Below are 112,613 nucleotides of genomic sequence, written 5' to 3' on the forward strand. Positions count from 1 at the left end.
GCATCCGAAAATCCAGCCGCAGCACCAGCACCCTTCTCAATTAGACATTCATAGCCCAACTTCTGAAGCTGCAACGCTGACTCTGGCGTCATCGCAACACGGTTTTCACCGTCATAAGTCTCTCTCGGTGTGCCTATCTTCACTGGCAGTCCCCCTAATTTTCACTCTGACCGAGCGGGTGGTCGGTATTGTTTGTTAAGCAAAGGTGTATCCTGCGCAACATTATTTCGCAAGCGCAGCATTATTACGTTGTGTCATTACCACATCACCTCATATCCATCGGCGGGTTTGGCGTTCATATCGGGCAAAGTCGGCGCGAAAAGTTCTGCGCATTCTGTCCTCTTCTGGCACGATGAAACGACGCTCCAGAAGCCATACAAATATTGGAATCAGAACCAATGACGCTATGGCATCAAACCGCAGGATCAGGCCGGCTAAGATCAGCACATCGCCAACGTATATGGGGTTTCGGCTACGCTTGAAGATCCCGGATTGCACCAGCGATGTAGGCGTTTCATGCGGAATGATCGTGGTGCGATGACGGCGAAACTCGGCCGCGGCCAGGACGATCAGGATGATGCCGCCGCCGATCAGAACACCGCTGAGCAAATCGACAAACCCATTGTCGAGCGACAGCCCCATCGGCATATGCCGCGCCTGCAGCCATGCCAGCACCGCAAAGCCCAGCAACCACACCGGAGGGACGTCGATTTTTCGCATGTCAGGCAATCTTTCATATCCGGGCGGGACAAAGTGTCGCTTTTGCCCGATGACCTACCGCTTTTCGCTGGAAATAGCAAAATCACAGTTAGTCGCAGCCGTGCGATCGGCGCGCGTCCGGACATGGTTGCAGAGAGGGTCTTCGATGATGGACAGCCGCTTTTGGATCAGATAGCCGTTTTGCATCAACAATTGCCCACACAATGATGAGAAAACGATGACCGACTTTGCCGCGACAAAAGCCCTGTTCAACCTTCCCCAAGGCGTCGTTTATCTGGACGGAAATTCGCTTGGACCGCTGCCGCGCGCTGCCGGAGATCGGGTCAGTGACATGATGGTTCAGGAATGGGGGCAGATGCTGATCACCGGCTGGAACAAGGCAGGCTGGATGGCGATGCCGACCGGTTTAGGTGATCGCATCGGACGGCTGATTGGCGCAGAACCCGGTAGTATCGTCACCGGTGACACCCTGTCGATCAAGGTTTACCAGGCCGTTGCTTCAGCGCTGGAATTGCGCCCGGACCGCAAGGTCGTGCTTTCGGACAACGGTAACTTTCCTTCCGACCTCTACATGGTGGATGGCCTGCTTCGCTCACTCGGGCCGGAATATGAACTGCGCGTCGTCGCACCGGAAGACGTAGCTGACAATGTGACCGAGGATGTAGCCGTTTTGATGCTGACCGAGGTGGATTACCGCTCGGGCCGGATCCACGACATGAAAGCTCTGACAGAACTTGCCCATGCAAACGGTACAGTGACAGTCTGGGACCTAGCCCATTCAGCTGGCGCGATTCCCGTCAATTTGGCGGCATGCAATGCAGATTTCGCGGTTGGTTGCACCTATAAATACCTGAACGGCGGGCCGGGTGCGCCCGCATTCATCTATGTCGCCCCGCGCCTGACGGAACAGGTGCGCCCCGCTTTGTCCGGGTGGTTGGGCCACGAGTCGCCTTTTGCCTTTGATCTGGACTATCGCGCCGGCAACGGGATCGAAAGAATGCGTGTCGGTACGCCTCCGATCCTTCAGATGGTCGCCCTATCCGCGGCGATGGACATATGGGATATGGCTGACATGCAGGACGTACGGACCAAATCCATTGAATTGACCGAGTTGTTCATCAAACGTGTCGAGGCCGCCTGCCCCGATTTGCAACTGGCAAGCCCGCGTGATCCTGCCCAGCGCGGTAGTCAGGTGTCTTTCCGATTTGCCGACGGCTATGCCGCCATGCAGGCCCTGATTGCCCACGGTGTGATCGGAGACTTCCGCGCGCCTGACATCATGCGGTTTGGCTTCACGCCGCTGTACATTGATGAGCAGGATGTTGAAAATGCAGTCGAAATCTTGGCGGACATCATGCAGAACCGCCTGTGGGACGCACCAGAATTCAAGGTGCGCCAGCGCGTTACCTGACTTCTAGCCCCGCCCCGATCAATGCGGCAAACTGGGCAACACGGGTTTCGTACTCCTCCGCACCGATAGCACTCGCCTTCAGCCCCTTAAGGGTGGCGGTTATCGTCTTGGCCGTCTCATCTGCATCCGCCAGCAGCGCGACGCGTCCGGCTTTGGCTTCACACGACAGCCACCCGGAATACAGTCGGGCCAGTTCGGCCTCACCCTGCGAGATGATGTCTGACGACATGGACTTGGTCGTATCCAACATTTCAAGCCCGTGGGGGGATGCGAGGATGATCGTCATCCCCTCGGTCTGTGCTTGCACTGCGCGCTTCAATACATCTGAAACCGGCCCCGACGCGGTCAGCGCCGCAGCGACTGCGGTGATTTTCTCTGCATAGTAGCGTTCGGTCAGCTTCGTGACGATCGCCTCTTTGTTCTTGAAATGCAGATAAACGGCGGGCCGGGACATCCCCGCGCCCCGCGCTATATCATCCATTGAGGTTTTTCGGAGTCCATAGGTGGCAAAGGCCTGAAAGGCCGAATTCAGGATCGCCTGCTGTCGTGAATCTTCTGCTGAATCTGCCATCTTTAAATCTCTGACATTCTCTGTTCATTTTGTCAATTGACACAATGACACATTTAAACAATTATGTCAGAAACCAGTTACACGAGGTGTGCCATGGCGACCGACTTGAAGATTAACGGAACGCAACATCAGGTTGACCTGCCCGATGACGTCCCCCTGCTTTGGGTTCTACGGGATGAGGTCGGCTTGACTGGCACCAAATTCGGCTGCGGCGTGGCCGCCTGTGGGGCATGCACCGTTCATATTGACGGCGAGGCGGTACGCTCATGCCAAGTGGCGCTGTCGGATGTATGGGGCGAAGTGACCACGATCGAAGGCATTGGCACCCCGGGCGCGATGGCCGCGATCCAGCAGGCCTGGGTCGATCATCAAGTGGCGCAATGTGGTTACTGCCAATCGGGCCAGATCATGCAGGCCGCAGCGCTGCTGGCCGAGAACCCTGCGCCTTCGGATACCGATATCGACGATGCGATGCAGGGTAACCTGTGCCGTTGTGGCACTTACCCTCGTATCCGGGCGGCAATCCACGACGCTGCATCCAAGCTGAAAGAGGCATAAACGATGGCATCTGTTGGAAAAATCCTCCGTCGTACGTTCCTGATCGGCTCGGCCGCGATTGTCGGCGGCGTGGCATTCGGGGCGTATTACGTCAGCCGCCCGGCCGCCAATCCGCTGAAGCCGGCTAAGGGCGAAACCGCGCTCAGCCCTTTTGTTCTGATTGATCAGCAAGGCGTCACGCTGTTCGCCCCTCGCGCCGAGATGGGGCAAGGCGTCAGGACCACTTGGGCAGCCTTGATCGCCGAAGAACTGGATGTGGAACTGGACCAGATCCGCGTTCTGCACGGCCCCGCAGCAGCGGCCTATTACAACTCGGCCCTAGTTGGTGAGGGATTGCCGAACAAGGGTTATGACATCTCGGACTTCCAGCACAATCTGGGTGAGGCTCTGGGCGTTCTTGGCAGGACGCTGAGCTTGCAGGTGACCGGTGGTTCGACCTCGATGAAAGATGGCTTCGAGCGTATGCGCGAAGCGGGTGCGACCGCGCGCGAAACGCTGAAACAGGCCGCTGCCAACCGTCTGGGCGTGGATCGTGCGCAACTGAAGACCGAAAACGGTGCTGTAATCGCGCCGGATGGGACGCGCATTCCGTATACTGAGCTTGCCGAGGCTGCCGGTCAGATTGAACCGCCGGAAGTCGAATTGCGCGATCCGTCCAACTGGCGCTTGCTGGGGCGGAACTTGCCGCGTGTGGATGTGGTCGGCAAATCCACCGGAACGGCTGAGTTTGGGATCGATGTGCGCCCCGAGGGTCTGAAATTCGCCTCGGTCCGCATCAATCCCAAGCTGGGCGGCGAGGTGAAAGGCTTTGACGCCAGCGCGGCTGAGCAAATGCCCGGCGTGGAAAAGGTGGTTGATCTGGGCAACGGCGTGGCTGTGATTGCCACCAACACATGGCTGGCCATTCAGGCAGTCGAGGCGATTAACGTAGATTGGGGCGACGCCCCCTACCCGCCGGAAACCGACGCCATTTTCACCGAAATTGCCAATGCATTCGACGCGCCCCCCAATTCGACCATGCGCGATGACGGGGATGTTGACACTCTGCCCGACGGCGCCACCGAAATCACGGCCGAATATACGGTGCCCTATCTGGCCCATTCTACAATGGAGCCGATGAACGCCACCGCGCTGTTCACAGGCTCGGCGCTGGAACTGTGGTGTGGCAATCAGGCCCCGACGCTTGTCCAAATACGGGCGGCCAACACGGCCAACCTGGACAAAGAGGCCGTTCAAATCCACACCACCTATCTGGGTGGGGGATTTGGCCGCCGGGGTGAGCTGGACTTTGGCGAGATCGCCACAAAGGTCGCGATGGCCATGCCCGGCGTTCCTGTCCAGACCACCTGGAGCCGAGAAGAAGACATGCGCCACGACTACTATCGCCCCGGTGCGATGGCCCGTATGCGCGGTGCTGTCAAAGACGGTCAAGCCGTTCTGATTGACGGCAAGGTCGCAGCGCAATCCTGCACGCAACAAGCGGTTCAGCGCTATACCGGCTTGCCGGCTGGTGGCCCTGACAAAGTGCTGGTCGAAGGATTCTTTAACCAACCCTACGCGGTGCCCAACTATCGCATGAGCGGGCACATCGCCGATCTGGATATTCCCGTCGGCTTCTGGCGTTCAGTCGGGAACAGCCAAAATGGATTCTTCCATGAGACATTCATGGACGAGATGGCCCATGCCGCAGGTCGTGACCCGCTGGAGTTCCGATTGGAATTGGCCAAAGCCGAGCACGCGCCATCGGCAGGCTGCCTACAAGCCGTGAAAGAGATGTCCGGCTGGACCGGAAAAACCCCTGACGGTGTCGGGCGCGGTGTGGCGATGACCTATAGCTTTGGCACGCCGGTCGCTCAGGTGATCGAGGTCGTCGATGAGGACGGCACTATCCGTATCGCCAAGGCATGGATCGCCTGTGACGTCGGTCTGGCCCTGGACCCCGGCACAGTCGAGGCGCAGATGTTCGGCGGCATGATCTATGGCCTGTCGGCGGCCGTGATGGGTGAGATCACATTCGCGGACGGTGAGGTCGAACAGTACAACTTCCCCGACTACGACGCTTTGCGGATGCACAATGCTCCGGTGACCGAAGTGAAAATTCTGGAAACCAACCACCACATGGGTGGCGTTGGCGAACCGGGGACACCCCCGTCCATGCCGGCCCTTGGCAATGCCCTTTTTGACCTGACGGGTGAACGTGCGCGCACCCTGCCTTTGATCAATCAGTTCAATCTGCTGGTTTGATCGCGCTGCGCCGGTCCGGACCCTCTCTCTCGGATCGGCGCAGGACTTACGCGGATTGTTGTACCAACGCCCTATCCGACCCGGTTGCCCATGCATGTACAGCAGCACCGAATGCCTTGAACAAAGGGCGTGACACGGGATCATTTTCAGCATCCCATTCCGGGTGCCATTGCACTGACAACGTGAATCCGGGCGCGTCCTGAATGAATATCGCCTCGGGCGTTCCATCGGGGGCTTGACCATCAATCACTACCCGACGCCCAACCGATTTGATCCCCTGCCCGTGCAAGGTGTTCGTCATCACTTCGGTCGCGCCCATCAGGCGGTGGAATACTCCGCCCTCGTTCAGCGCAACGACATGACGCAGGGCAAACTTCTCTTCCAGGGTCCCATCAGGCGGCATGCGGTGGTTCATCCGACCCGGCAGCTCGCGGATTTCCGGGTATAGTGTCCCGCCCATCGCCACGTTGACTTCTTGGAACCCTCGGCAGATGCCAAAGAAGGGCTGCCCGCGTTCCACACAGGCCCGCACCAGCGGCAATGTGATCGCATCGCGCGCCCGGTCAAATTCGCCATGGGCCTCAGTCGCGGACTCGCCGTATTCCTCGGGGTGGACATTCGGGCGCCCGCCGGTCAGCAGAAACCCGTCGCAGACCTCAAGCAGCTCATCGACCGAGACATAGCGCGGATCGGCTGGGATCAGCAGTGGCAGACAGTCCGACACATTGGCAACCGCATCCGAGTTCATCGTCCCACCGGCATGGGTCGGATATTGATCATTCATCAAATACGAGTTGCCGATGATACCGACGACGGGTCGAGACATGCTGCGTTCCTGCGTTTTCTGTTTGCTTTCCAAAAACTATCGACAGCAAGAACAGCGCGCAATAGCACAGGCCCTGCGTGTCAGCGCAAGCTCTTGTTCAACTGTGCACATGTTGGAAAATGATCGCGCTTTGGCTGGTACTTTGGCCATTGCCCGTTTTTGTGGCTTTGCACAAACATCGCATTGGGTCGGAGAGCCCAAAAGGCTCTCCGACAGTCATCAGGTTCAGATCTCGCCAATCAGGCCGGCAGTTTCGATCCCGGCCAATGCCGCTGCGGCATCATTGTCGGACGTATCGCCGGTCACGCCGACCGCACCGATAACTGCGCCCTTTTTGTCGCGCAGCAACACACCACCCGGAACTGGCACGACCTGCCCGCCATAGACGCCATTCACAGCGGCCATGAAATAGGCCTGCGCTTCGGCCCGCTGCATCTGCGCGGTGCCAGCCATGCCAAGCATCACCGAGCCATAGGCCTTGCCATGCGCAATTGCGAACCGACCGGGGGCCGCGTCGTCTTCGCGTTCAAATGCGATCACGTGACCGCCTGCATCAAGAACGACGACGGAAAGGGGTTTCAGCTCCATTTCGTGCCCCTTCTCAAGGGTCTTTCGGATGATGGTGCGGGCTTTGCGGAGGGAAACTCCCATATCGTGTCCTATCGTTCCTGTTGGTTTAAAGGCTGGCTTTCAGTTCCAACCGGCGGGCATGCAGGACCGGCTCGGTATACCCCGAGGGTTGCACGCGCCCCTTGAAGACCAGATCACAGGCCGCTTGGAAAGCAATTCCGTCGAAACCGGGTGCCAACGGGCGATAGTCTGCGTCATTTTCGTTCTGGCGATCCACCACAGCGGCCATTTTTTGCATCGCAGCCATGACCTGCCCTTCCGAGACAACATCATGGTGCAACCAGTTGGCCAGCGCCTGAGATGAAATCCGACAAGTCGCGCGATCCTCCATCAGACCGACATCGTTGATATCCGGCACTTTCGAACAGCCAACACCCTGATCAACCCAGCGCACCACGTATCCAAGAATGCCCTGCGCGTTGTTCTCGATCTCGCGGGCGATCTCGTCCTCGCTAAGGTTTCGGCCGCCCAGGAGCGGAATGGTCAGCAAATCCCCCAACGTCCCCCGCGCGCCACCGGCAGCCAGTTCATCCTGGCGGGCCAGCACGTCGACCTTGTGATAATGCGTCACGTGCAATGTCGCGGCTGTCGGCGACGGCACCCAGGCGCATGTCGCGCCGGATTTCGGGTGGCCGATCTTCTGCTCCAGCATATCACCCATCCGGTCAGGCATAGCCCACATGCCTTTGCCGATCTGCGCCTTGCCCTTCAGACCGCAGGCCAGACCGATATCTACGTTGCGATCTTCATAAGACGCAATCCAAGGCGTGTTCTTGATGTCGCCCTTGGGCAGCATTGGCCCAGCTTCGATCGAGGTGTGAATCTCATCCCCGGTCCGATCAAGAAAACCTGTGTTAATAAAGGCCACCCGCGATTTCGCAGCGCGGATGCATTCCTTGAGGTTGACCGACGTGCGGCGTTCTTCATCCATGATGCCCAGCTTCACGGTATTGCGCGGCAGGCCAAGGATGTCTTCGACCATATCAAAAATCTCAACCGAGAACGCGACTTCTTTCGGGCCGTGCATTTTGGGCTTGACCACATAGACCGAGCCTTGGACAGAATTTCCGCCGTCACGCTTAAGATCGTGCATGGAGATCAGCGTCGTGCAGAGCGCATCCATCAACCCTTCGCCGATCTCATTGCCCTGTTCATCCAACACAGCAGGGTTTGTCATCAAATGCCCGACGTTGCGGATCAGCATCAGCGAACGACCCTTCAAGCTGCCTGTCTCACCGGATGCCGTTGTAAAGCTCAGGTCCTTGGCAAGTTTGCGGGTGAAAGTCGTGTTGCCCTTGTTCACCTCTTCGGTCAGGTCACCCTTCATCAACCCAAGCCAGTTGCCATATGCCACCACCTTGTCAGTGGCATCGACGCAAGCGACCGAATCCTCGCAATCCATGATGGTCGACAAGGCCGATTCCAGACGCATATCGGCAATATGCGCCGGATCAGTGGCCCCGATAGCGCTGTGTCCGTCGACCCTGATCTGAATGTGCAGCCCGTTGTTGCAGAGCAGTACCGTATCCGGTTTGCCCGGGTCTCCGTCGTAACCTACAAATTGTTTAGGATTGGCCAGAGTTGGCATCAGCGCGCCGTCCTGTACGCTCAGATCTGAGACATCAGCCCATGACCCGAAAGCCAGCGGCACAGCGTCATCCAAGAACCCTTTGGCCCATGCAATCACCCGCGCGCCCCGCGCTGCGTCGTAGCCGCCAGCCACGGGCAGATCACCCATCGCGTCCGTTCCGTAAAGCGCATCGTAAAGGCTGCCCCAACGTGCATTGGCTGCGTTCAGTGCAAATCGCGCATTGGTGATCGGTACGACCAACTGCGGTCCGGGGATCGAGGCGATCTCGGGGTCGACATTAGCGGTTTCAATCTGGAAATCTGCACCTTCCTCGACCAGATAACCGATCTCGCGCAGGAATGCCTGATAGGCCTCGGCGTCGTGGTCTTGGCCTTGGCGATCAAGATGCCATGCATCGACCTTGCCCTGGATGTCCTGCCGCTTGGCCAGAAAGGCGCGGTTCTTGGGGCCAAGCTCGGCAACTATGCGCGCCAGACCATCCCAGAAGGCATCTGCTGTGACACCGGTTCCCGGCAGGGCTTGGCCTTCGATGAACTCGGCCAGAACCGTATCCACCTGCAATCCGCTGCGCGCCTGTCTGCTGCTCATTTTTGTTTCTCCCGGGAATGTGCACGACTGTATGCCGTCAGCATTTAGGACGAAAGTTTCCGATAGGCAACGTGCGCCGCAGCGTCGCGGTCAAAAAGACTTACCAAAATCAATTATCGGGACATTCCGGCGCGCGGATCGCACCGCTTGCAGCCAACCGCCACAGCCCATACGTTCGCGCAAACACAAAATCACGCGAGGCCCCTGATGCGCGACGCTGCCCCCACGACGATCTATCTGAAAGACTACACGCCGTTTGGCTATCTGGTGGACAGCGTGCACCTGACGTTCGATCTTGCCGCCCACGCAACCCGCGTCACATCACGCATCGCATTTCGTCCCAACCCTGAGGCCAGCGACAAGACGTTCTTCTTGCATGGCGAAGACCTCAAGCTGATCCGCGCATCCATCGACGGTGCGGAAATCACTCCCGAAATTGCCGACAAGGGCCTGACCGTTGCTGCCCCCGACGCGCCGTTTATCTGGGAGGCCGAGGTTGAGATCGATCCTGGCAATAATACGGCCCTCGAAGGGCTATATATGTCGAACGGCATGTACTGCACCCAGTGCGAGGCAGAAGGGTTCCGCAAGATCACTTACTACCCCGACCGCCCCGATGTAATGTCCACCTTTACCGTGCACATCAACGGCGACCTTCCTGTACTGCTGTCCAACGGCAACCCCTCGGGCAAAGGCGAAGGCTGGGCAGAATGGACCGATCCGTGGCCCAAACCCGCTTACCTGTTCGCGCTGGTCGCGGGCGATCTGATTACCCATCCCGGCCAGTTCACCACTATGTCGGGCCGCGAAGTTGAACTAAACCTCTGGGTCCGTCCCGGCGACGAAGGCAAATGTGCCTTTGGTATGGAAGCCCTTAAGAAATCCATGAAATGGGACGAGGACGTCTATGGTCGGGAATACGATCTGGACGTATTCAACATCGTGGCCGTGGACGATTTCAACATGGGCGCGATGGAGAACAAGGGGCTGAACATCTTCAACTCATCCGCTGTTCTGGCCAGCCCCGAAACCTCGACCGACGCCAATTTTGAACGGATCGAAGCGATCATCGCGCATGAGTATTTCCACAACTGGACCGGCAACCGGATCACCTGCCGCGACTGGTTCCAGCTGTGCCTGAAAGAAGGGCTGACCGTTTTCCGCGACGCACAGTTCACCTCGGACATGCGCTCGGCCCCGGTGAAGCGGATTGAGGACGCCATCGACCTGCGCGCGCGGCAATTCCCCGAAGATAACGGGCCCTTGTCGCATCCCGTCCGGCCTGAGAGCTTTCAGGAAATCAACAATTTCTACACCGCGACCGTATACGAAAAAGGTGCCGAGATCATCGGTATGCTGAAACGTCTGGTTGGTGATGAGGCCTACACCAAGGCCTTGGATCTGTATTTCCTCCGCCATGACGGACAGGCCTGCACCATTGAAGACTGGATCAAGGTGTTTGAGGACACCACCGACCGCGATCTGAGCCAGTTCAAGCGCTGGTACAGCCAATCTGGCACGCCGCGCGTGACAGTGAGCGAAGATTGGAATGACGGCACATATACGCTGACATTGGCGCAGCACACCGAAGAAACACCTGGGCAATCCGAAAAGCTGCCGCAAGTGATCCCCGTCGCTGTAGGTCTGCTTGGCCAAAACGGGGACGAGGTGCGCGCGACCGAGATTCTGGAACTGACCGAAGCGGAACAAAGCTTCCAATTTGCCGGGCTGGCGGCAAAACCTGTTGCATCGATCCTGCGAGATTTCTCGGCCCCTGTGATCCTTGAGCACGATCACACTGACGCCGAACGCGCCTTCCTTCTGGCCCACGACACCGATCCTTTCAATCGGTGGCAGGCGGGACGGTCTTTGGCGCAGGACACGCTGTTGCGCATGATCCTGAAAGACGCAACGCCGGGTGCGGATTACCTGGACGGGGTGTTGGCCGTTCTCCGCGACGGCGATCTGGACCCGGCGTATCGCGCCCTTATGCTGGGTCTGCCTTCGCAATCCGAGCTTGCGGCCGCGTTGTCCGACCGGGGTGAAACACCTGACCCTATGGCGATCTGGACAGCGGTCGAGACGCTGCGGCAGGCAACCGCGCAGCACGTTCAGGACTTGCTGCCGCGCTTGCACAGCGAAACCTTGATCGAGGCACCATACAGTCCCGATGCAGACCAAGCCGGCAAACGTTCGCTTGGCAATGCCGCACTGGCCCTGACGTCACGGCTTGATGGTGCGGCAATGGCAGCCGAGCAATACGCGGCGGCTGGCAACATGACACAGCAACTGAGCGCCCTGTCCTGCCTGCTGCGCGCAGGCAAAGGCGAGGCCGAGCTTTCTGCGTTCTACGTACAATGGCAGCACGACCGTCTGGTTATGGACAAATGGTTTGCCCTTCAGGTCGGAATGGCCTCGCCAGCGACCACGGCAGACGTCGCCCGCACCCTGACCGAGCACGCCGACTTCAACTGGAAAAACCCCAATCGTTTCCGGGCGGTGATGGGTGCGCTGGCGATGAACCATGCCGGTTTCCACCGCGCAGATGGTGCGGGTTATGCGTTGCTGGCCGACTGGTTGATCAAACTGGACCCGGTCAACCCGCAGACCACGGCGCGGATGTGTTCGGCCTTCCAGACCTGGAAACGCTATGACGCGGACCGTCAGGACCTGATCCGCGCACAGCTTACCCGCATCGCAGAAACGCCCGACCTGTCGCGCGACACGACCGAAATGGTTTCGCGCATTCTCAACGCATGACGGAATTCAAGTTTACACGTCAGAACCGGGCACCGCGCACTGTCGGTGTCCTGATCTGCGTTTATGCGGCCTTGCTGGCACTTGTGATCCTGTTCGACGCGGCATGGTGGCTGATGGCGCTGTTGGCGTTGCCTACGTTACCGGCCATTTGGGATATTGCTCAGAACACCAGCGCAGGGCTGGTTCTTGATCAAAACAAACTGCGCTGGTTTACCGGCACCCGTGAGGCCGAAATTGATCGTTCGGACATTGATTATGTTCGCTTTGACACGCGTTGGGATTTCTCGGTGCGCGTTTCTCTGATTTTGAGATCCGGCAAGCGGATTCGGCTGCCTGATGAGTCGTCTCCGCACCACAGGGACTTCGAACAGGTCCTGCAACAGGCTGGTTTTCGAATTGAACGTCATCACTTCGTCACATTTTGAAACAATAGGTTCATTTTTGAAAGATTAGAGGCAAATGCCAACCAGTCCCCTTCAAAGACCTTGAATTTGACACCGATTGCAGCAAAGCTCTTACCCTCAAGTTTCTGGTTTGTTTGTTTCGAGTGCCGCCATGTTCTGGTTTTTTAGGGACCGTTCGTCCCGTTCCCGATCTTCTATTGCTCATCCCGCTGCATCCGGCGCGTATTTCGCTGACCCGGCTGTTTCGCCCGTGTTGCCAGACCAAGGGCAACTGAACATCCCATTGGCTGATGTTCAGGCCCAGGATGAGATTGGGCGCAGCTCGATAGAAAAAGGCCGTTTCCTCGCCAGGCAGGATCGCTGGGCAGAATTGTCCGACCTGATGCACAAAGCAGACGACGCACGGGAAACTGCACCCGACGGCATGCCTGTCGCGGAATTGCTGGCGTTTGGGGCGCGGGCCGATGTGGTTCTGGCGGCAGAACATGCGCTGTCCGATGCCAAAGCGCTATCAGAGTTTGACGTCCTGAGCGGCATTTCCGAATTGGAAGACGAGATGCGCGCGCATTCGGGTGACCCGATGATCGCCTTGGTTGTCGCTTTGGCCCACATTGATATGGCATGGGCATGGCGCTGTACGACGAACGAAGCAACCCTGCCCTCGCTGCACCAATCCCGCTGCGCCGCCCATTTCGATCGGGCAGCTGCAATCCTTCCCAATTGTCGCGAGGCCGCAGCGGACAGCCCCATTGTCGCCTCGGCTGGCTGCGCAATTTTGGCGGGTCAGCGTAGAGCCAACACACGGGTGGCGGATGAATACGAGCGGTTGATCAAGCTCGACCCGTTGAATCATCGGCACATGCGCGCGATGGGGACCCACCTGCTGCCGCGCTGGTTCGGAAGCTATGGCGAGCTTGAGGTCCAGGCACTGCGTATGGCGGCCCAAACCCAGGATATCTGGGGCGCCGGTGGATATACTTGGGTTCAGTTTGACGCGATCGCCCTGGACGAAGAGGCCTGCGCGCGTCTGGATGTCGATTTCTTCCTGGAAGGCATGCACGATATTCTGCGTCGGCGTCCTGACCAGCAAACCGTCAACATGCTGTCGGCTTACTGTGCCATCACGATCCAGAACGGCGTTGGCCAGTGCGACAAGGCTGATCTGGTGCGCAGCCAAATACACCAGGCTGCAAACTGGCTGATCCGCGACCACCTGACAGAACTGCACCCGTTGATTTGGGCCCATGCAGCAAATGGCTTCAACAACAGTGTTCGGATCAATTCACCCGAACGGTTCGCGGCCCGTGGGCAGCGCGATGCCCTGCGTGCAATTGGCGATCTGTTCCGTGATGAGCTGCGCAGCGGATTGGATGTGACGTTTACTCCGACGGGTTTGCGCCTGTCCGGGCACTGATTCCCCCTTGCCCCTAGGCCGAGCCGGGCCTAATACGCAGGCTTAGACTTCTGCGGAAATGAGGCGCGCCATGCTCGACCTGACATACGAAATGCCCAAACCCAAAACCATTGCCGGGGCCAAGCACGATTGGGAACTGGTCATCGGGATGGAGGTGCATGCGCAGGTCTCGTCCAATGCCAAGCTGTTCTCGGGAGCATCGACTCAATTCGGGGCCGAGCCAAATTCGAACGTGGCATTCGTGGACGCGGCGATGCCGGGAATGCTGCCGGTGATCAACGAATACTGCGTTGAACAGGCGGTACGAACCGGTCTGGGCCTGAAGGCGGATATCAACCTGGTATCGGCCTTTGACCGCAAGAATTATTTTTATCCGGACCTGCCGCAGGGTTACCAGATTTCTCAGCTGTACCAGCCCATTGTGGGCGAAGGTGAAGTGCTGGTGGAAATGGGCGACGGCACTGCGCGCATGGTGCGAATTGAACGCATCCATATGGAACAGGACGCAGGCAAATCGATCCATGACATGGACCCGAATATGTCCTTTGTCGACCTGAACCGGACCGGTGTTTGCCTGATGGAGATCGTCAGCCGCCCAGATATTCGCGGCCCCGAAGAAGCAGCAGCCTACATCGCCAAGATGCGCCAGATTCTTCGTTATCTGGGTACCTGCGATGGCAACATGCAAAACGGCAACTTGCGGGCGGACGTCAATGTTTCGATCTGCTTGCCCGGTGCCTATGAAAAGTATCAGGAAACGCAGGACTTCTCGCATCTGGGTACGCGTTGCGAGATCAAGAACATGAACTCAATGCGCTTTATCCAGCAAGCGATCGAGGTCGAGGCCCGGCGTCAGATTGCCATCGTCGAAGGTGGCGGTACTGTCGATCAGGAAACCCGCCTGTATGATCCGGACAAGAGTGAGACACGCTCGATGCGGTCAAAGGAAGAAGCGCATGATTACCGCTATTTCCCCGACCCTGACCTGCTGCCCCTGGAAATTGAACAGGCGTGGGTTGATGACATCGCAGCCAGGCTTCCGGAACTGCCGGATGCTAAGAAAGCGCGCTTTATCAAAGAGTTCGGACTGACGGATTACAATGCTTCCGTTTTGACCGCAGAAGTAAAGTCAGCGGACTACTTCGAAGGTACAGTTGCCTACGTCGATGGCACCGGTGTTAGCACCAAAGAAATTCAATCTTCGAAAAACACGGTGGCGCACGGTGTTTCGAACATGGTCGTAAATGATCTATTTGGTGCGTTGAAAAATGCCAACTTGGACATTTCTGACAGCCCTATTTCACCGGAGCAGCTCGGGCAGATTATCGTACTGATGCGTGAAGGCGTCATTTCTAGTAAGATTGCCAAAGAAGTATTCGAAATTTCGTTTACGTCTGGCCGCGATCCCAATGAAATCGTCGAAACTGAAGGCATGAAGCAGGTCACCGACACCGGTGCCATCGAAACTGCGCTGGACGAAATCATCGCGGCCAATCCAGCACAGGTCGAAAAGGCCAAGGTGAACCCGAAACTGGCAGGCTGGTTTGTTGGTCAGGTCATGAAAGCAACCGGCGGCAAGGCGAACCCCAAAGCCGTCAATGAGATGGTCAGCAAAAAGCTGAGCTCGTAAGCCTTTCGGTTCAAGAAACTGCTACGGCAGGGTCCGTGCGTCTGGCCCGGACCTTTCCGGTCCCGCGCGCGGGGCGCAACAGACAAAACAGAATTTGCCCAACGGGCGATGATGACTGTTCGAAACCCGACAACATGTTAGATTGCTGGGGATCGGCAACCAGGAAAATCTGATGCAGCGCTACGAATACAAAGTTGTCCCCGCCCCGCAAAAAGGCACCAAGGCCAAGGGCGTCAAAACTGCCGAAGGGCGGTTTGCAGTGTCGATCGAACAGATCCTGAATCAGATGGGGCAGGATGGCTGGGATTACCAGCGTGCGGAGCTTTTGCCCAGCGAGGAACGCGCGGGCCTGACCAGTTCCACCGTGAACTGGCGCAATGTTCTAGTGTTTCGGCGTGAGGTTGCAGCTGAGTTTTCTTCAGAGCGCGAGCCGGTTGAGGACTGCGATGATGCGCCCATGGCTCACCCGGTGCCCGGACCAGAAGAAGTGCAGGCCCCTGCACCGATTTCAGAAGAGGTCAAAGATCCGCCATTGACCCTGAAGCCCACGGATCTGTCCGAAAAGGACAAAGAGCAGACCTAAGCGGTCTGCTCCACGTTTTCATAGCCTGCAACTGGATTACTCGGCAGCGTTTGCCGCTTGGCTCAGATCCTGCGCCAGCATCAGTGCATTGCCGTCCGGGTCGTAGAACGTTGCGGTGCTGACCATGCCCTCGATCGTTTCAGTCGCCCCATCGAATCTGACGCCCGAGGATTCGAGCGCCTGACGCGCCGTCGCAATATCTGACACCCCGAACACCGGCACCGTATTGCCCGGCGCAGGCTCGGCCTGCTCACCCAGGCCCAAGGTCACTCCGTCGGTTTTGGTCTTCATCTCGCTCCAACCGGCTTCGTCAATATGGTGGATCAGCTCAAACCCCAGCTTGGCCTGATACCATTCGGCACTGACATGCCTGTCTCGCACGGACATGGCGAGCGTGATCGTGTTTTCCAGTGAAACGAGTGGCATTGAACTATCCTTTTGGCGAAAATTAAAGTAACTATACTTTATGGACATAACGATTCTTGTCAAGCTTACATCCCGCGCCTGGTCCCTGAACATTCTGGCGTTAATGCATGAAGGCATGCCGGGACGACAGGCACCGCTACTCGCTGCGACAAGCGCCGGCAGAACGGCATTTGCCCAGAGCCTTGACCACCTGATTCAATTGGGTTTTTTGGATCGGAATCCCGGCCACGGTCATCCACTGCGCCCCGAATTTCGATTGACCCGAGCGGGTGTATCTGCGGCCGAAATCGCCAGCAGGATCGTGAATGCCGTGCCAGATGACGCTGATTTCGCGTTGCTCAGGCGCAGTTGGACGGCACCTATTCTGGCGCTGACCGACAGGCCCCAACGATTCTCGACTCTCAAATCCGGGCTGATCACCATTTCCGATCGCGCACTGTCGACGTCGCTTCACCGCCTGGAAGAGCAAGCGTGGATACGGCGAGACATTGATGCGACGCACCGGCTCCCTTTTCCTACCTATCGCGCGGTGAATCAGGGAATCGCGGTTAACACGGCCATTTCTCTGGTCGCCTAGGCACCTGTTCAGGTATCAATATCCAACGCCAACGCATGAATGCGGGGCACGATGTCGCCCAATGCCTTATGTACGGCACGGTGGCGGGCGACGCGGGATTGACCCTGAAAAGCGTTGGCACGAATACGGACGTTGAAATGGCTTTCGCCGCCCTCTTGAAACCCGGCGTGTCCTCGGTGGCTTTCGCTGTCATCTACGACTTCCAGCTCACGCGGTTCAAAGGCTGCCGTCAGGCGGGTTCGGATCTCGTCGGTAACAGTCATTTTTTTGCTCACGGGCGAAAATTTTACCGCCCCCCCTCTTCTACTTTCGGCTGCTTAGACTAAACTGCTGCCTCCGAGTCGAAAAGATGCGTTCTTAAGGATGAGCACATGGTGAAGTCAGACCCCTTCGGATTTGATATGTCCGTATCCACTTCCAAGAAGAAGAACCCGCGCGGGCGTCGCGGAATGTCGGGCGCGTCTGAAACCTCGACGCGTATCTGCGATCACGAAGGTTGCGAAGAACCGGGCAAGTTCCGTGCACCCAAGGCCCCGGACGTGCTGGACGATTTTTTCTGGTTCTGCCAGCAGCACGTTCGCGAATACAACAACAAGTGGAACTTCTTCGACGGCACCACCGAGGCCGAGTTGAACGCCCAGCGGTCCAAGGACAAAGTGTGGGAGCGCGAGACCAAGCCGATGGGCGATCCCGAAGCGCGCGCATGGGCGCGTCTGGGCATCGAAGACCCGCATCAGGTGCTGGGTGCAAACAGCACGCAAAACAAAGGGCGCACCACAGGTGGCGGCGGCCGTCGCCTGCCCCCCACAGAACGCCGCGCGATCGAAATTCTGGAAGCCAATGACAGCTGGACCAAGGCCGAGGTGCGCAAGGCATACAAAAAGCTGATCAAGGTACTACACCCCGACATGAACGGCGGCGACCGATCCCAGGAAGAGCAGCTGCAAGAGGTTGTCTGGGCGTGGGATCAGATCAAGGACAGCCGGAACTTCCGATAGTCGATCTATTGCTCGATCATTCTAATGCTCGAGCATTTCCCGTAAAAGCTTGGCCTCGGGGCGCTTCAAGCAACGCACACGCGTTTGTTTCCAGGCGGATCCACGGCTGAAGCGTTCTGGAAAGAGCACACGAAGTTCTTCGACATCTCCGCGCCCGAAAGACAAAAGCGCCATATCACCCAGAAACAAGCTTTCCGTTGGCAACCCGTGCGACATCAAAATCGCGTGCCGGTTGCAGGCAATATGGAAGTACGTCACCGCCTCATTGGACGACACCTGTCGAATTGTGTTGTCGTTCACAAGATGTATTGCCGCTGCAAAAACCCTCGGCTCACCGAACAACAATTCGGCGCGCCACCCTTCCAGAACAATTCTGTGTTGCGGTGACACGTACAAATCGCGGTCAGGCAAAGCATCCCCGATCGCTCCTTTTTTGATGCAAACGGGGCGCAATCGCGGGTTTTGCTGCAACGCCTCCGCGCCAAGGGTCTTCTTGCCAATCCACTGAATGGGTAGCAGTTCACCGCTGGAAACACGAACCCTGTCCCCAACCGACAGTTCTTCGACGGGACGAGGACCTTTTTCGGTTTCTATCAAAGTGCCCTTTACAAAACACGGCACTGTTCCCGCAGGAAGGTCGACTGTCACACTGAGGAAGGCGTTGTTACCGTTTCCTGGATTGCCCGTCGTCGCGCCTATTAAGACCGAGAGTTGCGTATTCGGAGGGATGTCCGCTCCCTCAGTAAGCTCAACGGTCAAAACTCCGCTGGGTGAAATCGAAACAGTGTAGTCGGAAGGATCCAATCCACCCGAACCAGTTACGGTCACACTCCAAGTCACAGCTTTTGTCGTGGTATACTGCTGCATAACAGAGGTCGACCCACCGGGGATCGAGATAGAAGTCGGGCCTGAAATTACTAGCGACATTTAAACATACACCGTTTAACACAAATCCGGGAACTGCTTTTGTATAAGCATATTGTAGTTTTAACTTATCACATTTTTCTATTGCAATGTTAATATTCCAAAGGGCCTTATGCCCGGGCGTTTTAATTTCAAAGCTCGCGCTGCCCGAGGTTTGAAAAACCAGGACGGACATTGTGTGCAAAATCAATAAGGCCAGTTTCAAAGAAACATCCGCCTAAGTTCCTACCAGCACGGCTTTCCCTTGCCCTTGCCCGCAATATGTTGCACCACACACGAGTTCAAACCCGGCAACGCGGGGCAAAGGATAAGGACAAGGCGAATGGCTGACGGATCGATCGACGTAAACGCAAAACCCACCGAAGAAATTTCGGTCCGTGACGTGTTCGGTATTGAAACCGACATGGCGATCAAAGGCTTTGCTGACCGCAGTGACCGCGTGCCCGCGATCGACCCGACCTACAAGTTTGACCCGGAAACCACATTGGCCATTCTGGCGGGCTTTTCCCACAACCGCCGCGTGATGATCCAAGGCTATCACGGTACGGGCAAATCGACCCATATCGAACAGGTCGCGGCCCGCCTGAACTGGCCCGCCGTCCGTGTGAACCTCGACAGCCACATCAGCCGGATCGACTTGATCGGTAAGGACGCGATCAAACTGCGTGATGGCAAACAGGTGACCGAGTTCCACGAAGGCATCCTGCCCTGGGCTCTGCGGAACCCCGTTGCCATCGTTTTCGACGAATACGACGCGGGCCGTGCCGACGTGATGTTCGTGATCCAGCGTGTTCTCGAACATGACGGTAAGCTGACCTTGCTGGACCAGAACGAGATTATCACGCCGAACCCGAACTTCCGCCTGTTTGCCACCGCGAACACCGTCGGTTTGGGCGACACTACCGGCCTGTATCACGGAACGCAGCAGATCAACCAGGCGCAGATGGACCGCTGGTCGCTGGTCTCGACGCTGAACTACCTCAGCCACGATGCCGAAACGATGATCGTTCTGTCCAAGGCGCCGCATTACAACACCGAAAAGGGCCGCAAGACCGTCAGCCAGATGGTCACCGTCGCCGACCTGACCCGGACCGCCTTCATGAACGGTGACCTGTCGACTGTCATGTCGCCCCGGACTGTAATCAACTGGGCGCAAAATGCCGAGATCTTCCGCGACGTCGGCTACGCCTTCCGCCTGTCCTTCTTGAACAAGTGTGATGAGCTGGAGCGTCAGACGGTTGCCGAGTTCTATCAGCGTTGCTTCGACGAGGAACTGCCGGAAAGCGCGGCGAGTGTGAGCTTGGGGTGATAATCTTCTTTGTCATAGCATCTATCTGGGTTGTTCTTGATTCAGCTTGGCTTTTTGACAAAGTAGATTGGAAAAAGACGGCGCCTTCAGAAATGACGGCGCCGCAGCATGTCCACCTGACACGGCTGCGCTGGGAATGCTTAGTGCTTTTCTCGGCAGCAATGATCTGGAGTACGTTCATTGTCTAAACCAAACGACAACCCCGCCGATCCGTTCAAGAAGGCCTTGGCCGAAGCCACCAAGGTGATGGCCGATGATCCCGAATTATCGGTGAGCTATACTGTCGACCCCTCGGGTCTGTCGGGCGAGTCGATGCGTTTGCCGCAGGTTTCTCGGCGCATGACTCGCGAAGAGGTTTTGCTGGCGCGCGGTACGGCGGATGCTTTGGCGTTGCAGCGCCGATATCATGACGATGCGACGCATATTCGCTATGCGCCTCCGGGTGATATGGCGCGGGATCTTTATGAGGCCATGGAAGTAGCCCGGTGTGAGGCGATGGGCGCGCGGGATATGCCCGGCACGGCCTCTAACATCGATGTTAAAATTGGGCACGAGGCGCTGCGCCGTGGGTACGACCAGTGCAAGCAGCCTGCTGATGCCCCCTTGTCGGTGGCCGCGGGTTATCTGATCCGTCACTTGGCAACCGGACGGGACCTGCCGCCTGCGGCCGAGAACATCATGAACCTGTGGCGCGGCTTCATCGAAGAGCAAGCCGGCGGGACGCTGGAAAACCTGCAGGAAATCCTGTCGGATCAGGCCGAGTTTGCCAAATTTGCCCGTCAGATGATCAAGGATCTGGGGTATGGTGACCAGCTGGGCGAAGATCCGGACGAGCTGGACGAAGATCAGGAAGATCAGGCCGAGGACGACGCCGAAGAACAGCCCGACCCCGATAGCACTGGTCAGGATGATCAGGACGAGCAGGACGCCGACGCGACCCCCGAGCAAACGCAGGAAGAGCAGCAGGACCAATCTCAGGCCCAGGTCTCGATGGACGAGATGGCCGAGGATGAGATGGGCGATGAGGCCGAGATGCCTGACGGTGAGGCCCCGATGGAGCCGCCGTCCCCGCCCCCTGCATCCGAGGCCGACCCGGACTACAAGGTTTACCTTGGCACCTTCGACGAAGAGATCGCAGCCGAGGATTTGGCCGAGCCTGCTGAATTAGAACGGCTGCGCGCCTATCTGGATCAGCAGCTTGAGCCGCTTAAGGGTGCCGTCAGCCGTCTGGCGAACAAACTGCAGCGCCGATTGCAGGCGCAACAGAACCGTTCTTGGGAGTTTGACCGCGAGGAAGGCATTCTGGATGCCGGTCGTCTGGCGCGTGTTGTGGCCAACCCGACCACGCCGCTGAGCTTCAAGGTCGAGAAAGACACCGAGTTCCGCGATACAGTGGTGACGCTGCTGCTGGATAACTCGGGCTCAATGCGCGGTCGCCCGATCTCGATCGCGGCGATCTGTGCCGATGTTCTGGCCCGGACGCTGGAACGTTGCAACGTGAAAGTCGAAATCCTTGGCTTTACTACGCGCGCTTGGAAAGGCGGCCAGGCACGTGAGGCATGGCTGAATGACGGCCGCCCGCAACAGCCGGGGCGTCTGAACGATCTGCGTCACATCATCTACAAAGGTGCGGATGCCCCGTGGCGTCGAGCGCGACCCAACTTGGGTTTGATGATGAAAGAAGGCCTGCTGAAAGAGAACATCGATGGCGAAGCACTGGAATGGGCGCATCGCCGGATGCTTGCGCGACGCGAGCAGCGCAAAATCCTGATGGTGATCTCGGACGGTGCGCCGGTTGATGATTCAACACTCAGCGTTAACCCCGCGAATTACCTGGAAAAACACCTGCGCGACGTGATTGGGATGGTCGAAAAACGCAAGATGGTCGAGCTTTTGGCCATTGGTATCGGCCACGATGTAACCCGATACTACGATCGCGCGGTAACAATCACGGATGTCGAACAGCTGGCAGGTGCGATGACTGAACAGTTGGCGGCATTGTTCGACAGCGATCCTCGGGCACGTGCACGCGTGATGGGGATGAAAAGGGCCAGCTGACGCTGGCCCTGCCTCCGGCATGAGTATTTTTCAAAAGATGAAGGGGCAGCCCCCCGTTTGCGAGAGGTGTCACATGTTTCAGTCCTTTGCAGTCACTGCGCGTCCAGAACAGGGACCGCCCAGACTGGCCGCTTTGCGATCCCAGATGGCGCAGGATGGGTTGGACGGTTTTCTGATCCCACGCGCAGATGCGCATCAGGGCGAGTATGTGGCCCCACGCGATGAACGTCTGGCATGGCTGACGGGTTTCACCGGGTCGGCCGGTTTCTGTGCAGTGCTGACCGATATTGCGGGCGTTTTCATCGATGGCCGATATCGCACGCAGGTCAAGGCACAGGTGGCGGCGGATTTCACGCCCGTGCCGTGGCCCGAAACCAGCCTGAGCGCGTGGCTCAAGGAACAACTGCCGAGCGGCGGAAAGGTTGGTTTTGATCCCTGGCTGCATGCGGCCGGGCAGATTTCCGGCCTGCAGAAAGAGTTGAAAGCAAGCGGTATCGATCTTGTGCGATGTGACAATCTGGTGGATCGGGTGTGGCCAGATCAGCCGGACGCCCCGATGAACCCGGTTAAGGCGCATCCGATTGAGTTTGCAGGGGAAACAGCCACAAGCAAAATTGCGCGGGTGGCAGAGGATCTTAAACAGAACGGATGTGATGCGGCCATCATTACATTGCCGGATTCGATCATGTGGCTGCTTAACATTCGCGGATCGGATATCGGTTATAACCCGGTAGCACATGGGCTTGCCATTCTGCATTCCGATGGTCGGGTTGATCTTTTCATTGCGGCGCAAAAGCTGGCCGGAGTGTTAGATCACCTGGGCGACCAAGTTCAGGTTCACGACCCTCGGTCATTTCTGGATGCGGCCGCGGATTTGGGCGGCACGGTTCAAGTCGATTTTGGAACCGTGCCACAGGCAGTTGCGGATGTGCTGGGTGACAGAATGATGGATGCAGGTGATCCCTGTGCCCTGCCCAAAGCTCGCAAGAATCCGGCCGAAATCGCAGGCAGTGCCGAAGCGCATCTTCGCGACGCGGTGGCTGTTATTGAGACGTTATGCTGGCTGGACGCACAGAGCCCGGGCACTGTGGCGGAAACGCAGGTGGTGACGCAGCTTGAGGAAATCCGCCGCCGGGATAACGCGCTACAGGATATCTCGTTCGACACAATTGCGGGCACCGGGCCCAACGGCGCGATCATGCATTACCGGGTGACCGAAGAAACCGACAGCCGACTAGAAAATGGGCACCTGTTGGTTTTGGATAGCGGTGGCCAGTATCTGGATGGCACAACCGACATCACCCGCACCATTGCGATAGGGGAAGTAGGCGATCAGGAAAAAGCCTGCTTTACCCGCGTGCTGAAAGGGATGATCGATATGTCCATGCTGCGCTGGCCCGCCGGGCTGGCCGGACGAGATATCGAATGCATCGCACGCGCGCCCTTGTGGGCAGCGGGCCAGGATTTCAATCACGGGGTCGGCCACGGGGTCGGCGCATACCTGAGCGTCCACGAAGGGCCGCAGCGCTTGTCGAAGGTCAGCCATGTTCCGCTGGAGCCGGGGATGATCCTGTCAAACGAGCCGGGATATTATCGCGAAGGTGCGTTTGGCATTCGCATCGAAAACCTTGTGGTCGTGCAAGATGCTCCTTCCCTACCCACCGCAGACGCCGAGCGCGCGATGCTGAATTGGCGGACGCTCACATACGTTCCAATTGACCGGCGGCTGATTGTAGTCGATATGCTATCGGCACAAGAACGCGCGTGGCTAAACGCATATCACCGCGACGTTGCGGAAAAAGTCCGCCCAAGGCTGGGCGATGACGCTCAATTGTGGTTGGATGCCGCAACTGCGCCGATCTGACACTGAGCTGTCACATAATCAGGGCAGAGGAGTGATCCGTACTGAAGACGAGGGAAGAAGCAGAGATGACAGACATAACGATCCGCAATGCAGCTGGTAAATGGAGCGTTCGTTCCGGCGGCGCCGTTCTCGGAGAGAGCATGAATGCGCTGGAGCTGCTGGAAGGTGATCTGGAGCCGGTGATCTATTTCCCCCGCGCCGATATCGGAATGGCCTTTCTGGACCGTACAGAAAAGGTCACACATTGCCCGCACAAAGGCGAAGCAACGCATTTCTCAATCGTCAACAAATCATCGGTTACCGAAAACGCAGCGTGGAGCTATGAGGATCCGGTCGCCGCAATGGCCGAGATCAAGGGTTATGTCGCGTTTTACCGCGTCGATTCCGTTAAGGTCGAGCAGATCTGAACCCCTTAGATGGCCTCTCTGACCCGTTCGGTCGAGGCCATGTCGCGACGCACACGCCCATAAGCCTGCGCCATGGAGGTTAGGGTATGCGGCGCGCAGCCAATTTCTGCGAGGCAAGAGGCGTCAATAACACGCACGCGCCGCTGAAAGGCCTGCTCAACCACCTGATCTACAGGTTCATCGCCCGGCCCAAAGGTCAGGTTGTGATAGTGGAACCCCTGCCCTGGCGCAGTAGTGCCCAGATTGTGACGGACGCGATGCGAGCCCAGCCAGTCAAGTAGAAACTGTAGCCCCTCGTCCTGCCCCGGGTCCGGTACATGCGTCGCCTCGATCTGACCAAGCTCAGGTTGCAGATGAAACTGTACATATGTCTTGGGCGTCCAGATCCGAACGGGTTGCACAAAATCAATGAAACGCCCCATGCGCCAACCGCGTAGGCGCGGACCCAGGCCCAGGGTTGTCGTAACAAGGCTTACCGGGGCTTGCGACACCGCATAGACAGACGCAAAAAGACTGCATCGACCATCCTGTTTCCGCTTGAGTGTCAGCGCATTGAAATTTCCACGATTCGTGTAATTCCGCGGCGATCCCAACGCGCGTGCCAGCCTCAGACAGTTGATCGTATAAGGCGCGTGGTCCAAAAAGCCGATCTGAGTAATTTGTGGCAGGCTTCGCGCAAGCAACGTGGCTGTGCCCAGGACGCCTGCAGCCAGGAACACCTGGCGGGCCTGAATGCGTGTCCCATCCGCCAGTTCCAAGCTTACACAATTCTGGTCATTTTCGATCCGTTGCACGCGGCCTGCGCGGACTTCGACATTTGGCATTTCGCTTAGACGATTTCCTACGGCCCGCGCCATAGCTCCCAAGCCGATATCCGGGGCGTCCTTTGTTCCCGTCAAAAGGCGTGGCGCGCTTTTTTCCAACCCATCGCCCAGATGCTCGCGTCGGATGCCGCCTATGACCTGCAGGTCACTTTGCACGGTCTCGCAGGCGGCGGTGTATTCTGCCCAGGTTTCAAGATAACGCCCCTGACCCCAGGGATCTTCGCTATCGTAGACCTGCAGTTGTTTGCCCCAATAATTGGCAAGCCCACCCACTTCGGCGGCAACGAACAGCGGGGGGGCATCCCCGGATACATCGGTACGTTCGGTCATAAAAGCTGGCTGCTGACGTTCATACGCGACAGACACAATCTTGGCCGGGCCGCCCTCGCATGGTTCGGATCCAGCACCTGTAATCACCACCACCGAGCCTGAAACCGCTCGCATGGCGGTCAAAGCGGCGTAGCCAGCAGGGCCCGCGCCTATCAACGCAACATCAAAAACTCGCATAATATGGACCTTTGCCCGGCTCCCACCCTTGTATTGACTTGATGGTCGCAAAAAAGTGGCTGAAACAGCCCCGTGGGAGCATTGGAGAATTACTGATAAAAAAATGGATTTCCTGGGATACGATTTTGCCTGATCCGCCACGATCAGCAAAGCGCCTGCGTCCCAATGTGGCGAGACATGAACCGCCTTGTTCGGACAACATCGACCTGTCCATCCGGTTTTTTCCTTGGGCGAGCCTCACACCAGATCTCCGGACCGGACACCTGATGAATGGGTTTTGCAATATAGCCGTTGCGGCAAATGATGCGCGCAGGCCGCCTGAATCCGGGAGTGCAAATCAAGATGCAGAAATAGCATTTTCAAAGTACTCCCGTTCGCGCGAGTTTCAGTTCAAAAATAAGTCAATGCAGTTATGTCGTTCAAGATTTTGAAATTTCTTGGCTCCCGACACGCGCTTTGGGAGTAAATTTCCTTTGGTCACGTAGGGATATCGCTGCAATCGTCACCAATATTAACGATTTTTTGGCCTTTTGATCAAGAAATCCGAAAAAACAGCGAAATATTTAGCTGTATTTGGGATGCAGCTTACCAGCAAAAACCCGCCAAGACATGCAGCCAGAAGGGTTTCGTCAGCAGTTCAACCTTGGCCACACCCCCAAAAACATCGGGTTCACGATCCAATCACGGGGCTGTTGCATGCATGTGAGGCATCAAGAGTGCACAATGCCACCAAACACCGTCCAGAGGATGCCATGTCACTTACCCGCCGCAGTTTCGCAGGATCATTGGGGACCGTGTTCTTGTTGCCTGGCACGTTGTCCGCGCAACAAGACCCCGTGCTGGATGCTGTGCGTTCCACCTTGTACGGAAGCAACGCGGAGTTTGAGCAAGGCATGGCCTTTCTCGTACAACGCGGCAACCCGGATGTGGTGCCTGCTTTGCTGACCGGTATGCGATACGCCAGACGTCGCAGCGGCGACATCGTGAAGGTCATGCAGACCCTGACTGGTGAGAGTATCGGCAAAGGCTGGTTTGAGTGGATGCTCTGGCAGGAAAAGAACCCGCAAATCGTACCGCACCCCTCGCTCATCCCGTTCAAGCGCGAGGTTCTCCTGGGGATTGATACGAATTTCGACGTCTTCCTGAAACCAAAGTATTTGCAGCGCGACAAGATGAAGATCCGGCTTGAAGAGATCGCGTGGGGTGGTGTGAACAAGGACGGCATCCCATCGCTGGACAATCCGGCGCTGATCCCTGCCGCACGTTCAGATTACCTTAAGGACGATGACCTGGTCTTTGGCGTTTCGATCAACGGGGACGAACGGGCCTACCCGCTGCGGATCATGGGCTGGCATGAAATGTTCAACGAGGTGATTGGCGGAGTTCCGGTGGCCTTGGCCTACTGCACACTGTGTGGTTCAGGCATTCTGTTTGAAACACAAGTGCCGGGTCGCAGCAAACCGCTGATCTTCGGCTCATCCGGGTTTCTGTACAGATCCAACAAACTGATGTTTGATCGTCAGACGCATTCCCTGTGGAACCAATATACCGGTAAGCCAGTTGTCGGCGCGCTTGTCGGCAGCGGTATCGAGTTGAAACAACGCCCGGTGGTCATCACCACATGGCAAAGCTGGAAAACATCGCATCCCAAGACGAAAGTCCTTTCAATGAATACGGGTCACCGGCGGAATTATGGGTCGGGTGTCGTGTATCAGGAGTATTTCGCTTCGTCCGAATTGATGTTCCCGGCGCTGGTCGATCAGTCCAGCCACAGACAGAAAGACTATGTTTTCACCATCCGGCAATTTGGTGCGGCGCGAGCATGGCCCCTGGATGCGTTCGGCAGGAGCCGGGTAATCAACGACGTCATCGCCAACCGACCGCTGGTGCTTATCGGAAACGACGAAAAGCGCGCGGTGCGGGCTTATGAACGCGCATCCCACAAGTTCGCTGCGTCTGGCAGCGATTTGGTGGATGAAACGGGTCAGAAGTGGACCATGACCGAAGAGGCGCTGGTTGGACCAGGAGGCGTGGAATTGCCCCGGGTCGCAGGCCATATTTCGTACTGGTTTGCTTGGGACAACTACCTGGGCGATATCGCAACAGTGTATAAACGCTAAGAGTGCTCTTCAGCCGCAGTGGCAGCCAAGGCGCGGTTATACGCCTTCAGTGCATCGACGTGGTAAAGCGCTCCGACCGGGTTTTCACTACCATCCTCTTCGACAATCACCACCGGAATACAGGGGATGTCATCCCTGTCGAAATAGGGCATCGCGGCCTCTAGCGTGGCGCTGGCCTGAACACAAAGCCCTTGTTCGATCAATTCGACCGCCTGTTCTTTCGTGATCGAGCGCGAGTCGCCCAAGGGGCGCATGACCGCCCCGGTTCGCAGCATCGCCAGCAGATAGGCTTGCGGCCCGGCGGCCAGATGCACATTACGACGTTCCAGTTGGGTCAAGAAGAAGGACCGATCCACAAGACGCGAGGCCAGCGCTGTCGACATCGACACCGAAACCATCACGGCCAGGCCGATCTGCCAATCTCCGGTCAGTTCAAAGACGATCATCGTGGTCGAAATCGGTGCGCCCAGAACCGCGGCAGCAACGGCCCCCATTCCGGCAAAGGCATAAAGCGTATGGGTGCCAGACACATCCGGCAGCAGCCCGGTTGCGATCAAACCGAAGGCCAGCCCGGTCAACGCCCCAATCATCAGCGATGGGGAAAACACCCCGCCGCCCATACGTCCGCCCATGGTGATCGCCACGGCAACCGTCTTGATTACCGCAAACAGGATGGCAAAACTCAGGGTCAGGTCACCTGCCAAAGCGCGGATCGTCGTTTCATACCCGACGCCGATGATGTGCGGGAACCAGATCGCCAGCAGTCCCAACATCGCGCCTGAAACAGCTGGGCGCAGCCAGCCAGGCAAGGCAAGCCGGTTCTGGATATGGTTGCCGATATCTTCGGCAAAAAAGATCGACCGCATGAGCAGAAGCGAAACCAGCCCGCAGATTAGGCCAAGTAGCAGAAAGGCGGGCAATTCCACGTAGAATTGCAGGGAACCAGGTGTATCCAGAACAAACTCGGTCACGTCGCCATATTCCAGCCGGTTGATCACCGTCCCCGCAACCGATGCGATTACGATGGGTGCGAAGGCATGCACTGCAAAGTGGCGCAGCACGACCTCAAGCGCGAACAGCGCACCAGCGATTGGTGAGTTGAAGCTGGCCGAGACGGCGGCGGCGACAGCGCATCCCAACAGGTCGCGCCCGGTGATGCCATCCGCATGGATGCGGTTGCTGACCCAGGTTGAGATCACGCCAGCCATATGCACGACCGGTCCCTCTCGGCCAGTGGACCCGCCTGTGCTGAGCGTGACGAGCGAGGCAAAGAACGACGCGATACCCGCTTTGCCTTCTACACGGCCATCGGTCACCGCGGCCCCTTCGATGACGTCAGCGACGGATCGCACGCGCCCGTCATCAGTGAATTTGTTTAGGATCACGCCCACAATTAGCCCGCCGATGATGGGTATGATCAGGATCAGAAACCAAGGCAGCTTTTCCGCGTGGCTGTGCAACAGCAAAATGTCATCCGTATCATAGACATAAGCCTGCAGCGACCGGATCGCCTTGCGGAACCCCAATGCCATGAAACCTGCCGCAATCCCGATCGCCAGCGCAATGAACCAGAACTGAATCTGGCTAGGCCCACGCCGCCGCATCACCCGCCAAGCGTCCTTGATCGCGGCCAAAGCCTGATTGAGCTGGTTGCGCAGAACAGTGCGGGTTGATTGGGTCATTGGCCCTCGGGGATCACGTCTTTCCCCTTAGTAAGCCACGGAGCGCCCTTATAAAAGTGGGATCGCGACGGATTGAACACGCGAAAGCGGCAGAATTGCCTCAGGCCTGCAAAAGGGCTCGGGCGGCAGCGCGCGCCTCGTCCGTGATCGTGTCACCTGCGACCATACGGGCGATTTCATCCACGCGGTCGGGTTCGGCCAGCGGAACAACGGTAGAAAGGGTCTGCCCGTCGGTGACGTGTTTTTGCACCCGCCAGTGATGCGCCGCGCGGGCCGCCACCTGCGGTGAGTGCGTCACAACCAGCACCTGCCCGCCCTGCGCCAGCGCCGCCAGACGCCGCCCGACCGCATCGGCAGTTGCACCACCAACGCCCCGATCGATCTCATCAAAAATCATCGTGCGCGCGCTGTCATCCCCGGTCAGGCAGACCTTGAGCGCCAGAAGAAACCGACTGAGTTCGCCGCCCGAGGCGATTTTGTTCAACGGACCAGAAGGTGCGCCTGGGTTGGTGGCAACTGTGAAAGCTACTGCGTCAATTCCATCGGGACCGGGATCCGCGGCTGTAATTTCGGTTTGGAACACAGCGCGCTCCATCTTCAACGGGGCGAGTTCGGTCATCACGGCGGCATCCAGCCGCCCGGCTGCCTTCTGTCGCGCAGCACTAAGCTTGGCCGCTGCGTCGTCATATGCGGTTTGAGCGGCGTCTACCGCTGCCCGCTGATCGGCCAGATCCGCGTCGCCAGCGTCAAGCCGGTTCAAACGGTCACGCAAAGTTTCGGCAAAGGTGCCCAGTTCATCAGGTACAACATCATGTTTACGAGCCAGTGCGCGGATGGCGAACAGGCGTTCTTCGGCCTGCTCCAATTCCGCCGGATTGAAATCCAATTTCTGCAGACAAGCCTCGACACCGTCCTGCGCCTCACCCAATTCGATCAGGGCGCGCCCCAGGGCCGCGATTGGTGCCTCCAATTGGCTGCCGGCATTGTCCGAGACGCCTTCGAGCCAACGCACAGCGTCCGCCATTGCGCTTTCAGCCCCGTCCCCGCCAAGCAGAGAGAAAGCCCGAGCGACATCATCCCGGATACGCTCAGCCCCTTGCATCATGCGACGGCGGGCATCGAGCTCGGCGTCCTCGCCGGGTTGCGGGTCCAGCTGATCAAGCTCGGATACCGAATGCCTCAGGAATTCCTCTTCCGCGCGCATCGCTGCAAGGGTCGATTCCGTTTGAGCAAGAGCTTTGCGCGCACGTGACATCTCGGACCAGGCCGACCGCACCTTTGCCAGTTGGGGTTCTGCGCCGGCGTAATCATCCAGCATTGCCCGGTGACCGCGCGGGTTCAACAAGCCGCGATCATCGTGTTGACCATGCAGTTCGATCAGGGTCTCGGACAATGCGCGCAGCACCTCGCCCGAACAACGGCGATCATTGACCCACGCGGTCTTGCGCCCCTCGGCCGTATTCACCCGCCGCAGGATAAGTTCCTCTCCGCCGGGCAGGCCCGCTTCGGCCAGAATTGCATGTGCAGGATGGTCTTCGTTTAATTCGAACTCCGCCACGACTTCACCCTGGGCGGCACCCTGACGGACCAGTTCAGCCCGGCCACGCCAGCCCAGAACAAACCCCAGCGAATCCAGAAGAATCGACTTGCCCGCACCGGTTTCACCAGTCAACGCATTCAGGCCCGGCTGAAACGTCAGTTCCAGCCGGTCGATGATCAGCATGTCACGGATATCGAGGGCGCGCAGCATCGGGTCTTAGCGTCCCACCCCATTGGCCATGGCGATTACAACCACTCACCTTTGACGGTCTGACGGTAGATCGTGCTGAGCCAGTTGTTGCCACGGCTCTTGAGATCCAACCCGCGTGACGTCAGCAACGAATAGCCCGCATCGTACCATTCGGACGATTGATAGTTGTACCCAAGAATGGCCCCTGCCGACTGTGCCTCATCCGCAAGACCCAGTGCCAGATAGGCTTCAATCAAGCGGTACAGAGCTTCGGCGGTATGAGATGTGGTCTGGAAATCTTCAACCACCACACGGAACCGGTTGATGGCTGCGGTATAATGGTCCTGGCGCAGATAATAGCGTCCAATTTCCATCTCTTTGCCAGCCAGATGGTCAAATGCCAGATCGAATTTCAACACCGCAGAGGTCGCGTATTCGCTATCCGGGTAGACTTCGATCACGGTGCGCAGCGATTGCAACGCCTGAAAAGTCAGGCCCTGATCACGCCCGACCTCGTCAATCTGGTCATAATAGCTGAGCGCCAGAAGATATTGGGCATAAGCCGCATCTTCGTCTGTCGGGTAAAAGTCGATGTACCGCTGCGCGGCACCTCGGCTTTCTTCGTAGTTTTTGTCCGAGTGGTATGAGAACGCCTGCATGATCAGCGCGCGCTTGGCCCAATCGGAATACGGATACAGACGTTCAACTTCTGAAAAATACCACGCCGCATCGTCCGAACGATTCTGCGACAGCTCAAATTCGCCGCGCGTGAAAATCTGTTCAGGAGTGAACCCTTCCAGGTTCTGATTGCGGTCTGCGCCTTTTCCAGCGCACGCCGTCAAAACTGCTGTCAGAAGAATCGCGCCTGCGAACCTGACTGCCGCTTTGGTGCCAACCATTCCGCCTATCCTTGTCGTATTACTTGACGGGGTTAAGCCCCGATTTAGGCCAAGGTCTAGCACATAAAATTCCGGTGCAAAACGTCTTATGCGCCCGTTCGCGGAATTGTCGACGGAGTTGATCCAATCAGGCGACTTCGGGGATTTCGTCCCGGACCAGGCCCTGCCCCGGAAGACGGGCTGCCTGTTCAGGTGTACACAGGATCGGACGGACGGCACCCGGTGTTTCGAACAGCTTGCGCAGCAGAGTATTGGTCATTGCATGGCCAGATTTGTCACCGGTAAAGTGACCAAAGATCGGACCGCCTGCCAAATACAGGTCACCAAGGGCGTCCAGCATCTTGTGACGCACAGCCTCATCCGCGTGGCGAAAACCACCCGGGGTAAGGACTTCATCACCCTGAACAACGACGGCATTTTCCAGCGTACCGCCCAAAGCCAGCCCGTTTTCGCGCATCGCCTCAACATCAGTACGGCGACAGAACGTCCGGCAGTCACACAGCTCACGTGCGAACGAGCCGTTGCGCATATCCAACGTCTTGGTCTGGCTGCCGATGGCACCATCTTCGAAGTCGATATGGAAATCGATGATCAGACCATTTGCAGGCGCAATCGATGCGCTTGCACCTTCGCGCACAGCGGTCACCGGCTTAAGAACCTCATAGGCCAGAACCGGGCTGGCCTGGCGACGCACGCCCTTCGCCATGATACCGCGAACGAAATCAATCGAAGACCCGTCCATGATCGGAACTTCGGGACCATCAATCTCGATCAGCGCGTTATGTATTCCGCAACCGGCCAGCGCGGCCATGATGTGCTCGACCGTGGACACAGACACACCCGCGTCGTTGATCAGGCGGGTGCACAGCGGGGTGCGCTCGACCACGTCATAGATCGCAGGAACAAGGGCATTGCCCAGCTCAATGTCCGTCCGTTTAAACCAGATGCCGTGACCGGCAGCGGCCGGTTTCAGGACCATCGTCGCAGGCTTACCGCTATGCAGTCCGACGCCTGTAAACGTGACCGGAGATTTGAGCGTATGTTGCAAGGTAAACCTCGAAGAGTGGTGTCCGACCTCGGTTGGCCGTGTTGGACACTCAGTTAAGGAAGGCGGCGTCAAGGCTCAACTCACTCTTTGCAACCGAATGAAACATGTATGTGACAGATCGGCAAATCCCTGCTTACACCCCATTAAGCATCTGTAAAACAAAAGAAAAGGGCCGCCATTTGGCGACCCTCTGCATTCATTTTGTTACCGCGATCAGTTGGCCTGGCGCCGCAAAAAGGCGGGAATTTCGATCCGGTCCTGTTCAGGGTCGACCTCATCCCTTGCAGGTGCCGTAGCGTCAGATTGGCGCATAACGGGCTGCTGACGCGGTGGTTGCGCCGGAGTATCTGCCGCGTGGCCGGTCATCCGGTCGATCAGGCGGTTAAAGCCAAACCGGGGACGATCATGCGCTTCTTCCTGCGGCACAGGGGTCGGCTGTGGGGTCGCGGGTCGGGCCATCGAAGGGCTCCGCTCGGACGGCGGAACGTTCTGGACCGCGGCCTGCAAGCGCTGCAGCGCCTCGGGCGACGGTGTTCCCGCTGCCGGTTGAGGCTGCGGCGCGATATAGTTTTCGGACGCAGGCTCAACCGGTTCGGGGGTCGGTTCGAATTCGGCAACGCGCGGCTGATAGGCCGGCGGAGGCAGACCATCATCATCGTGCCGGGCACGCGACTGGAACTGCGGCTGTGCAGGCTCTTCCGGCGCTTCAAACAGCGAGGGTTCGCGGATCATATCTTGCTGCGGCGCTTGCTCAGCGACTTCCGCAGCAACCGGAGCCTCTTCTTGTACCGACTCTTCTGCCGAAACGGTGCGGGTCAGCGGTGCCGACATTGAACGACGCGCGACAGGGACATCTTCCTGCTTTTCATTGGCATCGATACCGGTCGCGACAACCGATACGCGCATGCCGCCTTCCATAACGGTATCCAGAGTCGAGCCAACGATGATGTTGGCCTCGGGATCCACTTCTTCGCGGATGCGGTTGGCGGCTTCGTCCAGTTCGAACAGGGTCAGGTCGTGCGAGCCGGTGATGTTGATCAGAACGCCCTTGGCACCCTTGAGGCTGATTTCGTCCAGCAGTGGGTTGGCGATCGCCTTCTCGGCGGCCTGGACCGCGCGATCTTCGCCGGTGGCCTCGCCTGTTCCCATCATCGCTTTGCCCATCTCGTCCATCACGGCGCGAACATCTGCAAAGTCGAGGTTGATCAGGCCCGGACGGACCATCAGATCGGTCACGCCTTTGACGCCCTGATAGAGAACATCGTCCGCCATCGAGAACGCCTCAGTGAACGTAGTCTTTTCGTTGGCCAGACGGAAGAGGTTCTGGTTCGGGATGATGATCAGAGTGTCGACGACCTTTTGCAGCATCTCAACGCCGTCTTCGGCCTGACGCATCCGCTTGGCACCCTCAAACTGGAAGGGTTTGGTTACAACACCAACGGTCAGAACGCCCAATTCCCGCGCGGCCTGCGCGATGATCGGAGCGGCGCCTGTGCCAGTACCGCCGCCCATTCCGGCGGTGATAAAGCACATATGCGCGCCGGCCAGGTGATCAACGATCTGTTCAATGCTTTCTTCGGCTGCTGCCGCACCCACGGTCGGACGGGCCCCTGCCCCCAGACCTTCGGTGACTTTCACGCCCAGTTGAACCCGTGCCGAGGACTGGCTTTGTTGCAGTGCCTGCGCATCGGTGTTGGCGACCACAAAATCGACGCCGTCCAGCTGTTTCTCAATCATGTTGTTGACAGCGTTGCCGCCTGCACCACCAACGCCAAATACTGTGATCCGAGGCTTCAGTTCGTCGTGCCCGGGCATCGAAAGATTCAATGTCATGCTCTGTCCGCCTGTTTTTTTGTTCCCGCCAAAGCGGTGTTTTTCTTACCTATCCACTAACAATCCTACCGTTTGAAACGGCAAACGTCACGCCAAAAATCGCGCAATTCCACAAAATATGGAGGAAATAAGGCGCTGACCGGCAGTATTTCGCAAATACCGCCAGATGTTGCGTAAAGAACTCAATGTAGCACAAAACAGGCGATTTGCGCGCGGCACTCAACCGACGCATCACCAAAGGGACTCATAAACTGTCAAACTGCGGAAAACTGCTCAGGTCCTGCCGCGGGCCTCTGTCGGGCCTTGTGGATATCTTGCGGGATAAACGAGTCAGCTGCAACCCATTTCTTTAGCTGATCGGGGCACTTGGACAATTCAGACCGTCCTCGGTGATGCTGCGCACGTCCTGGATTTCGCTGTCCGCAAAAGTGGCCAGTCGCACCATCAACCTGCCCTTATATTCGAAAGGCCACCAACACACGGCTGGCCCTTCGACTTCATCATCATAGAGAAAACAGATTTGCCCGTTCGGCGTTGTGATATGCCCATAAACGCACCCTCTTCCTTCTCGGCGCCAAACCGACACGGTGGAGCTGAGAAATTCTTCGGTGCCAACAAGGTCGCCGCTGCGAAAGTCATGAAAGTCGACGGTTTTGCCCAGAACCGCATCCAGAAATGCCTCGGGGGTGATCCGGGTTTGCGCCTGAGTGGTCAGCGGTGTCAGGGCCAGCAGCGCTGCGACCCCTAGCTTACCAATTGTCACGGAACCAACGCACGGCCCGCTTGAACGGGCGCGCGGCATAGGTGTCGACAGGGATTTCAAAGTCCCACCATTCGTCCTGTGGGTGCGCTGCAAACAGGCTAAGCCCCACTGCGGAGGAGAACCCCGGCCCGGTCGCCGATTGCGGTAGACCATGCACACGCAGCGGCCGGCCAAGGCGGACGCGCTGCCCAAGGATGCGGGTGGCCAGTCCGTCCAGTCCCATGATCTGGCTGCCGCCGCCGGTCAGGACGATCTGCTGGCTCGGCATGTGCTCGAACCCGGCGGCATCCAGACGAACACGCACCTCTTCAAGGATCTCTTCCACACGGGGACGCATAATCCCGATCAGTTCAGCACGGCTGACGGTGCGGCGATCATGTTCCCAGTCGCCAGTATCCCCACCGATGTCGATCAGGTCCCGATCATCCGCGCCAGTTGCGTGAACCCCGCCGTTAAAGGTTTTAATCCGCTCAGCCACCGAGGCCGGGATACCCAACCCCATCGAAATGTCCGAGGTTACGTGATCGCCACCCATGCGCACGCAATCGGCATAGATCATGTGCTTTTTCATAAAGATCGACACGCTGGTCGTGCCGCCACCCATGTCGATACAGGCCGCGCCCAGTTCCTGCTCATCCTCGACTAAGGCGGAAACACCAGACACATAGGCCGAGTTTGCAATTCCGGCCAATTCCAGATCGCAGCGTTTGATGCAGCGCACGATGTTTTGGATCGCAGTTGCGTCGACGGTCAGCATGTGCATGTCGACGGCAAGGCTCTGCCCCATTTGGCCGCGCGGGTCGATCAGACCTGAGCGGTTGTCCAAAGCGAAGTTTACCGGTTGGGCATGCAACACCTCGCGCCCTGCCCCGTAATCCGGCACATCACAGGCGTTCAGGACACGGCCAACCTCTGCCTCGGTCACGACCTGACCCTCAAGATCGACCTGCGCGTCCAACCCGTAAGAGCGCGGGTTCGCACCCGAGAAGCTGGCAATCACATGATCGACCCGGATATCGGCCATCTTTTGCGCCGCCTGCAGGGCGGTTCGGATCGCCCGTTCGGTTTCTTGCATGGCGGTGACTTCGCCAAATTGAACGCCCCGCGACCGTGTGGTCGCAGCACCAATCACACGAAAGCCGGTCTGCCCGGCCATCGACCCGATGGTGTTGTCCTCGCTCAGGCGGCCGGTCCCGTCAAAGCGCAGTACAAGACAGGCAATCTTGGAGCTGCCAACATCAAGAATGGCGACAACACCGCGTTGCATGGCTTGTCTGCGCATCTGCCGCATGGCACGCTGGGACTGATAAAGATCGGTCATCATGGTCGTTACTGCTCGCTACCCACTGTCACTTTTGTATTCCACCAGTCTTCGCTGGCAGCTTTGGTCATTCTTATCGTCGGACGTTGCCCAAGGCGCATGTCGACCACCGCCACGTCACGTTCCAAAAGGTCCTGCACCTCATTCACGGCCAAAACGCGTTCCAACGCGCGTACGGGGCGCTCGGTCGGCAACATGATGCGCTGGCCGCGGTCCATAACCAGGTCCCAGCGACGCTCACCAATCCGGACCAGCCCGCGCACACGGCCGCCTAGGCTGCGGGCGGTTGTCAGCAATTCAAGCGCCTCACCCACGTGACCGTCTGCACCTTTGCCCGCGATCAGAGGTAAATTAGAGTGATCCTTGCGCGACGCGATGCGTTCCACATGGGCGCCGGTCTCATCCAGCAATTCGATCCCATGGCGCGTACGCCAGACGATGACGGGCTGACGCTCGACAACATCCACCTGCAGAATACCGCCAGGGCGTACCCGCACGGTGGCGGACTTGACCGGATTCAATCCTGTGATCGTGTCGCGAATTTGCTCAACGTCCAAGTCCCATGAACTGACGGGGAAATCCAGCGGCACAACCTCACGGATATCCTCGGACAGGTTGGTCCCTGCCCCGTCAATCGCCATCAGATTGACCATGAATTCAGGCCGTTGCTGGATCGAGGTCTTGATGTCGATGACATAGGCTACCAACGCATCACGACGTTCCTGCGAGCCGAAATAGATGCCAATTGCGGCGCAAACCGCAAGCACCGGCAGGCCAAACTTCAGGCTACGCCGAACGCCCCGCGTTAGCATCCAGCGTTGCAAGCGGTAGCTGAGACGAGACGGGGCTGGGTCGAGGCGATCGCCCTTGCCACCAAAAATCCCACGCAGCCGCAATTTGGGTTCGGCTCCGGTATGTGCGCCGGATTCGAAATCAGCATCGGGACCGGTCAGTTGCTTGGGGCGGTGAACCACAGGCGCTCGGGTGGCTCTTAGCGGTCGCATGATGCGTCCTCCACCATCCAGGCGCAGAGCTGCCCGAAACTCATACCCATATGCGCGGCCTGTTCAGGCACCAGCGACGTCGGCGTCATGCCGGGCTGAGTATTGGTCTCGAGCAGGAAAAGCCCATCGGCACCCATACTGTCATCCCAGCGGAAATCCGTACGGCTTACGCCCTTGCATCCCAGTGCAGAATGAGCGCGCAATGCGTAGTCCATGCACAGGTCAAAAATCTCAGTCGGTACGTCAGCGGGCAAAACATGCCACGATCCGCCGGGCTTATACTTGGCGTCATAATCGTACCAACCGCCATCGGTCATGATCTCGGTAACCGTTACGGCCTTGTCGTTCATCACCGTTACGGTCAGCTCGCGCCCTGCAATGTATTTCTCGACCATCACCTGATCGGGCATTTCATCCGACAGTTGCGGAGGGCCATTGGACCCTTCATGCACGATGTAGATCCCAACGCTGGAGCCTTCGTTGTTGGGCTTGGCCACGTAAGGGGGCTCCATCACATGAGCCTTAACCACCTCGACCTTGGGTACGATCACGCTGGCAACAACGGGTAGGCCCTCGGCCTCAAACACCTCTTTGCTGCGCTGCTTGTCCATCGCCAGCGCCGAGGCCAGAACACCAGAGTGCGTGTACGGAATGCGCATCCATTCCAGCAGGCCCTGAACGCAGCCATCCTCGCCCCAGCGGCCATGCAGGGCGTTAAAGACAACGTCTGGTTTGATTTCCAAAAGGCGCGCATAGAGGTCAGGACCTGCGTCCAGCTCAACTACTTCAAAGCCTTCTCCCACAAGGGCGGCCGCGCATTCGCGCCCAGAGCTGAGAGACACCTCGCGTTCCTTCGAGGGTCCACCCATCAATACCGCCACTTTGGGGTTTGTCCTGCTCGACATACCCAACGTGCGCCTCAATGTCCCCGGACCTTATGTGGTGGTCCGTACTGCGTTTATCTCCTTGATCCGTCGCCTTAATTTGCCTGTTATGGTCTGACGGTCAGGGCTTTATTCTGTCAGCGGATCACCGACCCGCATGATTTCCCACTCTAGCGTGATGCCGCTTGTTTCGTAAACCTTTTTTCGCACCTCTTCGCCCAGACCTTCGAGGTCCGCGGCAGAGGCACCACCGGTATTGATCAGGAAGTTCGAGTGCTTTTCGCTCATCTGTGCGCCGCCGCGCGCCGCGCCGCGCATGCCCGCATCGTCAATGACCTTCCACGCCTTGAGGTCGTGCACATCATCCGCACGGCCCGTCGAGGAAAACCCAGCCGGATTGCGGAAGGTTGACCCGGCGCTGCGATCTTTGGTCGGCTGGGTTTCGTCACGTTTTTGCAACTGCGCCGACATCCGGGCGTGCAGCCCTTCCGGATCGCCGGATGGACCTTCGAAAGTGGCCGAGATCAGCACCGCGCCTTCGGGCAGATCGGATTGGCGATAACGGAAATTCAGATGCTCAGGCGTCAGGTCCAAAAGCTCTCCCTGCCGGGTGACAATCGTCGCCTTGCGCAGCACGTCTGCCGTGTAGCTGCCATAACACCCTGCGTTCATCCGCACCGCTCCGCCGATTGAGCCCGGGATAGTGCGCAAAAAAGTCAGGTCTACGCCCACATCCGCAGCCTTGCGCGCCACATGCGCATCCAACGCGGCTGCTCCGGCGGTGACGATGTTTCCCTCAACTGAGATAGCATTGAACCCGCGCCCCAATCGGATCACAACCGCGCGCAAACCGCCATCGCGAACGATCAGGTTTGAACCGACGCCCATGGGAAAGATTGGAGTCCCTGCAGGCAGATGACGGAGGAAATCCTGCAAGTCTTCAATATCGGCAGGCTGGAATAGGTAGTCCGCAGGACCACCAACACGCAGCCATGTCAGATCGTTCAGTTTACGGCACTCGGTGAGTTTACCGCGCGGTGTCGGAAGCGCTGTCATGTCGGCTAGATCGCGGATTCTGACGCATAACGCAAGATGCATCCATTACGGAGCAGACCCAATTATCCGCCGCACCCACCGCCCCAGATAGATCACCGGCCAACGCAACACAGACATACCTGCGGCCAGAACGATCAGCCCGATCCACGGGCCGTTTTGCAAGGTGACGTAACCCAGTATTGGGATCCCAACAGCGATCAAGACATAGGCGCGGGTCCAGTGGTTGTCATTGCTGGGGATCATCGCCAGCACATTCGCCGAAATTCCCCAAAGCGCGGCAAGAGCGATTGACCAGTTCATTCCTCGACCTCCTGCCCGGTCCAGCGACGCCAGTAATACCGGATGGGATTGCGGAACATGGATGCAAAGGCCGCAAAGGCCAGCACCGAGAAAAACCAGCCAAAGTCATGGCCCAACCAGACGATTAGCGCAGGTGCAGAAATGAACAGCACAACGCCCGGCGGAAATTGCAGGCGCATCGGCAGCATGGCCACGACCGTTGAGGCCAAAACCCACAAGCCAGCAAAAAGCACTGAATATACCAACTGCCCCTCCGAGGACGATCATTGCTGCAACTGCAACATCACACTTTAAAGTTGCAATGCTAGAGAGTCCATTCTATCAAACGGCTTGCTTTTGTCGCAGCCTTTCTGGCAGCCCGTTGGCCCAAGTGCTGATCGTACCAGCGCCGAGACAGACGACCATGTCGCCGGGGCGGGCCTGTTCGCGCACAAGGCGCTCCAGATCGTTTTCGTTCAGCAATGCACGCGCGTGGCGGTGGCCGTGGCGGATCAGGCCCTGCACAAGATCATCTCTACTGGCTCCTTCGATCGGGTCTTCTCCGGCAGAGAAAACATCGGCTATGGCGACAACGTCCGCGTCATTGAAGCAGGTGCAGAAATCGTCAAACAGATTGGACAGGCGCGAGTACCGGTGCGGTTGGTGCACGGCGATGACCCGGCCTTCGCTTGCCTGGCGCGCAGCCTTGAGAACGGCTGCGATTTCAACCGGGTGGTGGCCGTAATCGTCGATGATGGTAACGCCGTCGATTTCTCCGACCTTGGTGAAGCGGCGGTTGACGCCACCAAAATTGGCCAGCGCATCACGGATTTCCGAGGCCTTCATACCCAGATGTCGGGCGACGGCCACGGCAGACAGCGCGTTCGAGACATTGTGGTCGCCGGGCATCGGCAATGTGCAGCCCTCGATCATCTTATCTTCGTATTGAAGGTGGATGTCGAAGTGCGCCACGCCGCCCTTGTAGGTCAGGTTCAAGGCGCGCACATCGGCCTGCGCGTTGAACCCATAGGTCCGGACCCGGCGGTCGGTGATACGTCCAACCAACGTCTGCACTTCGGCGTGATCCGTGCAGCACACAGCCAGACCGTAGAATGGCAGGTTCGAGACGAACTCATAAAACCCGTCACGCAATTGGTCGAAGTCACCCCAGTGTTCCATATGCTCGGGGTCGATATTCGTAACAATAGCAATGGTCGCGGGCAGTCGGTTGAACGAGCCGTCGGATTCGTCGGCCTCGACCACCATCCATTCACCCTGCCCCATCCGTGCGTTCGAGCCGTAGGCGTGGATGATGCCGCCATTGATGACGGTCGGATCGAAATCGCCGGCTACCATCAGCTCGGCCATCATGGTGGTCGTGGTGGTCTTGCCGTGCGTTCCGGCAATGGCGATGTTGGATTTCAGGCGCATCAGCTCGGCCAGCATGTCGGCACGGCGAACGACGGGCAGACCTTGCGCCCGGGCGCCGTCCAGCTCGGGGTTACCCGGCTTGATCGCGGTCGACACCACAACAACGGCCGCGTTTTCCAGGTTTTCGGCACGCTGGCCGACAAATATCTCAGCCCCAAGGCTCGCAAGACGATCAGTGATCTTGGACGCCTTCAGGTCTGACCCCTGCACGCGGTAGCCCAGGTTCAGAAGAACTTCGGCAATGCCCGACATCCCGATCCCGCCGATCCCCACAAAGTGAATCGACCCTACGTCTTGCGGCAGTTTGGTTGCAGGATTCATGTGGTCTCCTTCTGCGCCAGTTGTTCGACAAGGGCCGTCAGACGTTCAGTCGCGTCGGGCGCACCGGTCGAGAGGGCGGCATGGGCCATCTTTTGGGCGGCTTCGGGGTTGGTAAGAACGGCGCTGATTTGCTCTGCAAGCGCGGGAACGTCAAGTGCGTTTTCCGGGATCATGATCGCGCCGCCTGCCTGAACCAAACCTCGCGCATTGGCGGTCTGATGGTCGCCTGCTGCGGCGGCAAACGGGATCAGGATCGATGGACGTCCGATGACCGAGATATCCGCCACACTGGATGCGCCGGACCGGCTGATGACAAGTTGTGCATCCGACATGCGACGCGGAACGTCGTCAAAGAAAGGTTTGACCTCGACCCGAATGCCATGTTCGGCATAGAACGCCGTAACACGCTCCCCGTCTTCGTCGCGGGCCTGGTGTGCGACACGGATGTGGCTGCGCAGGTCGTCAGGCAAGGCAGCAATCGCGCCAGGGACAATATCGCTGAGAATGCGCGCGCCCTGACTGCCGCCCATAACCAGAATAGACATAGGATAGTCGCCCGGCGGGATGTAACCTGCGGCCTCGCGCTCAAGCACGGCAGCGCGGACCGGATTTCCGGTGTGGATTCCATTGGCCCCTTCGGGCAGATCGGTCGGCCAGACACCACAGGCGACGTTGGCAACACGCGTGGCAAACAATTGGTTCACGCGCCCCAGAACCCCATTCTGTTCGTGGATCATGCGCGGAACTTTCAACATCGTCGCGGCCCCCAAAGCCGGGATCGACGGGTATCCGCCAAAGCCCACGACAACGTCCGGTTTGTCCCGCATCATCTGGAATGCCATGCTGCTAACACCGCCGGCAATCCTAGGGCCGACCAATGCCTTAGCCGCCAGCCCGCCGCGCGCGAAAGTGGCAGAGGCCACCTCGACAATTTCGACCGTTTGCGGAAAGGCGCCAGTGTAGCGCGCGCCGCGCTCATCCGTGGACAGGCGCACGCGCCAGCCTTTATTCAGCATCGCTTCGGCCAACGCCTGCGCCGGGAACATGTGGCCCCCGGTGCCGCCAGCCGCAATCAACAGGTAAGGTTTCCCCATTATCCTCTTCCGCGCAGAATATCGCCAAGTTCGCCCTGCGGGCGGCTTCTGGTAAAGGCCAGCAACATGCCGACAGCGATGCCGCCCGCAATCAGCGACGACCCACCATAGCTGACAAAAGGCAGCGTCATGCCCTTGGCAGGCAGCAGGCGCACGGCCACGCCCATGTTGATCATGGCCTGAACGCCAAACATGCAGGCCAGGCCAGTCCCGGCCAGACGAATGAACATATCGCGCTCGCGCATCAGCCGCAGTAGCGAGCGTACAACGATCAGTGAATAAAGCGCGATGATGATCAGCACCAGGATCAGCCCGTATTCTTCGGCCGCAACCGCGATGATGAAATCCGTATGGGCATCGGGCAAGGACCATTTCACCTGTCCCTCACCCACGCCGACACCGAACAGACCGCCTTCGCGGATGGCGTTCGTGGCATAGCCAAGCTGGGTGGTCGGGTCGACCTCCTGGTTCAGGAAGCCATCAATACGGCGGGCAAAGTGTTCCGAATTCGAATAGGCGAACATACCACCTAGGACAACGACGCCCGCCATGCCAACCAGCAGCAGCATCGGCGCACCGGCCACAAAGTACATCACACCCCATCCAAACAGGATCAGGCAGGCCTGGCCGAAGTCAGGTTGCAAAACCAGCATCGCCACAATCGCAATACACAGCGCAAATGACCACAACCGACCCGGAGGGCCGTTGATCTGCTGCGACGCAGCCAGCAGCCACGCGGCCACGACAACAAATCCGGGTTTCAGAAATTCCGACGGCTGCAGAGATGCAAAACCCAACGAGTACCAACGCACTGCCCCTTTTCCGAAATCCGTTCCGAAGACGGGCAGAAAAGCCAGCGCCACAAACGAGGCAAGGAACCCAAGTACTGCCAAACGGCGCACCAAAGTCGGCGACATCATCGACGTCAGCAGCATCGCAATCAGCGCCAGCCCGCCGAACAGCGCCTGCCGTTCGACATAGTGGAACGGATCAAACCCGTTGCGGCCAGCCAGCGGCGGCGATGAGGCCAGCCCCAAGAGCAGCCCGATGACAAAAAGGATCAAAACGCAGGACATCGTCCAGCGATCAATCGTCCGCCACCACTTTGGAAGAATCGGTTCTCCGCGCTGGTCCTGGACCGCGCCATACACCATCTCAGTCATGAGATACCGCCACTATCTGCCTCGTTAACGTCCCGTTTTTCGGGATCTGATTGAGAGTCTACAGGCATTTTTGCGTTTGGGCTAGCGGAATGAATAAGGATGGAGAAATCTGCTCATCGTTGCGGCTGAGCGGCGGAACACCTACCGCACTTTATCATGAAAGAGCACGTCATGACGTTTCTTGATCTTGGGCCAGACTTCAGCAACCGCCGGGACATTCAGGCCAAAGTCATACTTCAGGCAGTCAACCAACTCCTTTGGTGTCGAAACGGTTTCCTCACGTATTCCCATAGTATCAATCGTCCTCATCACCAGACCGCGTAGTATAATATGCCTGTTGGTATAACGCCTTTGCGCGGTCAGGGTGCGTAGAAATGGCGAGTTGGGATCGGTCTGCAAATGTCGACTGGCAGAATAAAACACGCTTGGTTCGACACTTTTCTGAGTAAACCAATAGCCTGTTTCCCCTCCGCCTGCGCTTTCTGAATATTGAACAAAGCCATCACGCTGGGCGGTTAGCGAAATACTGTAGGGCTGCTGCAATCCCGTGAATGGTTCCAGCGGGATTGGAGTAGACATCGCGCCACCAAATCCAACATCAACAAGCAAATGTTCATCGCACTTGACCTTCAAAAGCATATGATCCGGTGCCTGATCTGGAGAAGGTTTGTCCGGGCCGACGTATCCAGCCAGATATGACACCTGAAATCCGATTTCCTGCAGTACCCAACTGAAAAGAGAGTTTAGCTCAAAACACCATCCGCCGCGTTTCCGCGTAACGACTTTTTCAAACACGTCGTTCTGATCAAACGAAACCGGAACCCCCAATTGTTGATCCATGTTTTCGAAAGCAACCATCCTTAGTTGGGCCGCGAAGAGATTGTCGAGCGTCGCCCGATCTGGCTTTAGGTCGCCCGAATACGCTATTCTGTTTAAGTAGTTTTCCAAATCCATTTAAGCACCCTCAAAAGCACTGCACTGTTTGGCGTCATAAACTTGCTTGTAATTCCTCAAGCTAGGTTGAGCTCAAGACAAAATTCTGGATCGTTCATCTGAGGCTTTGACCCCTTGCCTTCCTTTGCGATCCAAGCCATGCGCAGCACATGACCTATGACACAATCATCCTTGGTGCCGGTGCAGCCGGTATGATGTGCGCCGCCCATTGCGGCGGGCGCGTTATGGTGATCGACCACGCCCAGGCTGCCGGAGAGAAAATTCGTATCTCGGGCGGTGGGCGCTGCAACTTCACCAACATGTATGCGGGACCGGGAAACTTCCTGTCGCAGAATCCGCATTTCTGCAAATCCGCGCTGGCGCGGTACACGCAGTGGGATTTCATTGATCTGGTCGACCGACACGGCATCGCGTGGCATGAGAAAACGCTGGGGCAACTGTTCTGCGACGGATCGTCAAAACAGATCATTCAGATGTTGCTGGATGAGATCGAGCGTGCCGAGGCCGAATTGTGGGTTCGGGCCGAGGTAAAAGACTTGCGCAAGACCGATTGCGGATTTTCTGTGGACCTCGAACGTGAAGGGCAGCGGCATAACCTGAGCTGCACCAACCTCGTGCTGGCCACTGGCGGCAAGTCGATCCCAAAGATGGGGGCGACCGGGCTGGCCTACGACATTGCGCGCCAGTTCGGACTGACGTTAACCGAAACGCGGGCCGCGCTCGTGCCGTTTACGTTTTCGGATGGCAAGTTCAAGGACCTGTCCGGCGTATCCCTACCCGCGCGGCTGTCGAATGACCGGACCAGCTTTGACGAGGCTCTGCTGTTCACCCATCGCGGGCTTAGTGGACCATCGGTTCTGCAGTTGTCTTCCTATTGGCGCGAAGGCGAGGCGATCCGCGCAAACCTGATCCCGGATCTGCCGCTGTTTGATTTGCTGCGTGATCAGCGGCAAAGCGGTGGACGCAAGGCGCTGACCACGGAACTGGCGCGCCACCTGCCCGGGCGTCTGGTCGAGCACCTGAGCCATCATATCCCTATGTCAGGCAACCTGGCCGATCAGTCGGATGCCGCGCTGTCCGAATTGATCGCAGCCCTGTCCAACTGGCAGCTTACCCCCTCGGGCACCGAAGGGTATCGTACAGCCGAGGTGACGCTGGGCGGGATCGACACTGATAACCTGTCGTCAAAAACGATGGAGGCCAGGGATGTCCCCGGCCTCTATGCGATTGGCGAAGCGGTGGATGTCACCGGCTGGCTGGGCGGTTACAACTTCCAATGGGCGTGGTCCTCGGGCCACGCCGCAGGAATTGCAATCGCCGGGCAGAGTTAGCCGACGACGTTGTAGCCACGTCCGCGCATGCAGTTGCGCACGATAACTTCTTTGTTTTGGTTCTTGTTGATCACGTCTGCGCCGGCGCCAACAAGCGCACCGGCAACTGCCGCACGGCCCAGATTGTCGCTGCTGTCCTGAACAATCCCGGTTACAGCCGCCGCACCTGCCGCGCCTATCGCTGCGTTTCCTGCGGTAGAGCCATCAACGCTGGCTTGTGATGCCGCCAGTTGTTGGCACTGCTGAAGGTCTACGTTGTAGTTCGGGCCGATCGGGCCGTCGACGATTGGTTGATAATTGGCACCTGTGTTGGTGCAGGCACCGGCAACGAGAATGGCAGGCAGGATCAGAGAAAACTTACGAAATGGCATAGTCATAACCTCGTGTTGAATTTGCAGGCAAGCAAAACCAATAATGATGGCGCGTCAAGCTGATAGCATCGCAGCTTGGCCCAACCGGCGGTCTATTGCAAATGGCTATTCCGGAAGCCGTTGCCTGACTTCCGCTACAAAGTCCTCTCCGCGCTGCTCGAAATTGTCGTATTGGTCGAAACTGGCCGCGGCTGGCGCAAGCAGGACTGTCTCGCCGGGTTGGGCATCCTTCATGGCTTGCTCAACAGCCTCGGACATGGTGGTGCAAACCAGCGCATCGGCCTTAAGTTGCATGGCGAAATTCGCGGCCTCGCGACCAATGACATAAGCTTTGACCACCTGGTCAGCGGCTGCGTTCAGAGCGGCAACACCGCCTTCCTTCTCAAGCCCCCCACAGACCCAGCGGACCTTCCTGAAGGCGCTCAACGCCTTGAGAGCGCTGTCCACATTGGTGGCTTTTGAGTCATTCACATAAGTAACACCGCCCACCTCGGCAATGATCTGACTGCGATGCGGCAGGCCCGGATAGCTGTGCAGCGCGTCTTCGATCACGCGCGGTGCCAGCCCCAGCGCGCGACAGGCGGCATAAGCCGAACAGGCGTTTTGGTGGTTATGCGCGCCGGGAAGGCCCGTGATTCCGCGCAGGTCAATCGAACCCGCTTGCCGTCCCTTGCGGTATTCCGACAAGAACCCTTTGCGGGCAAACACCTGCCATCCTGGTCCCGTCAGTTGGCGCGCAACCGATACGCGGATGACCCGATCATCGGCGCGGCCTTCGGCCAGCTGACCAGCCAGAAACGCGCCCTCTTTCTCGTCAATGCCAATCACGGCGCGATCCGGGCCACCTTCGGCGAACAGCCGTCGCTTGGCGGCGAAATAGCCCCCCATCCCGCCGTGGCGGTCAAGATGGTCGGGCGACAGGTTGGTGAAAACGGCCACGTCCGGGGTCAGGGCGCGGGCCAGTTCTGTCTGATAGCTGGACAGTTCCAGCACAACGACCGAACCGTCGCCGCCCGGATCAATATCCAGCACCCCACGCCCGATATTACCCGCCAGCTGCACCTCGCGCCCGGCTTCGTTCAGGATATGGTGGATCAAAGCCGCGGTGGTCGATTTCCCGTTCGACCCGGTCACTGCGATCACACGCGGCGGTGAGTCATAATTGTTCCACTCAGGCCCTGCAAAGGATCGGAAAAACAGCCCGATGTCGTTATCGACCGGGACACCGGCCTCAAGCGCCGCAGCCACAATTGGATTAGGGTCAGGATAGAGATGAGGAATACCGGGCGAAACGATCAGCGTGGCGATATCGTCAAATGCTCCATGACGGCGCAGATCGGCACAGACGAACCCTTCAGCCTCGGCCACTTCTCGGGCGGCAGGATTGTCATCCCAACACACAGGCTCAGCTTTGCCTGCCTGCAGGGCACGCGCCGTGGCCAGCCCCGACCGGCCAAGCCCCAGAACCGCAACCTTCTGCCCTGAAAACCCTTTGACCGGGATCATACTGCCCACCTTTTATTGACTTAAATTTGGCCGCCACACTGCACCGAAGAAATCACCGATGGCAAGGGTGGCGAAAGGCTCGCGCGTCAGCGCGAGCCGGGCCCAACAGGTGACAGGTGGACCGCAGGTCCGCCGAACCTGACGGGAGTTCTACCGGACTTTCAGCGTTGCCAGACCGATCATTGCCAGGATCAGCGAGATGATCCAGAACCGGATCACAATCGTCGGCTCGGCCCAGCCCTTTTTCTCGTAATGGTGATGAATCGGCGCCATCAGGAACACACGCCGCCCGGTGCGCTTGAAATACAGCACCTGGATGATCACGCTCAGCGCTTCGACCACGAACAAACCTCCTACGATCGCCAGTACCAGTTCGTGCTTGGTGGCTACCGCAATGGCACCCAATGCACCGCCCAGCGCCAGCGATCCGGTGTCGCCCATGAACACCGCAGCAGGTGGCGCGTTGTACCAAAGGAAGCCAAGACCGGCACCGAACAGGGCCGAAGTAAAGACGAATATCTCACCTGTTCCGGGCACGTAATGCACGTCCAGATATTCGGTAAAGTCGACCCGTCCAACGGCATAAGCAATCACCCCCAGCGTCGAAGCCGCAATCATCGCCGGCATGATGGCCAGACCATCCAGACCATCGGTCAGGTTCACAGCGTTGGCTGCACCTACGATCACTACGATCGAGAAGGGTATGTAGAACATGCCCAGATTGATCAGTGTATCCTTGAAAATGGGCAGCGCCAGCTGGTTCTGAAGGGCCTCGGGATGGTGCAGCGTAGCCCAGGCCGAGGCCAGAACTGCGATGATAACTCCCAGTGCCATGCGCATTTTACCCGAAACGCCCTTGGTGTTCTGTTTCGACACCTTCGCATAGTCATCAGCAAATCCGATCGCCGCATAGGCCAGCGTTACAAACAGAACCATCCAGACATAGGGATTGTCCCACCGCGCCCACACCAAGGTCGATGTCATCAGCGCGCCCACGATCAGCAGCCCGCCCATCGTCGGTGTACCCGCCTTCGAAAAATGACCTTCTGGCCCGTCATCCCGGATCGGCTGGCCCTTGCCCTGCTTTTTGCGCAGCACGTTGATCAGCGGTTTGCCAAAGAGAAAACCGAAAATCAGCGCAGTCAGAAAGGCGCCGCCTGCGCGGAACGTAATATAGCGGAAGAGGTTGAAAAAATCCCCTCCGTCCGACAGGGCGGTCAACCAATAGAGCATTACAGAACCTTTCTCACACTGAGGTGGCGGACGCGATCATCAATCAAGCGCGCCCCCTTGCCCCATTTTACGCAAACCGTCAACAATCTGTGCCAATGCCATGCTCAGCGATCCCTTGGCCAACACAGTGTCACTGGCCTGAACAAGCTCGGGTAGATGGGCGGCCATCTCGGTGCTGGTCTCGAACCAAAGCCCGCGTTTATCCGCCGGAAGCGCATCGTGCAGCGCCTTCATCAGCGGACCGACGCTATGCACTTTGTCCACGCGCTGCATGGCCGAAACATCCGCCATCGCCGCATGCATGGCAGTTTCCTCCGGCCCCAACTCCTTCATATCCCCAAGAAAAGCGATGCGACGATGTCCTTGCGCCGCGGCCAAAACATCCAGTGCGGCCTCCATCGACGTCGGGTTGGCGTTATAGCTGTCATCCAGCAGTTCGATCCGGCCACCGTCGGTCAACGCGATCTGTTCGCGCACCCCGCGCCCCTTGACCGGCGACCATCCGCCGAGACCTGCAATCGCCTGATCCAGATCGACGCCCAATTCGACACAGGCAGCCAATGCCCCCAGCGCGTTCATGGCGAAATGCGTGCCCGCTGACTGCACGTCAAACGCAAACGGGCGCCCTGCGACTGTTGCCTTTGCATGAACCGAGTCAGCCTCTTGGGTTACATCGGTCAATGTGTAGTCGGAGCCATTGCGGCCGAAATCCACTGTTTTCGCGCCCAAATCCCGCGCACAGTCGCGCAGGATGTCTGCATGCTCGATATCCGCGTTCAGGATGGCCGCGCCGCCCTCGATCAGGCCGTCAAAAATTCCCGCCTTTTCATGCGCAATACCGGCCACCGACTCAAACGCTTCTAGGTGCACTGCCGCCACGGTCGTGACCAGCGCCACATGCGGGCGGGCTTGCTGCGCCAGCGGAGAAATCTCTCCGGGGTGGTTCATACCGATCTCGATCACCGCGAATTCTGTGTCACGCGGCATCCGCGCCAAGGTCAGCGGCACGCCCCAGTGATTGTTGTAGCTGGCAACGCTGGCATGAGTTTTTCCCTGCGTTTCCAGAATCGTGGCCAGCATTTCCTTCGTCGATGTCTTGCCGACGCTTCCGGTCACCCCGAGCACCCGAGCATTGCAGCGGTCACGACCCGCGCACCCCAGCGCCTCAAGCCCCAACTGCACGTCTTCGACGATCAGCAAGGGCGCATCTTCGGTTACGCCCTCGGGAATACGCGACACCAAGGCCGCCCCAGCGCCTTTTTCCAAAGCCTGTGCCACGAATTCATGCCCGTCCCGCGCGGCTGTGAGTGCGATGAAAAGATCGCCGGGCTGGATGGTGCGCGTGTCGATCGACACACCATTGACCGCCCAATCCGAAGTGACGCGTCCACCGGTTGCCTCGGCGGCCTCGACTGCAGTCCACAATGTCATGCCACCCTCCCGTCCAGTGCGGCCACACTGATGCTGGCCTGTTCGACATCATCAAATGGCAAAACCTGATCGCCAACGATCTGGCCGGTTTCATGCCCCTTGCCCGCAATCAAAAGCGCGTCCCCGGGTTGCAGCGCATCTATCCCGCGCAAGATGGCCTCGGCCCGATCGCCAACCTCGGTGGCCTCTGGTGCCCCGTCCATCACGGCGGCGCGTATGGTGGCCGGATCTTCGCTGCGCGGGTTGTCGTCGGTGACAAAAACCACATCTGCGTGGTTGGCGGCAGCTTGCCCCATAAGCGGACGCTTGGTTGCATCGCGATCACCGCCCGCGCCGACAATGGCGATCAGGCGGCCCAACACATGCGGGCGTAGTGCCTTGAGTGCGGTCGCCACTGCGTCAGGTGTATGAGCGTAATCCACAAATACCGCTGCCCCATTCTCTCGCGTCGCGGCCAGCTGCATGCGTCCACGAACCGTCGTGAGATGCGGCAGGGTTTCGAACACGTGTTCAGGCTCTTCCCCTGCAGCAATAACCAGACCGCAGGCCAACAAGATATTTTCGGCCTGAAAACCACCGATCAGATTCAACCGGGTTTGGAAAATCTTACCCTGCCATGAAAACCGCAAGTCCTGACCTGTTGCGTCAAACCGCTGATTCATCAGGCACAGGTCTGCTTCCCCAAGCCCAACGGTCAGAACCTTCTGCCCCCGGTCTTTGGCAATTCGGAGGACCTGAGCGCCCTTGGGATCGCTCATGTTGACGACAACAGTGCCGTCTTGCGGCAGGACCCGATCAAACAGACCTGCCTTGGCGTTGAAATACGCCTCAAACGTTTCGTGGTAGTCCAGATGGTCCTGAGTGAAGTTCGAAAACCCCGCCGCAGCCAGCTGTACCCCGTCCAAGCGGCGCTGCTCCAACCCGTGCGAGGATGCCTCCATCGCAGCATGAGTCACTCCGTTCTCCGCAGCCTCGGACAGGCAACGATGCAAAGTGATTGGTTCGGGCGTTGTATGGGCTAGTGGTGCGGTCCACGCGCCCTCGACCCCTGTGGTCCCGAGGTTCACCGCAGCGTGACCAAGTTCGGTCCAGATCTGGCGAATAAATGTCGCGACCGAGGTTTTGCCATTGGTGCCAGTAACCGCAACGATGGTCTTAGGCTGCGCTCCGAACCACAGCGCAGCGCACCCGGCCAGCGCCTGACGCGGGTCCTCGAGCACGATCAGCGCCGCATCTGATGCGGCCAGTTCCTCGGCTGCGATCTCTGCCCCTTCAGCATCCGTCAGGATGGCTGCGGCCCCCATACGCAAAGCGTATTGAATGAACTCACCGCCATGAACACGTGTACCGGGAAGTGCCGCAAAGAGGAAACCGTCTTTGACTTCGCGACTGTCGACCGCCAGCCCTGTGATATCAGGATTGGCGCCGCCTCGGGCGGTCAGGGCCAGTTGGCTGAGTTTCTTTGTCCTTGCGCCCATGACCCACCTCGTTTGGACAGCCTAATTTGAGGTCAGCGTTATAGCAGCGCCGGCCTCAGGCTCAACCCGAGGACGCAGGCCCAGCAAAGGTGCGATGCGCCCGATCAATTCTGCGGCCACAGGAACCGCTGTCCAGCCTGCCGTACGACGCTTTTCGCCATAGGCAAGGATGGATGGTTCGTCCAACGTTACGATCAGGACATATTTTGGGTCATAGGCAGGAAAGAACGTCGCGAAGGTCGCAATCACCTTGTCGTCGTAATAACCACCACGCGGCTTGGGCTTATCGGCGGTGCCGGTCTTACCGGCCACATCATAGCCTGCCACATCGCCAAAACTGGCGGTGCCATCTGTTACCACCCGGCGCAACATCTTCTGCGCCTGGTTTGCCGCGTTATCAGACATCACCCGAGGACCGTATTGTGGCCCATTTTTGCGCAGAATCGTCGGGCTTACATAGTGCCCGCCATTGGCAATCGCCGCGTACCCTGCCGCCAGATGCATGGGGCTGGTCGACAGACCATGACCGTATGAGATGGTCACCGTGCTCAGTTCGCCCCATTTCTTGGGCTTCAGCGGTTCGCCGCCCTTGGCTTCGACGATTTCGAACGGGGTGGGATCGAACATACCAAGCGATTCCAGGAAATCCTGCTGCCGTTGCGCGCCGATCTGCAGCGCCAGTCGCCCGGTGCCCCGGTTCGAGCTGTGGACGATCACATCGGCTACGCTGATCTTGCCATAGTTCTTGCCGTTGAATTCACCAATCGGGAAACGGCCGATCTTCATTGGCCCTGAGGTATCGATGATCGTATTTGAATTCACCAAACCCAGCTGAACCGCCTGCGCAGCGGTGAATATCTTAAACACGGATCCCAGTTCATAAACGCCCTGAACATAGCGATTGAACAGTGGGCTGTCTGAGGGATCGAACCCCGAGGTCGGCGGGCGCGGGCGATCATTGGGATCGAAGGACGGCAATGAGGCCGCCGAGATCACCTCGCCCGTATGCGCGTTCATAAGAACCGCCGACGCCCCCTTGGCGTTCATGATCTTCATGCCGCCAAACAGAACCTGCTCAACCGCGGCCTGAACGGTCAGGTCCAGCGAGAGCTGCAGCGGCTTAATCCCATTCGCGGGATCACGCAGGTAGTCGTCGAATTGCTTTTCAACACCGGCCACACCGATCACTTCGGCAGCACTGACACCTTCGCGCCCAAAGCTTGACCCGCCTAGGATATGCGCCGCCAGACGGCCATTCGGGTACAACCGCATCTCACGCGGGCCGAACAGAATGCCCGGGTCACCGATATCGTGCACGGCTTGTTTCTGCTCGGGCGAGATACGCTTTTTGATCCACAGGAATTTGCGATTCCCAGTGAAATCCTTGACCAGGCGTTCTTTTTCCAGATCGGGGAAGATCGCGACAAGCTGATCAGCGGCAGCAATCGGGTCGATCATCAGCGGCGGCTGCGCATATACCGAATAAGTGTCCAGATTGGTCGCAAGAATGCGCCCTTCCCGGTCTACGATGTTGGCCCGCTGCATCGCAATGGCTGCACCCGGGGCCGAGGCCACGGGTTCTTGCGCTTCGGACGTGGCCAACATGCCCATCCGGACGCCCACGACTGAAAAGGCGCAGAAAAAGAACAGACCCAGCACCAGCAAGCGGCCCTCAGCGCGGGTACGGCTGCGGTCTTTCATGTCTTCGTGACGCTTGCGGATATTTTCGCGCTCGATGGCTTTGGGATTCTCGCCGCGCGAGCGCGCGTCAAGGATTCGGGCCAGAGGGCGCAGCGGCGTGCGGGTCATGGGATCTGCACCTCACCCAGCGCCTGAATATTCGTGATGGCCTGCAGCTCGATCGGGTCGACGATCGGCAGGTCAGGATCTTCCGCATAGGCAATCTGATCGGCGCGACCGAATTGCTCAGCCCGCAGGGGCAAAAGGCCCAGCCGTTCAAAGTTTAGATCTGCAAGCTCACGCAACCTATCGGGGCGGTTCAGATAAGCCCATTCGGCGTTTAAAACCGCCAGCTTCACCTGCGCCATACCAATTTCGCGCTGCAGCTTCTGCGTTTCCTTCACCACCTGCTGCGTGCGATAGTTTTCCTGATACGCCCACAGCGCCAGTCCAAACACGGACAGAGCAGTCAACACATACAAAACACTCTTCATTTTGCTCTTCCCCCTAGTTGCGGCATGCCAACGGCGCGGGCATCAATTTCCCCCGACGGCGCATCCGTTCGAATTGCAACACGCAGCTTTGCCGAGCGTGAACGCGGATTTTCCTGCAGCTCCTGATCATCCGGCCCCACGGCCTTACGAGTCTTAAGCGTGAACTGCGGCAGCTCCTGCTCAATCTCGGGCGCATAGCGATTGGCCCGGCCCGTTTTGCCCGCACGGGACTGAAAGAACCGTTTGACCATCCGGTCTTCGATGGAATGGAACGTCACGACTGCCAGTTGCCCGCCCGGCTTCAAAGCGCGCTCAGCAGCCATAAGGCCCTGATACAGCTCTTCATATTCAGCATTCACTGCGATCCGCAGGCCCTGAAAACTGCGCGTTGCAGGGTGGGACTGCCCCGGCTTGGGACGCGGCAAACAGGATTCGATGATCTGAACCAGGCGCAGAGTTGTTGTTATCGGCTCTTCCGCACGCGCTTTGGCGATGGCTTTGGCAATGCGGCGGCTGGCACGCTCTTCGCCATAATGATACAGGATATCAGCCAGTTGTTCCTCGGTCGCAGTATTGACCAAATCTGCCGCGCTTTCGCCCTCCTGACTCATACGCATGTCGAGCGGGCCGTCCTTCATGAAAGAAAATCCGCGTTCCGCCAGGTCGAGCTGCATCGACGACACACCCAGATCCAGAACGACACCATCCAGATCCTGTGCGTATTCGTCCATGCGCGAGAATACACCCGGCTGCATCACAAGCCGGTCGCCATAATCTCCGACCCAATCCGCCGCCATTTCAAAGGCCAATGGATCACGGTCCACGCCGATGACCTTATCTGCGCCAGCGTCCAGCAGGCCCCTTGTATATCCGCCTGCGCCAAACGTTCCATCCAGCCAGACGCCCGACACGGGCGCAACAGCAGCCAGCAATGGACGCAGCAGAACGGGAATATGAGGTTTATCAGAAGGGGTGTTAGCGCCGGCCATGCCGTTACGCATCCCCGGTGCCGTCAAGGAACTCCAAAGGATCAAAGTCCTCGGGCTGTTCGTCCAACCACTCTTCGGCCGCAGCCAATTCTTCGGAATCGTAAGTTTCAGGCTTCCAAATCTGGAACGTGTCACCCGCGGCGATAAAGAATGCCTCACCTTCAAGATTGATCTTGTTGCGCAGCTTGGCCGGCAGCACCAGACGGCCGGTTTCATCCACTGTGGTCGGGAAAGATTGACCGTGGAACATGCGCTGCAACATCTTCCGCTGCATCGACCCGCGCGGCAGCGCATCGATCTTGGCATCGACCTCTTCGATCGCCCGCATAGTATAGCATTCCAAGAATTTGCGTCGGTGGTCGCCGTAGACAATTACAAGCTCAGGAGTGTCGCCGGGCTGCCAGTTCGGGTCAGAGGATTCAAGCACACGGCGAAACGAGGCCGGGATCGACACCCTGCCCTTCGTATCCACCTTGTGGTGGCTTTCACCTCTAAACCTGCGCGCCAAGACGACTGTCCCTTCCGCTTGCGCCCCACTTAAAATTCACTCCCCCAGATGAAAAACGGCGGGTTGATCTGCTGCCACTGATCAACCCGCCGCATTGACCCGCTGTGCGGGATGTCCAGCTGCGCGCGCCACCTGGGGGGATGTCTGCTCGCCCGCGCGCCGGATCTCTTGATTGATGAAAGCGAGATGCCTGTATGAAACCTGTTTTTATTGGTTCGGGGTCGTTTGGCGCCCCATGTGCCTCGTCCTCATCGGATGAACTAGGGATGACATGGGAATTCATGGAAATCAACAGAAAATTTGCCGACGCTATGTTCAGAATCACAGTTTAGCCAACGCAACTGGGAAAGAAAACCACCCCGCAGACACCAATTGTAGGTAGTTTATGTTATCAGAATACTAAATAGGCCAATTTCGGAGCCACCCCAAATATTCCCATAATTTCCCAGAAAATTCTCCCAGAGGTGATATTTTATGATGAGCATAGCGAAAATGGGCCACTGGGTTAACGAATCATCCCAATTTTTAACCTCAGCCACATGTGGATTCTGCGCCGCCCCAGCTGACGCCCATGAATTCCCACGATCAGAAATCATCATGTCAGCCGCCGCGCGCCTGGCCCGTCCAATACACAAAGCGCACAAGAATTGACAAACTACGCTCAAAAGACGCGCAGACACGAAAATTCAGAAAACCTTGTTGAGACCTTCCCTAGGGGAAACACTCACTGAAGGCCTTATTTTATTGGCTCGGCCAAACCCACACTGGCAACCGGTTGATATCTATGCATTTGCTGCATAGCAGCATTGACGTTGTCGGGTATTGTGCAATCGCAGCATTTGATTATTTTCAATCTCAAGCAAGCGCCGGACAACACCGGCAACAACGAATACATCGAGTAAAGCAAATGGCTGCAGCAACACATAACACCGCGCTCAAAGGCGCACCGGCAACTAGCCTGGCTTCGCTGTTCGAGGCGGCAAAGACCCGGTTCATCCAATATCGCGTCTATCGCCAGACAGTTCACGAACTGTCTGACCTGTCGAACCGTGAACTGGCTGATCTGGGGCTTCACCGCTCGATGATCCGCCGCCTGGCTCAGCAAGCGGCCGAAGAACACGTCGCACGGTAAGCGACACAGAAACACCGAGATCAGGTCCTTCCTCCTCCCTTTTGGACCTGTATTTCAGCGGCGGCATCTCTCCTCCTCCCTGATGTCGCCGCCCCTAATACCGGCCCTGATCGCCGGAAGCAGACACACCGGGTACTCCTCCTCCCTTTCCCGGTGTTGAAAGCGCGCGGCGACGTCTCTCCTCCTCCCTGACGTCGCCGCGTCTTCCTCATACCGGGATCAAACCCGGGTTCGGATACATCGGGGCTCTCCTCCTCCCTGCCCTGATGTTGAAAAGAACGGCGGTTCCCTCTCCTCCTCCCTGGGAACCGCCGTTTTTGTTTCTGCAGACAAGAAAAAAGCGCCGCGGTCGAAACCGGGCGCTTTTCAAAAAGATCGAGCATGTGCCGTCAGGCACATTCCGTTTGCTTAAAACGGCACATCATCCTTGGCGGACAGAAAGCGGGAAACCACTTTTTTCAATCCGGCTTTTTCGAAATCGACCTCGACCTTGTCACCTTCGATGCCGATCACCGCGCCATAGCCGAATTTCTGATGAAACACGCGCTCGCCAAGGGTGAAACTGGCAACCGCAGTCGCGTCAATCACCGTATTGCGGCTTTCGCGGGGTTGGGACGTTCCATACTGCCCCTGCCGGGCCTGCAACCGCCGCCAACCGGGCGAGTTATAGACATTGGCCTCGGCCGCACGGGTTTCGATACCGGCAGTCGGCTGGCCACCCCCATACAGCCCCGGCGGCGTCAGAACTTCGACATGATCTTCGGGCAACTCGTCAATGAACCGCGACGGCATTGCGTTTTGCCATTGACCAAACACCCGACGATTGGCCGCAAATGAGATCGTACAGATCTCTTCCGCACGGGTGATGCCCACATAGGCCAGTCGTCGTTCTTCCTCGAGCCCCTTAATCCCGGATTCGTCCATCGACCTTTGTGACGGGAACAACCCGTCCTCCCACCCCGGCAGGAACACGGCCGGGAACTCCAGCCCCTTTGCCGCGTGCAGGGTCATGATCGAGACTTTTGCCCCGTCCGATTCCTTCTCGTTGTCCATCACTAGGCTGACATGTTCCAAAAACCCTTGCAGATTCTCAAAATTATCCAGTTGGTTGACCAGCTCCTTGAGGTTTTCCAACCGCCCCGGAGCCTCAGGCGTTTTCTCGTTCTGCCAGTGGGCCGTGTAGCCGGATTCGTCCAGGATGATCTGCGCCAACTCAATATGTGACACCTCTGGCTCACCAAACCGCATCGGAGCTGTGCCGTCATCAATCACAGAATCATCGTCGACTTCGATCTTGGGCCCGCGCGTCATCGCGTTCCAACGCGCCAACCCGTCGATCAACTCGCGTAGTGCTTTGCCGCCTTTGCCTTTGATCAGCCCATTGTCGACAGCAATCCGCGCCCCATCGACCAGCGACACGCCATTTTCCCGCGCCGTCATCTGAATCGTCTGCTGCGCCTTGTCACCAAGCCCGCGTTTCGGGGTATTCACGATCCGCTCGAAGGCCAGATCGTCGCCCGGGCTAACCACCAGACGGAAATATGCCATCGCGTCACGGATCTCCATCCGCTCATAGAATCGCGGGCCGCCTATGACCTTGTAGGGCAGGCCGATGGTCAGAAAACGGTCCTCAAACGCGCGCATTTGATGGCTGGCCCGCACGAGAATCGCAATTTCATCCAGATTAAAGGGCCGCGCACCGCGCGTTCCCCCCTGCATTGCGTCGATCTCTTCACCGATCCAGCGAGCCTCTTCCTCGCCATCCCAGTGGCCGATTAACCGTACCTTTTCTCCATCCTGCGCATCGGTCCACAGTTCTTTGCCCAACCGGCTTTCATTGCCGCGAATTACATTGGACGCAGCCGCCAGAATATGTGGGGTTGAACGATAATTTTGTTCCAGCCGGACAACATAAGCCCCGGGAAAATCCTTCTCAAACCGCAGGATGTTGCCCACCTCGGCCCCTCGCCAACCATAAATTGACTGATCGTCATCCCCAACGCAACAAATGTTCTTGTGCGCCCCGGCCAGCAGCCGCAGCCACAGGTATTGCGCGACGTTGGTATCCTGGTATTCATCCACAAGGATGTACCGGAACCAGCGCTGGTACTGCTCCAACACATCCTGATGGGTTTGGAAAATCGTGACCATGTGCAACAGCAGATCGCCGAAATCCACTGCGTTCAGCTCGCGCAGCCGGATTTGGTACTGAGCGTAGATCTCAATTCCCTTGTGGTTATAGGCGCCGGAATCGGCAGCAGGCACCTTGTCGGGCGTAAGCGCCCGGTTCTTCCAGTCATCAATGATTCCGGCCAACATGCGCGCCGGCCAGCGTTTGTCATCGATATTGGCCGCCTGAATCAGCTGTTTGAGCAGCCGCAACTGATCATCCGTATCCAGAATGGTGAAGTTCGATTTCAGATCGACCAGTTCCGCGTGCCGCCGCAGCAGCTTGACGCAGATCGAGTGGAACGTGCCCAGCCAAGGCATCCCCTCGGCTGGCTGCCCCAACAAACGGCCCACGCGGTTCTTCATCTCGCGCGCGGCCTTGTTGGTGAATGTCACCGACAAGATCTCGTTCGGGCGCGCCCGCCCGGTACTAAGCAGATGCGCGATACGCGCGGTCAGTGCCTTGGTCTTCCCCGTGCCCGCACCGGCCAGCATCAGGACAGGACCGTCCAACCTCTCTACCGCGTCGCGCTGCGCCGGGTTCAACTCGTCCAGATAAGGCATGGGGCGCGCGGCCATGGCGCGCGCGGACAGGGATGCGCCCTCAAAGGCGTCCATTTCGTCGAAACTGCTCATCTTTCCAAACTACGCTGGATGTTGGCCGAGGGAAAGGGTTTGTTCACGCCTTGTTCGCCCAGATTTTGTTACACCTTTACGATCAATTCTAATCAAGCGACTTGGACTGAGAACGGCTTCGTTAACCATCTGTAAAACACCCGCCGCGATGATCAGTAAATTGCTGTGGGAGCGCGAAGGTATGACTAAGGATAATCGGGGGGCCGTAAATCACCGGCTGAAATGGATCGGTATCAGCATGTTGCTGATTTCTTTGGCAATTGGATGCGGCTGGGGAATTTACAAATTGCCTGCGCCGCTGGTCGACAGGATGCTAAAGGTCGACATTCTCAAGCAAGCCGAGCTGTGGAAGCGCCGCGTCGTCTTGCATCTGGAGTACCCCGAGACCGCGCTTAAGACCGGCGTGATTGATGCGCATGACGCCGAATTTCTGGCCGCGATGCCCGAAGCCTCTGATGTTTACCGCTTCAAATTGCTCGACTCAATTGGGCGTGTCACCTGGTCTACTCGTCCGACAGAGGTAGGCAGTGTTGAAAACCGTGATTTCTTTCGCAGCGACGTTGCCAGAGGAATGATTCACTACATTCAGGAAGTTGTTCCACTGTCCGAGATCGACGGGCTTGATCTGCATACCGACAATATCCTGAACGCAACGCAGCACCATGTTGCCGAAGTCTTTATGCCGGTGGCCAAGAATGGGCGTTTTATCGGCGCCATTGAGTTCTTTACTGATATCTCCGACTTGCGCACCACGTTCATCTCGCGGCTTAGGATTTCTTTGACCGTTCTAAGTGGCATCGCCCTGCTTGCGCTTGTTGCCGTGTCCTTTGCCAGCTACCGGGCGAACCGCTTGCAATTGCGGGCGCTGCAAAAACAATCCGCCAAAGAGCGTGATCTGATGGAGAATCAGCTGCGCCTGGCCCGCGAAGTCCGATTGCTGGGCGAATTGAACGAGTGGTTGCAGTCCAGCCGTTCCTTGAACGAGTTGTTCGATATGGTCTCGCGCTTCATGACCCATATCCTGCCCGAGGCTGAGGGCAGCGTTTACGTATATTCCAATTCGCGCGACGTCCTGGATGGCTGTGCCAGTTGGAATGGCGGGACCCATAAGGCGCACATTCATCCGGAAGGGTGTTGGGGGCTTCGGCGTGGCCGAACCTATGAATACGGCGCGTCCGAGATCGACTTTGTCTGTGAACACGCCGAACCACATGACGGGCGGCCCTATTTCTGCTTTCCGATTCTGGCGCATGGGGAGACGGTCGGCCTTCTGCACCTCCGCGCCCTAGAAGGGACTGATGAGGCGTTTCATACGAGTAAAAAGCTAGCACAGCTCAGCGCCGAACAGATCAGCATGGCGATTGCCAATGTACGGATGCGCGATCAGTTGCATGACCAGTCCGTCCGGGACCCGTTGACCGGGCTGTTCAACCGGCGGCATATGCTTGAAACCCTGCGCAAATCAATCAACCGCAGTCAGCAAACCGGCGCGCCGCTCAGCCTGATTGCCGTGGATGTGGATCACTTCAAAAAGTTCAACGACACCCATGGGCATGATGCCGGTGATATGGTGTTGCGCGCGGTTGGGGCTGCTTTGGAACAGGGCTGCGACCGGGATGAGGTTGCCTGCCGCATTGGTGGCGAAGAATTCATGCTGATCCTGCCCGACAATACGTCGGACGACGCGATCACGCGGGCTGAGCAATTGCGGCAAGCTGTCGAGGCTGTTTCGGTTCGCTATGGCGAGAAATCCCTGCCCCGCATCACGATCTCGGTTGGTGTTTCGCATTATCCAGCCCACGGCACCATGCCGCAGGATCTGATGCGCGCCGCCGATGATGCGCTGTACGCGGCCAAGGACAAAGGCCGTAATCAAGTGCAGGTCGCCGGCAGCGGAGTTGACGCACAGCAGATTTCCCAGCTCAAAAAGCCGATAAAAGCCGTTGGCGGGCAATCAACGGCTTAAAATCCTTGCCGAATCGTGTTTCAGGTCTGATCAATCCCTATGGACCTTCATAGTCGCTATCCCGGCATTGCCGATCTAAAATACCGCGCCCAGCGCAGGATACCTCATTTTGTATGGGAGTATCTGGACAGCGGAACCGGAGTTGAGGCCACGCTGCGCCGCAATCGCGACGGTTTGGACCGCGTCGGCTTCCTGCCGTCTATCCTGTACGGACCATTGGAATTTGACACTTCGACCGAGTTCCTGGGTCAGACCTACCCTTTACCGTTCGGCGTTGCCCCGATCGGTATGGCCGGCCTGATTTGGCCTGATGCCGAAGCTCATCTTGCCCGCGCTGCCGCAAGCGCCGGTCTGCCTTTTACCCTATCCAACGTTGCCTGCCAAAGCCCCGAGGACGTCGCGCCGCATCTGGGTGACAACGCGTGGTTTCAGCTTTATCCGCCAAAGGACCCGGACATTCGTAAGGATCTTCTGAATCGGGTCCGGGATGCTGGCTTTACGACGCTTGTGATGACCGCAGACGTTCCGGTTGCATCCCGACGCGAACGGCAGACACGCTCGGGCCTGACCAATCCACCAAGATTGACGCCGCGCCTGCTAGCCCAAATCGCGATGCGGCCGGAATGGGCGCTTGGAATAGCGCGTAGCGGGCCGCCGCGGATGCGGACACTGGACAAGTATACGGACAACTCCAGCAACTTGCCCCCGACGGCCCATGTTGGGTATCTGCTCCGCACGTCTCCGGACATGGACTATGTTCACTGGCTGCGCGATGCCTGGGATGGCCCGCTGATCGTGAAAGGCGTGCAGCGCCCTGAAGATGCCGAGCCATTGCAGCGGGCTGGCGTCGACGCCATCTGGATATCGAATCACGGCGGACGACAATTCGATGGTGCCCCCGCCGGAATCGACGCCTTGCCTGCAATCCGCGCGGCCACAGACCTGCCCCTGATCTTCGACAGTGGTATCGAAGGTGGTCTGGACATCTTGCGTGCCAAGGCCCTTGGGGCCGATTTTGTGATGCTGGGCCGTGGCTTCATGTATGGGCTGGCCGCCCTCGGCGCCAAAGGCCCTGCCCATGTCATCGACATTTTGCGGCAGGATATGCACGCGAATATGGGTCAAATGGGGGCTGTGTCGCTGAATCACCTGCCCCCAGTCGTGCCGCTTGCCGATGCTGCGGTGCAGCGTTATTAAATAAATAGCGCTAATAGGGGGCGTTTGCGAGCGTTAACATGCCGGTTCTACCCAGAACGACTGATATACGTGCGCGTATTGTCCGCCTATCAACACGGCCAAACAAGTAGGACCGGGACTCGACATGACTGAATTCACCAAGATCCTGATCGCCAACCGAGGCGAGATTGCCATTCGCGTTATGCGCGCCGCCAATGAGATGGGCAAACGCACCGTTGCCGTCTTTGCCGAAGAGGACAAGCTGGGCTTGCATCGGTTCAAAGCGGACGAAGCCTATCGCATTGGCGAAGGGATGGGGCCTGTTGCGGCCTACCTGAGCATCGATGAGATCATCCGCGTCGCTAAAGAATGTGGGGCAGATGCGATCCATCCCGGCTATGGCCTGCTGTCCGAGAACCCGGACTTTGTCGATGCCTGCGTGCAGAACGGCATCACCTTTATTGGCCCGAAGGCGGAAACCATGCGCGCCTTGGGTGACAAGGCCAGCGCGCGCCGCGTGGCCGTCGCGGCGGGTGTGCCTGTGATCCCGGCGACCGAGGTTCTGGGCGACGACATGGACGCGATCCGGACCGAGGCGAAAGAAATCGGTTATCCCCTGATGCTCAAGGCGTCCTGGGGCGGCGGCGGGCGCGGGATGCGCCCGATCCTGTCCGAGGATGAATTGGAAGAGATGGTTCTGGAAGGCCGCCGCGAGGCCGAGGCTGCGTTCGGCAATGGCGAGGGTTATCTGGAAAAGATGATCATCCGCGCCCGCCATGTCGAGGTGCAGATCCTGGGCGACAAGCATGGTGAGATCTATCACCTGTATGAACGCGACTGCTCGGTCCAGAGACGGAACCAGAAGGTGGTCGAGCGCGCGCCTGCTCCTTACCTGAGCGAAGAGCAGCGCGCCGAGATCTGTGAACTGGGCCGTAAGATTTGTGCCCATGTGAACTATGAATGCGCAGGCACCGTTGAATTCCTGATGGATATGGAGACCGGCAAGTTCTACTTCATCGAAGTGAACCCGCGTGTGCAAGTTGAACACACCGTCACCGAGGAAGTCACCGGTATCGACATCGTTCAGGCGCAAATCCTGATCGCCGAAGGCAAAACTCTGGCCGAGGCCACCGGCGCAAACAGCCAGTCGGATGTGCACCTGACCGGTCACGCGTTGCAAACCCGGATCACCACCGAGGACCCGCAGAACAACTTCATCCCCGACTACGGTCGTATCACCGCCTATCGCTCGGCCACGGGAATGGGCATCCGTCTGGATGGCGGCACCGCCTATGCGGGGGGTGTGATCACGCGCTATTACGACTCGCTGTTGACCAAAGTGACTGCCAAGGCGCCGACACCCGAGGCTGCGATTGCCCGGATGGACCGCGCCTTGCGTGAATTCCGAATTCGCGGCGTCAGCACCAATATCGACTTTGTCATCAACCTGCTCAAACACCCGACTTTCTTGTCGAATGAATATACGACCAAATTCATCGACACGACGCCGGACCTGTTCTCCTTTAAGCGCCGCCGCGACCGCGGCACCAAGGTTCTGACCTATATCGCCGACATCACGGTGAACGGGCATCCCGAGACCAAGGATCGCCCCGAACCGCGCGCTGATCTGAAAGACGCAAAGCCTCCGGCACCGAAGTCCGAGCCGCAGATGGGCGCTCGCAACCTGCTGGAACAAAAAGGCCCGCAAGCCGTTGCTGATTGGATGAAGGCACAACGCCAGCTTCTGATCACCGACACCACCATGCGCGACGGCCACCAGTCGCTGCTGGCGACCCGGATGCGGTCGATCGACATGATCAAAGTGGCACCGACCTATGCAGCCAACCTGCCGCAGCTGTTCTCGGTTGAATGCTGGGGCGGCGCGACATTTGACGTGGCCTACCGTTTCTTGCAGGAATGCCCGTGGCAGCGTCTGCGCGACCTGCGCGAGGCGATGCCGAACCTGATGACCCAAATGCTGCTGCGCGGCGCGAACGGGGTCGGCTACACCAATTACCCTGACAACGTTGTGCAAGAGTTCGTGCGTCAGGCATCGCAGAACATCGACGTGTTCCGTGTGTTCGACTCGTTGAACTGGGTTGAGAATATGCGCGTGGCCATGGACGCCGTGGTTGAGAACGGCAAAATCTGTGAGGGCACCGTCTGTTACACCGGTGATATTCTGGATCCGGACCGCGCCAAGTATGACCTGAAATACTATGTCGGCATGGCGAAAGAACTGCGCGACGCTGGGGCTCATATTCTTGGCCTCAAGGATATGGCCGGTCTATTGAAACCGGCGTCGGCCAGAATTCTGATCCGGGCGCTGAAGGAAGAGGTCGGCCTGCCGATCCACTTCCACACGCATGACACCGCAGGTATCGCCAGCGCTACCATTCTCGCTGCATCCGAGGCGGGCGTGGACGCGGTGGATTGCGCGATGGACAGCTTCTCGGGCAACACTTCGCAGGCGACGCTGGGCACCGTGGTCGAAGCACTGCGCCATACCGAGCGCGACACCGGGTTGGACATCAAGGCGATCCGTGAGATCAGCGATTATTTTGAGGCGGTCCGGGAGCAATACGCGGCCTTTGAATCCAGCCTGCAGGCTCCGGCTTCTGAGGTTTACTTGCACGAGATGCCCGGCGGTCAGTTCACCAACCTCAAGGCGCAAGCGCGTTCGCTGGGGCTGGAGGAGCGTTGGCACGAGGTCGCTCAGATGTATGCCGACGTGAACCGGATGTTCGGTGACATCGTGAAGGTGACACCGTCATCCAAAGTGGTCGGTGACATGGCGCTGATGATGGTCAGCCAGAACATGACCCGTGAACAGGTCGAAGACCCGAATACGGATGTGGCCTTCCCCGACTCGGTGGTCGACATGATGCGCGGCAATCTGGGTCAACCTCCGGGCGGTTTCCCCGACACCATCGTCAAGAAGGTGCTCAAGGATGAAGCTCCCAACACCGACCGCCCCGGCAAAGACGTGCCTGCAGTCGATCTGGAAGCAACCCGGGCGGACCTGTCCAAACAGCTTGAGGGCAAAGAGGTCGATGATGAGGATCTGAACGGCTATCTGATGTATCCCAAGGTGTTCCTTGACTACATGGGGCGTCACCGGGCTTACGGACCTGTACGCACACTTCCCACGCGTACTTTCTTCTATGGCATGGAACCCGGCGAAGAGATCACGGCCGAGATCGATCCCGGCAAAACCCTGGAAATCCGCTGTCAGGCCATCGGTGAGACCGATGAAAAGGGCGAGGTCAAAGTGTTCTTTGAACTCAACGGCCAACCGCGCGTGATCCGGGTTCCAAACCGACTGGTGACCTCAACCACGCAGTCCCGTCCTAAAGCCGAGGCAGGCAACCCCAACCACATCGGCGCGCCGATGCCAGGTGTGGTGGCCACCGTCGCCGTGGCTGCGGGTCAGGAGGTCAAGGAAGGCGACATGCTGCTGACCATCGAAGCGATGAAGATGGAAACCGGCATCCACGCCGAGCGCGATGCGACGGTCAAGGCTGTGCATGTTCAGCCGGGCAGCCAGATTGACGCAAAGGACCTACTGGTCGAACTGGAATAAACGACCTAACCTTTTCGGGAACAAGGGCCGTTCGGGGAACCGGGCGGCCCTTTTTTGATCCTGAAAGGAGCAGACCATGCTGTCCATCACCCCAGTCTATGCCGCATTGCTGGCACTTCTCTATGTCGCGCTCAGTGTGCGGGTCATCATGCAGCGCCGCGGCGACAAGATTTCCTACGGCGATGGCGGCAACACCGACATGCTCAAAGTGATGCGCACGCATTCCAACTTTGCCGAATATGCACCGTTTGCCCTGTTGCTGATCGCCATGGTCGAGTTGCAGGGCGCCGGTGGCTGGTTGGTCAATCTGTTGGGCCTTGGCATTCTGGCCGGGCGCGTGCTGCATGCCTATGGGTTCGGCCGCAAACCGCAGATCGTGATTCTGCGCCAGATCGGCATGTTGCTGACCTTCGCCGTGATTGTGGTAGCAGCCATAGCCAGCCTTTTGATGGCGCTGTGAACCGGATGGCGGGGATTACCCCGCCAAAATCTGCGTTTCGATTCGAGGGGATTCCGTAAAAATTGATTCGACATCGCCCATTCGATTCTCGCCTTTGCCAGACACCGCCGTAGCCAGCAAAATCATCGCCGCCAGGGCCGCCATCTTCAGATCCTTAGTATACGTCATTTTCGTCACCTCCACCGTTCTTATTCTTGGATGCTCTGGTTCTTGAACGGTTAAGGGGCGCGTTTCCGTCGCAAAGAATTTTCCTCTTTTTTGTTTTTTCCGCTTGAAGCCCTGCTTGGGAATTAATACACCCCTCCTCACTCAACGGCGCGGGCGTAGCTCAGGGGTAGAGCATAACCTTGCCAAGGTTAGGGTCGGGCGTTCGAATCGCCTCGCCCGCTCCATTGAGAGACCGAATGGTCGAAAATATGTATCTGATGCGGGCGTAGCTCAGGGGTAGAGCATAACCTTGCCAAGGTTAGGGTCGGGCGTTCGAATCGCCTCGCCCGCTCCAGATACAAACCTCTCTGAACATGCTGGTTCTTTGTCTGGTGTTGCGGCATTCTCGAATGGCACGCAATCACAACAGAGGTGCGCTGATGCCAGAATACGTTATTCGCGCTTTGACTGAAGACGAATTACAAACGGCCGTCGATTGGGCCGGCCAGGAAGGCTGGAACCCAGGGCTACACGACGCGGTCTGCTTTCGCGGTTCCGACCCCGAAGGGTTTAAGGGCGGTTTCCTGGATGGGCAGATGATCGCATCGGCCTCTGCTGTGAATTATGACAATAACTACTCGTTTTTAGGCTTTTATATCGTGCAACCCGAGTATCGCGGATCGGGATATGGGCTGCAGGTTGCCGAGGCGGTCAAGGCGCATTGTCAGCACCGGAACATGGGCATGGATGGCGTTGTCGAACAGCAGGACAACTACCGCAAATTCGGGTTCGAGCTGGCCTATGACAATTACCGCTTCTCGGGCACGGTGGGTAAAATCCTAGATCAACTGAGCCGGTCCCTTCACGATCAAATCACGCCCCTCGGCGCCCTGTCGGATGAGTTGAGGTCGTATGATCGGGGCCTGTTCCCTGCCCCGCGCGATACGTTTCTGCATGGCTGGCTGAACGCGCCTAGTCATATCTCTCGGGTGTTTGAGGAAGATGGTCAGATCAAGGGCTATGCAACCCTGCGGCGATGTTTGAGCGGGTACAAGGTCGGCCCCCTATTTGCGAACAATCCCGAGATCGCAGAGGCCCTTTTAGTGTCACTGCTGGCCACACTTCCCTCCGATCAGATGGATGCGGAGGTCTTCATCGACATGCCCAACCCCAACGCGCATGCTATGGCAATGGCGCAACAGTTGAGTTTGACCAAAGTGTTTGAAACTGGCCGCATGTATTCCAGCCACGCACCGGACATTGATCTCGACCGGATTTACGGCATCACGACATTTGAACTGGGGTAATTTCATCCCACAATCGACATTCCAAAAGCGCATTTACAAAAAGGAAATCTACAGAATGCCCAGCGATACCCAAAAGCAGTTGCTGCTTGAGATGTTTGAGAATCTGCCGGGCGTGGTTTTCATGCTTTTGTTTCGGGCCACGGATGATATGCGATTGGCCGGGTGGATCGGCACGGTTCTGGCCGCCTTGGTTTGCGTAATCTATGTCAGGAAAACGCTGCGTCCACAGCCCATTTTACTTGGTATCAATCTCTTCATGGTGGCGATCACGCCACTGATCGAATGCCTGATCTTGCTTGGCTATCGCGACACGGCGACGATTTTGACCGGGAACATCGCGACCCTCGTTCTTATGAGTGTATTCTTAACGGGTGTCGTTTTGACCTTGTTCAGAACGAACGGGTTCCTGAACTATCAGACCAACGGGACAAAACAGAGAAACACGCACTCGGCCGTTTTGCTTTTTGTCTGCGCTTTCGGTGTGGTTTGGTCGCAATTGGCCGGAGAAAACTATCTGGTCTCGCTTGGCGTTCCGCTGATGGTAATGTTCGGTGTGCATCAGTTGCTCCGGGCAGGAACAACTGATCAGCAGGCGCGTAACGGCGCGATTTTGGCATGTGCCGCGCCGCAAGGTTCGGTGCCCGACGTTTCGGTCTGACTCAGAACGCTTTGAAGGTCATAGTGGTCAGCGAACGCTCGATATTCGGGATCACCAGCAGGTTTTCATTGATGAAATGACCGACATCTTCGGTTTCGGGGATGTAGAGCTTGAGCAGCAGGTCATATTCGCCGCTGGTCGAGTAAAGCTCGGAATGAATTTCACGCAGCGCGATTTCTTCAGCGACCATGTAGGTGGTGCCGGGTTTGCAGCGGATCTGGATGAAAACGCAGGTGGACATGATTTGGACCTGTTGATTGAGTTTCCGGCAGGCTGGCATGGCACGTCACCGGGCGCAATCCCCTGCAACAGATTGCAGTGAAAGCAACGCTTGGTCTGGATAAGCCGACCAATCCCCGTCTATAAGCGCGCCTGTAGCAAAAGGAATTCGCCCATGCGCAGCGCAAAGATCAGCCGTCAAACCGCCGAGACCGAGATTTCGGTCGAGGTCAATCTTGACGGAACCGGCACCTATGACAACCAAACCGGCGTCGGGTTCTTCGATCACATGCTGGACCAACTTGCGCGCCATTCGCTGATCGACATGACGATCCGCGCCAAGGGTGATTACCACATCGACGATCACCACACGGTTGAGGATACCGGCATCGCGCTGGGTCAGGCGCTGACGCAGGCATTGAGCGACAAGAAGGGCATCCGTCGTTACGGCGAGTGCCACCTGCCCATGGATGACGCGCAAGTACGCTGCGCTCTGGACCTGTCCGCGCGCCCGTTTCTGATCTGGAACGTGAACCTGCCGACCCCCAAGATCGGCAACTTCGACACCGAATTGGTGCGCGAATTCTTTCAGGCGTTCAGCACCCATGGCGGCATCACGCTGCATATTGACCAATTGCACGGGTTCAATAGCCACCACATTGCCGAGGCCGCGTTTAAGGCCGTCGCGCGTGCGTTGCGTTTGGCGGTCGAAACCGATCCGCGCAAGGCGGACGCGATTCCGTCCACGAAGGGCGCCTTGTAGATGCTGACGGCCATTATCGACTACGAAAGTGGCAATCTGCACTCGGCCGAAAAGGCGTTTCAGCGCATGGCGCGCGAGATGGACGCGGGTGAGGTTGTCGTGACCTCGGACGCGGACGTTGTTGCCCGTGCCGACCGGTTGGTTTTGCCCGGTGACGGCGCTTTCCCCGCCTGCGCGGCTGAGCTGCGCGGCCACAAAGGCATCTACGACGCGATGATCGAGGCCGTCGAAAAGAAAGGCCGACCCTTTCTGGGCATCTGCGTCGGCATGCAACTGATGGCCTCAAAGGGCCATGAATACTCCGAGACCAACGGTCTGGGCTGGGTTGCAGGTGATGTGGTGCGGATCGAACCATCGGACAGCGCGCTGAAAGTGCCCCATATGGGCTGGAACGATCTGGTTTTGGAAAGCGACCACCCAGTCTTTGCCGGAGTGCAATCAGGAGATCACGCCTATTTCGTGCACTCCTACCACTTCCGGGTCAGCGACCCGGCGCAGCGTTTGGCTTATGTGGAGTATGGGCAGGAGGTCACGGCCGTGATCGGCCGCGACTCTATGGTTGGTATGCAGTTTCACCCTGAGAAAAGTCAGGACGTGGGCCTGCGCATGATCGGGAACTTCCTGACCTGGACGCCCTGAGCGGTTACTGAACCCGCGTCCAGTCCTGCCCGCGACACACGAGACCGCCCACAGCACAGCCTTTGACAGTCAGCTTGTTCTGGCTGTCCAGTGTCATTTTCGAGCTGTAGGTCTTGTCCCGGTCCGGGGCCCAGATCTTACCGCCGCCGTAGCTGCCGCCGCCATCAGGCACCATATCCCAGATGATCTGCTTGCCGAGGTTTTCATACTCCAGCTGCTCATTTCCGTCTTTGTCAAAGGCGGTGTCGATGGTGCCACAAATCGCGCTGCCACATTCCGAAATCGAGACGTGAAGATAGCCGCCAGTATCACCTGGTTGGGTTTTCCAAAGTCCGTCAACCGGATCGGCTGCAAAAGCAGCGCTTGCCAATACCGCAAATCCGGCTGCAAGTGTGAATGTCTTCATGATTTCCTCCCTTATTTCTGCTCAGTCTGGCCCGGTCGGGCAATTCCGGCAAGATTGACTTGGCGTCGCGTTGCATCCCCCGCCCCGCATGTGCGATATCCCGCGCGAACAAATCAGATATAGGGCCGCCTGACATGATCCTCTACCCCGCCATCGACCTCAAAGACGGACAGGCCGTGCGCCTGCTGCGTGGTGAAATGGATAAGGCAACCGTGTTCAACGACGACCCTGCAGCGCAGGCACGGGTCTTTGTCGAGGCAGGCTGTGAATGGCTGCACCTCGTCGATCTGAATGGCGCTTTTGCGGGTGAGCCGGTCAACGCCGCCCCGGTTGAAGCGATCCTGAGAGAATGCAACGTGCCCGCGCAGTTGGGCGGTGGCATTCGCGACATGTCCACGATCGAGACATGGATCGACAAAGGTCTGGCGCGCGTGATTCTGGGCACCGTGGCGGTCGAAAACCCCGATCTGGTGCGTGAAGCTGCCAAGGCGTTTCCGGGCAAAGTTGCTGTTGGCATCGATGCGCGCGACGGCATGGTGGCCACCAAGGGCTGGGCCGAAGAGACCAACGTGAAGGTCACCGATCTGGCCCGCAATTTCGAGGACGCAGGCGTTGCGGCCATCATCTATACCGACATTAATCGCGACGGCGCGATGCAGGGGCCAAACATCCAGGCAACGGCAGAATTGGCCCGCGCGGTGTCAATCCCCGTCATCGCCTCGGGTGGGGTCAGTTCGTTGGATGATCTGATTGCCCTGCGTGATTGTGGCGTGGCATTGGATGGCGCGATTTCAGGACGCGCGCTTTATGATGGCGCGATTGACCTTTCCGAGGCCATTCGCGCCTTAAGCTGATCACTCGGCCGCAACCGAAGTCAGCTTGGCAAGCGCACCGCGCATCTTTTCGATGACAGGTGATTTCTCGACTTCGTCGAGCTCATCCATTGTCTCTGTGGGGTCCTCATAGGCAAGCCAGACCTGCCCGGTCTCGTCTTCGTATGCTTGCACTTTGAGCGGCAGGAAAAGCCCGGCGCGCGGGTCAATCTGCATCGCGGGTGTACCTAGTGCCGGGTTGCCAAAGATCAGAACCTGATTGGCGGGGATGGTCAGACCGACCTTTTCCGCACCAGCTGCATGATCGACGCGTGCAAAGACGGTCGCGCCCGCATTGCCAACGGCAGCTTCCAGGGCGTCCATCGCCTCTTGCACCGATTTGTTCGTGTTTACTTTGATGATGTCGTCAGCCATGGCAGACATCGCCCCTCCAAAAGTCAAAATTGTTGCCAGTATCAGATTTCGCATATCGGGTTTCCTTCTGTAAATTTCATCCAAATTGTCTCAGCTTTTCGCGAACTTGCAATCACATCTCCGGCATCGGCAAAGCCTTGCCACGCACCCGACCCTCGCAGCTTTGGTGCCCGCGCAGACCGTTCCGCATTTGAGAACAATAATCCATTCTGACAGATATTTTACCAAGCTTGGCCCAAACTTGGTCTCAATTCGCCTGTAGCAGAACCACAAAGAACTCGAGCAGGGATTTCCACCGTGAGTATTACGAGCACAGAATATTCGAACAATTCTTGGTTCAGAATTGCGATCATATTCAGTTTTTGCACCACCGTTTTTGTCAGCGCTTCTCTTTTGTTTTTTGTTCAGCCTCTGTTTGCCAAGCTGGTCCTGCCGCAAATTGGTGGCGCTCCTGCGGTTTGGACGACCGCTATGCTGTTCTTTCAGGTGGTTCTGATCGTCGGTTACATTTACGCCCATGTGCTGACGAAATGGATACCCTTGCGCTGGCAACTGGTTACGCATCTGGCACTTTGGGCGGTTGCACTGACATACCTGCCCCTCTCAATAAACGAGGGCTGGAGCTATGACGCATCCAGCTCGACCGCGCTGCAAACCCTTAAGTTGTTTGCCCTGGGTGTCGGCCTGCCATTTGCGGTTCTTTCTGCGAATGCGCCGTTGCTTCAGGCGTGGTATTCACGGTCCGGCGGACCTTCGGCAGACGACCCCTATTTCCTATACAGCGCAAGTAACGTCGGTTCCCTGCTGGCTCTTTTGGCTTTTCCTTTGCTGGCTGACCCTCTTCTGGGTGCCAGTGCGACCAGTAATATTTGGTCCATCGGGTTTGTCATCTTCGGTGGATTAATGGCGATAAGTGGCCTTATCGCGCTGCGCGGATCGAGCAGCGTCATTGCGCCGATCGCAGCTGATATCGCGAAGAGCACCCCAAAGATGAAGCAGATTGCAACCTGGATTGTGATCGCTTTCGTACCCTCATCCTTGATGCTTTCCTTTACCACGAAAGCCAGTACGGATCTGGGTTCAATCCCGCTTATCTGGGTTGTGCCCCTTGCGACCTACCTTCTTTCCTTCATATTCGCCTTTGCGAAACTGAATTGGCTTAGTGTCAAATCCTTACACATCCCGATGATTTTGGCACTGGCGACAGGTGTAGTCCTTTTGTCAAATCTGATAGACCATCATAAAACTCCCATCGTCTTTTTGCTGTACGTCCCCGTTCTGTTTGTAATCGCCCTCTATGCACACAGATTGCTATACGAAATGAGACCTGCGGCAGAGCAATTGACAGTGTTCTACATCGCCTTGTCGGTGGGCGGAGCATTTGGTGGATTGTTCAATTCCATTCTTGCCCCGTTGGCATTTGCCCAGGAAGTCGAGGCACAACTAACACTTATTTTGGCTGCTGGATTGCTCTTGATCGGAAAAGGAGCAGTTACCCCAAGGAACCTGGCATTTGGTTTAATCGTCAGCTACCCAATCCTTTTTTCCTTCGGTATGATCGATGGAATAGATCCACTTGGAAAGGGCGCTTTGCGCGCGATTGTCGCAACCGCGATGCTGTTGACTGCGCTGATCCTGTTCCGCAATCAACCTGCACGTATCATTGCCATTATAGCAGCACTTATGTTGCCGGTTCTTTGGCCGCAAAAGGGCGCACTGCTTCAGGATCGAAGCTTTTTTGGGACGCACACAGTGTTCTCGATAGCAGACCTCAGAATCTATCAAAACGGAACCACACTGCATGGTTTGCAGTTGGAATCGGAATTTGGCAAAAAACCTACGCCGAAGTCTTATTACTACCCCAAGGGGCCAATGGCTCAAGTCATAACGTCCGAATTCGGGCGTCAAGCCGACAGCATCGGAATTGTCGGCCTCGGAGTCGGTGCTCTGTCCTGCTACAAGCTTCCATCCCAGGAATGGGCATTCTTTGAGATCGACGCCATGGTGGATAAGGTGGCGCGCGACCCCACCCTTTTCACCTATATCTCGGAGTGCGCGCCGAACTCGCCAACGCAACTGGGTGACGCGCGCATCGTTCTGGCTCAGACAGATTATACATTCGATATTCTTGTCCTGGACGCATACAGCTCTGACGCGATCCCTTTGCATCTGACCACTGAAGAAGCTGTGCAGATGTACACAGAGCGGCTGGCAGGCGACGGAATTTTGGTCTTCCACATCACCAACCGCTACTACGATCTGGTCGGTCCACTTGCGCGGATTGCGAACAAGCTTGGTCTTCACATAGCGCACCAGTTTCATCAGGTCGAACCGGACGGTGACGAATATGGTGCACATAAATCGCACGTTGTGATCGTTAGCCCAGATCAGGTCAGGATCGACAGTTTTGTCGAGAGCGGAAAATGGCAGGCAGTGGTTTCTGATGGGGGTGAGCCGTGGACGGACGACAAGGCCAATCTTCTGGCCGCGCTCAAATTGCTAAAAGACAAAAAGCAATAGAACCGGCGCAAGATCTAAGCCAATGATTGACCCCGCCATTTTCCGCAACACGCCCTAACGGTACTGGAAAAGGCGGGGTTTTGCCGATACAGGTGCGCCAACAAAGGACGCCGGTATGCTGAAAACCCGTATCATTCCCTGTCTGGATGTCGCCGATGGCCGTGTTGTCAAAGGTGTCAATTTCGTTGGCCTGCGTGACGCGGGCGATCCTGTAGAGTCGGCCAAAGCCTATGACGCTGCAGGCGCAGATGAGATCTGTTTTCTGGACATTCACGCCACCCACGAAAACCGCGGCACCATGTTCGATGTGGTTCAACGCACAGCTGAACAGTGTTTTGTTCCGCTGACCGTCGGTGGAGGCGTCCGCACCAAAGACGACGTGCGCGCCCTGCTGTTGGCAGGCGCCGACAAGGTCAGCTTCAACTCGGCCGCTGTCGCCAATCCGGATGTCATCGCAGAAGCCGCGGATCAGTTCGGCAGCCAATGCATTGTCTGCGCTATCGACGCCAAAACCGTCAGCCCGGGTAAATGGGAGATTTTCACCCATGGGGGCCGCAAACCAACCGGTATCGACGCCGTTGAGTTCGCCAAAACCGTTGTCGCCAAGGGGGCCGGAGAAATTCTACTGACCTCAATGGACCGCGACGGCACCAAGGCAGGCTTCAATCTGCCTCTGACCCGCGCGATCTCAGACGCGGTGGACGTGCCGGTGATTGCCTCTGGCGGCGTAGGCAACCTGGATCATCTGGTCGAGGGTGTGACGGAAGGCGGGGCCAGTGCTGTTCTGGCCGCCTCGATCTTCCATTTCGGTGAATACACCATCCGCGAGGCCAAAGAACACATGGCTGCGGCTGGCATCCCCATGAGGCTGATATGAACATCCTACACGATCTGGCCGCGACGATTGAGGCCCGCAAAGGGGCAGAGCCCGACTCTAGCTGGACCGCAAAACTGCTGTCCAAGGGACCTGAGAAATGTGCCGAGAAATTCGGGGAAGAGGCTGTTGAGGCCATCATCGAGGCCGTCAAGGGTGACAAAGACAAGCTGACCGCCGAGGCTGCGGATGTCCTCTATCACCTGCTGGTCATGCTGGCCGCGCGGGACGTGGCGCTGGATGGCGTTTTGGCCGAGTTGGCCCGACGCCAGGGCACAAGCGGCATCACCGAAAAGGCATCGCGCCCAAAGACCTAAGCCCGGGTTCCGTCCTGCCGCCCTGCCCTGTATAGTCAGGGATCAGTGTGGGACCGACCGAGGAACGCGGGAATGACCAGGGCTCTGGCCAGTGTAATGGCTTTGCTTTCGCTTGTGATGATTACCGCGTGTTCGGCACCGCCGCGCACGACCGGTGATGAGGTCCAAAGACTGGCAACGGAAATCCGCAGCCTTGGTCCCGACATCGACCCAGAAGAAGCCGACCGCGCGGCCCGCATCGCTTATTCCTATACCGCGCAGCTGGTTCAGGAATACGAAATCACCGACCCTCCGCTGATCCACAATGCAAAGGTCAACAAGGGTCTACGCCCGCGCGGGCTGTGTTGGCATTGGGCCGAGGATATCGAACGCCGGCTGAAGCAAGAGAACTTCCAGACGCTGGATTTGCACCGCGCGATAGCAAATGCGGACAACCAGTTCAGAATCGACCACAGCACGGCCATCATCAGCCGCAAGGGTGAGACGATGTATGACGGCGTGGTGCTGGACCCATGGCGGTACGGCGGTGTTTTGTTCTGGTCGCCCCTGGAGGAAGACACCAAGTATGAATGGGTGCCCCGCAGCGTTGTGCTGGAGAAGCGCCGTCAGGAACAATACGGGGAATTGCTGCCCTATGTCGGCGGCTAGCAATCATAGCTTGGACGAGATGACTCCGGTCGCGAATCCACCCATGCGCAGCTCGCCAAACAGGCGCTGATATTCGATTTTAGGGCAACGATTCATCACCACATCCACGCCGCGCGCCTGTGCTTTGGCTGCGGCTTCGGGGTGTTCTACGCCGATCTGCATCCAGATCGTGCGTAGGTCGGTAAAAGAAGACAGCGCTTCGTCGACTATTGGCGGAACAGCTTCGGAACGGCGAAAGATGTCAACCATATCGACCGGCTGAGTAATCTCGGACAATGACGCGCGAACGGTCTGGCCAAAAAGTAACTTCCCGGCATGACCTGGGTTCACAGGGATCACCGCGTATCCCTTAAGTGAAAGATACCGCGCGACATAATAGCTGGGCCGCACCGGGTTCATCGAAACGCCCACCACGGCAATCACCTTAGTGCGACGCAGGATGTCCCTCAGGAATGGGTCTGTGTAGTTCGCCATGCGGCCACACTAGACTTGGCGCAGCAAAGAAAAAAGCGCTCAGGTCAAACCTGAGCGCCAGTTGTTGGAACGAGGGACAGTGAAATGACCCGCGGCAGTTCCGTTCCGCGGTCACTGTGACATTTAGGCATAAGTTCAGAGAAAAAAAGAGGGTCGTCGCATTTTTGTGATGACAGATCGAAGAAAGCAGGAATTCACCTAGTCTTGATACAGCACCACAGGCCAATTTTCCTCGGCCATGTGAATGTATTCTGCACGATCTCCGCGCCAGAGCTGCTCAATCTCAGGCGAGTGGGTCAGGTACAGCCGGCCTTCCACCATGTCCCAAAGCATCGGATCGGTGCTTTTTAAGATACCTTGCGCCATGGCATAGGCGCAGTAGCCCCCGAACTGAGGGGAAAAGGCGCGAGGATTGCTTTCAAACAGATCGCGATTCTCGGCCGAGGCGAAATGCCACTCGGCCCCTTTCCAGATCACAGAATATTCTGGCAATCCGCGGACCGGCGTTTCCTCAAGAAAATATGAGACAGGGTCGTAGCCGGCCATGACGGCACCGTCCGCCTCATAGAAGACGGGCATGTCCTGTGCTTGGGCGGCAGAAAGAAGGGCAACGGCGGCTATCGCGCCAAGTATGAAACGTTTGATTGGCATCACATGCTCAGGATTACAAATTCAGGGTATCAAAATGCAATCTTTTGTCGCGCGAAACACCCCTATTAACGCGGTTGTGAACACCCGTGTCGCTTTATCCCGCGTCAGTCAAAGATATCCTCGACCACATCCCATGCTTCATCAATGACGCGCGCAAAAATCCCCTTTTTCTTCTTTTTCTTTTTGGACTGGTATGCCGTGGCCGTCTTGTAGCTATCGCGCTTGGGCTTGTCATTGCTCAGCTTGCGCTTGGGAACCATCTTGAGGTCATGCAAAGGGGCACCGCAGCTAGAACAGCTGAGTTCGTGGCGATGCTTCCCTTTCAGAACCAACGCAGCGCGCGTTCCACAATAACAGCAAGTGGCGATTTTGGTCGGGCTGGTAATGGCTCTCTCCTGTCTATCGATGCCTTGACGCATATAAGGCAATTGCGGCAGCATTTGAGACGTTGAGAGAACCAAACCCACCGGATGCGTCGATTTTCACCAGTTGATTGACAGTTTCCTTGGTCTTTTGCCGCAGGCCGGGCCCTTCGGCCCCCAGCACGAGTGCAACAGGTTGATCCAGCTTGCCGCCCAACGCCGTCTCGATGGTTTGTTCGGCCTCTCCGTCCAGACCCAACACCAGAAAGCCCATGTTCTGCAGTTCGACAATGGTATCGGCCAGATTTCGCACGCGCAGATAGGGCTGACGCTCCAGTGCTCCACTCGCGGTTTTGGCCAGCGCGCCCGTCTCCGGCGCCGAATGGTGCCGCGTACCGATCACGGCACTGGCCCCAAGCACTTCGGCCGAGCGAAGAATCGCCCCAACATTGTGCGGGTCGGTAACACGGTCCAATAAAATGACCCTGGGATGCTCACGCCCAATGCAATTTTCAGCCAGCCCGCCCCAATCCAGCGGCTTGACCTCAAGTGCAGCCCCCTGATGGACTGAACCGGGATCAATGGGCGCGGTGAATTTTCGCGGATCGACCATTTCGGCCTCAATCCCTGCAAATTCAATCGCTTCTGCCAGTTTATCCCGTGCGTTCCGCGTCACAATCAGTTTCAGTTTCTGCCGGTTCAGGTTCATCAAAGCATCCCGAACGGCATGCAAACCGAACAGCCAAACGGTTTCAGACGCCGCAGCTTTGCGCGCCTGTTCCTTTTCAACGACCCACTTGGGTTTCTTCATTTCTTGGGCCTCCGGGCCGGGAATTCGGTTTCCTGCGTCAAAGCCAAATTTTCCTGTTGACGCTCCTTCAAGGCGCTAGTAATCACGCCTCCACGTCAGGTGCAACGCCTGACAGTGGGCGACAGGCCGCAAGGTGTGGCAGGGGACTGTAACTCCCTCGCGGAGACGCACGCCTGGTTCGATTCCAGGGTCGCCCACCACTTTCCAACCACATACAGATCACTCAATCCAGGTACTATTACTCGAAACGGCCTTCGATTGCGGACCTCTGTTGCATTTTCTTAACATAAGCTGGGCGCTATGAATCTGAGGCACGCCGTTGAAACCCTGTTATCGGCAACGCGGCCTAATTGGGCAGGCATGGCCATTCACTAACCACCTGCCCACCTCGGACGGCTAGCATGGTGCCGAACTGATTCAGCACAGCCTCGCTTTGATCAGGGCGCAGCAGTGCGATGTCGCCCGGCGATACGTCTGCCGAACGCGGGCCTGTCCACACTTCCTGATTGCTTGAACGGCCAAAGACTTCTGAGTAGCCAAACCCCGCAGGGAAAACCGGCTGGGCAAGGAAGTGGCCGCCAAAGATCGCAATGTCCGTTTTCTGTCGCGGCAAGAACTCCAGCCCCGGCAACGCGTTACCCGGCATTGCTTTAAGAACCGGCGTCGCGATGAACGCAGCTGGTTCAAACGCCTGCGTCGTGGCGTGGTCAAAATCGCCGGGCTTTACCAGGACCGAGCCGAATGCGACCTCATTCGCAGAACCCTCGGCAAGGTAGGATTGAAAGGTCAGGCTGCCGCCTGTGTTCAGACACAACCCATCCTCGTCACGCGGCAAAACGGCGATGGCTGTGTTGAACGCATCTGCACTGGCCCGAACCGCGCGGTTGCGCAGAATGCCGGGCAGTTTCGCCAAATGCGCCTCGTACCCCATGACCCCGGCAAGCTGCCCGTATGGGTGCGCCATTATTTGTTGGGCAAGTTCTGGGACATTCTGAGAAATTAGCCCGCCACGGTGCAGGCCGATATCCAGTTCCAAAGACAAACGCAGTGACGTCTGGCGATCTGAAGCCAACGCCAGATATTCCCCAAGCCGAGCTGGGGTGTCGATCAACCATTGAACGCGCCTTGCTGCATCGGGGTTGGTGGTCAGTAGCCTTGCAGCCGTACTGACAGGCAAGGGCTTCCCGATCAGATGGTCTGTATCGGGCTCGGCCGTCAAAAGCGCCTGCAACATCGGTTCGGAAAACGTCATCAGGCCAGAGATCGAGATGCGCTCGCGAATGAAATCCAACAAAGGAAGGCAGGGCAGAGACTTGGCGACCAGCCTGCGGGCCAGCCCAGCGTCAGCAACTCTGTTCGCGACAACACAATTGGCATCCAACAAGTCTAAGTCCACTACGACGACGGGCTTGTCGACCCCGTGTGATCGCAGAGCATTTGACAGAGCTTTCAGGGCTGCTGCGTTCATGGTCGAAACAACCGAGCAAGCGAGGGCGTCAGAAATTTACCCTGTGGATCGAGCTGTTCGCGCAACGCGCAAAACTGGTCAAAACCCGGATACATTACGGACAGGTCTTTGTAAGTCAGATTGTGCAACTTGCCCCAATGAGGGCGACCACCTGCTTCGACAAATAGCGGCTCAATAGCTTCGAAATACCGTTTATGATCCTCGGCTGCGTCGGTGTGGATGGCAATGGAAATGCGCGGCCCACCCTGGAACGGAGACAGACAGGCCGTGTCACCAGCAGTCTGGCGCACTTCGATCGGAAAATAGATGTCCTTGTGGTCGCGATGTAGGCGCGTCAGAACCTCTTGCAGAACATCCCCAGCCACATCTGGCGGCAGATGATATTCCATTTCCTTGAAACGAATATGCCGGTCGCTACACAAAACCCGCCAGCTTTCGCCGACGTAATCCTCGTCCGACTGTGCCATCGTCAGCACTTTGAGCATTGCACGGCGCAACCCTTCGCTGATCCGCCCCGCGCTGCGCGCAAGTTTCAGTACCTTTACAGCGATCATATCCAAATCGCGCGGTGCCTTGCTTTCGGCGGCATCAGTGATGGCATGACGAAGTTCGACAGTTTTTCCGGTAAAGGGGATGTAGAAGAACTCGAAATTCCGGTTCTCCGCCCATTTCTGGTGCATCGTGACCAGGCTATCCTCGACCGAGGCAAGCTGGACCTGCCGACGTAAGTTATACTTTGGCACGACCTTGATCTGCGCTTCGGTCAGAACGCCCAGCATACCCAAACTGACCTGTACCATCTCAAGCGGGATATCATCCGTGGTCAGAACATCACCGCTTGCCCCGACCATTCGGGCAGCGGTGACTTCTGCCGCAAGGCAGGGAAGTTCGCGCCCGGTCCCATGGGTCGCGGTCGACACCGCACCAGCCAGAGATTGCGCGTTGATATCCCCAAGGTTGCGGAACGCCAGCCCCTTGTCCGCCAGTGCCGGCGACAGATCCCGCAAACGCGCATTGGCGTTAACCCATTCCCGATCCTGCCGGGCATCGCCAAGCGTTGGCAGGTCCAAATCCGACAAGTCCACAATCCGGTCACCACCGGCCACGATCGGCGTAAATGAATGCCCTGCACCTATGATCCGCAGGCTTTGGGGCTGCGCAATTTCTTTTTGCAGTTCAGCAATCGACGTCGGGCGCGCTATTGGCGTATCCGTTCGCTGGTTTCCGGCCCAATTGGTCCACATGCACTGCCTCCTCCAAGAAAGAGGATTGCAGCACAGGCGACACGAAACAAGTTAGGAAAACAGAAGCTTACCCGACGGGAGCTTTGTCAGGCCGCGGCCTCACGTTGCGCAGTGACGCGGTCGAACCATGCAATGATGCTTTCTGGATCAGGTGCGATCTGTTCGGCAGCACCACCAGTGAACGCGTCGAATTTTTCTTTGTTCAGACCGTTCACACCAACAAGGACGGGAACATCCAGCGCCAGAGCTTCGGCAATCACGGGGCGGAATCCGCGCCCGTCAGCCTCATGCTTGCCGAATTTGTTGATGATCAGCAATTGCGGTGCGGCGGCCAGCGAAGAGGTCACATATCCAACGGCCTGCTCCAGCGCGGCAGGGTCCAGACGGCAACCACGTGACTGTTCACCAAGGGATTGAGAGATGCGAATGGTCTCTCCCTCGGGCAGAACCCGAACATCCATGTCACACTTGCTGCTATCCGCGCATTCAGTGTTGGTTTGCACCACCCCCGCAAGGCTCGCGCCTTTGGCGAGCAGGTGTTCGGCAACCGCACTTAACAGGCGGTCGGTTGCGCCGCGGTCGGTGGTCGTAACATAGGCCAGATGCATCCAAGGACCCCTTAGTATAGATTTGTAACGTTCCAGATAGCACGCAAGTACCTGCGCGACCACTCTCTTGGGTCACGGTAATGGCGATAATCCGATCACAGGCGTGTGCAGATGTAGCAATGCCATGAAGATGGCAATTGCGACCAGCCAAACCCAAAGACGCGGCCACGGCTGTGGACTGCGCAGCGACAGGCGGGCTGTATTACGAGACAGCCGGATCCATTCCATACCCATATCGCGTTGTTTGCGGCGATCGATCAAAACCATTCCGAAAGCCGAAAAACCTGCAAAAAGCCCGAACAGGATCACGTGTGACAGGCCGCCATTGGCCAGCAGATGCGCCCCCGCCCACAGCATCAAAGCCGCAAGAACAGGGTGGCGCGTGGTCCGCAGGATGCCCGGTTTTTCAGGGTCAAAAGCGCGATGCCCCATCCCGCCAAAAGAGAACGGGTTTTGGATCGATATGCCGGCGACAGCCAGCCAGCACACGATTGGCATCACCAAGAGTGGCGCCCAGCGAAAGATGGCAAGCGGCGGTATGACCTCAACATATGGTGCTTGGGCTGCGGCGACGATTAGCCACGCGAGAACCAACAGCGACAATACGGAATATGCCGCAAAATATCCCTTGCGCCCCAATGTTTCGATCAGCCGCCCGCGAACACCCGGCCTCACCGGGATGGCGTGGCTGAGAAGAAAGGTGATCAGTGCTGCGAGGAAGAAGGCCCAACCGGTCATAGTATTCTCCGAACGTGTTACGCGCGGTCTACGTCCCGAACGCTGTCCGGTCTTTGTCTAAGATCAAGTGCAGGGCAAAAGGGGCGGACGCGCCGCCCCTGCCCCAATTCACAGTCCCAGCGCTTTACGCCGTTCTTCGGCAAAACCCTGCACGATACGGTCGGCAACAAGCGCCAGAATCGCCATGGCGGCACCAGCCGAGATGCCCAGACCCACATCCGCCTGACCTAGCGCCAGATAGATCGACTGCCCTAGACCGGTGGTCCCGATCAGCGCCGCGATCACCAGCATTGCAAAGGCATAAAGGATGGTCTGGTTCAGCCCCAGCAGGATCGTCGGCGCAGCATACGGCGCGCGCACGTCGCGCATGATCTGCCACTCGGTCGCGCCACTTGAGATTGCGGCCTCCATCATCTCTTCCGGAGTGTTGACCAGCCCGTGCCGCGTATAGCGGATCATCGGGACGATGGCGTAGGCACAGATCGCCAGAAAGGCCGAAAATTCACCGATCTGGAACACCATCAGCACCGGGATCAGGAAAACGAACAGAGGGATCGTCTGCAGCATGTCGCAGATCGGACGAACCACTTTCCAGACCGGCGACCACACGGCGCTGGCCAGGCCGATCATGCCTCCTGCGACAGCGCAGGAAAACACCGCAGCACCGCTGAGGTATAGCGACAGCAAGGCGCGTTCCCACAGGCCGGATACGAGGATGGTGCACAGCAGCCCCACCGAAAGCGCCGCCAGACGCCAGCCGCCCGCGACATAGCTGAGCGCGGCAGCGCCGGTAAGAACGAATGGCCAAGGCAGGTTTGCGATGCCGGTTTCCAACATTCCGATCAAGATCAGCACAACCAATCCTCCGGTCATGTGACCGCGCCATGCCATCAATGCTGCGATGACCGCGCCGGCGGCAAAAAGCCCGAAGCTCATCCCAGCCGTCCATTGGAACCCCCATGTGAAGGGCAAAACCGCCTGATCCAACCCGATCCGCAGTGGCAACAGAACATAGAACAATGAGTTGTTCTTGAGCGCATCCAGCCAAGGACCATTGGCCTGCGTGAACGCGGTCAAGCCGCTATCGACAGCCTCGGCCATCGGGTCCAGCAAGGTCAGTTCGGACGGGTTCGGCAGCCATGCCCAGAAGGCGACGGTGAACAGCGCCGTAAAGCCCAAGACCGCCCAGACAACGCGTGGATCATAGCGCTTACGCTCAGTCGCCAACGTGCCACTCATCCGGTCGATCACCACAGCAAAAACAACGATGACCAAACCGGCCATCAGCGACTCACCAAACTGAGCCTTGCGCATGGTCAGAAGAACTTCCCAGCCGATATCGTTGAACCCGCCGATTACGGCAGCGATGATGACCATCGAAAGGGCGGCCATCAGGCATTGGTTTACGCCCACCATGATCTGCGTCGCCGCTGCGGGGATTTCGACCTGAAACAACTGCTGAAACCGCGTGCCGCCGGACATGATGGCGGCCTCTTTGATCTCAGGCTCGACCCGTTCCAAACCCAGCATCACGTTCCGCGCCATTGGCGGGGCCGCGTAAATGGCCGACGCGATCAAACCCACAACCGGGCCAAAACCAAACAGCAGCAATAGCGGGGTTAAATAGGCGAAGGTCGGGACCGTCTGCATCACGTCCAAAACCGCCTGAACAAAGGACCTGACACGCGGCACTTCGTTGGCAAGTATGCCGATGGCACCGCCGACGATCAGCGCAACGGGAACCGAGACGGCGACCAATGCCAAGGTATTCATACTCTCGGCCCAATAGCCGGAGGCGAACACGAAACACAGGCCAAAAAACCCCAACGCCGCCATGGGCAATCCGCCCAGAAACCAGCCTAGCGCTGTCACCAGACCGATAAGAATGGGCCAAGGAGTGCTGCCCAACAGAAAATTAGCCGCGTTCATGGGATATGCCATCAGGTCGGAAAACAGCCGCATGGCTGGTTTGATGCCGTTCAGAAACCAGTCCAAAAACGCGCCAACCCACTCAGTCGCGGGCAATTCCCAAGCGGTGGGCCACTTGACCAACCAAGGCGCAAGACCCTCCAACGCAAGGCAAATCGCGCCGACGACGACTGTGATCAATGCCGCCTTCGCGCCAACCGTTAGTTGGATCGCGCTGTTACTGGGGATGTCTGAAACGGCGGTCATGTCTCATCCACCTGGAGCGCGGCGGCAAGATCAGAAGGATGAACCGTGCCAACGATATTGCCGTTTTCATCTCGCACAGGAACGGGTTCATAAAGCTCCATGCAATGCGCCAACGCGGCGTCCAGGGTCATCGAGGTTGTCAGGCCAGGATCATCCGGGCCACGTTCAGATTCGTCCCGCATGACCGAGGCGACTTTGGCGTGCTGACCCTTGGCCACGTCTTTCGAGAATTCGCGCACGTAGTCATCTACGGGGCGTAATACGATATCCGTCGGCGTACCGATCTGAACGATCTTACCGTCGCGCATGATGGCGATGCGGTCGGCCAGTTTCAGCGCCTCTTGAATATCGTGAGTAATAAACACGATGGATTTCTTCAGCGTCGCCTGAATGCGCAGGAATTCGTCCTGCAGCTGTCGGCGGATCAGTGGATCAAGGGCAGAGAACGGCTCGTCCAGAAACCAGATGTCCGGGTTCACCGCCAAAGACCGAGCAATCCCCACGCGCTGACGCTGACCACCGGAAAGCTGGCGAGGGTAGCTTTCCTCGCGCCCCTCCAATCCGACCAGAGTGATGACCTCTTGCGCGCGGGCCATCCGTTCCTTTTTGCCGACGCCCGATACGCGCAGTGGATAGGCCACGTTGTCCGCAACGGTCATGTGTGGAAACAGGCCAAAATGCTGGAACACCATGCCCAGTTTCTTGCGACGCAATTCGGTCAGCGCTTTCTTCGACGCACCGATAACGTTTTCGCCGTCGACACGGATTTCGCCGCCCGTGCCCGGCAACAATTGCGAGATACAGCGGATCAGTGTGGACTTGCCCGACCCCGACAGGCCCATGATGACGAAGAGCTCGCCCTCTTTGACTTCGAAATTTGCGTCCTGAACAGCCGGGATGAACCCGTGTTCGCGCAGATCGGCGGCGGCTTGGTCTGCATCATTCCCTGACCGAGACAGCGCGTCGGTCAGGGCTTTGTCTGCGCCTTGACCAAAAACCTGCCAGAGATTCTGGCAGGTAATGGCTGGCGTATTCGCGTCAGTCACTTATGCGAACTCACTGCGTTGCCGCGTCAACAACCGGACGCCATTTGTCTTCGTTCGCAGCCATCCATTCGGCGACAACTTCTTCGACTTTACCGCCGTCAACGTCGATCGCGCCCATCATCGGCTGCTGGTCCTCGACCGCCAGTTGATAGTTAGACAGGATTTCATAGGCCGCGGGCCATTTCTCTTCCATACCGTTCCAGCTGGCCTTGAAGATACGCGAGGGCGAGAAATCGCAATCGTTCACGGCGTTCGGGTTTGGACCCCAGGCCGGATCGTTAAAGCAGGCTTCTTCACCGGCAGGCAATTCAACGAACTGAACGTCATAGGCCGACATCGCCCAATGCGGCTGCCAGAAAGTGATCAGCAGCGGTGACTTGCGCTCGGTCGAAGCGCGCAATTCGGCGATCAGAGCGCCTTCGGAACCGGCAGGCACAGCTTTGAACGGCAATTCAAGACCGGTCATACGGTCGGCGCCGGGCGTACCCCAATCGGCAGGATAGTCGACCAGACGACCACCGGGCAGAGTTTCAGCGGTCGCGAAGACCTGCGCGCAATCCTTCAGCGCTTCCCACGCAGGCAGACCGGGACACAGATCGGCCACGTGCGCCGGATAAGCGATGCCTTCCTTGGCATCCAGACCCAGATCGCCGATTTCGACGACGGTGCCTTCGTCGATTTTCTTGGCGTATTCGTCCGAGACGTTGGATGACCAGATTTCCAGCGTCGCAGTGATGTCGCCATCTGCGATCGCCTGGAACTGGTTCATCATACCAGCGGTCACATATTCGACGTTGTAACCTGCGGCTTTCAGCATCTCGCCCGCCACTTGGGTCGTTACGTGCTGACCGGTCCATTCGTTGATCGCCAGTTTGATCGGCTCGTCCACGGCACCCATATCGGCGGCGTAAGCGGAACCGGCTACCATCATAGCCAACAGGCTGACACTAAGTTTTTTCATCGACATTCTCCCTGTCTTTTTTTGTTTTTCGTCCACCTCAGCGCACAGGTGCGCGCCGGAAGGTTGGACAGACGACAATACCATGTCGCAACATGCACAATATTGGCCGCAAAAGGGAAGTGAACACTTTGAACAAAGGCGGAATTTTTCGCCTTGTACTAAGCTGCAAGTCCCCACCCGCTGCGTTGTACTGATCGCGCGCGTTTTTGCTTAACACAAATATCTGGCGCAGGTCTTTGATTGACGAGTCAATCAGAAACCCGATTCCACTGTTTTGTCGAGTATTTCTTTTCCCGATGTTCGATTTTTCTGCATTTTTTTGATCTCAAACGCACCAAATGTCCAAAAACTCACTCTCTTTGAGACCTTGCAACGAAGCGTTCAACAGGCAACTTTATCGGTGGAGGACATGATTTATGCGTCATTTCGATGAAATTTTTGCAATGGCCGCCAACCGCCATGGTGGTTCGGATGCGCTGAATGACAAACTGAGCAAACCCAAAAGCCTGGCCAAGCTTGCTGAGATGCCGGAAGATCGCTGGCTGTCAGTTATTACCAAGACTATTTTTCAGGCGGGGTTCAACTGGAAGGTCATCGAAAACAAGTGGGACGGGTTTGAAATCGCGTTTGACGGTTTCGATGTCGGACGCTGCGCCTTCATGGATGATGAGAAATTCGACACCTTGCTGCAGGATACCCGCATTGTGCGCAACGGAACCAAGATCGCGACCGTTCGTGACAATGCCGCCTTGTTGCTGGAGCTTCGTGATGAAGGCGGTGCGGGTCAGGTTCTTGGGGGTTGGCCATCGAACGACTTTGCCGGGCTGCTGGCGATGCTAGGTAAGCGAGGGTCGCGTCTGGGCGGGGCTTCGGCCCAATACGCCATGCGATTTGCAGGGCGCGACAGTTATATCCTCTCGCAAGATGTGACCGCGCGGCTGATTGCCGAAGGGGTGGTCGATAAGGCCCCAACATCGAAAAAGGCGATGGCAGCGGTGCAAGAGGCCTTTAATACATGGATGGATCAATCAGGCCGGTCGCTGACCGAAATCAGCGGGGTTTTGGCGATGAGCCTGTGAAAACGGGTTGCAGCGCGGGCGCTTCGCATTAGGCTTTGATTATGGCCTTTCGTATTTTGATGACGCTACTAATTTTGCTTGCTGCATGTGGACGCCCTTTGACGGATCAGGAACGCGCATTTGTAAGTGCCGTTCAAGGCGACACGTTGGATCTGGATCGCGTGCGCCTTGTTGAAGGTGCGCCGGTCACACCGATCACGTTTTACCGCAAGGACCGGCCGCGCCTAGCCTGTCGGGAACGTATCCTGCCACCAACCGAAGAAGGTGTCGTCACCGCAAAACCCGCCGCTGTTGCGTTGTTCAACAAGGTCTATTTTAACAAGGATTGGTATCTTGAGGACTATATGTCCGACTTCCCGGAACAAATGGACCTGATTGCCGGGATGTTGCTTGCACACGAGCTGACCCACGTCTGGCAATGGCAGAACCGCCGGTCCACCGGTTATCACCCCCTGCGTGCCGCCGCCGAACATGGCGGAAGCAAGGACCCCTACTTGTTCGACCTGCAGACATCGCCTGATTTCCTGTCCTATGGATTCGAACAACAGGGGGCGATCGTCGAGGAATACGTCTGCTGCCGGGCATTGGACCCTACCGCACCGCGGACCCAGCGCCTGCATGACATGTTGGGCGCGCATTTCGACTTGTCACCGCTGCCTGGCGCGCAGCGCGAGCGTGCCGTTGTCATTCCGTGGAGCGGAGCGAAGGTCGAAGGGATTTGCCGCGAAGGCTAAGCCTTATTGCAGCGTCTCCAGATAAGCCACCAGATCCACAATCGGCTGACTGGTCAGGATCGGCTGCCCATCGGGTGCTTTCATCGAGGTATCCTGCCCGTCAAAATAGGGACCGTAAACCGGCATCGGGCTGCCATGACTGACCAGAGGATCACGCCCGTCGATACGCGCCACAACACGGGCTGTTGGGAATACTCCATCCCCGGATACCAGCTGGGTCAGATCAGTCGGCTGTATCACCAACACACCAGCCATTGGCCCATGCCCGGTCGCATCGATCCCATGACAAGTCGCACAATAATGCTGATAGAGTTCGGCACCGGTTTCAACGTTCTGCGCCATGGCCTGAGACGCCAACGCAGTTACACTCGCACAAACTGCCCCGAGCATCGGTCTGATCATCGCATCCTCCTGTCACGATTGACATTTGCAGGCTTGCCCGCCGGGCGGCTTGGCGCAATGATCCAGATCAACGAAGCGGGAGGATACGGGCAATGACACAATACGCAGCCATTATGCTGGCGGCCGGGATCGGCGTTCCGATTCTGGCGGCTTTGAATGCCGCACTGGGCAAGCTGATCGGGTCCCCGACAACCGCCGGCGTAGTCCTGTTTGCCATCGCGTTCGTGGCGTCAGCCCTGGTCATGCTGCTGTTCCCGGGAATGGAAGCGCTATCGAAGGTGGCCCAAGCTCCGAAACACTTGTTGCTGGCCGGTGTTTTGATTGCGTTTTATGTTCTGTCGATCACGCATGTTGCCCCCCATTTCGGGGTCGGCAACGCAGTGTTCTTTGTTCTGCTGGGACAGCTGATCAGCACGGCGGCCATCGATCATTTTGGCCTGTTCGGTGCTCAGGTCACGCCGCTGACATGGATACGGGCCGGGGGCATAGCCGTGATGGCGATCGGAGTCGCCATCACTCAACTGGCTTAAGAACACCCGCCTCCAGTCTCAGCTTACGGTCCATCCGCGCGGCCAGATCCATGTTATGCGTGGCAATCAACGCTGAAAGCCCTTCATCCCGGACCAGCGACATCAGCGCACCAAATACCTGATCCGAGGTTTCGGGATCCAGATTACCGGTCGGTTCATCCGCCAGCAAAACGCGTGGCTTGTTCGCCAAGGCCCGGCAAAACGCAACACGCTGCTGCTCGCCGCCTGACAGGGCGGCGGGGCGGTGATTGGCACGTGCCGCCACTCCAACGCGGTCCAGCAAAGCCATCGACCTGTCCTGTGCAGCCTTTTCGGATATACCGTTAGCCAGTTGCGGCAGGGTGATGTTTTCCAGCGCGGTAAACTCGGGCAACAAATGATGGAACTGGTACACGAACCCAACGTCCTGCCGTCTAAGCGCTGTACGGGTTCGATCCCCCCTGCCCGCTACATTCTGGCCCGCGATCTCAACTGATCCTTCATCTGGTTTGTCCAGCAGTCCGGCAATGTGCAACAGTGTCGATTTGCCTGCCCCGGATGGCGCGACCAAAGCCACAGCCTCACCTGCGCGCAATTCCAGATCGACCCCACGCAACACCTGCACCTCACCCGGAGTGCCCTTGAGGTAGGTCTTGGTCAGACCGTTCAGCCGCATCGTCAGATCATTCATAGCGCAGCGCCTCAACCGGGTTCAGCCGCGCCGCGCGGCGGGCCGGGAAATAGGTGACGATGAACGACAGCCCCAACGACAGCCCAATCGCCTTGAGAACATCTGAAAGGTGCAACTCGGCGGGTAAGGAGTAGATGCCGCGAATGGACGGATCCCAGACGCCGCCGCCCATGACGTAGTTCACGAATGAGAATATCGGGTCGATATAGATGGCAAACAGGCAGCCGAGGATCACTCCCATAACGGTGCCGATGATGCCTGTGAACGCACCACAGATAAAAAAGATCCGCAGGATCGACCCTTCGCTCAGGCCAATGGTGCGCAGGATGCCAATATCGCGCCCCTTGTTTTTCACCAGCATGATCAGGCCCGACACGATATTCATTGCCGCGATCAGGACGAGGATCGACAGGATGATGAACATCACGTTGTCCTCAACCTCAAGCGCACGCAGAAAACCGCCCGAAGCATCCTGCCACGTCCAGATCTGGCTGCGCCCGCCTGCGGCCTCGAGGATGGGGATCAGAACCGGGTTCATCGCTTCGGGCCGTTCAACCATCACTTCAATCTCGTCCGCCACACCGTCGCGGTTGAAAAAGCTCTGAGCTTGCGTGAACGGCATGTAAACGCGGGTGCGGTCGATGTCATACCGCCCGGCCGAGAACACATAGACCACCTGATAGGCATTCACCCGAGGCGATGTCCCAAAGGCGGTTTTCACCCCGTTGGGTGAAGTCACCTTGACGGTGTCCCCGACCGTCGCCCCAATGCTGCGCGCCACACCTGACCCGATGGCAATCACATCCTCACTGTCCTGAAACTGTGCCAGATCACCAACGGCCTGTTCACTTTCCGCGACGCCGGACAGATCGCGCAGGTCGTCGGGGCGGATACCAAAGACCTCGACCCCGCTGCTGCGATCGCGATTGGTAATCAGGACCTGCCCTTTGACCAGCGGGGCCGCGCGTTCCACGCCCGGAACCTGCGCGATCCGGCTGGTCATCTCTTCATATTCCGCGATTGTGCGGTCAACGCGCCCCTGCGCATCAAACTCTCCGGCGGAGTACACAGTCACATGGGCGTTTGCGCCCAGAATCGTGCCGACGAATTCGGACCGAAATCCAGAACGGACGGCCAGAGTGGCGATCAGGGCAAAGACGGCCAGCGTGATCCCGATCAGGGAAATCCACGTCATGACGCTCACGCCACCTTCGGCACGGCGCGCGCGCAGGTAACGCCACGCGATTTTCCACTCAAATGGGGCAAAGGGCGGGGGTGTTCTGGCCATGCCTGCTCCGGTTATTTTGTTGTCGCGACCCTTTCGGCATTTCACCGGATGGTCAAGCCGGTTGTCAGCCGGTCAGCGTTGCCGCGCGGTTTAGCACCTCTTCGGCGCGCGGTCGGGTACAAATACCCCTGATTTCCAACTCGGAAAACACACGATCCCGCAGATCGCCGGGCAACAGCGACAAGGCGCGGTTATGCAGACCCAACGTCAATGCAGCAGGATCATCCAGCATCGCCAACTGCGACGCCATTTCCTCGGGCGAATAGGTCGGCCAGAGCCCGATATTGCATTGCGCGTGGTCCTCGAACCACGGTGCATAGCCATCAGGCGATTCCAGGCAAAACGCATTCAGCAACATGAACTCGGACGGCCGCCTGCGCGATCCGAACAGCGCCTGAAGTTCAAGCAGGGGGAAGTCCCTTGAATACACGACGGTCGCGAAACTCAGCGCAGCGCGGACCCGTTCATCGTTTTGCTCGGTTTATCAGCAATTTCGGCGCGGTCAAATTCACTCTCAAAGCCTCGAAAATGCGAATCAGCGGGGGCACCGGTTAATTGGTCACTCGAATTTAAGGAGATCACCCGTCACTAAAATATACCACCGGTTGTGACGCTCTTCACAGACAGCCCGGTATTGTTTCAGCTATGAAGTTAATGTGAGCATGGCGAGGCAAACTGAACTCAAAATGCAACATTTGAAACGCAACTTTATTTCGCGTTTTGCTTATTTTTGGAAACTTTGTCACCCTGATTATGGGGGAATACATTTTTTTAGAGCGGGGGTCGCTCATGTTTGTAAAGAGTAGTACGGAATTGTTGGACCCTATTTTGGTCCGAAACGCATCTTCAGAACTGGATTGTGAGACAGCAGCGCTGTTGCGTGCAACCATTCGCCCTGTTTTCGACGCCGCGGCAAGCTGGTCAAATTTGACCGACATCCTGAAAGACAAAGGATACCTCTTGGCGTTCCGTCAGGGGCGGTTGTGCATTACGGATCGCGCAACCGATGAAAGAGTTTGCGGGATACGCTTTTTGGGGTTCGAATTCAAGGAACTGGTTAAACGTCTGGGCCGTCCGATTGTCGTGGCACGCGGCAACAGCGCGGATGGCGATATTCTGACGGAACGGCCGGAACCGCAGAGAAACTAAAAGTTTCGCCAGAACTGAGCCTTGCGGCGCAGCGTCTTTGTCAGGCTGTACAGCGCGGCACGTGCGATGGCGGGCTGCGACAGCGATTTCAGCAAGATTGCACCTGCAACCCGAACCGGCAGATGGCCCTGTTTGTACCATCCAATTCGCTGCGCGTCCGTGTATCTGGACAGATCGCAGAACTGACTATAATTCTTCAACCAACATGCGGCCATCTCGGCGCCAGCGGCGTCAGTGTCTGCTGACACCCCGCCAATCCGAAACAGTGAAATCGGGGTCTGCAGCCGCCGGCCGGAATGGCCAGACAGGATCATCCGCAGAACCATGTCGTAATCCGCGGCAGAACGGAACTGCAGGTCATGTCCACCCAGTTCCTGAAACAACGCCCGTTTCAGAACCATTGCATTGTGACCGAATGGCAACCGCTGCAGGATGGATTTCAGGGTTAGTCGACGGGCGTGACGGCGGTTGCCCTCATCATCGAAAAAGACTGTTTCGCCATACACAAAGTCGGGCTTGTCCGGCCCAATGGCATTTTGCACCCGAAGCAGACTCTCGGCGTCTGCAATCAGGTCGTCCGAGTTGAGAAACAGGACATACTCGCCAGTACAGCGCTCGACCGCTTGATTCATCGCGTCATAAAGGCTTTTGTCCCCCTTGCAAAAATACCGCACCGGAATGGGATCGCCCGAGGTCGAGACTTTTTTAATCGCATCTTCCAACAGGTCTTGTGTGCCGTCATCGGATTGCCCGTCCCAGATGACGTGCTCGACGTTGCGAAACTTTTGGGACTGCACACTTTTCAGGGCGGCGAGGACATGCTCCTCGCGCCCCGCTTCGATCAGGTTGCGTGTAACGGTGACAACTGAGATCAGCGGCCGATGATCCTGTTCAGACGATTTGCTCATAGATTTCGGCAACTTTCGTGACGGCCGCTTCGGGGCTCAACTCCTCGCTTTCGCCTGTGCGGCGGCAGGTCAGTTCAACTACTCCGTTTTTCAGACCGCGCGGGCCAACGGTGATGCGCCAGGGCAGACCAATCAGGTCCATGGTGGCGAACTTGCCCCCTGCCCGTTCCTTACGGTCATCATACAACGGCTCGAGGCCCAGCGCAGTCAGCGCGCCGTAGATCTTGTTACAGGCGGCGTCGGCCTCGTCATCACCTTGCTTCAGGTTGACGATACCGCAATGGAACGGCGTCACGCCTTCGGGCCAGATGATGCCCTTGTCGTCATGGCTGGCCTCGATGATCGCGCCGATCAGGCGGCTGACGCCGATACCGTGGCTGCCCATGTGAACAGGAACCGGCTTTCCATCGGGGCCTTGAACAGTTGCGCCCATGGCTTCGGAATACTTGGTGCCGAAGTAGAAGATCTGGCCAACCTCGATCCCACGCGCCACGCGGCGACGCTCTTCGGGGACTTGGTTGAACAGCGCCTCATCATGGGTTTCATCCGTGCGCGCGTATTTCGAGGTGAACTCTTCGAGGATCGCCTGACACTGCTCGCGGCTGTCGTAGTCGATCTGACGATCACCGAAGGTCAGATCGGTGACTGCACTGTCATAGAACACCTCAGATTCACCGGTATCGGCCAGAACGAGAAACTCGTGCGTGTTGTCGCCACCGATGGGGCCGGAATCGGCGCGCATCGGGATGGCTTGCAGGCCCATGCGCTCATAGGTGCGCAGATAGGTGACCAGATGGCGGTTGTAGGCGTGCAGCGAGTCTTCTTTGGTCAGGTCGAAATTATAACCGTCCTTCATATAGAACTCGCGTCCGCGCATCACACCAAAGCGGGGGCGGATCTCATCGCGGAATTTCCACTGGATTTGGTAAAGCGTCAGCGGCAAATCTTTGTAGCTGCTCACATGACCGCGGAAGATGTCGGTGACCAACTCTTCTGCAGTCGGTGTGAACAGCATATCCCGGTCATGCCGGTCCTTCATGCGAAGCATTTCCTGACCATAATCATCATACCGTCCAGATTCGCGCCACAGATCCGCCGATTGGATGATGGGCATCTGGATCGCGATGTGGCCAGCGCGTGCCTGCTCTTCATGGATGATGTTTTCCAGCTTGCGCAGCACTTTGAAACCCAGCGGCAACCATGAATAAATTCCGGCAGCAGCTTGCTTGATCATCCCGGCGCGCAGCATCAGCCGGTGGCTGACGATCTGAGCCTCGGAGGGGTTTTCCTTGAGAACGGGCAGAAAGTAACGGCTGAGGCGCATTGGTGAACCTTTAAAGGTGAATTTGGACTTCAAAGTTGCTTATGCCAAAGCCCCGCCGGGGGCAATCATGCATTGGTTATTTTGCGACCTCGGGCCGGTCGGTTTTTTGATTGACCCGCCAGTCAGGGTTTTCAATTGTGACTGAAATACCAATTCCAGGGGGCACCCATGCAAACCATTCAGGAACCCGCGCGTCAAATACCGGTTGTTCATCAAACAGACGTTCTTGTGGTCGGGTCAGGACCGGCAGGACTGGCCGCCGCGTTGGCCGCGGCCCGGGCCGGGGTCGAGGTGTCGCTTGTCGACCGCTTCGGCTGCATGGGTGGCAACATCACCGCCGTGGGCGTTGAGGGTTTCGCCTGGTATCGCCATGAACAGACGGTCGAAGCTGGCGGAATCGGCATGGAGTTCGAGACCCGCGCTAAGGACATGGGCGCCGCGGTGCCCGAAAGCCAGTCGCTGAGCTATGAGTTGGACAGCGAAGGTTTTAAGCTAGTGGCCGACAAGCTGGTTGAAGAGGCAGGCGTTCATCCGATGCTGCACCGGCAATTCGTCGCTCCGATCATGGAAGGTGACCGGATCACTGGCATCATCACTGAATCCAAAGCGGGGCGCGAGGCGATCCTGGCCAAAGTTGTGATTGACGCCACCGGCGACGCGGACGTGGCACATCGCGCAGGCGCGCCGACGCACAAAACCGCCCGCGAAGACATGATGGCCGCTTCGGTCATGTTCCATCTGGCTGGTGTCGACAAACGCGCCTTTATGGAAGGCGTCAAGGCCAACCCCCAGACCTACAAGGATTGGGGCGGCGGCGGTGAGTGGAATATCGAGACGAGCGGCAAAGAAGACGACATGTTTTCGCCCTTCGTCCACAAACCATTCCAACAGGCCATCGATCAAGGGCTTATCCCCCCGCATCTGAACACTATCGCGGGCACCTGGGGTGCAATGCACGATACGGGTGAGCTGACCTATATGAACCTCATCCACTTGGCCGAAATCGACGGGACCGACCCCGACAGTTTGACAAGAGGTGAGATCGAGGGCCGTCGTCAGTCGATGCTGGCCATCGAAGCGCTGCGCCGTTTCATGCCGGGTTGCGAGAATGCTCGGTTGCGAAATTTCGGTATGACCATCGGCATCCGCGACACGCGAAAGATCGACGCGGTCTATAACATGACCGAGGATGACGCCCGCCATCAGGGCCGGTTCGAGGATACGATCGGCATCTATCCCGAATTCATCGACGGCTATGGCATCCTGATCCTGCCGACTACGGGACGGTATATGCAGGTCCCCTACCGCTCGATGCTGCCCAAAGGCGTCAAAGGCCTCTTGGTCGCGGGTCGTTCGCACGGTGCCGACACGGTTGCCCATGCCGCAACCCGCAATATGGCCTGCTGTGCGGTCATGGGTCAGGGCGCAGGAATTGCCGCAGCCCTGTCGCTGAAAAGCAATCAGAATCTGCACGAGATGAACCTCGCCCCTGTTCACACCGAGCTGGAGCGGCAAGGCGTGAGGATTCACTGATGCAATCAATCCCGACGATCGACATCTCTCCACTGAAAGACACGGCCCATCCGGACCATGACGCAACCGTTCAGCGGATATTGGACGCCTGCACCGACATCGGCTTTCTCTCCATCACAGGCACTGGGGTTTCACCTGACACCGTTAATCAGGTCCGTGCCAAGACGCGCGAGATCTTTGACATCGATGAACAGAGCAAGTGGGATCAGGCCATCACCCGCAACAACTATCGCGGATACATCCCCATGGGGTTTTTCACGCCCAATGATGGCTCGGGCAAAGCGGACAAATACGAAGGTTACAAGCTGCATTTCGAAGTTTCCGAGGACCACCCGGTTCGCGATGACTGTGCGCTTTATGGCCCGAACCTCTGGCCGGTTGAAGTACAGGGCGCGCGGGAAGTGATACTGGAGTATTGGTCGCAACTGGACCATGTGGCCAAACTGCTGCTGGGCGCGCTTGAAATCGGCTTGGGTCTGAAGCCCAACGTCCTGAAAGCGGCCTTTGCCACCCCGATGACAAACATGACGCTGTTGCACTATCCGCCGCAGGCCTCGGATGAGGAAGGCTTTGGCATTCATCCGCACAAGGACACGGATGCCCTGACCATCATTGCCCCCGACCCCGTCGGCGGGCTTGAGGTGCAGACCCGGGATGGCGGATGGATCACCCCGGATTGCCCTCCCGGCGGCTTTATCGTGAATATCGGCGACATGCTTGAGCTTTGGTCCGGCGGCCAGCTTAAATCCACTCCGCATCGAGTGGTCAATAAATCTGGCAAAGAACGCTATTCCTTCCCTTATTTCGCAGTTCCGCGTCATGACGTGGTCGTTGAACCTCTACTGCCACCCCTGCCCGGCTTTGATCGACCGTCTGTTCATTGCGGACATTGGTCCGCCGAAATCTGGCGCACCAACTGGCCCGATGAGAATGCCACCGCCGATACGCCCGAGCTTGGGACGCTCAACTCATAATCATTGGAAATCTCCATGGCATGAACCGCTTGCATCACGTGGCCGCTTACGCCAAGAACACCAGTAAGAGCCAAGAACAAGGGGACGAGCATGGCCTTGCCGGTAAAGGATCAACTCAGATACTGGGGCATTGCCGCTGTTATTTTTGTGCTTTTACTATGGGCACTTGGCGACGTTCTACTACCTTTTGTAATTGGCGGCGCGATCGCCTATTTCCTTGATCCTGTCGCAGATCGACTGGAAAATCTGGGCCTGTCGCGCATGGCTGCGACCGGGATTATTACCGTCGTTGGCATTCTCAGCTTTGCCCTGATGATCCTGATGGTCGCGCCTGCGCTGATCACACAGTTGATCGAATTGGTCGAAGTTATGCCCAGCCTGTTCAAACAACTGCGCGGGTTTGTTGAACAACAGTTCCCGTCATTGCTGGACACGGAATCAAGCACGCACCAGTTCCTTGTCTCAATGGGCGAAACCCTAAAATCCAAGACCGGCGATGTGCTGCAGACCGTGGCTGCCTCATTGGGTTCGGCGATCAACGTTGTCGTTCTTCTGGTCATCGTCCCGGTCGTAACCGTTTACATGTTGCTGGACTGGGACCGTATGATTGCCCGTATCGGAGACCTGTTGCCGCGCGACCACGCCCCAACGATCAAACGTCTGGCCGCCGATATCGACAGCGTTCTGGCGTCTTTCGTGCGGGGTATGGGGACCGTCTGCCTGATCCTTGGAACCTATTACGCCGTGGCATTGATGGCCGTCGGTCTGCAGTTCGGGCTGATCGTGGGCTTTATTGCCGGTCTGGTCACGTTCATCCCCTATCTCGGCGCCCTGATCGGCGGCACGCTGGCCATCGGTCTGGCGCTGTTCCAATTCTGGGGAGACTGGGCGCAGATCGGTCTGGTTGCCGGGATTTTTGCGCTGGGCCAGGTAACCGAAGGCAATTTCCTGACGCCAAAGCTGGTAGGTAGCTCAGTGGGTTTGCACCCAGTATGGTTGCTGCTGGCTCTGTCAGTTTTCGGTGCCTTGTTCGGCTTTGTCGGGATGCTGATCGCGGTGCCCGTTGCCGCAGCGCTGGGAGTGCTGGCGCGGTATGCAACATCGGTCTATTTGGGCAGCCGCCTGTATACCGGCCTCGAAAGCGCGGATCAGGAAGACCTGTAATATGGCCCTTCAGCTAAGCTTTGATCTTCCGGCGAAAACTGCGCTGGGGCGTGAGGATTTTTTCGTCTCTCCCGCGAATGCACTGGCGGTTGCAATGATCTCGGCCACGTCCTGGCCGGGCAACAAACTGGTTCTGAGCGGCCCTGCGGGCGCAGGTAAAACCCATCTGGCACATGTCTGGGCGGCGGAAACCGGTGGTCGGATCATTCAGGCCGCGGATGTGCGTCACGAAGACGTGCCGGATCTGGCACGCGCGCCTGTCGCGGTTGAAGACGTCCCGATGATCGCGGACGACTTAGAACAACAGAAAACACTGTTTCACCTGCACAATCTTGTGTTGGCCGAAGGCAACGCCCTTCTCATGACTGGACGGCTGGCCCCTAATTTCTGGCAACTTCCGCTGCCCGATCTCCAAAGCCGGATCGAGGGCGCGCATCACGTGGCACTGGATCCTCCGGATGATGCATTGCTGGGCGCGGTTCTGGCCAAGCTGTTCGTGGACCGGCAATTGAACCCCAGCCCTGAGGTCATCGCCTATTTGGTCAAACATATGGACCGGCGCTTTGAAACTGCCGCCAGTGTTGTGGCGCAACTGGACCAGCTTGCCCTATCGGAAAAGCGCGACATTACCCGCGCCTTGGCGGTGCGTGTTTTGAGCGCAGATTTGGATGATATCCAATCTGGGAATTGACCCACGCCGGGTCATCTCGCATTCTGCACGCGGAATATCTGGAAGAGACATGGATCAGACTGTCGTTACCGAAATCCCTGACTGGGGTCCGTTCGGAAAGCCCCTCTTTGATGACCCCCAAGCCCGAGCTCTGTCACGCGTGGGTGTGGTTGACGTCGGATCAAACTCAGTCCGGATGGTGATCTTTGACGGCGCCGCGCGCTCACCGGCTTATTTCTACAATGAAAAAGTGATGTGCGAGCTCGGCGCGGGCCTTTCGGACACAGGGCGGCTCAACCCGACGGGTCGCAAACGCGCCCTGGCCGCTTTGGGTCGGTTTGCCCAACTTTCCGATGACCTTGGCCTGCCCGGCCTGCATGTCGTCGCCACCGCGGCCGTGCGCGAGGCCGAGGATGGCCCCGAGTTTTGTGCCGAAGTCAAAGCCGAAACCGGCCTGACCGTATCGGTCATCAACGGCGATGAAGAGGCTCGCCTGTCCGCGCAGGGTGTCCTGCTTGGGTGGCCCGGCGCATATGGCCTGATCTGTGACATCGGCGGGTCCTCAATGGAATTGGCCGAGATAGGAGACGGCGGTGTCGGCCGGCGCCTGACTTCGGCGCTGGGGCCACTGAAACTACGGGACATCAAAGGTGGCCGACGCGCACGCAAGGCGCACATCAAATCCACGATGGAGGATCTGCGCGACCAGATGGGGCCGCAACGCGATCGCCTGTTCCTTGTGGGCGGAAGCTGGCGAGCATTTGCGCGTCTGGACATGCTGCGCCGGGGTTATCCCCTGAACGTGCTGCATGAATATCGCATGACCACCAAGCAGGTGCGCGAGACCATTAAATTCATCGAAAAAGGTGACCCGGAAAAGCTGCGCAGCAAAGCCGGTGTGTCGGGATCACGGATGGCGCTGATCCCCTATGCGATGGATGTGCTGGCACGCTTGATCCGCACGTTCAAACCCAAGGATATCGCCATTTCCAGCTATGGTATCCGCGAAGGTCTGCTTTACGAACAGATGCCGCAAAACCTGCGGGACCGTGATCCGTTGATCGAGGCCAGCCGTTTTTCCGAAGCCAAGGACGCCCGCCTGCCCGGTTTCGGAAAACATCTGCTCGATTTCGTGATGCCGCTGTTCAAATCAGCCCCGCCCGCGCGCATCCGCCTGATAAAGGCGGCCTGTCTGTTGCACGACGTAAGCTGGCGCGCACATCCTGACTATCGCGCCGAGGTCTGTTTCGACTACGTCACACGTGCCAATCTGGGCGGCTTGAAGCACTCGGAACGAGTCTATATCGGGCTGGCCCTGCAGCACCGGTATCGCAACAAACGCGAGGGCAACCGGTTCACCGCACTGTACGAACTCCTAGACGAGAAAGACCAGAAACAGGCCGAGATTTTGGGAAAAGCCATGCGGTTTGGTGCCATGCTGTGGATGCAGAATGATGCGCCGATGGCGACTTTGAAATTTTACCCCAAGAAGCAACAACTGGACCTGTTCTTGCCAACTGCAGCACGCCCCCTGTTCAACGAAGTGGCCGAGGCACGGCTAAAGTCACTCGGCAACGCTTTGAAATCCGAAACCCGCGTCATCATCCGGGACTAGATATCAGATTTCGGTTTCGCCCTCGGGCGGGCCTTCAGGGATCTCTGGCTGTATTTCTGGGTCCTGCGGCGGCTTTTTGCGGATAATTATATCGCCGTTAGGCAGGATCTCGGGTGCTTCATAGGCGCTCCAATCCTCAATCTCATCTGCCAGCTCGGCCAAAGCGGGCCCCATTTCCGCAATAAATGACTGCATTGCAGGGCCAAACTGTTCGGCCAGGCCCAGCAGTTCATCCAAAGCAGGCTCCATCTCTTGGCGCAGGCCTTCAAAGAACAGCTCTGCCCCCTGCTCCATCAGGGATTTGTTCCCCTCTTCCTCGGCAGAGGCCGGAAGGGCCATAATGACAGCCAGCGCGCAGATTGGAATGAAACGTTTCATATCGAAAATATAGGGCAACTGAAACGCGGTTGAAAGATCACAGCTCGATATCCAGAGTGACAGGGAAATGGTCGGACGCGGTTAGCAACGCTTCATGTAGATCCTGCGCATCCCGGCAAGCCGGATCGCGAAACGGATGCCATATGCGCCAGTCCGGGCGACGATCCTTTAACCCATCGCTGATCATAATATAGTCCAGCAACGCCTCAAGATACTCGCGATCTTGGGGCCGATAAAAGCGCGCGGTCGACGGGCGTTCACCCGGTTCTGACCCGAAGGCCGTATCCGCGTGGGGGTCGAACACCCCCGATTGCAGCAGGATTTCAACCGATGAGCGACCGAACAGGTTTTCGAACTCGTCCAGCCCCGGACCATCGTTCAGATCGCCCATTAAGATCACCTTTTCATCAGCCGCCAGATGCGCCTTGATCCGCCTGCCCAGCCAGATCGCCTGAGCCAACTGTTTTCGGCGATTGGCGATCGAGATGCGAATCGCCGCATCGCGGGTTTCCGCCCCATGAGGCGCCTTTGACTTCAGATGCGCGCCAATAAGACGGAACCGTTCGCCTGCCTTGGTTTCAACCGCCAATTCCATAGGCGGCTTGGAAAACTGTACCTGATCCTCGGTTGCGTCAATATCGAGGTCGATGTGAAACACCTGATCGAAACGCGGGGCCCGTTGCCCTCCGTCTTTTGGATCATGTCGCACCGTCAGAACGCGCGGGTCATACAACAAGGCCAGTTCTTGATGCGTATCGTTGGCAAACCCCATCACGGCTTCGCTGGTGCGCAGATCGAAAGCCTCGGCAAAGTTTTGTAGCGCGCGGACCGTGTTCTGAGATTTCCCTGTGTTTGGTGCTTCGACAACCAGCACAGCATCCGCATCGATCGCCGTCAAAACTTTGGCGATGGCCTCGATCTGTTGCGCCTTGGTGACATCATGGCGACCTGACCAACTGTCATCGGCGATCAGTTCGTCATGACGATCAAACAGAGTGGCGAACCACTCGATGTTATAAGTCGCGAGGCGCATGCCTCAGGCCTGCGCCCCGTTGATTTCGTCCCAGGCGCGGTTGATGTCGATCATCTTCTTTTCAGCCAGACGTACGGCCTCTTCGGGAACTCCACGCGCCAACATCGCATCTGGGTGCGTTTCGCGCACAAGTTGCCGCCAAACCTTGCGAATATCGGGTAACGGCATGTCCCGCGGCACCCCAAGAACCGTGTAGGGATCATTGGGCGCATCTGGCACAAAACGGGCACGCAAGGCCATGAACTGCGCATCGGTCTGGCCGAAAATATGGCTGACCTCTTCCAGAAACTCGTTTTCGTTGGGGTGATAGAATCCGTCCGCCATAGCGATGTGGAACAACCCCTCCATCAGGTCGCACAGCGTGGTGCTATCCTCGGAAAACATGCGCGCGATCTTGTGGGCATAGTCCTGATAGCCCGCAACATCCGTGCGGGCCATGTTGAACACGCGCGCTGCGCCTTCCTCATCATCGCGGGCGATCTGGAACACGTCGCGAAACGCCGTGACCTCATCCCGGGTCACCTGCCCGTCAGCCTTCGCCATTTTTGCACCCAATGCGATCACTGCGATGGTGAAGGCCACCGACCGTTCGGGTGGCGAGCGTAGCTTTTCAAAGACTGCGGTAAGGCTTTCACCCTGGGCAAGCGCGCTCAGCGCATCGGATATACGGATCCAGATCGACATGAGCGCACCCTAGCGTCCCAAATCGGGACTGTCAGGTGCAACCAAACCGTCTGTGGCAAGAATTTTCTGCATCAGCACAAGGTCCAGACGTTTCCCCCACTTGAACCCAACCTCGGGCATGCGTCCGACTTCGACAAAGCCCACGGCCGCGTGAAAAGAAACTGCCCCCGGATTTGCCGAAGAAATCCCCGCCACCAGTGCATGAGCTCCCTCTGCCCGGGCGGCAGCCTCAAGCGCCCGCATCAAAGCGCGCCCCGTACCTTGACCGCGCGCATCAGTAGCCAGTTGGATCGTCAGCTCGCGGCACTGTGCGTATCCCGGACCGGATCGAAACGGACCATAGGTGGCAAACCCAAGAATCTGGTTGTCCTGTTCAGCCACAAGACAGGCCGGACCGCGCGCTTCGATGTCACGTGCAATGCTGTCTACACTGCGTTCGTCGGTTGTGAATGTTACCAGCGTGTCGCGAATGATTGCGTTGGTGATCGCAGCTATCTCTTTGGCATCCGCTGCTTTGGCTTGTCTGATTTTCATTCCAAAACGCGTTTCCCATGCGGTGTTTCGAACTCTGCCCGCAATGCGGCCGGGCCTGTGTCAAAAACCACAGCGCCCATTTCGCCTAGCAGCCTGGCAAGCTCCAGCGCGTCCGGGTGAAAAACCACCAATCGACGCAAACGGCAGCCGCTATCCTGCAGCATATTTGCCGGATGCAAATCTCCGTGCCACTGAATAAGCGCCGGGAACAGATTGTCGAAGGGCAGACGCCCGTTTGGCGGAACCGCCATTTGCCAGCTCAACGCGCCGCGGGCCAGATCAATCGGATGCCCAACGCCATCGGGGAAAACGGTCAACGAGGCTGAAATGTCCGGCACCCGGCAAATCCAGTTCGTAAGGCGCGGCGCGCCTATGAACCGGTCCAGATCAAACCATCTGGTTGTTTGCGGGTTCGGTGCCTGTGGGTCAATCGCGATGGCCTCAAGGTACAGGCCATCCCGCAGCCCCAAAAGACGATTGTAGGTGCCGAATCTTTCATGCTTGCCGCCGTCTTGCAGCGGTACTCCCAATGCCTGTTCGACATGGGCAGACGCCTCTTCGAGCGTTTCGCCCGCAACCGCCAGATGATCCAGTAACACACAGCGCCTCCTATGAAAAACGACCAGACCCTATCGGATCTGGTCGCATGTTTTCCTTAAAGGCGGTGGATCACAAGATTTTTCGACGAAAATCTTTGAAAGCCTCAGCCTTTCGCTTCACCGATCAGGCGCAGGATGTCCTGAGCGGCTTCGGGGATATTGGTGCCCGGGCCAAAGATCGCTTTGACGCCATGATCGTAGAGGAATTGATAATCCTGCTGCGGGATCACCCCACCGCAGATAACAAGAATATCCTCGGCACCGGCTTTCTTCAGCTCTTCAACCAACTGCGGCGCCAGTGTTTTGTGCCCCGCTGCCTGCGACGAAATACCGATGACGTGCACGTCATTGTCCACAGCGTCCTGCGCGGCCTCAGCCGGGGTTTGGAACAGCGGGCCTACATCCACGTCAAACCCGATGTCCGCAAAGGCGGTTGCGATCACTTTGGCACCGCGGTCATGCCCATCCTGCCCCATCTTGACCACCAGCAGGCGCGGGCGGCGGCCTTCAGCCTCGGCGAATTCCTCGATGGACTTCTGGATCGCGGCAAATCCTTCGTCGCCTTCGTAGGCTGCGCCATAGACACCGGCTAACGTTTTCACTTCGGCGCGGTGGCGGCCGAATTCTTTTTCCATTGCCATGCTGATCTCTCCTACGGATGCACGGGCGCGGGCGGCCTCGACGGCGGCGGCCAGCAGATTTCCACCTTCACTGGCGGTCTTGGTCAGCGTGTCCAGCGCCGCTTGACAGGCGGCCTCGTCGCGGGTGGCGCGGATACGATCCAACCGCGCGACCTGAGCTTCGCGCACGGCGACGTTGTCGACATCCAGAATATCAATCGGGTCTTCCTGTTCCTTGCGGTACTTGTTGACACCGACGATGACCTCATCACCCCGGTCAATCATGGCCTGACGGCGGGCGGCGCTTTCCTCGATCCGCAGCTTGGGCATACCGCTGGCAACGGCCTTGGTCATGCCGCCCATTTCCTCGACCTCTTCCATCAAGGCCCAGGCTTTTTCGATCAACTCGTTGGTCAGGCTTTCGATGTAGTACGAACCAGCCAGTGGATCGACGACGTCGGTGACACCTGTTTCCTCTTGCAAAACCAGCTGCGTGTTCCGCGCGATACGGGCCGAGAAATCAGTAGGCAGCGCAATCGCCTCATCCAGCGCGTTGGTGTGCAGGGACTGGGTACCGCCCAGAACCGCGCTCATCGCCTCATAGGCGGTGCGGATCACGTTGTTATAGGGGTCCTGTTCCTGCAGCGACACGCCCGAGGTCTGGCAGTGGGTGCGCAGCATCTTGGACCGCTCGGACTTTGCACCGAAATCTGTCATCACCCGATGCCAAAGCGTACGCGCAGCGCGCAATTTGGCGATTTCCATGAAAAAATTCATGCCGATAGCAAAGAAGAACGACAGACGCCCTGCAAACTTATCCACGTCCATCCCTGCCTGCGTCGCGGCGCGTACATACTCGCGCCCGTCAGCCAGCGTATACGCCAGCTCTTGCACAAGATTCGCCCCAGCCTCTTGCATGTGGTAGCCCGAGATCGAGATCGAATTGAATTTCGGCATCTCGTTCGACGTGAACTCAATAATGTCCGAGATGATCTTCATCGAGGGATCAGGCGGGTAGATGTAGGTGTTGCGCACCATGAACTCTTTCAGAATGTCATTCTGAATGGTGCCGGACAGCACGGATTTGTCATGCCCCTGCTCTTCGCCTGCAACGATGAAACTGGCCAGAATTGGAACCACCGCCCCGTTCATGGTCATCGAAACCGAGACCTTGTCCAAGGGGATGCCATCGAACAGGATCTTCATGTCCTCGACGCTGTCGATGGCCACACCGGCCTTGCCCACGTCACCGACAACGCGCGGATGGTCACTGTCATAACCGCGGTGCGTCGCCAGATCGAAAGCGACCGACACACCCTGCTGACCGGCTGCCAGATTGCGGCGATAGAACGCGTTCGATTCTTCGGCCGTTGAGAAGCCTGCATATTGGCGGATCGTCCAAGGACGCCCGGCATACATCGTCGCCTTCACGCCCCGCGTGAACGGCCCGAACCCCGGCATCGACCCCATATGCGGCAGTTCAGCGGTGTCTTCCTGCGTGTAAAGAGGTTTGACGTCGATGCCTTCCAAAGTTTCTTTGGTCAGGTCGTCCAACGGGCGTCCGCGCAGCTCTTTCTCGGCCAGCGCCTGCCAGTCTTTCGTATCGGTCATTGCGTATTCCTTTTCTCAATTCGGGGCGCGAACAGGCATTGCCTGCGCGTTTTAACGTTCGGTGCCGCGCATCGCGGCAGGTGTAAACGCGATATTTTGATGCCTGCGTGCATTTCGCCGGTCGCATTCACCGGCGCAGAGGCTATATTCAAACGAACAGGAGGCCCTATGACACGAACGCTTGCCCTTGTTTTCTCGGCACTATTCCCGCTGGTCGCGATGGCGGCAGATGGGTCTGCGCCTGCCGATGAAGATTTTGTCCGCCCCGCTGGTGATAGCGAACTGAGCGAATACTTATGGGTCAGCCGGCCCATCGTCGTCTTTGCCGATACACCCGCCGACCCGCGTTTCCGACAGCAAATCGACATGCTTCTGGAAGGCGAAGAGGCCATGCGCGACCGGGATGTGGTCGTGCTGACCGATACCGATCCGTCCGCCCGATCTCCGATCCGGTCACAATTGCGCCCGCGCGGCTTCCAGATGGTGTTCGTCGACAAGGACGGCGTGGTCAAACTGCGCAAACCTTCGCCGTGGAGCACACGTGAAATCGGCCGTTCCATCGACAAAACACCCCTGCGCGAACGCGAAATCCGCGAACGACGCGAGGGCGGCTGAGCGCTTTCGCCACGCCCAAAGCTCCCGGCGCGAACCGCCGAGAAACCATGGAGATAAGGGGAAAACGCGATCATGATCACTCGAACTCGATGATCACGTCGTCCACAGCGAGGTTGTCGCCGGGGCCTGCGTTGACTTTGGACACGACACCCTTCTTTTCGGCGCGCAGGATGTTTTCCATCTTCATCGCCTCAACAGTGCACAGCGCCTGACCTTCCTGCACTTCCTGGCCCACTTCGACGTCGATCTTTACGATCAGGCCGGGCATCGGGCAGAGCAGCATTTTCGAAGTATCCGGCGGCAGCTTTTCGGGCATCATACGCGCCAGCTCGGCCTGACGTGTCGTGCGGACATGGACCTTGAGGTCTGCGCCCCGGTTGCGAATACGGAACCCGCCCGAGATTTTTCCAACCTTCAAAACCAGCGGGTTGCCATCGACGTCCAAAACTGCCAGTTGATCGCCCGGTGTCCAGTCCGAGGCCACACGCAAAGTCGCTCCATCTTCGAAGCGAACCGTCGCACCTTCCTTGTCGGCGCCCACCTGAACCGCGAATTCGTTGCCCTGAACGGAAACGACCCAACGGTCACCAACTTTGCGTTCGTGGTTATCCATCCGACCCGACACGCGGGCCCGGCGGATTTCCGCGACGCGGTGCATGGCGGCACAGGACGCGGCGATCCGGCGCAGGTCTGCCTCGGGTAATTCGACGCCTTCGAACCCTTCGGGATACTCCTCGGCGATAAAGGCCGTGGTCATGTTGCCGCTGACAAATTTCGGATGGTCCATCACAGCCGACAGGAAGGGCAGGTTGTGGCCAATGCCTTCGACCTCAAAGCTGTCGAGTGCAACACGCATCGCCTCGATCGCCTGCCCACGGGTCGGGGCCCAGGTGCACAGCTTGGCGATCATCGGGTCATAGTACATGCTGATCTCGCCGCCTTCATAGACGCCGGTATCGTTGCGCACGGCGGCTTCACCTTCGGGCGCTTCACCTTGCCATTTACCGTTCACCAACAGCGGACCAGAGGCAATCTCTTGCGGCGGACGATAGCGGGTCAGACGACCAATCGACGGCAGGAAGCCGCGATAAGGGTCCTCGGCATACAGGCGGTTTTCGATGGCCCAGCCGGTCAGGGTCACGTCGTCCTGTGTGATCGACAACTTTTCACCCGCCGCCACTCGGATCATCTGCTCAACCAGATCGACACCAGTGATCAATTCGGTGACAGGGTGTTCCACCTGCAGGCGTGTGTTCATTTCCAGGAAGTAGAAATTCTTTTCGCCATCGACGATGAATTCAACCGTACCGGCGCTGGCATAGTCCACGGCCTTGGCCAGTGCCACGGCCTGTTCGCCCATCGCCTTACGGGTCGCTTCGTCCAGGAAAGGTGACGGTGCTTCTTCGACCACCTTCTGGTTCCGACGCTGGATCGAGCATTCACGCTCGCCCAGATAAATGCCGTTGCCATGGCTGTCGCACAGAACCTGAATCTCGATATGCCGTGGCTGGGTCACGAATTTTTCGATAAAGATCCGGTCGTCACCAAACGAATTTGCGGCCTCGTTCTTGGACGACTGGAAGCCCTCGCGCGCCTCTTCATCATTCCACGCGATCCGCATGCCCTTTCCGCCGCCGCCGGCACTGGCCTTGATCATGACCGGATAGCCGACTTCGTTGGAAATCTTGACGGCCTCTTCTGCGTCTTCGATCAGCCCCATGTAACCGGGAACGGTGGAAACACCGGCTTCTTGTGCGATTTTCTTCGAGGTGATCTTGTCGCCCATGCTTTCGATTGCCCGAACCGGTGGACCAACAAATGCAACGCCTTCGGCCTCAAGCGCCTCGGCGAATTTCGAATTTTCCGACAGGAAGCCATAACCAGGATGCACCGCCTGGGCCCCACTCTGGCGAATGGCATCCATGACCTTGTCGATCACGATATAGGACTGGTTCGCAGGCGGCGGGCCGATATGCACCGATTCATCCGCCATCGACACATGCAAGGCGTTCTTGTCTGCATCCGAATAGATGGCAACGGTGCCGATACCCATCTTGCGGGCTGTCTTGATGACCCGGCAGGCGATCTCGCCCCGGTTGGCGATCAGGATCTTGTTAAACATGGAACGTCCTTTGTCTTGATGTTCTGAGAACGCAAAACGCCGCCCCAGGGAACGTTCCCCACGGCGGCGTGATGCGCGATGACGGTCGGGGCGACGCGCGCCCCGAAAAACCCGGTATTACCTACAGTTGTTTTGTGTCTTGCAGTACAGGACGTTGCCCGCCGCGCCGACAACCGCGCCGAACAGCGGGTCGGCGCTGACAACAGCCGCCCCGACGGCGCCTGCGCCGCCGCCAAGCAGCGCCTGTTCGCCCGTCGTGTCACCACAGGCGGCAAGGCCTGCGCAGGTCGCCATTGCAAGAACGAGTTTCGAGATTCGCATGATATCTGCCCCTTTGGAATTCTTGATGCGTTCCGGGGCAGATGTCCGATTTCGACCTTGTTATTCAATAACAGGCCGTCCTGAACAGAGTTTTGCGCAGATTTGTGCCGCTTTACGCTTGGATATTGCGCAAAGAAAAACGCGGGCAGGACTTTGTGAACATCACAAGCCTGCCCGCGGAAGGAAGGGGTACGGAATAGTAGGTGCTTGTGCGACGCAGGCAAAGTAGAGCCGCACGGCTTGGTCAGGTTGCTTGGCACAATCAAATGCGTAAACAAAGTATTGTTTCCGGTCAGGATTCCGGCTGGAAATCGCCCATTGGGCGAATGCGCGCGCAGATTCGCGCCGAGATCAGATGCAGTTTTGGGGGTGAAACGCGAGACCAATGCCGTCACGTTGCTGTTACTTTTCCTCAGCAATTGGTCTGTTTCTGCGCCTGCAACATCACGGGTTGCGAAAAAGGGCGCCAGAATTTGTCTTTTCAAACGCAAAGGGTTAACCGATCTGTTCACCTTAGGGTGAAAACGGTCCGAAAGTTTTGCACGTTTCCTTGAGAAACTAGGCGCTTCCCATCCCGTTCTCGTGATTTCCCTCAAGTTCTCTTGCGTGGAACGGTACCCGTGCACACTCGCACACAAGGAAATATCCACATGATTGCAAAGAGAAAAACGGCGTTGCTGCTTGCCGTGTCCGCGCTTGGCATGTCCGCCGCGGCTGCTTTCGCCCAAGACGCCCAGACGCAAACGGAACTTGATGCCCTGCGTGCCCGCGTCGAAGCCCTGGAGGCCGCAAATCCCGGCGCTGGCACTGGCGATCTTCGAATCGGAAACACCACTCTTGATGTTTATGGGTACGTTAAGGCTGATTTCTTCTACGACACGGACTTTGAACTGGGCGATCTTGCCGATGCGACCCGAATTGGCGAGCCAGCAAACGCGACCAGCGGCACCTTTGGGGCTACCGTGCGCCAATCGCGCATCGGGCTTCGGACCAATACGCCGTCTGCCATCGGCGATATTGCGGGCCAGCTGGAACTGGACCTGTTTTCCGGCGGGACGGATGGGCCTGCTGAACTGCGCCTGCGCCACGCCAATATCCGTATTGGTGATAACTGGTTGATCGGTCAATTCTGGACCAACTTCCAGCCGTTGGACACCTATCCCACGACCGTTGAATTCAACGGCCCCGTTGGCATTCCTTTCGCTCGCGTCCCTCAAGTGCGCTATACGAACACGCTGGGCTCTGACACAACCTTTGCGGTGGCGATCGAGGAAAACGTTGGCGGCTCGGATTCGAATGATCCCGTCCTGACCGGCTCCATCGAATACAACAACGGTACCTACCTGGCCCGCGCCTCGGCTTTGTATGGTAAGGCGCAATCCGGCGCGGTCGAAGTGGATCAGACCGGCTATACCCTCTCGGCTGGCATCCGGCCCTGGCAAGGCGGTCTGTTTCAGGTCAACTATGTCGACGGCGAGGCTTTGGGCCCCTACCTGATCGCTGCCGGTGACGCCATCGTCAACGGACAGGCCAATGACGTGGATGGATTTACCGTGGAATTCCGCCAGGAACTGAGCCCCAAATGGAACGTCGGCATCGCTTATGGGCAAGAGAATTACGACCTGCCGACCTCGACCGGGACCCTGTCCTTTACCGAGGTTGAAACGATCCACGTGAACGCCTTTTATAAAGCGACCGACAATCTGACGCTTAGCGCCGAATACTTCTATGGTGAGCGGAACGATGCACCGACCGGACGCACCTTTGACAGCAACCGAATTCAGTTGGCGGCGCAGCTGAACTTCTGACCACAAACACCAACCCTGCCCCGACACGGGCAGGGTTTTGGGCCGGGAATGCCCCAAGGTGCTATGTGCGACAGCGGATTGCACGATCAGCGCACCCCGTCAAAAATTTCGGGGAAGGAAATCCGGCCCACATTCGGATCAATGACCAAAAGCGCGTCGTAACTAGCCGGATCAAACGGATCTTCGGCCGGAATGACTTCGCGTTCGAAGAGCCAGCAAAGACGGCCAGCATCCAAATTGCCCCTCTCAAACGGTTGGTCGCCGAAATGCGCCCACAGGGCTTCCATAAAAGCAGCATCCGCGCGCTTGTCCGCGGGTTTACGATCTCGAAACCGCTCGCGGCGGGTCAGGGGCGTCACGCCTTTGGGATTGGCCCGACGAATAATGAACTGAAAGTCAGTACCCGGCAGGCGCCCG

107 protein-coding genes and 3 tRNA genes (1 of these 110 running past the window's edge) are annotated in these 112,613 nt (G+C 57.8%); 44 read left to right on the forward strand and 66 right to left on the reverse strand.

Features of this window, described 5'->3' with window-relative positions:
• Both AC2FIS_RS04440 and AC2FIS_RS04445 read right to left on the reverse strand, forming a co-directional pair.
• A partial coding sequence (locus AC2FIS_RS04440) for a hypothetical protein (protein ID WP_496772520.1) occupies positions 1-143 on the reverse strand: 143 nt, incomplete at its 3' end.
• Between the two features lie 127 nt (positions 144-270).
• Complete coding sequence (locus tag AC2FIS_RS04445) at positions 271-720, reverse strand: methyltransferase family protein (protein ID WP_496772116.1); 450 nt, start codon at positions 718-720, stop codon at positions 271-273.
• A 217-nt stretch (positions 721-937) separates the two neighbouring features.
• Here AC2FIS_RS04445 and kynU point away from each other — a divergent pair, with 217 nt between their 5' ends.
• Complete coding sequence (gene kynU, locus AC2FIS_RS04450; protein WP_496772117.1) at positions 938-2,131, forward strand: kynureninase; 1,194 nt, start codon at positions 938-940, stop codon at positions 2,129-2,131.
• Here the strand turns inward: kynU and AC2FIS_RS04455 are convergent.
• On the reverse strand, positions 2,124-2,702 hold the full coding sequence (locus AC2FIS_RS04455) for a TetR/AcrR family transcriptional regulator (protein WP_496772118.1): 579 nt from the start codon (positions 2,700-2,702) through the stop codon (positions 2,124-2,126). The two genes, kynU and AC2FIS_RS04455, sit on opposite strands and share 8 nt — an antisense overlap.
• Positions 2,703-2,795: 93 nt before the next feature.
• Here AC2FIS_RS04455 and AC2FIS_RS04460 point away from each other — a divergent pair, with 93 nt between their 5' ends.
• Both AC2FIS_RS04460 and AC2FIS_RS04465 read left to right on the forward strand, forming a co-directional pair.
• Positions 2,796-3,260, forward strand: coding sequence for a (2Fe-2S)-binding protein (locus AC2FIS_RS04460; RefSeq protein WP_496772119.1), 465 nt, complete (start codon positions 2,796-2,798; stop codon positions 3,258-3,260).
• 3 nt (positions 3,261-3,263) lie between these two features.
• Positions 3,264-5,504, forward strand: coding sequence for a xanthine dehydrogenase family protein molybdopterin-binding subunit (locus tag AC2FIS_RS04465; protein WP_496772120.1), 2,241 nt, complete (start codon positions 3,264-3,266; stop codon positions 5,502-5,504).
• Positions 5,505-5,550: 46 nt separating this feature from the next.
• Here the strand turns inward: AC2FIS_RS04465 and AC2FIS_RS04470 are convergent, their stop codons facing one another.
• From AC2FIS_RS04470 to AC2FIS_RS04480, 3 genes are all read right to left on the reverse strand, one after another.
• Complete coding sequence (locus AC2FIS_RS04470) at positions 5,551-6,330, reverse strand: gamma-glutamyl-gamma-aminobutyrate hydrolase family protein (RefSeq protein WP_109313083.1); 780 nt, start codon at positions 6,328-6,330, stop codon at positions 5,551-5,553.
• Between the two features lie 225 nt (positions 6,331-6,555).
• Positions 6,556-6,981 (reverse strand): GlcG/HbpS family heme-binding protein, encoded by a 426-nt coding sequence (locus tag AC2FIS_RS04475; RefSeq protein ID WP_496772121.1) that lies wholly within the window; start codon positions 6,979-6,981, stop codon positions 6,556-6,558.
• Between the two features lie 25 nt (positions 6,982-7,006).
• A complete protein-coding gene (locus AC2FIS_RS04480; RefSeq protein WP_496772122.1) occupies positions 7,007-9,139 on the reverse strand; it encodes a malate synthase G in 2,133 nt (710 codons plus the stop codon).
• Between the two features lie 207 nt (positions 9,140-9,346).
• Between AC2FIS_RS04480 and pepN the strand changes: the two genes are divergently transcribed.
• From pepN to AC2FIS_RS04505, 5 genes are all read left to right on the forward strand, one after another.
• Entirely contained in the window at positions 9,347-11,899 is a 2,553-nt protein-coding gene (gene pepN / locus AC2FIS_RS04485; RefSeq protein WP_496772123.1) for an aminopeptidase N, read from the forward strand.
• Entirely contained in the window at positions 11,896-12,324 is a 429-nt protein-coding gene (locus AC2FIS_RS04490) for a hypothetical protein (protein ID WP_058274358.1), read from the forward strand. Before pepN ends, AC2FIS_RS04490 begins: the two co-directional genes overlap by 4 nt.
• Positions 12,325-12,454: 130 nt before the next feature.
• Positions 12,455-13,717: a hypothetical protein gene (locus AC2FIS_RS04495; protein WP_496772124.1), complete on the forward strand. Its 1,263-nt coding sequence runs from the start codon at positions 12,455-12,457 to the stop codon at positions 13,715-13,717.
• 148 nt (positions 13,718-13,865) lie between these two features.
• On the forward strand, positions 13,866-15,347 hold the full coding sequence (gene gatB, locus AC2FIS_RS04500) for an Asp-tRNA(Asn)/Glu-tRNA(Gln) amidotransferase subunit GatB (RefSeq protein WP_496772522.1): 1,482 nt from the start codon (positions 13,866-13,868) through the stop codon (positions 15,345-15,347).
• A 172-nt stretch (positions 15,348-15,519) separates the two neighbouring features.
• Entirely contained in the window at positions 15,520-15,930 is a 411-nt protein-coding gene (locus AC2FIS_RS04505) for a DUF4177 domain-containing protein (RefSeq protein WP_496772126.1), read from the forward strand.
• Between the two features lie 36 nt (positions 15,931-15,966).
• Here the strand turns inward: AC2FIS_RS04505 and AC2FIS_RS04510 are convergent, their stop codons facing one another.
• Positions 15,967-16,356 carry a VOC family protein gene (locus AC2FIS_RS04510; RefSeq protein WP_496772127.1) on the reverse strand — a complete coding sequence of 130 codons (390 nt, stop codon included), beginning with the start codon at positions 16,354-16,356 and terminating at the stop codon, positions 15,967-15,969.
• Positions 16,357-16,396: 40 nt separating this feature from the next.
• Between AC2FIS_RS04510 and AC2FIS_RS04515 the strand changes: the two genes are divergently transcribed.
• The gene (locus AC2FIS_RS04515; RefSeq protein WP_496772128.1) at positions 16,397-16,933 is read left to right on the forward strand and encodes a winged helix-turn-helix transcriptional regulator; all 537 of its coding nucleotides are present in this window, start codon (positions 16,397-16,399) and stop codon (positions 16,931-16,933) included.
• Between the two features lie 8 nt (positions 16,934-16,941).
• On the opposite strand, the gene AC2FIS_RS04520 is transcribed toward AC2FIS_RS04515, so the two are convergent.
• Positions 16,942-17,196: a BolA family protein gene (locus AC2FIS_RS04520; protein WP_496772129.1), complete on the reverse strand. Its 255-nt coding sequence runs from the start codon at positions 17,194-17,196 to the stop codon at positions 16,942-16,944.
• A 108-nt stretch (positions 17,197-17,304) separates the two neighbouring features.
• Between AC2FIS_RS04520 and AC2FIS_RS04525 the strand changes: the two genes are divergently transcribed.
• Entirely contained in the window at positions 17,305-17,931 is a 627-nt protein-coding gene (locus AC2FIS_RS04525) for a J domain-containing protein (protein ID WP_113789269.1), read from the forward strand.
• A 21-nt stretch (positions 17,932-17,952) separates the two neighbouring features.
• On the opposite strand, the gene AC2FIS_RS04530 is transcribed toward AC2FIS_RS04525, so the two are convergent.
• Entirely contained in the window at positions 17,953-18,858 is a 906-nt protein-coding gene (locus AC2FIS_RS04530) for a Hint domain-containing protein (RefSeq protein WP_496772130.1), read from the reverse strand.
• Between the two features lie 319 nt (positions 18,859-19,177).
• Between AC2FIS_RS04530 and cobS the strand changes: the two genes are divergently transcribed.
• The 4 genes from cobS (at position 19,178) to AC2FIS_RS04550 (ending at position 24,493) form a co-directional block, all read left to right on the forward strand.
• Positions 19,178-20,164 carry a cobaltochelatase subunit CobS gene (gene cobS / locus AC2FIS_RS04535; protein ID WP_058274350.1) on the forward strand — a complete coding sequence of 329 codons (987 nt, stop codon included), beginning with the start codon at positions 19,178-19,180 and terminating at the stop codon, positions 20,162-20,164.
• Positions 20,165-20,344: 180 nt separating this feature from the next.
• Positions 20,345-22,222, forward strand: coding sequence for a cobaltochelatase subunit CobT (cobT, locus tag AC2FIS_RS04540; RefSeq protein ID WP_496772131.1), 1,878 nt, complete (start codon positions 20,345-20,347; stop codon positions 22,220-22,222).
• Between the two features lie 73 nt (positions 22,223-22,295).
• Entirely contained in the window at positions 22,296-24,086 is a 1,791-nt protein-coding gene (locus tag AC2FIS_RS04545) for an aminopeptidase P family protein (protein ID WP_496772132.1), read from the forward strand.
• Positions 24,087-24,151: 65 nt separating this feature from the next.
• Complete coding sequence (locus tag AC2FIS_RS04550) at positions 24,152-24,493, forward strand: DUF427 domain-containing protein (RefSeq protein ID WP_496704597.1); 342 nt, start codon at positions 24,152-24,154, stop codon at positions 24,491-24,493.
• Between the two features lie 5 nt (positions 24,494-24,498).
• On the opposite strand, the gene AC2FIS_RS04555 is transcribed toward AC2FIS_RS04550, so the two are convergent.
• Positions 24,499-25,824 carry a hypothetical protein gene (locus AC2FIS_RS04555; RefSeq protein WP_496772134.1) on the reverse strand — a complete coding sequence of 442 codons (1,326 nt, stop codon included), beginning with the start codon at positions 25,822-25,824 and terminating at the stop codon, positions 24,499-24,501.
• Positions 25,825-26,576: 752 nt separating this feature from the next.
• Between AC2FIS_RS04555 and AC2FIS_RS04560 the strand changes: the two genes are divergently transcribed.
• Positions 26,577-27,944, forward strand: coding sequence for a DUF3179 domain-containing protein (locus AC2FIS_RS04560; RefSeq protein ID WP_496772135.1), 1,368 nt, complete (start codon positions 26,577-26,579; stop codon positions 27,942-27,944).
• Here the strand turns inward: AC2FIS_RS04560 and AC2FIS_RS04565 are convergent.
• The 16 genes from AC2FIS_RS04565 to AC2FIS_RS04640 form a co-directional block, all read right to left on the reverse strand.
• Positions 27,941-29,626: a chloride channel protein gene (locus AC2FIS_RS04565; protein ID WP_113789277.1), complete on the reverse strand. Its 1,686-nt coding sequence runs from the start codon at positions 29,624-29,626 to the stop codon at positions 27,941-27,943. The genes AC2FIS_RS04560 and AC2FIS_RS04565 overlap by 4 nt on opposite strands.
• Positions 29,627-29,726: 100 nt before the next feature.
• Positions 29,727-31,376, reverse strand: a complete 1,650-nt coding sequence (recN, locus tag AC2FIS_RS04570) for a DNA repair protein RecN (protein ID WP_496772136.1) — start codon at positions 31,374-31,376, stop codon at positions 29,727-29,729.
• Positions 31,377-31,411: 35 nt separating this feature from the next.
• Positions 31,412-32,254, reverse strand: coding sequence for an outer membrane protein assembly factor BamD (locus AC2FIS_RS04575; RefSeq protein WP_496772137.1), 843 nt, complete (start codon positions 32,252-32,254; stop codon positions 31,412-31,414).
• Positions 32,255-32,381: 127 nt separating this feature from the next.
• On the reverse strand, positions 32,382-33,302 hold the full coding sequence (gene lpxC / locus AC2FIS_RS04580; protein ID WP_113789279.1) for a UDP-3-O-acyl-N-acetylglucosamine deacetylase: 921 nt from the start codon (positions 33,300-33,302) through the stop codon (positions 32,382-32,384).
• 213 nt (positions 33,303-33,515) lie between these two features.
• Positions 33,516-35,135 (reverse strand): cell division protein FtsZ, encoded by a 1,620-nt coding sequence (gene ftsZ, locus AC2FIS_RS04585; RefSeq protein WP_496772138.1) that lies wholly within the window; start codon positions 35,133-35,135, stop codon positions 33,516-33,518.
• Between the two features lie 349 nt (positions 35,136-35,484).
• The gene (locus AC2FIS_RS04590) at positions 35,485-35,898 is read right to left on the reverse strand and encodes a hypothetical protein (RefSeq protein ID WP_496772139.1); all 414 of its coding nucleotides are present in this window, start codon (positions 35,896-35,898) and stop codon (positions 35,485-35,487) included.
• Positions 35,885-37,219: a cell division protein FtsA gene (ftsA, locus tag AC2FIS_RS04595; protein WP_058279582.1), complete on the reverse strand. Its 1,335-nt coding sequence runs from the start codon at positions 37,217-37,219 to the stop codon at positions 35,885-35,887. Before ftsA ends, AC2FIS_RS04590 begins: the two co-directional genes overlap by 14 nt.
• A gap of 8 nt (positions 37,220-37,227) precedes the next feature.
• Positions 37,228-38,223 carry a cell division protein FtsQ/DivIB gene (locus tag AC2FIS_RS04600; protein WP_496772141.1) on the reverse strand — a complete coding sequence of 332 codons (996 nt, stop codon included), beginning with the start codon at positions 38,221-38,223 and terminating at the stop codon, positions 37,228-37,230.
• Complete coding sequence (locus AC2FIS_RS04605) at positions 38,211-39,128, reverse strand: D-alanine--D-alanine ligase (protein WP_496772142.1); 918 nt, start codon at positions 39,126-39,128, stop codon at positions 38,211-38,213. The genes AC2FIS_RS04600 and AC2FIS_RS04605 overlap by 13 nt, the downstream gene beginning before the upstream one ends.
• A gap of 108 nt (positions 39,129-39,236) precedes the next feature.
• On the reverse strand, positions 39,237-40,163 hold the full coding sequence (gene murB, locus AC2FIS_RS04610) for a UDP-N-acetylmuramate dehydrogenase (RefSeq protein ID WP_496772143.1): 927 nt from the start codon (positions 40,161-40,163) through the stop codon (positions 39,237-39,239).
• Between the two features lie 45 nt (positions 40,164-40,208).
• Complete coding sequence (locus AC2FIS_RS04615; RefSeq protein WP_496772144.1) at positions 40,209-40,463, reverse strand: DUF2484 family protein; 255 nt, start codon at positions 40,461-40,463, stop codon at positions 40,209-40,211.
• The gene (locus AC2FIS_RS04620) at positions 40,460-40,708 is read right to left on the reverse strand and encodes a DUF2484 family protein (RefSeq protein ID WP_082649322.1); all 249 of its coding nucleotides are present in this window, start codon (positions 40,706-40,708) and stop codon (positions 40,460-40,462) included. Before AC2FIS_RS04620 ends, AC2FIS_RS04615 begins: the two co-directional genes overlap by 4 nt.
• Positions 40,709-40,784: 76 nt before the next feature.
• Positions 40,785-42,194 carry a UDP-N-acetylmuramate--L-alanine ligase gene (gene murC / locus AC2FIS_RS04625; protein WP_282119133.1) on the reverse strand — a complete coding sequence of 470 codons (1,410 nt, stop codon included), beginning with the start codon at positions 42,192-42,194 and terminating at the stop codon, positions 40,785-40,787.
• Positions 42,191-43,288 (reverse strand): UDP-N-acetylglucosamine--N-acetylmuramyl-(pentapeptide) pyrophosphoryl-undecaprenol N-acetylglucosamine transferase, encoded by a 1,098-nt coding sequence (locus AC2FIS_RS04630; RefSeq protein WP_496772145.1) that lies wholly within the window; start codon positions 43,286-43,288, stop codon positions 42,191-42,193. Before AC2FIS_RS04630 ends, murC begins: the two co-directional genes overlap by 4 nt.
• Positions 43,288-44,451, reverse strand: a complete 1,164-nt coding sequence (ftsW, locus tag AC2FIS_RS04635) for a putative lipid II flippase FtsW (RefSeq protein ID WP_058279575.1) — start codon at positions 44,449-44,451, stop codon at positions 43,288-43,290. Before ftsW ends, AC2FIS_RS04630 begins: the two co-directional genes overlap by 1 nt.
• Positions 44,452-44,592: 141 nt before the next feature.
• On the reverse strand, positions 44,593-45,405 hold the full coding sequence (locus AC2FIS_RS04640) for an arylamine N-acetyltransferase family protein (protein WP_496772146.1): 813 nt from the start codon (positions 45,403-45,405) through the stop codon (positions 44,593-44,595).
• Between the two features lie 149 nt (positions 45,406-45,554).
• On the opposite strand from AC2FIS_RS04640, the gene AC2FIS_RS04645 reads away from it, so the two are divergent.
• On the forward strand, positions 45,555-46,736 hold the full coding sequence (locus AC2FIS_RS04645; protein ID WP_496772147.1) for a BaiN/RdsA family NAD(P)/FAD-dependent oxidoreductase: 1,182 nt from the start codon (positions 45,555-45,557) through the stop codon (positions 46,734-46,736).
• Here the strand turns inward: AC2FIS_RS04645 and AC2FIS_RS04650 are convergent.
• From AC2FIS_RS04650 to mraZ, 9 genes are all read right to left on the reverse strand, one after another.
• Positions 46,733-47,113: a glycine zipper family protein gene (locus AC2FIS_RS04650; protein WP_058274332.1), complete on the reverse strand. Its 381-nt coding sequence runs from the start codon at positions 47,111-47,113 to the stop codon at positions 46,733-46,735. The two genes, AC2FIS_RS04645 and AC2FIS_RS04650, sit on opposite strands and share 4 nt — an antisense overlap.
• A 99-nt stretch (positions 47,114-47,212) precedes the next feature.
• Positions 47,213-48,613 carry a UDP-N-acetylmuramoyl-L-alanine--D-glutamate ligase gene (gene murD / locus AC2FIS_RS04655; RefSeq protein ID WP_496772148.1) on the reverse strand — a complete coding sequence of 467 codons (1,401 nt, stop codon included), beginning with the start codon at positions 48,611-48,613 and terminating at the stop codon, positions 47,213-47,215.
• Positions 48,614-48,763: 150 nt separating this feature from the next.
• Entirely contained in the window at positions 48,764-49,846 is a 1,083-nt protein-coding gene (mraY, locus tag AC2FIS_RS04660) for a phospho-N-acetylmuramoyl-pentapeptide-transferase (RefSeq protein ID WP_282151617.1), read from the reverse strand.
• A gap of 39 nt (positions 49,847-49,885) precedes the next feature.
• The gene (locus AC2FIS_RS04665) at positions 49,886-51,277 is read right to left on the reverse strand and encodes a UDP-N-acetylmuramoyl-tripeptide--D-alanyl-D-alanine ligase (RefSeq protein ID WP_496772149.1); all 1,392 of its coding nucleotides are present in this window, start codon (positions 51,275-51,277) and stop codon (positions 49,886-49,888) included.
• Entirely contained in the window at positions 51,274-52,755 is a 1,482-nt protein-coding gene (locus AC2FIS_RS04670) for a UDP-N-acetylmuramoyl-L-alanyl-D-glutamate--2,6-diaminopimelate ligase (RefSeq protein WP_496772150.1), read from the reverse strand. Before AC2FIS_RS04670 ends, AC2FIS_RS04665 begins: the two co-directional genes overlap by 4 nt.
• A 21-nt stretch (positions 52,756-52,776) precedes the next feature.
• Complete coding sequence (locus tag AC2FIS_RS04675; protein WP_496772151.1) at positions 52,777-54,564, reverse strand: peptidoglycan D,D-transpeptidase FtsI family protein; 1,788 nt, start codon at positions 54,562-54,564, stop codon at positions 52,777-52,779.
• Complete coding sequence (gene ftsL, locus AC2FIS_RS04680) at positions 54,561-54,929, reverse strand: cell division protein FtsL (RefSeq protein ID WP_058274326.1); 369 nt, start codon at positions 54,927-54,929, stop codon at positions 54,561-54,563. Before ftsL ends, AC2FIS_RS04675 begins: the two co-directional genes overlap by 4 nt.
• A complete protein-coding gene (gene rsmH, locus AC2FIS_RS04685; protein WP_282119125.1) occupies positions 54,926-55,918 on the reverse strand; it encodes a 16S rRNA (cytosine(1402)-N(4))-methyltransferase RsmH in 993 nt (330 codons plus the stop codon). The genes ftsL and rsmH overlap by 4 nt, the downstream gene beginning before the upstream one ends.
• A gap of 4 nt (positions 55,919-55,922) precedes the next feature.
• On the reverse strand, positions 55,923-56,390 hold the full coding sequence (gene mraZ, locus AC2FIS_RS04690) for a division/cell wall cluster transcriptional repressor MraZ (RefSeq protein ID WP_496772152.1): 468 nt from the start codon (positions 56,388-56,390) through the stop codon (positions 55,923-55,925).
• A 943-nt stretch (positions 56,391-57,333) separates the two neighbouring features.
• Between mraZ and AC2FIS_RS04695 the strand changes: the two genes are divergently transcribed.
• The gene (locus AC2FIS_RS04695) at positions 57,334-57,558 is read left to right on the forward strand and encodes a DUF1127 domain-containing protein (protein WP_108859440.1); all 225 of its coding nucleotides are present in this window, start codon (positions 57,334-57,336) and stop codon (positions 57,556-57,558) included.
• A gap of 408 nt (positions 57,559-57,966) precedes the next feature.
• Here the strand turns inward: AC2FIS_RS04695 and AC2FIS_RS04700 are convergent, their stop codons facing one another.
• Positions 57,967-60,363, reverse strand: a complete 2,397-nt coding sequence (locus AC2FIS_RS04700) for an ATP-dependent helicase (RefSeq protein ID WP_496772153.1) — start codon at positions 60,361-60,363, stop codon at positions 57,967-57,969.
• A gap of 181 nt (positions 60,364-60,544) precedes the next feature.
• On the opposite strand from AC2FIS_RS04700, the gene AC2FIS_RS04705 reads away from it, so the two are divergent.
• The 4 genes from AC2FIS_RS04705 to AC2FIS_RS04720 all read left to right on the forward strand — a co-directional run bounded on the left by AC2FIS_RS04705 (position 60,545) and on the right by AC2FIS_RS04720 (position 67,548).
• Positions 60,545-62,329 carry a sensor domain-containing diguanylate cyclase gene (locus AC2FIS_RS04705; protein ID WP_496772155.1) on the forward strand — a complete coding sequence of 595 codons (1,785 nt, stop codon included), beginning with the start codon at positions 60,545-60,547 and terminating at the stop codon, positions 62,327-62,329.
• A 39-nt stretch (positions 62,330-62,368) separates the two neighbouring features.
• Positions 62,369-63,526 carry an alpha-hydroxy acid oxidase gene (locus tag AC2FIS_RS04710; protein ID WP_496772156.1) on the forward strand — a complete coding sequence of 386 codons (1,158 nt, stop codon included), beginning with the start codon at positions 62,369-62,371 and terminating at the stop codon, positions 63,524-63,526.
• 124 nt (positions 63,527-63,650) lie between these two features.
• Positions 63,651-67,088, forward strand: a complete 3,438-nt coding sequence (locus AC2FIS_RS04715) for a pyruvate carboxylase (protein ID WP_496772158.1) — start codon at positions 63,651-63,653, stop codon at positions 67,086-67,088.
• A gap of 76 nt (positions 67,089-67,164) precedes the next feature.
• Positions 67,165-67,548, forward strand: coding sequence for an MAPEG family protein (locus tag AC2FIS_RS04720; protein WP_082637226.1), 384 nt, complete (start codon positions 67,165-67,167; stop codon positions 67,546-67,548).
• 15 nt (positions 67,549-67,563) lie between these two features.
• Here AC2FIS_RS04720 and AC2FIS_RS04725 read toward each other — a convergent pair whose 3' ends face one another.
• Positions 67,564-67,857: a hypothetical protein gene (locus AC2FIS_RS04725; RefSeq protein WP_496772159.1), complete on the reverse strand. Its 294-nt coding sequence runs from the start codon at positions 67,855-67,857 to the stop codon at positions 67,564-67,566.
• An 8-nt stretch (positions 67,858-67,865) separates the two neighbouring features.
• Between AC2FIS_RS04725 and AC2FIS_RS04730 the strand changes: the two genes are divergently transcribed.
• The 4 genes from AC2FIS_RS04730 (at position 67,866) to AC2FIS_RS04745 (ending at position 69,660) form a co-directional block, all read left to right on the forward strand.
• Positions 67,866-67,940, forward strand: a tRNA-Gly gene (locus AC2FIS_RS04730).
• Between the two features lie 35 nt (positions 67,941-67,975).
• Positions 67,976-68,050: transfer RNA gene (locus tag AC2FIS_RS04735), tRNA-Gly, on the forward strand.
• A 55-nt stretch (positions 68,051-68,105) separates the two neighbouring features.
• Positions 68,106-69,002, forward strand: a complete 897-nt coding sequence (locus AC2FIS_RS04740; RefSeq protein ID WP_496772161.1) for a GNAT family N-acetyltransferase — start codon at positions 68,106-68,108, stop codon at positions 69,000-69,002.
• Positions 69,003-69,057: 55 nt separating this feature from the next.
• Positions 69,058-69,660 (forward strand): hypothetical protein, encoded by a 603-nt coding sequence (locus AC2FIS_RS04745; protein WP_496772162.1) that lies wholly within the window; start codon positions 69,058-69,060, stop codon positions 69,658-69,660.
• 1 nt (position 69,661) lies between these two features.
• On the opposite strand, the gene AC2FIS_RS04750 is transcribed toward AC2FIS_RS04745, so the two are convergent.
• A complete protein-coding gene (locus AC2FIS_RS04750) occupies positions 69,662-69,901 on the reverse strand; it encodes an Lrp/AsnC family transcriptional regulator (RefSeq protein WP_108859434.1) in 240 nt (79 codons plus the stop codon).
• A 153-nt stretch (positions 69,902-70,054) separates the two neighbouring features.
• Between AC2FIS_RS04750 and hisB the strand changes: the two genes are divergently transcribed.
• Together hisB and hisH are read left to right on the forward strand one after the other, a co-directional pair.
• Positions 70,055-70,642 (forward strand): imidazoleglycerol-phosphate dehydratase HisB, encoded by a 588-nt coding sequence (gene hisB / locus AC2FIS_RS04755; protein ID WP_496772163.1) that lies wholly within the window; start codon positions 70,055-70,057, stop codon positions 70,640-70,642.
• Positions 70,643-71,281, forward strand: a complete 639-nt coding sequence (gene hisH, locus AC2FIS_RS04760) for an imidazole glycerol phosphate synthase subunit HisH (protein ID WP_496772164.1) — start codon at positions 70,643-70,645, stop codon at positions 71,279-71,281.
• Between the two features lie 4 nt (positions 71,282-71,285).
• On the opposite strand, the gene AC2FIS_RS04765 is transcribed toward hisH, so the two are convergent.
• Complete coding sequence (locus AC2FIS_RS04765) at positions 71,286-71,687, reverse strand: DUF2147 domain-containing protein (RefSeq protein WP_496772165.1); 402 nt, start codon at positions 71,685-71,687, stop codon at positions 71,286-71,288.
• A gap of 134 nt (positions 71,688-71,821) precedes the next feature.
• On the opposite strand from AC2FIS_RS04765, the gene hisA reads away from it, so the two are divergent.
• Positions 71,822-72,541: a 1-(5-phosphoribosyl)-5-[(5-phosphoribosylamino)methylideneamino]imidazole-4-carboxamide isomerase gene (gene hisA, locus AC2FIS_RS04770; protein ID WP_496772166.1), complete on the forward strand. Its 720-nt coding sequence runs from the start codon at positions 71,822-71,824 to the stop codon at positions 72,539-72,541.
• Here the strand turns inward: hisA and AC2FIS_RS04775 are convergent, their stop codons facing one another.
• Complete coding sequence (locus AC2FIS_RS04775) at positions 72,542-72,988, reverse strand: DUF302 domain-containing protein (RefSeq protein ID WP_496772167.1); 447 nt, start codon at positions 72,986-72,988, stop codon at positions 72,542-72,544.
• Positions 72,989-73,405: 417 nt separating this feature from the next.
• Between AC2FIS_RS04775 and AC2FIS_RS04780 the strand changes: the two genes are divergently transcribed.
• The 4 genes from AC2FIS_RS04780 to AC2FIS_RS04795 all read left to right on the forward strand — a co-directional run bounded on the left by AC2FIS_RS04780 (position 73,406) and on the right by AC2FIS_RS04795 (position 77,293).
• Positions 73,406-75,454, forward strand: a complete 2,049-nt coding sequence (locus tag AC2FIS_RS04780; protein ID WP_496772168.1) for a spermidine synthase — start codon at positions 73,406-73,408, stop codon at positions 75,452-75,454.
• Between the two features lie 115 nt (positions 75,455-75,569).
• On the forward strand, positions 75,570-76,331 hold the full coding sequence (hisF, locus tag AC2FIS_RS04785; protein ID WP_282119112.1) for an imidazole glycerol phosphate synthase subunit HisF: 762 nt from the start codon (positions 75,570-75,572) through the stop codon (positions 76,329-76,331).
• Positions 76,328-76,645: a phosphoribosyl-ATP diphosphatase gene (locus AC2FIS_RS04790; protein WP_496772170.1), complete on the forward strand. Its 318-nt coding sequence runs from the start codon at positions 76,328-76,330 to the stop codon at positions 76,643-76,645. The genes hisF and AC2FIS_RS04790 overlap by 4 nt, the downstream gene beginning before the upstream one ends.
• A gap of 72 nt (positions 76,646-76,717) precedes the next feature.
• On the forward strand, positions 76,718-77,293 hold the full coding sequence (locus AC2FIS_RS04795; protein ID WP_496772172.1) for a hypothetical protein: 576 nt from the start codon (positions 76,718-76,720) through the stop codon (positions 77,291-77,293).
• A gap of 3 nt (positions 77,294-77,296) precedes the next feature.
• On the opposite strand, the gene AC2FIS_RS04800 is transcribed toward AC2FIS_RS04795, so the two are convergent.
• The 4 genes from AC2FIS_RS04800 to rlmB all read right to left on the reverse strand — a co-directional run bounded on the left by AC2FIS_RS04800 (position 77,297) and on the right by rlmB (position 79,591).
• Positions 77,297-77,767, reverse strand: a complete 471-nt coding sequence (locus AC2FIS_RS04800) for a CoA-binding protein (RefSeq protein WP_496772173.1) — start codon at positions 77,765-77,767, stop codon at positions 77,297-77,299.
• 198 nt (positions 77,768-77,965) lie between these two features.
• Positions 77,966-78,418: a YHS domain-containing (seleno)protein gene (locus AC2FIS_RS04805; protein ID WP_282151636.1), complete on the reverse strand. Its 453-nt coding sequence runs from the start codon at positions 78,416-78,418 to the stop codon at positions 77,966-77,968.
• 104 nt (positions 78,419-78,522) lie between these two features.
• Complete coding sequence (locus AC2FIS_RS04810) at positions 78,523-78,837, reverse strand: hypothetical protein (RefSeq protein WP_496772523.1); 315 nt, start codon at positions 78,835-78,837, stop codon at positions 78,523-78,525.
• Positions 78,818-79,591, reverse strand: a complete 774-nt coding sequence (rlmB, locus tag AC2FIS_RS04815; protein WP_282168845.1) for a 23S rRNA (guanosine(2251)-2'-O)-methyltransferase RlmB — start codon at positions 79,589-79,591, stop codon at positions 78,818-78,820. The genes AC2FIS_RS04810 and rlmB overlap by 20 nt, the downstream gene beginning before the upstream one ends.
• Before the next feature lie 116 nt (positions 79,592-79,707).
• Here rlmB and AC2FIS_RS04820 point away from each other — a divergent pair.
• A tRNA-Tyr gene (locus AC2FIS_RS04820) sits at positions 79,708-79,791 on the forward strand.
• A 146-nt stretch (positions 79,792-79,937) separates the two neighbouring features.
• On the opposite strand, the gene AC2FIS_RS04825 is transcribed toward AC2FIS_RS04820, so the two are convergent.
• The 7 genes from AC2FIS_RS04825 to AC2FIS_RS04855 form a co-directional block, all read right to left on the reverse strand.
• The gene (locus AC2FIS_RS04825) at positions 79,938-81,059 is read right to left on the reverse strand and encodes an alanine racemase (RefSeq protein WP_496772174.1); all 1,122 of its coding nucleotides are present in this window, start codon (positions 81,057-81,059) and stop codon (positions 79,938-79,940) included.
• A complete protein-coding gene (locus tag AC2FIS_RS04830; protein WP_496772175.1) occupies positions 81,056-82,303 on the reverse strand; it encodes a D-arabinono-1,4-lactone oxidase in 1,248 nt (415 codons plus the stop codon). The genes AC2FIS_RS04825 and AC2FIS_RS04830 overlap by 4 nt, the downstream gene beginning before the upstream one ends.
• 86 nt (positions 82,304-82,389) lie before the next feature.
• Positions 82,390-82,911, reverse strand: coding sequence for a DUF2478 domain-containing protein (locus tag AC2FIS_RS04835; protein WP_496720595.1), 522 nt, complete (start codon positions 82,909-82,911; stop codon positions 82,390-82,392).
• A gap of 72 nt (positions 82,912-82,983) precedes the next feature.
• The gene (locus AC2FIS_RS04840) at positions 82,984-83,649 is read right to left on the reverse strand and encodes an NnrU family protein (RefSeq protein ID WP_496772177.1); all 666 of its coding nucleotides are present in this window, start codon (positions 83,647-83,649) and stop codon (positions 82,984-82,986) included.
• A gap of 108 nt (positions 83,650-83,757) precedes the next feature.
• On the reverse strand, positions 83,758-85,824 hold the full coding sequence (locus tag AC2FIS_RS04845) for an ABC transporter permease (RefSeq protein WP_496772179.1): 2,067 nt from the start codon (positions 85,822-85,824) through the stop codon (positions 83,758-83,760).
• On the reverse strand, positions 85,821-86,870 hold the full coding sequence (locus tag AC2FIS_RS04850) for a quaternary amine ABC transporter ATP-binding protein (protein WP_496772180.1): 1,050 nt from the start codon (positions 86,868-86,870) through the stop codon (positions 85,821-85,823). The genes AC2FIS_RS04845 and AC2FIS_RS04850 overlap by 4 nt, the downstream gene beginning before the upstream one ends.
• Positions 86,871-86,880: 10 nt before the next feature.
• Positions 86,881-87,831, reverse strand: a complete 951-nt coding sequence (locus tag AC2FIS_RS04855) for an ABC transporter substrate-binding protein (protein ID WP_058275748.1) — start codon at positions 87,829-87,831, stop codon at positions 86,881-86,883.
• Between the two features lie 416 nt (positions 87,832-88,247).
• Here AC2FIS_RS04855 and AC2FIS_RS04860 point away from each other — a divergent pair, with 416 nt between their 5' ends.
• Both AC2FIS_RS04860 and AC2FIS_RS04865 read left to right on the forward strand, forming a co-directional pair.
• Positions 88,248-88,910, forward strand: a complete 663-nt coding sequence (locus AC2FIS_RS04860) for a DNA-3-methyladenine glycosylase I (RefSeq protein WP_496772181.1) — start codon at positions 88,248-88,250, stop codon at positions 88,908-88,910.
• Between the two features lie 59 nt (positions 88,911-88,969).
• The gene (locus AC2FIS_RS04865; RefSeq protein WP_496772183.1) at positions 88,970-89,644 is read left to right on the forward strand and encodes a hypothetical protein; all 675 of its coding nucleotides are present in this window, start codon (positions 88,970-88,972) and stop codon (positions 89,642-89,644) included.
• A 3-nt stretch (positions 89,645-89,647) separates the two neighbouring features.
• On the opposite strand, the gene AC2FIS_RS04870 is transcribed toward AC2FIS_RS04865, so the two are convergent.
• On the reverse strand, positions 89,648-90,046 hold the full coding sequence (locus tag AC2FIS_RS04870) for a c-type cytochrome (protein WP_496772184.1): 399 nt from the start codon (positions 90,044-90,046) through the stop codon (positions 89,648-89,650).
• A gap of 92 nt (positions 90,047-90,138) precedes the next feature.
• Here AC2FIS_RS04870 and AC2FIS_RS04875 point away from each other — a divergent pair, with 92 nt between their 5' ends.
• On the forward strand, positions 90,139-90,576 hold the full coding sequence (locus AC2FIS_RS04875; RefSeq protein ID WP_496772185.1) for a DMT family transporter: 438 nt from the start codon (positions 90,139-90,141) through the stop codon (positions 90,574-90,576).
• Here the strand turns inward: AC2FIS_RS04875 and AC2FIS_RS04880 are convergent.
• The 3 genes from AC2FIS_RS04880 to AC2FIS_RS04890 all read right to left on the reverse strand — a co-directional run bounded on the left by AC2FIS_RS04880 (position 90,560) and on the right by AC2FIS_RS04890 (position 92,964).
• Positions 90,560-91,246, reverse strand: a complete 687-nt coding sequence (locus AC2FIS_RS04880) for an ABC transporter ATP-binding protein (RefSeq protein ID WP_496772186.1) — start codon at positions 91,244-91,246, stop codon at positions 90,560-90,562. The two genes, AC2FIS_RS04875 and AC2FIS_RS04880, sit on opposite strands and share 17 nt — an antisense overlap.
• Positions 91,239-92,534 (reverse strand): lipoprotein-releasing ABC transporter permease subunit, encoded by a 1,296-nt coding sequence (locus AC2FIS_RS04885; RefSeq protein WP_496772187.1) that lies wholly within the window; start codon positions 92,532-92,534, stop codon positions 91,239-91,241. Before AC2FIS_RS04885 ends, AC2FIS_RS04880 begins: the two co-directional genes overlap by 8 nt.
• 64 nt (positions 92,535-92,598) lie before the next feature.
• Positions 92,599-92,964: a hypothetical protein gene (locus tag AC2FIS_RS04890; protein WP_496772189.1), complete on the reverse strand. Its 366-nt coding sequence runs from the start codon at positions 92,962-92,964 to the stop codon at positions 92,599-92,601.
• 359 nt (positions 92,965-93,323) lie between these two features.
• On the opposite strand from AC2FIS_RS04890, the gene AC2FIS_RS04895 reads away from it, so the two are divergent.
• Positions 93,324-93,683 (forward strand): hypothetical protein, encoded by a 360-nt coding sequence (locus AC2FIS_RS04895; protein WP_496772190.1) that lies wholly within the window; start codon positions 93,324-93,326, stop codon positions 93,681-93,683.
• Here the strand turns inward: AC2FIS_RS04895 and AC2FIS_RS04900 are convergent.
• Positions 93,680-94,591, reverse strand: a complete 912-nt coding sequence (locus tag AC2FIS_RS04900) for a glycosyltransferase family 2 protein (RefSeq protein WP_496772191.1) — start codon at positions 94,589-94,591, stop codon at positions 93,680-93,682. The genes AC2FIS_RS04895 and AC2FIS_RS04900 overlap by 4 nt on opposite strands.
• Positions 94,575-95,915 carry a proline--tRNA ligase gene (proS, locus tag AC2FIS_RS04905; RefSeq protein ID WP_496772193.1) on the reverse strand — a complete coding sequence of 447 codons (1,341 nt, stop codon included), beginning with the start codon at positions 95,913-95,915 and terminating at the stop codon, positions 94,575-94,577. The genes AC2FIS_RS04900 and proS overlap by 17 nt, the downstream gene beginning before the upstream one ends.
• A 168-nt stretch (positions 95,916-96,083) precedes the next feature.
• On the opposite strand from proS, the gene AC2FIS_RS04910 reads away from it, so the two are divergent.
• The 5 genes from AC2FIS_RS04910 (at position 96,084) to AC2FIS_RS04930 (ending at position 101,871) form a co-directional block, all read left to right on the forward strand.
• Positions 96,084-97,448, forward strand: coding sequence for an FAD-dependent oxidoreductase (locus AC2FIS_RS04910; RefSeq protein ID WP_496772195.1), 1,365 nt, complete (start codon positions 96,084-96,086; stop codon positions 97,446-97,448).
• Positions 97,448-98,422: an isopenicillin N synthase family dioxygenase gene (locus AC2FIS_RS04915; protein WP_496772196.1), complete on the forward strand. Its 975-nt coding sequence runs from the start codon at positions 97,448-97,450 to the stop codon at positions 98,420-98,422. Before AC2FIS_RS04910 ends, AC2FIS_RS04915 begins: the two co-directional genes overlap by 1 nt.
• Positions 98,423-98,512: 90 nt before the next feature.
• Positions 98,513-99,586: an AI-2E family transporter gene (locus AC2FIS_RS04920; protein ID WP_496772197.1), complete on the forward strand. Its 1,074-nt coding sequence runs from the start codon at positions 98,513-98,515 to the stop codon at positions 99,584-99,586.
• A 1-nt stretch (position 99,587) separates the two neighbouring features.
• Positions 99,588-100,277, forward strand: coding sequence for an HdaA/DnaA family protein (locus AC2FIS_RS04925; protein WP_472723227.1), 690 nt, complete (start codon positions 99,588-99,590; stop codon positions 100,275-100,277).
• A 49-nt stretch (positions 100,278-100,326) separates the two neighbouring features.
• Entirely contained in the window at positions 100,327-101,871 is a 1,545-nt protein-coding gene (locus AC2FIS_RS04930) for a Ppx/GppA family phosphatase (RefSeq protein WP_109313147.1), read from the forward strand.
• Positions 101,872-101,874: 3 nt separating this feature from the next.
• Here AC2FIS_RS04930 and AC2FIS_RS04935 read toward each other — a convergent pair whose 3' ends face one another.
• The 6 genes from AC2FIS_RS04935 to scpA form a co-directional block, all read right to left on the reverse strand.
• The gene (locus tag AC2FIS_RS04935; RefSeq protein WP_496772199.1) at positions 101,875-102,249 is read right to left on the reverse strand and encodes a hypothetical protein; all 375 of its coding nucleotides are present in this window, start codon (positions 102,247-102,249) and stop codon (positions 101,875-101,877) included.
• A 37-nt stretch (positions 102,250-102,286) separates the two neighbouring features.
• Complete coding sequence (locus AC2FIS_RS04940; protein ID WP_496772200.1) at positions 102,287-103,282, reverse strand: endonuclease/exonuclease/phosphatase family protein; 996 nt, start codon at positions 103,280-103,282, stop codon at positions 102,287-102,289.
• Between the two features lie 3 nt (positions 103,283-103,285).
• Entirely contained in the window at positions 103,286-103,966 is a 681-nt protein-coding gene (locus AC2FIS_RS04945) for a molecular chaperone DjiA (RefSeq protein WP_109313150.1), read from the reverse strand.
• Between the two features lie 9 nt (positions 103,967-103,975).
• Entirely contained in the window at positions 103,976-104,500 is a 525-nt protein-coding gene (locus AC2FIS_RS04950; RefSeq protein WP_496772201.1) for a GNAT family N-acetyltransferase, read from the reverse strand.
• Positions 104,497-105,099 (reverse strand): VOC family protein, encoded by a 603-nt coding sequence (locus AC2FIS_RS04955; protein WP_496772202.1) that lies wholly within the window; start codon positions 105,097-105,099, stop codon positions 104,497-104,499. Before AC2FIS_RS04955 ends, AC2FIS_RS04950 begins: the two co-directional genes overlap by 4 nt.
• Before the next feature lie 104 nt (positions 105,100-105,203).
• Positions 105,204-107,330, reverse strand: a complete 2,127-nt coding sequence (gene scpA / locus AC2FIS_RS04960; protein ID WP_496772203.1) for a methylmalonyl-CoA mutase — start codon at positions 107,328-107,330, stop codon at positions 105,204-105,206.
• Positions 107,331-107,498: 168 nt separating this feature from the next.
• On the opposite strand from scpA, the gene AC2FIS_RS04965 reads away from it, so the two are divergent.
• Positions 107,499-107,945 (forward strand): DUF4174 domain-containing protein, encoded by a 447-nt coding sequence (locus AC2FIS_RS04965; protein WP_282151663.1) that lies wholly within the window; start codon positions 107,499-107,501, stop codon positions 107,943-107,945.
• 76 nt (positions 107,946-108,021) lie between these two features.
• Here the strand turns inward: AC2FIS_RS04965 and AC2FIS_RS04970 are convergent, their stop codons facing one another.
• Positions 108,022-110,067: an ATP-binding protein gene (locus tag AC2FIS_RS04970; RefSeq protein WP_496772205.1), complete on the reverse strand. Its 2,046-nt coding sequence runs from the start codon at positions 110,065-110,067 to the stop codon at positions 108,022-108,024.
• Between the two features lie 117 nt (positions 110,068-110,184).
• A complete protein-coding gene (locus AC2FIS_RS04975; protein WP_058275656.1) occupies positions 110,185-110,388 on the reverse strand; it encodes a hypothetical protein in 204 nt (67 codons plus the stop codon).
• 650 nt (positions 110,389-111,038) lie between these two features.
• On the opposite strand from AC2FIS_RS04975, the gene AC2FIS_RS04980 reads away from it, so the two are divergent.
• Positions 111,039-112,196 carry a DcaP family trimeric outer membrane transporter gene (locus AC2FIS_RS04980; RefSeq protein WP_496772206.1) on the forward strand — a complete coding sequence of 386 codons (1,158 nt, stop codon included), beginning with the start codon at positions 111,039-111,041 and terminating at the stop codon, positions 112,194-112,196.
• Positions 112,197-112,282: 86 nt separating this feature from the next.
• Here the strand turns inward: AC2FIS_RS04980 and AC2FIS_RS04985 are convergent, their stop codons facing one another.
• On the reverse strand, positions 112,283-112,613 hold the 3' portion of the coding sequence (locus AC2FIS_RS04985; protein WP_058276835.1) for a hypothetical protein. The gene runs 23 nt beyond the window's last position; only the last 331 of its 354 coding nucleotides appear in the window; its start codon lies off the right edge, out of view; it ends in the stop codon at positions 112,283-112,285.

Source organism: Ruegeria sp. CDSB113 (genome assembly GCF_059611045.1).

Excerpts from the sequence above, each read along its gene's own strand:
- AC2FIS_RS04700 (WP_496772153.1), bottom strand. The coding sequence starts at position 60,363 with ATGAGCAGTTTCGACGAAATGGACGCCTTTGAGGGCGCATCCCTGTCC.
- AC2FIS_RS04715 (WP_496772158.1), top strand. The coding sequence starts at position 63,651 with ATGACTGAATTCACCAAGATCCTGATCGCCAACCGAGGCGAGATTGCC.
- AC2FIS_RS04575 (WP_496772137.1), bottom strand. The coding sequence starts at position 32,254 with ATGGTTGGCACCAAAGCGGCAGTCAGGTTCGCAGGCGCGATTCTTCTG.
- ftsA (WP_058279582.1), bottom strand. The coding sequence starts at position 37,219 with ATGACCGATCTTTATCAGTCCCAGCGTGCCATGCGGCAGATGCGCAGA.
- AC2FIS_RS04470 (WP_109313083.1), bottom strand. The coding sequence starts at position 6,330 with ATGTCTCGACCCGTCGTCGGTATCATCGGCAACTCGTATTTGATGAAT.
- AC2FIS_RS04795 (WP_496772172.1), top strand. The coding sequence starts at position 76,718 with ATGACCAGGGCTCTGGCCAGTGTAATGGCTTTGCTTTCGCTTGTGATG.
- AC2FIS_RS04830 (WP_496772175.1), bottom strand. The coding sequence starts at position 82,303 with ATGTGGACCAATTGGGCCGGAAACCAGCGAACGGATACGCCAATAGCG.
- rsmH (WP_282119125.1), bottom strand. The coding sequence starts at position 55,918 with ATGGCCGGCGCTAACACCCCTTCTGATAAACCTCATATTCCCGTTCTG.
- AC2FIS_RS04930 (WP_109313147.1), top strand. The coding sequence starts at position 100,327 with ATGGATCAGACTGTCGTTACCGAAATCCCTGACTGGGGTCCGTTCGGA.
- AC2FIS_RS04885 (WP_496772187.1), bottom strand. The coding sequence starts at position 92,534 with ATGGCCAGAACACCCCCGCCCTTTGCCCCATTTGAGTGGAAAATCGCG.
- ftsZ (WP_496772138.1), bottom strand. The coding sequence starts at position 35,135 with ATGACATTGAATCTTTCGATGCCCGGGCACGACGAACTGAAGCCTCGG.
- AC2FIS_RS04475 (WP_496772121.1), bottom strand. The coding sequence starts at position 6,981 with ATGGGAGTTTCCCTCCGCAAAGCCCGCACCATCATCCGAAAGACCCTT.
- AC2FIS_RS04455 (WP_496772118.1), bottom strand. The coding sequence starts at position 2,702 with ATGGCAGATTCAGCAGAAGATTCACGACAGCAGGCGATCCTGAATTCG.
- recN (WP_496772136.1), bottom strand. The coding sequence starts at position 31,376 with ATGCTGCGCGCCCTCGATATCCGTGACATGCTGATCATCGACCGGCTG.
- AC2FIS_RS04720 (WP_082637226.1), top strand. The coding sequence starts at position 67,165 with ATGCTGTCCATCACCCCAGTCTATGCCGCATTGCTGGCACTTCTCTAT.
- AC2FIS_RS04950 (WP_496772201.1), bottom strand. The coding sequence starts at position 104,500 with ATGAAAATCAGACAAGCCAAAGCAGCGGATGCCAAAGAGATAGCTGCG.
- AC2FIS_RS04825 (WP_496772174.1), bottom strand. The coding sequence starts at position 81,059 with ATGAACGCAGCAGCCCTGAAAGCTCTGTCAAATGCTCTGCGATCACAC.
- AC2FIS_RS04940 (WP_496772200.1), bottom strand. The coding sequence starts at position 103,282 with ATGCGCCTCGCGACTTATAACATCGAGTGGTTCGCCACTCTGTTTGAT.
- AC2FIS_RS04550 (WP_496704597.1), top strand. The coding sequence starts at position 24,152 with ATGACAGACATAACGATCCGCAATGCAGCTGGTAAATGGAGCGTTCGT.
- AC2FIS_RS04870 (WP_496772184.1), bottom strand. The coding sequence starts at position 90,046 with ATGATCAGACCGATGCTCGGGGCAGTTTGTGCGAGTGTAACTGCGTTG.
- AC2FIS_RS04980 (WP_496772206.1), top strand. The coding sequence starts at position 111,039 with ATGATTGCAAAGAGAAAAACGGCGTTGCTGCTTGCCGTGTCCGCGCTT.
- AC2FIS_RS04835 (WP_496720595.1), bottom strand. The coding sequence starts at position 82,911 with ATGCATCTGGCCTATGTTACGACCACCGACCGCGGCGCAACCGACCGC.
- AC2FIS_RS04915 (WP_496772196.1), top strand. The coding sequence starts at position 97,448 with ATGCAATCAATCCCGACGATCGACATCTCTCCACTGAAAGACACGGCC.
- AC2FIS_RS04875 (WP_496772185.1), top strand. The coding sequence starts at position 90,139 with ATGACACAATACGCAGCCATTATGCTGGCGGCCGGGATCGGCGTTCCG.
- kynU (WP_496772117.1), top strand. The coding sequence starts at position 938 with ATGACCGACTTTGCCGCGACAAAAGCCCTGTTCAACCTTCCCCAAGGC.
- ftsW (WP_058279575.1), bottom strand. The coding sequence starts at position 44,451 with ATGACTGAGATGGTGTATGGCGCGGTCCAGGACCAGCGCGGAGAACCG.
- AC2FIS_RS04860 (WP_496772181.1), top strand. The coding sequence starts at position 88,248 with ATGCGTCATTTCGATGAAATTTTTGCAATGGCCGCCAACCGCCATGGT.
- AC2FIS_RS04460 (WP_496772119.1), top strand. The coding sequence starts at position 2,796 with ATGGCGACCGACTTGAAGATTAACGGAACGCAACATCAGGTTGACCTG.
- AC2FIS_RS04970 (WP_496772205.1), bottom strand. The coding sequence starts at position 110,067 with ATGTTTAACAAGATCCTGATCGCCAACCGGGGCGAGATCGCCTGCCGG.
- AC2FIS_RS04630 (WP_496772145.1), bottom strand. The coding sequence starts at position 43,288 with ATGGGGAAACCTTACCTGTTGATTGCGGCTGGCGGCACCGGGGGCCAC.
- AC2FIS_RS04935 (WP_496772199.1), bottom strand. The coding sequence starts at position 102,249 with ATGAAACGTTTCATTCCAATCTGCGCGCTGGCTGTCATTATGGCCCTT.
- AC2FIS_RS04650 (WP_058274332.1), bottom strand. The coding sequence starts at position 47,113 with ATGACTATGCCATTTCGTAAGTTTTCTCTGATCCTGCCTGCCATTCTC.
- AC2FIS_RS04900 (WP_496772191.1), bottom strand. The coding sequence starts at position 94,591 with ATGAGCAAATCGTCTGAACAGGATCATCGGCCGCTGATCTCAGTTGTC.
- ftsL (WP_058274326.1), bottom strand. The coding sequence starts at position 54,929 with ATGAAGAGTGTTTTGTATGTGTTGACTGCTCTGTCCGTGTTTGGACTG.
- pepN (WP_496772123.1), top strand. The coding sequence starts at position 9,347 with ATGCGCGACGCTGCCCCCACGACGATCTATCTGAAAGACTACACGCCG.
- AC2FIS_RS04605 (WP_496772142.1), bottom strand. The coding sequence starts at position 39,128 with ATGTCGAGCAGGACAAACCCCAAAGTGGCGGTATTGATGGGTGGACCC.
- AC2FIS_RS04515 (WP_496772128.1), top strand. The coding sequence starts at position 16,397 with ATGGACATAACGATTCTTGTCAAGCTTACATCCCGCGCCTGGTCCCTG.
- rlmB (WP_282168845.1), bottom strand. The coding sequence starts at position 79,591 with ATGAAGAAACCCAAGTGGGTCGTTGAAAAGGAACAGGCGCGCAAAGCT.
- AC2FIS_RS04615 (WP_496772144.1), bottom strand. The coding sequence starts at position 40,463 with ATGAACTGGTCAATCGCTCTTGCCGCGCTTTGGGGAATTTCGGCGAAT.
- scpA (WP_496772203.1), bottom strand. The coding sequence starts at position 107,330 with ATGACCGATACGAAAGACTGGCAGGCGCTGGCCGAGAAAGAGCTGCGC.
- mraY (WP_282151617.1), bottom strand. The coding sequence starts at position 49,846 with ATGCTCTATTGGTTGACCGCCCTGTCGGACGGAGGGGATTTTTTCAAC.
- AC2FIS_RS04665 (WP_496772149.1), bottom strand. The coding sequence starts at position 51,277 with ATGACATTGTGGACTGCAGTCGAGGCCGCCGAGGCAACCGGTGGACGC.
- AC2FIS_RS04910 (WP_496772195.1), top strand. The coding sequence starts at position 96,084 with ATGCAAACCATTCAGGAACCCGCGCGTCAAATACCGGTTGTTCATCAA.
- AC2FIS_RS04670 (WP_496772150.1), bottom strand. The coding sequence starts at position 52,755 with ATGGGCGCAAGGACAAAGAAACTCAGCCAACTGGCCCTGACCGCCCGA.
- AC2FIS_RS04740 (WP_496772161.1), top strand. The coding sequence starts at position 68,106 with ATGGCACGCAATCACAACAGAGGTGCGCTGATGCCAGAATACGTTATT.
- AC2FIS_RS04945 (WP_109313150.1), bottom strand. The coding sequence starts at position 103,966 with ATGTCGATCTGGATCCGTATATCCGATGCGCTGAGCGCGCTTGCCCAG.
- AC2FIS_RS04640 (WP_496772146.1), bottom strand. The coding sequence starts at position 45,405 with ATGGATTTGGAAAACTACTTAAACAGAATAGCGTATTCGGGCGACCTA.
- hisF (WP_282119112.1), top strand. The coding sequence starts at position 75,570 with ATGCTGAAAACCCGTATCATTCCCTGTCTGGATGTCGCCGATGGCCGT.
- AC2FIS_RS04545 (WP_496772132.1), top strand. The coding sequence starts at position 22,296 with ATGTTTCAGTCCTTTGCAGTCACTGCGCGTCCAGAACAGGGACCGCCC.
- gatB (WP_496772522.1), top strand. The coding sequence starts at position 13,866 with ATGGAGGTGCATGCGCAGGTCTCGTCCAATGCCAAGCTGTTCTCGGGA.
- cobS (WP_058274350.1), top strand. The coding sequence starts at position 19,178 with ATGGCTGACGGATCGATCGACGTAAACGCAAAACCCACCGAAGAAATT.
- AC2FIS_RS04600 (WP_496772141.1), bottom strand. The coding sequence starts at position 38,223 with ATGCGACCGCTAAGAGCCACCCGAGCGCCTGTGGTTCACCGCCCCAAG.
- AC2FIS_RS04525 (WP_113789269.1), top strand. The coding sequence starts at position 17,305 with ATGGTGAAGTCAGACCCCTTCGGATTTGATATGTCCGTATCCACTTCC.
- AC2FIS_RS04790 (WP_496772170.1), top strand. The coding sequence starts at position 76,328 with ATGAACATCCTACACGATCTGGCCGCGACGATTGAGGCCCGCAAAGGG.
- AC2FIS_RS04445 (WP_496772116.1), bottom strand. The coding sequence starts at position 720 with ATGCGAAAAATCGACGTCCCTCCGGTGTGGTTGCTGGGCTTTGCGGTG.
- proS (WP_496772193.1), bottom strand. The coding sequence starts at position 95,915 with ATGCGCCTCAGCCGTTACTTTCTGCCCGTTCTCAAGGAAAACCCCTCC.
- AC2FIS_RS04480 (WP_496772122.1), bottom strand. The coding sequence starts at position 9,139 with ATGAGCAGCAGACAGGCGCGCAGCGGATTGCAGGTGGATACGGTTCTG.
- AC2FIS_RS04505 (WP_496772126.1), top strand. The coding sequence starts at position 15,520 with ATGCAGCGCTACGAATACAAAGTTGTCCCCGCCCCGCAAAAAGGCACC.
- AC2FIS_RS04765 (WP_496772165.1), bottom strand. The coding sequence starts at position 71,687 with ATGAAGACATTCACACTTGCAGCCGGATTTGCGGTATTGGCAAGCGCT.
- hisA (WP_496772166.1), top strand. The coding sequence starts at position 71,822 with ATGATCCTCTACCCCGCCATCGACCTCAAAGACGGACAGGCCGTGCGC.
- murB (WP_496772143.1), bottom strand. The coding sequence starts at position 40,163 with ATGACAGCGCTTCCGACACCGCGCGGTAAACTCACCGAGTGCCGTAAA.
- AC2FIS_RS04495 (WP_496772124.1), top strand. The coding sequence starts at position 12,455 with ATGTTCTGGTTTTTTAGGGACCGTTCGTCCCGTTCCCGATCTTCTATT.
- hisH (WP_496772164.1), top strand. The coding sequence starts at position 70,643 with ATGCTGACGGCCATTATCGACTACGAAAGTGGCAATCTGCACTCGGCC.
- AC2FIS_RS04810 (WP_496772523.1), bottom strand. The coding sequence starts at position 78,837 with ATGCGTCAAGGCATCGATAGACAGGAGAGAGCCATTACCAGCCCGACC.
- AC2FIS_RS04645 (WP_496772147.1), top strand. The coding sequence starts at position 45,555 with ATGACCTATGACACAATCATCCTTGGTGCCGGTGCAGCCGGTATGATG.
- AC2FIS_RS04675 (WP_496772151.1), bottom strand. The coding sequence starts at position 54,564 with ATGACCCGCACGCCGCTGCGCCCTCTGGCCCGAATCCTTGACGCGCGC.
- AC2FIS_RS04805 (WP_282151636.1), bottom strand. The coding sequence starts at position 78,418 with ATGCCAATCAAACGTTTCATACTTGGCGCGATAGCCGCCGTTGCCCTT.
- AC2FIS_RS04845 (WP_496772179.1), bottom strand. The coding sequence starts at position 85,824 with ATGACCGCCGTTTCAGACATCCCCAGTAACAGCGCGATCCAACTAACG.
- AC2FIS_RS04560 (WP_496772135.1), top strand. The coding sequence starts at position 26,577 with ATGTCACTTACCCGCCGCAGTTTCGCAGGATCATTGGGGACCGTGTTC.
- AC2FIS_RS04775 (WP_496772167.1), bottom strand. The coding sequence starts at position 72,988 with ATGCGAAATCTGATACTGGCAACAATTTTGACTTTTGGAGGGGCGATG.
- AC2FIS_RS04965 (WP_282151663.1), top strand. The coding sequence starts at position 107,499 with ATGACACGAACGCTTGCCCTTGTTTTCTCGGCACTATTCCCGCTGGTC.
- AC2FIS_RS04510 (WP_496772127.1), bottom strand. The coding sequence starts at position 16,356 with ATGCCACTCGTTTCACTGGAAAACACGATCACGCTCGCCATGTCCGTG.
- AC2FIS_RS04490 (WP_058274358.1), top strand. The coding sequence starts at position 11,896 with ATGACGGAATTCAAGTTTACACGTCAGAACCGGGCACCGCGCACTGTC.
- AC2FIS_RS04705 (WP_496772155.1), top strand. The coding sequence starts at position 60,545 with ATGACTAAGGATAATCGGGGGGCCGTAAATCACCGGCTGAAATGGATC.
- AC2FIS_RS04750 (WP_108859434.1), bottom strand. The coding sequence starts at position 69,901 with ATGTCCACCTGCGTTTTCATCCAGATCCGCTGCAAACCCGGCACCACC.
- AC2FIS_RS04855 (WP_058275748.1), bottom strand. The coding sequence starts at position 87,831 with ATGAAAAAACTTAGTGTCAGCCTGTTGGCTATGATGGTAGCCGGTTCC.
- AC2FIS_RS04865 (WP_496772183.1), top strand. The coding sequence starts at position 88,970 with ATGACGCTACTAATTTTGCTTGCTGCATGTGGACGCCCTTTGACGGAT.
- AC2FIS_RS04920 (WP_496772197.1), top strand. The coding sequence starts at position 98,513 with ATGGCCTTGCCGGTAAAGGATCAACTCAGATACTGGGGCATTGCCGCT.
- murD (WP_496772148.1), bottom strand. The coding sequence starts at position 48,613 with ATGATCCCGGTCAAAGGGTTTTCAGGGCAGAAGGTTGCGGTTCTGGGG.
- AC2FIS_RS04895 (WP_496772190.1), top strand. The coding sequence starts at position 93,324 with ATGTTTGTAAAGAGTAGTACGGAATTGTTGGACCCTATTTTGGTCCGA.
- AC2FIS_RS04840 (WP_496772177.1), bottom strand. The coding sequence starts at position 83,649 with ATGACCGGTTGGGCCTTCTTCCTCGCAGCACTGATCACCTTTCTTCTC.
- AC2FIS_RS04555 (WP_496772134.1), bottom strand. The coding sequence starts at position 25,824 with ATGCGAGTTTTTGATGTTGCGTTGATAGGCGCGGGCCCTGCTGGCTAC.
- AC2FIS_RS04710 (WP_496772156.1), top strand. The coding sequence starts at position 62,369 with ATGGACCTTCATAGTCGCTATCCCGGCATTGCCGATCTAAAATACCGC.
- AC2FIS_RS04565 (WP_113789277.1), bottom strand. The coding sequence starts at position 29,626 with ATGACCCAATCAACCCGCACTGTTCTGCGCAACCAGCTCAATCAGGCT.
- AC2FIS_RS04695 (WP_108859440.1), top strand. The coding sequence starts at position 57,334 with ATGGCTGCAGCAACACATAACACCGCGCTCAAAGGCGCACCGGCAACT.
- AC2FIS_RS04530 (WP_496772130.1), bottom strand. The coding sequence starts at position 18,858 with ATGTCGCTAGTAATTTCAGGCCCGACTTCTATCTCGATCCCCGGTGGG.
- AC2FIS_RS04465 (WP_496772120.1), top strand. The coding sequence starts at position 3,264 with ATGGCATCTGTTGGAAAAATCCTCCGTCGTACGTTCCTGATCGGCTCG.
- AC2FIS_RS04780 (WP_496772168.1), top strand. The coding sequence starts at position 73,406 with ATGCTGTTCTTTCAGGTGGTTCTGATCGTCGGTTACATTTACGCCCAT.
- AC2FIS_RS04520 (WP_496772129.1), bottom strand. The coding sequence starts at position 17,196 with ATGACTGTTACCGACGAGATCCGAACCCGCCTGACGGCAGCCTTTGAA.
- murC (WP_282119133.1), bottom strand. The coding sequence starts at position 42,194 with ATGAATCCTGCAACCAAACTGCCGCAAGACGTAGGGTCGATTCACTTT.
- hisB (WP_496772163.1), top strand. The coding sequence starts at position 70,055 with ATGCGCAGCGCAAAGATCAGCCGTCAAACCGCCGAGACCGAGATTTCG.
- AC2FIS_RS04745 (WP_496772162.1), top strand. The coding sequence starts at position 69,058 with ATGCCCAGCGATACCCAAAAGCAGTTGCTGCTTGAGATGTTTGAGAAT.
- AC2FIS_RS04925 (WP_472723227.1), top strand. The coding sequence starts at position 99,588 with ATGGCCCTTCAGCTAAGCTTTGATCTTCCGGCGAAAACTGCGCTGGGG.
- AC2FIS_RS04800 (WP_496772173.1), bottom strand. The coding sequence starts at position 77,767 with ATGGCGAACTACACAGACCCATTCCTGAGGGACATCCTGCGTCGCACT.
- AC2FIS_RS04975 (WP_058275656.1), bottom strand. The coding sequence starts at position 110,388 with ATGCGAATCTCGAAACTCGTTCTTGCAATGGCGACCTGCGCAGGCCTT.
- AC2FIS_RS04880 (WP_496772186.1), bottom strand. The coding sequence starts at position 91,246 with ATGAATGATCTGACGATGCGGCTGAACGGTCTGACCAAGACCTACCTC.